General features: G+C 43.2%; 106 protein-coding genes and 1 tRNA gene (2 of these 107 cut by a window edge). 41 read left to right on the top strand and 66 right to left on the bottom strand.

The window, feature by feature from the left end; all coding sequences use genetic code 11:
- The 4 genes from ACNORC_RS05525 to ACNORC_RS05510 form a co-directional block, all read left to right on the top strand.
- Window positions 1–777, top strand: partial view of a PepSY-associated TM helix domain-containing protein gene (locus ACNORC_RS05525; protein ID WP_418334599.1) — the 3' portion only. It extends 270 nt beyond the left edge of the window; the window shows 777 of its 1047 coding nt (coding positions 271–1047); its start codon lies beyond the left edge, outside the window; its stop codon occupies window positions 775–777.
- A gap of 217 nt (window positions 778–994) precedes the next feature.
- Window positions 995–1858 (top strand): sigma-70 family RNA polymerase sigma factor, encoded by an 864-nt coding sequence (locus tag ACNORC_RS05520; RefSeq protein ID WP_011708302.1) that lies wholly within the window; start codon window positions 995–997, stop codon window positions 1856–1858.
- Window positions 1859–2225: 367 nt separating this feature from the next.
- Complete coding sequence (rpe, locus tag ACNORC_RS05515) at window positions 2226–2888, top strand: ribulose-phosphate 3-epimerase (RefSeq protein ID WP_418334598.1); 663 nt, start codon at window positions 2226–2228, stop codon at window positions 2886–2888.
- Window positions 2875–3870 carry a YpdA family putative bacillithiol disulfide reductase gene (locus ACNORC_RS05510; protein WP_418334597.1) on the top strand — a complete coding sequence of 332 codons (996 nt, stop codon included), beginning with the start codon at window positions 2875–2877 and terminating at the stop codon, window positions 3868–3870. Before rpe ends, ACNORC_RS05510 begins: the two co-directional genes overlap by 14 nt.
- A 28-nt stretch (window positions 3871–3898) precedes the next feature.
- Here ACNORC_RS05510 and ACNORC_RS05505 read toward each other — a convergent pair whose 3' ends face one another.
- Both ACNORC_RS05505 and ACNORC_RS05500 read right to left on the bottom strand, forming a co-directional pair.
- Window positions 3899–6025, bottom strand: a complete 2127-nt coding sequence (locus ACNORC_RS05505) for a Tex family protein (protein WP_418334596.1) — start codon at window positions 6023–6025, stop codon at window positions 3899–3901.
- 103 nt (window positions 6026–6128) lie between these two features.
- The gene (locus ACNORC_RS05500; RefSeq protein WP_418334595.1) at window positions 6129–6491 is read right to left on the bottom strand and encodes a hypothetical protein; all 363 of its coding nucleotides are present in this window, start codon (window positions 6489–6491) and stop codon (window positions 6129–6131) included.
- 308 nt (window positions 6492–6799) lie between these two features.
- Between ACNORC_RS05500 and ACNORC_RS05495 the strand changes: the two genes are divergently transcribed.
- Together ACNORC_RS05495 and ACNORC_RS05490 are read left to right on the top strand one after the other, a co-directional pair.
- Window positions 6800–8353, top strand: a complete 1554-nt coding sequence (locus tag ACNORC_RS05495) for a protein adenylyltransferase SelO (RefSeq protein WP_418334594.1) — start codon at window positions 6800–6802, stop codon at window positions 8351–8353.
- Window positions 8354–8375: 22 nt separating this feature from the next.
- Window positions 8376–9269, top strand: a complete 894-nt coding sequence (locus ACNORC_RS05490; protein WP_418334593.1) for an alpha/beta fold hydrolase — start codon at window positions 8376–8378, stop codon at window positions 9267–9269.
- Window positions 9270–9862: 593 nt separating this feature from the next.
- Here the strand turns inward: ACNORC_RS05490 and ACNORC_RS05485 are convergent.
- The 16 genes from ACNORC_RS05485 to mraZ form a co-directional block, all read right to left on the bottom strand.
- A tRNA-Arg gene (locus ACNORC_RS05485) sits at window positions 9863–9936 on the bottom strand.
- Between the two features lie 61 nt (window positions 9937–9997).
- A complete protein-coding gene (locus ACNORC_RS05480; protein ID WP_418334592.1) occupies window positions 9998–10450 on the bottom strand; it encodes a GatB/YqeY domain-containing protein in 453 nt (150 codons plus the stop codon).
- Window positions 10451–10516: 66 nt separating this feature from the next.
- On the bottom strand, window positions 10517–14155 hold the full coding sequence (locus tag ACNORC_RS05475; protein ID WP_418334591.1) for a sensor histidine kinase: 3639 nt from the start codon (window positions 14153–14155) through the stop codon (window positions 10517–10519).
- 340 nt (window positions 14156–14495) lie between these two features.
- Window positions 14496–16478 carry a cell division protein FtsZ gene (gene ftsZ / locus ACNORC_RS05470; RefSeq protein WP_418334590.1) on the bottom strand — a complete coding sequence of 661 codons (1983 nt, stop codon included), beginning with the start codon at window positions 16476–16478 and terminating at the stop codon, window positions 14496–14498.
- Between the two features lie 73 nt (window positions 16479–16551).
- The gene (ftsA, locus tag ACNORC_RS05465; RefSeq protein WP_418334589.1) at window positions 16552–17895 is read right to left on the bottom strand and encodes a cell division protein FtsA; all 1344 of its coding nucleotides are present in this window, start codon (window positions 17893–17895) and stop codon (window positions 16552–16554) included.
- Window positions 17896–17898: 3 nt separating this feature from the next.
- Complete coding sequence (locus tag ACNORC_RS05460) at window positions 17899–18615, bottom strand: cell division protein FtsQ/DivIB (RefSeq protein WP_418334588.1); 717 nt, start codon at window positions 18613–18615, stop codon at window positions 17899–17901.
- Window positions 18605–19960, bottom strand: a complete 1356-nt coding sequence (gene murC, locus ACNORC_RS05455) for a UDP-N-acetylmuramate--L-alanine ligase (RefSeq protein ID WP_418334587.1) — start codon at window positions 19958–19960, stop codon at window positions 18605–18607. Before murC ends, ACNORC_RS05460 begins: the two co-directional genes overlap by 11 nt.
- Window positions 19961–21061, bottom strand: a complete 1101-nt coding sequence (gene murG, locus ACNORC_RS05450; protein ID WP_418334586.1) for an undecaprenyldiphospho-muramoylpentapeptide beta-N-acetylglucosaminyltransferase — start codon at window positions 21059–21061, stop codon at window positions 19961–19963.
- Window positions 21058–22266: an FtsW/RodA/SpoVE family cell cycle protein gene (locus ACNORC_RS05445; RefSeq protein ID WP_418334585.1), complete on the bottom strand. Its 1209-nt coding sequence runs from the start codon at window positions 22264–22266 to the stop codon at window positions 21058–21060. The genes murG and ACNORC_RS05445 overlap by 4 nt, the downstream gene beginning before the upstream one ends.
- Before the next feature lie 25 nt (window positions 22267–22291).
- Window positions 22292–23659: a UDP-N-acetylmuramoyl-L-alanine--D-glutamate ligase gene (gene murD, locus ACNORC_RS05440; RefSeq protein WP_418334584.1), complete on the bottom strand. Its 1368-nt coding sequence runs from the start codon at window positions 23657–23659 to the stop codon at window positions 22292–22294.
- 1 nt (window position 23660) lies between these two features.
- The gene (gene mraY / locus ACNORC_RS05435; protein ID WP_418334583.1) at window positions 23661–24908 is read right to left on the bottom strand and encodes a phospho-N-acetylmuramoyl-pentapeptide-transferase; all 1248 of its coding nucleotides are present in this window, start codon (window positions 24906–24908) and stop codon (window positions 23661–23663) included.
- A gap of 27 nt (window positions 24909–24935) precedes the next feature.
- Window positions 24936–26399, bottom strand: a complete 1464-nt coding sequence (locus ACNORC_RS05430; RefSeq protein ID WP_418334582.1) for a UDP-N-acetylmuramoyl-L-alanyl-D-glutamate--2,6-diaminopimelate ligase — start codon at window positions 26397–26399, stop codon at window positions 24936–24938.
- Window positions 26396–28402, bottom strand: coding sequence for a PASTA domain-containing penicillin-binding protein (locus ACNORC_RS05425; protein WP_418334581.1), 2007 nt, complete (start codon window positions 28400–28402; stop codon window positions 26396–26398). The genes ACNORC_RS05430 and ACNORC_RS05425 overlap by 4 nt, the downstream gene beginning before the upstream one ends.
- Before the next feature lie 7 nt (window positions 28403–28409).
- Window positions 28410–28727: an FtsL-like putative cell division protein gene (locus ACNORC_RS05420; RefSeq protein ID WP_418334639.1), complete on the bottom strand. Its 318-nt coding sequence runs from the start codon at window positions 28725–28727 to the stop codon at window positions 28410–28412.
- 15 nt (window positions 28728–28742) lie between these two features.
- Window positions 28743–29639, bottom strand: coding sequence for a 16S rRNA (cytosine(1402)-N(4))-methyltransferase RsmH (gene rsmH, locus ACNORC_RS05415; RefSeq protein ID WP_418334580.1), 897 nt, complete (start codon window positions 29637–29639; stop codon window positions 28743–28745).
- On the bottom strand, window positions 29626–30099 hold the full coding sequence (gene mraZ / locus ACNORC_RS05410; protein ID WP_418334579.1) for a division/cell wall cluster transcriptional repressor MraZ: 474 nt from the start codon (window positions 30097–30099) through the stop codon (window positions 29626–29628). The genes rsmH and mraZ overlap by 14 nt, the downstream gene beginning before the upstream one ends.
- A gap of 286 nt (window positions 30100–30385) precedes the next feature.
- On the opposite strand from mraZ, the gene ACNORC_RS05405 reads away from it, so the two are divergent.
- Both ACNORC_RS05405 and yihA read left to right on the top strand, forming a co-directional pair.
- On the top strand, window positions 30386–31150 hold the full coding sequence (locus ACNORC_RS05405) for an alpha/beta fold hydrolase (protein WP_418334578.1): 765 nt from the start codon (window positions 30386–30388) through the stop codon (window positions 31148–31150).
- Window positions 31151–31160: 10 nt separating this feature from the next.
- Entirely contained in the window at window positions 31161–31769 is a 609-nt protein-coding gene (yihA, locus tag ACNORC_RS05400) for a ribosome biogenesis GTP-binding protein YihA/YsxC (protein WP_418334577.1), read from the top strand.
- Between the two features lie 6 nt (window positions 31770–31775).
- Here yihA and gldC read toward each other — a convergent pair whose 3' ends face one another.
- Window positions 31776–32114: a gliding motility protein GldC gene (gldC, locus tag ACNORC_RS05395; protein WP_418334576.1), complete on the bottom strand. Its 339-nt coding sequence runs from the start codon at window positions 32112–32114 to the stop codon at window positions 31776–31778.
- Window positions 32114–33073 carry a gliding motility lipoprotein GldB gene (gldB, locus tag ACNORC_RS05390; RefSeq protein ID WP_418334575.1) on the bottom strand — a complete coding sequence of 320 codons (960 nt, stop codon included), beginning with the start codon at window positions 33071–33073 and terminating at the stop codon, window positions 32114–32116. Before gldB ends, gldC begins: the two co-directional genes overlap by 1 nt.
- 96 nt (window positions 33074–33169) lie before the next feature.
- Between gldB and nadE the strand changes: the two genes are divergently transcribed.
- Entirely contained in the window at window positions 33170–33958 is a 789-nt protein-coding gene (nadE, locus tag ACNORC_RS05385) for an NAD(+) synthase (RefSeq protein ID WP_418334574.1), read from the top strand.
- 139 nt (window positions 33959–34097) lie between these two features.
- Window positions 34098–34736 (top strand): response regulator transcription factor, encoded by a 639-nt coding sequence (locus ACNORC_RS05380; RefSeq protein WP_418334573.1) that lies wholly within the window; start codon window positions 34098–34100, stop codon window positions 34734–34736.
- On the opposite strand, the gene dnaG is transcribed toward ACNORC_RS05380, so the two are convergent.
- The 19 genes from dnaG to ACNORC_RS05285 form a co-directional block, all read right to left on the bottom strand.
- Window positions 34729–36681 (bottom strand): DNA primase, encoded by a 1953-nt coding sequence (gene dnaG / locus ACNORC_RS05375; RefSeq protein ID WP_418334572.1) that lies wholly within the window; start codon window positions 36679–36681, stop codon window positions 34729–34731. The two genes, ACNORC_RS05380 and dnaG, sit on opposite strands and share 8 nt — an antisense overlap.
- Before the next feature lie 102 nt (window positions 36682–36783).
- On the bottom strand, window positions 36784–37815 hold the full coding sequence (locus tag ACNORC_RS05370; RefSeq protein ID WP_418334571.1) for a hypothetical protein: 1032 nt from the start codon (window positions 37813–37815) through the stop codon (window positions 36784–36786).
- An 82-nt stretch (window positions 37816–37897) separates the two neighbouring features.
- Window positions 37898–38626, bottom strand: a complete 729-nt coding sequence (locus ACNORC_RS05365; RefSeq protein ID WP_418334570.1) for a hypothetical protein — start codon at window positions 38624–38626, stop codon at window positions 37898–37900.
- Window positions 38607–39179, bottom strand: a complete 573-nt coding sequence (locus ACNORC_RS05360; RefSeq protein WP_418334569.1) for an RNA polymerase sigma factor — start codon at window positions 39177–39179, stop codon at window positions 38607–38609. Before ACNORC_RS05360 ends, ACNORC_RS05365 begins: the two co-directional genes overlap by 20 nt.
- Before the next feature lie 238 nt (window positions 39180–39417).
- Window positions 39418–40395: a polyprenyl synthetase family protein gene (locus ACNORC_RS05355; protein WP_418334568.1), complete on the bottom strand. Its 978-nt coding sequence runs from the start codon at window positions 40393–40395 to the stop codon at window positions 39418–39420.
- A 60-nt stretch (window positions 40396–40455) separates the two neighbouring features.
- Window positions 40456–41496, bottom strand: a complete 1041-nt coding sequence (rlmN, locus tag ACNORC_RS05350) for a dual-specificity RNA methyltransferase RlmN (protein ID WP_418334567.1) — start codon at window positions 41494–41496, stop codon at window positions 40456–40458.
- Window positions 41497–41711: 215 nt separating this feature from the next.
- Window positions 41712–42761 carry a tRNA preQ1(34) S-adenosylmethionine ribosyltransferase-isomerase QueA gene (gene queA, locus ACNORC_RS05345; protein ID WP_418334566.1) on the bottom strand — a complete coding sequence of 350 codons (1050 nt, stop codon included), beginning with the start codon at window positions 42759–42761 and terminating at the stop codon, window positions 41712–41714.
- 131 nt (window positions 42762–42892) lie between these two features.
- Window positions 42893–44125 carry a 3-phosphoshikimate 1-carboxyvinyltransferase gene (locus tag ACNORC_RS05340; protein WP_418334565.1) on the bottom strand — a complete coding sequence of 411 codons (1233 nt, stop codon included), beginning with the start codon at window positions 44123–44125 and terminating at the stop codon, window positions 42893–42895.
- A 1-nt stretch (window position 44126) separates the two neighbouring features.
- Window positions 44127–44387, bottom strand: coding sequence for a hypothetical protein (locus tag ACNORC_RS05335; protein WP_418334564.1), 261 nt, complete (start codon window positions 44385–44387; stop codon window positions 44127–44129).
- Window positions 44387–44713, bottom strand: coding sequence for a nucleotide pyrophosphohydrolase (locus ACNORC_RS05330; protein WP_418334563.1), 327 nt, complete (start codon window positions 44711–44713; stop codon window positions 44387–44389). The genes ACNORC_RS05335 and ACNORC_RS05330 overlap by 1 nt, the downstream gene beginning before the upstream one ends.
- On the bottom strand, window positions 44710–46707 hold the full coding sequence (locus ACNORC_RS05325) for a DUF3858 domain-containing protein (protein ID WP_418334562.1): 1998 nt from the start codon (window positions 46705–46707) through the stop codon (window positions 44710–44712). Before ACNORC_RS05325 ends, ACNORC_RS05330 begins: the two co-directional genes overlap by 4 nt.
- A gap of 49 nt (window positions 46708–46756) precedes the next feature.
- Window positions 46757–48724: a DUF3858 domain-containing protein gene (locus ACNORC_RS05320; RefSeq protein WP_418334561.1), complete on the bottom strand. Its 1968-nt coding sequence runs from the start codon at window positions 48722–48724 to the stop codon at window positions 46757–46759.
- Window positions 48725–48728: 4 nt separating this feature from the next.
- Window positions 48729–50651, bottom strand: a complete 1923-nt coding sequence (locus tag ACNORC_RS05315; protein WP_418334560.1) for a DUF3858 domain-containing protein — start codon at window positions 50649–50651, stop codon at window positions 48729–48731.
- 107 nt (window positions 50652–50758) lie between these two features.
- Complete coding sequence (gene dtd / locus ACNORC_RS05310; protein WP_418334559.1) at window positions 50759–51211, bottom strand: D-aminoacyl-tRNA deacylase; 453 nt, start codon at window positions 51209–51211, stop codon at window positions 50759–50761.
- Window positions 51208–52164 carry a ribosome small subunit-dependent GTPase A gene (gene rsgA / locus ACNORC_RS05305; protein WP_418334638.1) on the bottom strand — a complete coding sequence of 319 codons (957 nt, stop codon included), beginning with the start codon at window positions 52162–52164 and terminating at the stop codon, window positions 51208–51210. The genes dtd and rsgA overlap by 4 nt, the downstream gene beginning before the upstream one ends.
- A gap of 143 nt (window positions 52165–52307) precedes the next feature.
- The gene (locus tag ACNORC_RS05300) at window positions 52308–53390 is read right to left on the bottom strand and encodes a chorismate mutase (RefSeq protein WP_418334558.1); all 1083 of its coding nucleotides are present in this window, start codon (window positions 53388–53390) and stop codon (window positions 52308–52310) included.
- 7 nt (window positions 53391–53397) lie between these two features.
- Window positions 53398–54246: a prephenate dehydrogenase gene (locus ACNORC_RS05295; RefSeq protein ID WP_418334557.1), complete on the bottom strand. Its 849-nt coding sequence runs from the start codon at window positions 54244–54246 to the stop codon at window positions 53398–53400.
- Complete coding sequence (locus ACNORC_RS05290) at window positions 54243–55391, bottom strand: pyridoxal phosphate-dependent aminotransferase (protein WP_418334556.1); 1149 nt, start codon at window positions 55389–55391, stop codon at window positions 54243–54245. Before ACNORC_RS05290 ends, ACNORC_RS05295 begins: the two co-directional genes overlap by 4 nt.
- A complete protein-coding gene (locus ACNORC_RS05285) occupies window positions 55388–56212 on the bottom strand; it encodes a prephenate dehydratase (RefSeq protein ID WP_418334555.1) in 825 nt (274 codons plus the stop codon). The genes ACNORC_RS05290 and ACNORC_RS05285 overlap by 4 nt, the downstream gene beginning before the upstream one ends.
- A 303-nt stretch (window positions 56213–56515) precedes the next feature.
- On the opposite strand from ACNORC_RS05285, the gene gldA reads away from it, so the two are divergent.
- Window positions 56516–57415 (top strand): gliding motility-associated ABC transporter ATP-binding subunit GldA, encoded by a 900-nt coding sequence (gene gldA, locus ACNORC_RS05280; protein WP_418334554.1) that lies wholly within the window; start codon window positions 56516–56518, stop codon window positions 57413–57415.
- A gap of 175 nt (window positions 57416–57590) precedes the next feature.
- Here the strand turns inward: gldA and ACNORC_RS05275 are convergent, their stop codons facing one another.
- From ACNORC_RS05275 to ACNORC_RS05265, 3 genes are read right to left on the bottom strand one after another with little or no spacing between them, the layout of a single operon-like run.
- Window positions 57591–58361: a head GIN domain-containing protein gene (locus ACNORC_RS05275; protein ID WP_418334553.1), complete on the bottom strand. Its 771-nt coding sequence runs from the start codon at window positions 58359–58361 to the stop codon at window positions 57591–57593.
- 10 nt (window positions 58362–58371) lie between these two features.
- On the bottom strand, window positions 58372–59466 hold the full coding sequence (locus tag ACNORC_RS05270) for an acyloxyacyl hydrolase (protein ID WP_418334552.1): 1095 nt from the start codon (window positions 59464–59466) through the stop codon (window positions 58372–58374).
- 22 nt (window positions 59467–59488) lie between these two features.
- Window positions 59489–59914: an OsmC family protein gene (locus tag ACNORC_RS05265; protein ID WP_418334550.1), complete on the bottom strand. Its 426-nt coding sequence runs from the start codon at window positions 59912–59914 to the stop codon at window positions 59489–59491.
- Window positions 59915–60146: 232 nt separating this feature from the next.
- On the opposite strand from ACNORC_RS05265, the gene metK reads away from it, so the two are divergent.
- The 4 genes from metK to ACNORC_RS05245 all read left to right on the top strand — a co-directional run bounded on the left by metK (window position 60147) and on the right by ACNORC_RS05245 (window position 64446).
- Window positions 60147–61406, top strand: coding sequence for a methionine adenosyltransferase (gene metK / locus ACNORC_RS05260; RefSeq protein WP_418334549.1), 1260 nt, complete (start codon window positions 60147–60149; stop codon window positions 61404–61406).
- 189 nt (window positions 61407–61595) lie between these two features.
- Entirely contained in the window at window positions 61596–62960 is a 1365-nt protein-coding gene (locus ACNORC_RS05255) for an acyl-CoA dehydrogenase family protein (protein ID WP_418334548.1), read from the top strand.
- A 104-nt stretch (window positions 62961–63064) separates the two neighbouring features.
- On the top strand, window positions 63065–63985 hold the full coding sequence (locus ACNORC_RS05250) for a 2-hydroxyacid dehydrogenase (protein WP_418334547.1): 921 nt from the start codon (window positions 63065–63067) through the stop codon (window positions 63983–63985).
- Between the two features lie 11 nt (window positions 63986–63996).
- Window positions 63997–64446, top strand: coding sequence for a universal stress protein (locus ACNORC_RS05245; RefSeq protein WP_418334545.1), 450 nt, complete (start codon window positions 63997–63999; stop codon window positions 64444–64446).
- 18 nt (window positions 64447–64464) lie between these two features.
- On the opposite strand, the gene ACNORC_RS05240 is transcribed toward ACNORC_RS05245, so the two are convergent.
- The 12 genes from ACNORC_RS05240 to ACNORC_RS05185 form a co-directional block, all read right to left on the bottom strand.
- Window positions 64465–64986, bottom strand: coding sequence for a hypothetical protein (locus tag ACNORC_RS05240; protein ID WP_418334544.1), 522 nt, complete (start codon window positions 64984–64986; stop codon window positions 64465–64467).
- Window positions 64987–65178: 192 nt separating this feature from the next.
- Window positions 65179–66909 (bottom strand): tetratricopeptide repeat protein, encoded by a 1731-nt coding sequence (locus ACNORC_RS05235; protein ID WP_418334543.1) that lies wholly within the window; start codon window positions 66907–66909, stop codon window positions 65179–65181.
- A 50-nt stretch (window positions 66910–66959) separates the two neighbouring features.
- On the bottom strand, window positions 66960–67880 hold the full coding sequence (locus ACNORC_RS05230) for an amidohydrolase family protein (protein ID WP_418334542.1): 921 nt from the start codon (window positions 67878–67880) through the stop codon (window positions 66960–66962).
- Between the two features lie 126 nt (window positions 67881–68006).
- Window positions 68007–68963 (bottom strand): hypothetical protein, encoded by a 957-nt coding sequence (locus ACNORC_RS05225; protein ID WP_418334541.1) that lies wholly within the window; start codon window positions 68961–68963, stop codon window positions 68007–68009.
- A 258-nt stretch (window positions 68964–69221) separates the two neighbouring features.
- Window positions 69222–69953 carry a hypothetical protein gene (locus ACNORC_RS05220; RefSeq protein WP_418334540.1) on the bottom strand — a complete coding sequence of 244 codons (732 nt, stop codon included), beginning with the start codon at window positions 69951–69953 and terminating at the stop codon, window positions 69222–69224.
- A gap of 77 nt (window positions 69954–70030) precedes the next feature.
- A complete protein-coding gene (locus ACNORC_RS05215; RefSeq protein WP_418334539.1) occupies window positions 70031–71494 on the bottom strand; it encodes a serine hydrolase domain-containing protein in 1464 nt (487 codons plus the stop codon).
- Between the two features lie 98 nt (window positions 71495–71592).
- A complete protein-coding gene (locus ACNORC_RS05210) occupies window positions 71593–72132 on the bottom strand; it encodes a helix-turn-helix domain-containing protein (protein WP_418334538.1) in 540 nt (179 codons plus the stop codon).
- 61 nt (window positions 72133–72193) lie between these two features.
- Window positions 72194–72622: a hypothetical protein gene (locus ACNORC_RS05205; RefSeq protein ID WP_418334537.1), complete on the bottom strand. Its 429-nt coding sequence runs from the start codon at window positions 72620–72622 to the stop codon at window positions 72194–72196.
- 176 nt (window positions 72623–72798) lie between these two features.
- Window positions 72799–73368 carry a DUF4256 domain-containing protein gene (locus ACNORC_RS05200; RefSeq protein WP_418334536.1) on the bottom strand — a complete coding sequence of 190 codons (570 nt, stop codon included), beginning with the start codon at window positions 73366–73368 and terminating at the stop codon, window positions 72799–72801.
- A gap of 121 nt (window positions 73369–73489) precedes the next feature.
- Complete coding sequence (locus ACNORC_RS05195) at window positions 73490–74062, bottom strand: transposase (protein ID WP_418334535.1); 573 nt, start codon at window positions 74060–74062, stop codon at window positions 73490–73492.
- 288 nt (window positions 74063–74350) lie between these two features.
- Window positions 74351–75541 carry a porin family protein gene (locus tag ACNORC_RS05190; RefSeq protein WP_418334534.1) on the bottom strand — a complete coding sequence of 397 codons (1191 nt, stop codon included), beginning with the start codon at window positions 75539–75541 and terminating at the stop codon, window positions 74351–74353.
- An 8-nt stretch (window positions 75542–75549) separates the two neighbouring features.
- On the bottom strand, window positions 75550–75981 hold the full coding sequence (locus ACNORC_RS05185; protein WP_418334533.1) for a DUF8479 domain-containing protein: 432 nt from the start codon (window positions 75979–75981) through the stop codon (window positions 75550–75552).
- A 488-nt stretch (window positions 75982–76469) separates the two neighbouring features.
- Between ACNORC_RS05185 and ACNORC_RS05180 the strand changes: the two genes are divergently transcribed.
- Complete coding sequence (locus ACNORC_RS05180) at window positions 76470–76694, top strand: hypothetical protein (RefSeq protein WP_418334532.1); 225 nt, start codon at window positions 76470–76472, stop codon at window positions 76692–76694.
- Between the two features lie 4 nt (window positions 76695–76698).
- On the opposite strand, the gene ACNORC_RS05175 is transcribed toward ACNORC_RS05180, so the two are convergent.
- Together ACNORC_RS05175 and ACNORC_RS05170 are read right to left on the bottom strand one after the other, a co-directional pair.
- Window positions 76699–77265, bottom strand: coding sequence for a hypothetical protein (locus ACNORC_RS05175; protein WP_418334531.1), 567 nt, complete (start codon window positions 77263–77265; stop codon window positions 76699–76701).
- 155 nt (window positions 77266–77420) lie between these two features.
- Window positions 77421–77972, bottom strand: a complete 552-nt coding sequence (locus tag ACNORC_RS05170; protein WP_418334530.1) for a hypothetical protein — start codon at window positions 77970–77972, stop codon at window positions 77421–77423.
- A 157-nt stretch (window positions 77973–78129) separates the two neighbouring features.
- Between ACNORC_RS05170 and ACNORC_RS05165 the strand changes: the two genes are divergently transcribed.
- The 4 genes from ACNORC_RS05165 (at window position 78130) to ACNORC_RS05150 (ending at window position 83453) form a co-directional block, all read left to right on the top strand.
- On the top strand, window positions 78130–81414 hold the full coding sequence (locus ACNORC_RS05165) for an amidohydrolase family protein (RefSeq protein WP_418334529.1): 3285 nt from the start codon (window positions 78130–78132) through the stop codon (window positions 81412–81414).
- A gap of 276 nt (window positions 81415–81690) precedes the next feature.
- Window positions 81691–82050: a DUF6122 family protein gene (locus ACNORC_RS05160; protein WP_418334528.1), complete on the top strand. Its 360-nt coding sequence runs from the start codon at window positions 81691–81693 to the stop codon at window positions 82048–82050.
- A gap of 140 nt (window positions 82051–82190) precedes the next feature.
- Window positions 82191–82808 (top strand): deoxynucleoside kinase, encoded by a 618-nt coding sequence (locus tag ACNORC_RS05155; RefSeq protein WP_418334527.1) that lies wholly within the window; start codon window positions 82191–82193, stop codon window positions 82806–82808.
- Window positions 82809–83042: 234 nt separating this feature from the next.
- The gene (locus ACNORC_RS05150) at window positions 83043–83453 is read left to right on the top strand and encodes a hypothetical protein (RefSeq protein WP_418334526.1); all 411 of its coding nucleotides are present in this window, start codon (window positions 83043–83045) and stop codon (window positions 83451–83453) included.
- 153 nt (window positions 83454–83606) lie between these two features.
- Here ACNORC_RS05150 and ACNORC_RS05145 read toward each other — a convergent pair whose 3' ends face one another.
- From ACNORC_RS05145 to ACNORC_RS05130, 4 genes are all read right to left on the bottom strand, one after another.
- The gene (locus ACNORC_RS05145) at window positions 83607–84644 is read right to left on the bottom strand and encodes an App1 family protein phosphatidate phosphatase (RefSeq protein WP_418334525.1); all 1038 of its coding nucleotides are present in this window, start codon (window positions 84642–84644) and stop codon (window positions 83607–83609) included.
- 114 nt (window positions 84645–84758) lie between these two features.
- Window positions 84759–87137, bottom strand: a complete 2379-nt coding sequence (locus ACNORC_RS05140; RefSeq protein WP_418334524.1) for a sodium-translocating pyrophosphatase — start codon at window positions 87135–87137, stop codon at window positions 84759–84761.
- Window positions 87138–87255: 118 nt separating this feature from the next.
- On the bottom strand, window positions 87256–87771 hold the full coding sequence (locus ACNORC_RS05135) for an inorganic diphosphatase (RefSeq protein ID WP_418334523.1): 516 nt from the start codon (window positions 87769–87771) through the stop codon (window positions 87256–87258).
- 205 nt (window positions 87772–87976) lie between these two features.
- The gene (locus ACNORC_RS05130) at window positions 87977–89050 is read right to left on the bottom strand and encodes a pyruvate dehydrogenase complex E1 component subunit beta (RefSeq protein ID WP_418334522.1); all 1074 of its coding nucleotides are present in this window, start codon (window positions 89048–89050) and stop codon (window positions 87977–87979) included.
- A 72-nt stretch (window positions 89051–89122) separates the two neighbouring features.
- Between ACNORC_RS05130 and ACNORC_RS05125 the strand changes: the two genes are divergently transcribed.
- The 9 genes from ACNORC_RS05125 (at window position 89123) to asnA (ending at window position 97476) form a co-directional block, all read left to right on the top strand.
- Window positions 89123–89869 carry an electron transfer flavoprotein subunit beta/FixA family protein gene (locus ACNORC_RS05125; protein WP_418334521.1) on the top strand — a complete coding sequence of 249 codons (747 nt, stop codon included), beginning with the start codon at window positions 89123–89125 and terminating at the stop codon, window positions 89867–89869.
- 65 nt (window positions 89870–89934) lie between these two features.
- Complete coding sequence (locus tag ACNORC_RS05120; protein WP_418334520.1) at window positions 89935–90903, top strand: electron transfer flavoprotein subunit alpha/FixB family protein; 969 nt, start codon at window positions 89935–89937, stop codon at window positions 90901–90903.
- A gap of 85 nt (window positions 90904–90988) precedes the next feature.
- On the top strand, window positions 90989–91612 hold the full coding sequence (locus ACNORC_RS05115; RefSeq protein WP_418334519.1) for a bifunctional nuclease family protein: 624 nt from the start codon (window positions 90989–90991) through the stop codon (window positions 91610–91612).
- Between the two features lie 12 nt (window positions 91613–91624).
- Window positions 91625–93337, top strand: coding sequence for a nucleoside transporter C-terminal domain-containing protein (locus tag ACNORC_RS05110; RefSeq protein ID WP_418334518.1), 1713 nt, complete (start codon window positions 91625–91627; stop codon window positions 93335–93337).
- Between the two features lie 137 nt (window positions 93338–93474).
- The gene (locus tag ACNORC_RS05105) at window positions 93475–94299 is read left to right on the top strand and encodes a thymidylate synthase (protein WP_418334517.1); all 825 of its coding nucleotides are present in this window, start codon (window positions 93475–93477) and stop codon (window positions 94297–94299) included.
- A 20-nt stretch (window positions 94300–94319) separates the two neighbouring features.
- The gene (locus ACNORC_RS05100; RefSeq protein WP_418334516.1) at window positions 94320–94733 is read left to right on the top strand and encodes an energy transducer TonB; all 414 of its coding nucleotides are present in this window, start codon (window positions 94320–94322) and stop codon (window positions 94731–94733) included.
- Window positions 94734–94870: 137 nt separating this feature from the next.
- Window positions 94871–95839 carry an L-histidine N(alpha)-methyltransferase gene (gene egtD / locus ACNORC_RS05095; protein WP_418334515.1) on the top strand — a complete coding sequence of 323 codons (969 nt, stop codon included), beginning with the start codon at window positions 94871–94873 and terminating at the stop codon, window positions 95837–95839.
- A gap of 2 nt (window positions 95840–95841) precedes the next feature.
- On the top strand, window positions 95842–96123 hold the full coding sequence (locus tag ACNORC_RS05090) for a DUF427 domain-containing protein (RefSeq protein ID WP_418334514.1): 282 nt from the start codon (window positions 95842–95844) through the stop codon (window positions 96121–96123).
- A 321-nt stretch (window positions 96124–96444) separates the two neighbouring features.
- On the top strand, window positions 96445–97476 hold the full coding sequence (gene asnA / locus ACNORC_RS05085; protein ID WP_418334513.1) for an aspartate--ammonia ligase: 1032 nt from the start codon (window positions 96445–96447) through the stop codon (window positions 97474–97476).
- A 44-nt stretch (window positions 97477–97520) separates the two neighbouring features.
- On the opposite strand, the gene ACNORC_RS05080 is transcribed toward asnA, so the two are convergent.
- Window positions 97521–98594 carry an aminotransferase class V-fold PLP-dependent enzyme gene (locus tag ACNORC_RS05080; RefSeq protein ID WP_418334512.1) on the bottom strand — a complete coding sequence of 358 codons (1074 nt, stop codon included), beginning with the start codon at window positions 98592–98594 and terminating at the stop codon, window positions 97521–97523.
- 54 nt (window positions 98595–98648) lie between these two features.
- Between ACNORC_RS05080 and ACNORC_RS05075 the strand changes: the two genes are divergently transcribed.
- From ACNORC_RS05075 to fabD, 5 genes are all read left to right on the top strand, one after another.
- Window positions 98649–99098, top strand: coding sequence for a 2TM domain-containing protein (locus ACNORC_RS05075; protein ID WP_418334511.1), 450 nt, complete (start codon window positions 98649–98651; stop codon window positions 99096–99098).
- Window positions 99099–99100: 2 nt separating this feature from the next.
- Window positions 99101–99592, top strand: coding sequence for a dihydrofolate reductase (locus ACNORC_RS05070; protein ID WP_418334510.1), 492 nt, complete (start codon window positions 99101–99103; stop codon window positions 99590–99592).
- Complete coding sequence (locus ACNORC_RS05065; protein ID WP_418334509.1) at window positions 99582–100436, top strand: fructosamine kinase family protein; 855 nt, start codon at window positions 99582–99584, stop codon at window positions 100434–100436. The genes ACNORC_RS05070 and ACNORC_RS05065 overlap by 11 nt, the downstream gene beginning before the upstream one ends.
- 92 nt (window positions 100437–100528) lie before the next feature.
- Window positions 100529–101029, top strand: a complete 501-nt coding sequence (locus ACNORC_RS05060) for a pyridoxamine 5'-phosphate oxidase family protein (protein ID WP_418334508.1) — start codon at window positions 100529–100531, stop codon at window positions 101027–101029.
- Between the two features lie 90 nt (window positions 101030–101119).
- Window positions 101120–102001 (top strand): ACP S-malonyltransferase, encoded by an 882-nt coding sequence (gene fabD, locus ACNORC_RS05055; RefSeq protein WP_418334507.1) that lies wholly within the window; start codon window positions 101120–101122, stop codon window positions 101999–102001.
- A gap of 70 nt (window positions 102002–102071) precedes the next feature.
- Here fabD and ACNORC_RS05050 read toward each other — a convergent pair whose 3' ends face one another.
- The gene (locus tag ACNORC_RS05050; RefSeq protein ID WP_418334506.1) at window positions 102072–103205 is read right to left on the bottom strand and encodes a DegT/DnrJ/EryC1/StrS family aminotransferase; all 1134 of its coding nucleotides are present in this window, start codon (window positions 103203–103205) and stop codon (window positions 102072–102074) included.
- Window positions 103206–103365: 160 nt separating this feature from the next.
- Between ACNORC_RS05050 and ACNORC_RS05045 the strand changes: the two genes are divergently transcribed.
- The 4 genes from ACNORC_RS05045 to ACNORC_RS05030 all read left to right on the top strand — a co-directional run bounded on the left by ACNORC_RS05045 (window position 103366) and on the right by ACNORC_RS05030 (window position 106070).
- Entirely contained in the window at window positions 103366–104541 is a 1176-nt protein-coding gene (locus ACNORC_RS05045) for a 3-deoxy-D-manno-octulosonic acid transferase (protein ID WP_418334505.1), read from the top strand.
- Window positions 104542–104634: 93 nt separating this feature from the next.
- Window positions 104635–104850: a hypothetical protein gene (locus tag ACNORC_RS05040; RefSeq protein WP_418334504.1), complete on the top strand. Its 216-nt coding sequence runs from the start codon at window positions 104635–104637 to the stop codon at window positions 104848–104850.
- Window positions 104851–104921: 71 nt separating this feature from the next.
- Window positions 104922–105164, top strand: a complete 243-nt coding sequence (locus tag ACNORC_RS05035; RefSeq protein ID WP_418334503.1) for a hypothetical protein — start codon at window positions 104922–104924, stop codon at window positions 105162–105164.
- Between the two features lie 183 nt (window positions 105165–105347).
- The gene (locus ACNORC_RS05030; protein ID WP_418334502.1) at window positions 105348–106070 is read left to right on the top strand and encodes an outer membrane beta-barrel protein; all 723 of its coding nucleotides are present in this window, start codon (window positions 105348–105350) and stop codon (window positions 106068–106070) included.
- 149 nt (window positions 106071–106219) lie between these two features.
- Here ACNORC_RS05030 and ACNORC_RS05025 read toward each other — a convergent pair whose 3' ends face one another.
- The 3 genes from ACNORC_RS05025 to ACNORC_RS05015 all read right to left on the bottom strand — a co-directional run bounded on the left by ACNORC_RS05025 (window position 106220) and on the right by ACNORC_RS05015 (window position 112196).
- On the bottom strand, window positions 106220–108673 hold the full coding sequence (locus ACNORC_RS05025; protein WP_418334501.1) for a zinc-dependent metalloprotease: 2454 nt from the start codon (window positions 108671–108673) through the stop codon (window positions 106220–106222).
- 127 nt (window positions 108674–108800) lie between these two features.
- Window positions 108801–109175, bottom strand: coding sequence for a response regulator transcription factor (locus ACNORC_RS05020; RefSeq protein WP_418334500.1), 375 nt, complete (start codon window positions 109173–109175; stop codon window positions 108801–108803).
- Window positions 109176–109187: 12 nt separating this feature from the next.
- The gene (locus ACNORC_RS05015) at window positions 109188–112196 is read right to left on the bottom strand and encodes a PAS domain-containing protein (RefSeq protein WP_418334499.1); all 3009 of its coding nucleotides are present in this window, start codon (window positions 112194–112196) and stop codon (window positions 109188–109190) included.
- 180 nt (window positions 112197–112376) lie between these two features.
- Here ACNORC_RS05015 and ACNORC_RS05010 point away from each other — a divergent pair, with 180 nt between their 5' ends.
- On the top strand, window positions 112377–112754 hold the full coding sequence (locus tag ACNORC_RS05010; RefSeq protein ID WP_418334498.1) for a nuclear transport factor 2-like protein: 378 nt from the start codon (window positions 112377–112379) through the stop codon (window positions 112752–112754).
- Window positions 112755–112854: 100 nt separating this feature from the next.
- On the top strand, window positions 112855–113478 hold the full coding sequence (locus ACNORC_RS05005; protein ID WP_418334497.1) for a thioredoxin family protein: 624 nt from the start codon (window positions 112855–112857) through the stop codon (window positions 113476–113478).
- 103 nt (window positions 113479–113581) lie between these two features.
- On the opposite strand, the gene ACNORC_RS05000 is transcribed toward ACNORC_RS05005, so the two are convergent.
- Window positions 113582–114241, bottom strand: a complete 660-nt coding sequence (locus ACNORC_RS05000; protein ID WP_418334496.1) for a class I SAM-dependent methyltransferase — start codon at window positions 114239–114241, stop codon at window positions 113582–113584.
- A gap of 416 nt (window positions 114242–114657) precedes the next feature.
- On the opposite strand from ACNORC_RS05000, the gene ACNORC_RS04995 reads away from it, so the two are divergent.
- Window positions 114658–115343, top strand: partial view of a DUF2914 domain-containing protein gene (locus ACNORC_RS04995; protein WP_418334495.1) — the 5' portion only. The gene runs 430 nt beyond the window's last position; 686 of the gene's 1116 nt are visible here — the first part of the coding sequence; its start codon is at window positions 114658–114660; its stop codon lies off the right edge, out of view.

Raw genomic sequence — 115343 nt, 5'->3', positions numbered from 1 at the left:
CAGGAACGTCTATTTGTTTTTGTTCATCCCACTTCCGGAGAGATCATTAAGGAAATTAACGAGCTTACCACCTTCACCAGGTGGCTTCTGAAATTCCACTATTCGTTGCAGGCAGGGCCAGTGGGCAGGATCATTGTTTTCTGTGTAGGCCTTCTTTTCCTGTTTTCGTTACTTTCCGGAGTTTACCTCTACAGAAAATCATTTTTTAAGACCCTGATGTTCCGTACCGGCATCACAAGAAATTCAAGACGAAGCTTCTATTCCTCTCTTCACAGAACGGTAGGCACCTGGGCACTTATATTCAATCTACTGCTTGTTGTAACCGGGACCTTTCTTTCATACTCAGTAGTTGCTGCAGGACTAAACCCACCGCCCGCTCCGAAAACTCCAGTTATTTCAGCATCCGTTGAAGATTTCCTGGGGAAAATTGAGAAGGAATATCCTTTTTTTGAAGCTACATATGTACGCTTACCTGTAACAGCTTCCGGAGAAGTTAGGGCTTTTGGCTTTTATGAAGACGATCCATTCTACACTTCAGAATTTGGAAACATTATTAGTGCTGATCCCGTTTCCGGAGAGATCCTGAAGGTTAGCAGAATTAAGGAAGGAAATTTACAGGAAAAACTTTCCAATGTGCTTTTACCACTTCACTTCGGAAATTATGGTGGGATTTGGACAAAGATCCTCTATTGCCTTACCGGTCTCTCCGGGCCTTTTCTTTCAATTACCGGCTTCCTTTTGTGGAGGAAGAAGAAAAAAGTAATCAGAAAAAAATAAAAATTTTTCGGCCACTAAAAATCGCGGAATGCTTTTTGTATTTGATAATCAGAAGTTTATCCGTGAAATGAGAATTTTTTGTGGGAATAATTTTACTGAAAAAATGGATTTAGGTAAAAAATTATTTTTTATCTTTATTTCTTGTAACATTTCCACACCTCTTTACGTATAACTAATCACAAGAGTTATTCATAATTTAAATCCAAGGAGACGTTAGATGAGACAACTTAAAATCACGAAGCAGGTAACAAACCGTGAAACTGCTTCGCTAGATAAGTATTTGCAAGAAATTGGTAAGGTAGACCTGATTACTGCTGATGAGGAGGTGGAATTAGCTCAACGAATTAAAGCGGGTGATGACCGGGCTTTAGAGAAACTAACCAAAGCGAACCTTCGTTTTGTGGTTTCTGTAGCAAAACAATATCAAAACCAGGGACTAACCCTTCCTGACCTTATTAACGAGGGAAATTTAGGGTTGATCAAAGCAGCCAAGAGATTTGATGAAACCCGTGGTTTCAAATTTATATCCTACGCTGTATGGTGGATCCGCCAGTCTATTCTTCAGGCACTGGCCGAACAATCCCGTATTGTACGTTTGCCACTGAACAAGATTGGTTCCATAAACAAGATCAATAAGACTTTTGCTTTCCTAGAGCAGTCACATGAGCGTCCGCCAAGTGCTGAAGAGATCGCGAAAGAACTCGACATGACCATTAACGATGTGAAGGAGTCCATGAAGAACTCCGGACGTCACGTATCCATGGATGCACCTTTAGTGGAAGGGGAAGATTCTAACCTTTATGACGTATTGCGTTCAGGAGAATCTCCAAATCCGGATAAAGAATTGCTTCATGAATCACTTCGAACAGAAATTGAGCGTGCACTGGAGACATTAACTCCGCGGGAAGCAGATGTTATTCGTCTTTATTTTGGATTGGGAGACCAACATCCAATGACTTTGGAAGAAATTGGCGAGACTTTTGATCTAACAAGAGAAAGAGTAAGACAAATTAAAGAAAAAGCTATTCGTAGATTGAAACACACTTCGAGAAGTAAGATCTTAAAGACATATTTAGGATAACCTCCTATTGAAGATGACAACAGTTTTAAATAAACTGTTCGTTTTTTGATTGATTGATGAAGAACCCGGAGCTGATTACTCCGGGTTCACCTTTTTTATCAATCAATATTCCCAGGGAAAGTTAACTACTCCAGTTACGATGAGGACTATGATTATTATTAAAATAATGACCGCCACAAAGCAGCCCATTTTCCCGTAGTTTCTTTTGTCATCTTTGTTCTCCACTTCCATTTTAGTCGGTTTTTGGTTAAATAATGGCCTGTTCCTTTTAAAGATACAAATTTTTAATTTCCAATTTTACCATTGCTGTTCCACGAAAAAGGCTTTTGCATAATTCTTGCTACTTTTGCAACACACATACACAACTATGACAAACAAACTCATTGCCCCCTCAGTTTTAGCTGCCGACTTCGGAAACCTGCAGCGTGATATTGAAATGATCAATAACAGTGATGCAGACTGGTTCCATATCGATATTATGGATGGTGTTTTCGTTCCTAATATTTCCTACGGAATGCCGGTGCTACAAGCCATTGCTAAACATGCGAATAAAACCCTGGATGTACATCTAATGATCGTAGATCCTGATCGTTACATCAAAACCTTTGCAGATCTGGGTTCTAATATTCTCACCGTACATTACGAAGCCTGTACTCACCTGCACCGAACGTTGCAGGCTATCAAAGCTGAAGGCATGAAAGCCGGAGTAGCGATCAACCCACATACCAGCGTGGAGCTTTTAACTGATGTTATTAAGGATATTGACCTGGTGCTGGTAATGAGCGTTAATCCCGGATTTGGTGGTCAGAGTTTTATTGAAAACACCTATAAGAAGGTAAAGCGTCTTAAGGAGATCATCAAAGAAAATGGTGCTTCCACTATGATCGAAGTTGACGGAGGTGTGACCAATAAAAATGCTGCAGCCCTAGTAGAAGCAGGAGCAGACGCCCTGGTAGCGGGAAGTTTTGTTTTCAAATCTGAGGACCCAAAAAGGACTATTAAAGAACTAAAATCCCTTGCAAATCAATAATCCTGAAGAAAAATACGATGTTTTAATAGTGGGAGGAGGGCCTATTGGCCTGGCCTGCGGCCTGGAATCTAAGAAGAAAGGCCTTTCATATGTCATCATTGAAAAAGGTTGTTTGGTGAATTCCCTTTATAATTATCCCACCAACATGACCTTCTTCTCTACATCGGAAAAGCTGGAGATTGACAATATTCCCTTCATTAGCAATAAACCGAAACCGGGAAAACAGGAAGCCCTGGAATATTATCGTCGTATAGCTACCTCAAACCACCTCAATATTCACCTTTTTGAAAAGGTAGAGAAAGTAGACTCTCCACAAAACGATCTGCACAGGGTTACAACTTCTAAAAGAACCTATTCAGCCAAAAATATTATTGTTGCTACCGGCTTCTATGACATTCCCAATTACCTGAACATCCCGGGAGAAGATCTGCCTAAAGTGGCACATTACTACGCAGATCCACACTTTTATGCCACCCAAAAAACTGTCGTGGTTGGTGCGAGCAATTCGGCTGTTGATGCCGCCCTTGAGATCTACCGCAAAGGCGGCGATGTGACAATGGTAGTCCGTGGTCCTGCAATTGGAGAACGGGTGAAATACTGGGTGAAGCCAGACATCGATAACAGGATCGATGAAGGAAGCATTCGGGCTGTTTTTAACGCAGAAATGAAAGAGATCAGGGAAAATGAGGTGGTGATCAGTTCTAAAGAAGGAGAACAGGCAATAGAAAATGATTTTGTTCTGCTACTTACAGGGTATAGACCCAATTTCGAATTTTTGAAGAACATGGGCATCAAACTTTCTGAAGACGGGAAAAAGATTCCACAATACAACCATGACACCATGGAGACCAATGTTCCCGGAATTTACCTGGCCGGAGTGATCTGTGGCGGAATGGAAACCCACAAGTGGTTCATTGAGAATTCCAGGATTCATGCAAAAATGATCATGGAAGATATTACTGAAAAAGCTATTTCTGAATAGTTTTCCTTTTCTTCTTTAGGATTTCAGCCTAATCGATCATCGACAACTGGATCCGTTTGCGTTGCTCATCCACTTCCAGCACAGTTACCTTCACATGTTGATGTAGCTTAACCACAGAATTCACATCACTCACAAACTCGTTTGCCAGTTTGGAGATATGTACAAGTCCGCTTTCTTTGATCCCGATATCCACAAAACATCCAAAGTTCGTAATGTTATTGACTATTCCCGGTAATTTCATTCCGGGTTTGAGGTCCGTTATCTTCTTCACATTGGGATCAAATTCGAAAACCTTGGCCGGTTTTCTGGGATCAACTCCCGGCTTTTTCAATTCAGAAATTATATCAGTCAGTGTAGGAAGTCCTACTTCTTCAGAAATGTAATTTTTGAGGTCGATCTTTTTCAGCAGTTCTTCATTGCCAATAAGATCTTTTACTGCAACATTAAGATCTTCGGCCATCTCTTCTACTATTCCGTAGCTTTCAGGATGCACGGCAGAATTATCCAAAGGATTTTCAGATTCCGGAACCTTCAGAAAGCCTGCAGCCTGTTCAAATGCTTTGGCACCCAATCTGGGCACCTTCAACAACTCTTGCCTCGAAGTGAAATTTCCATTATCAGCCCGATAGGCGACGATATTATCAGCTAAAGCAGGACCAATTCCGGAGACATAGGCCAGCAAGGCAGCACTGGCTGTATTGACGTTCACCCCGATCATGTTAACACAACTCTCTACTACCCTGTCAAGTTCGTTTTTCAGCTTTACCTGGTCCACATCATGCTGGTATTGCCCCACCCCAATGGATTTTGGATCGATCTTTACCAGTTCAGCTAAGGGATCGGCCAGCCGGCGGCCAATAGAAACAGCACCTCTCACGGTAATATCGTAATTCGGAAATTCTGCCCGGGCAATTTTAGAAGCTGAATATACCGAAGCACCAGCCTCATTTACTGCAAACACCTGTACCTCCCGATCGAACGGGATCTTTTTAATAAAAAACTCAGTCTCCCTTGAAGCCGTTCCGTTTCCTATGGCAATAGCTTCAATGTTATGTGCATTTACCAGCGATTTCAACTTTTTTGAAGCCAGGGCAATCTCTTTTTGTGGCGGGTGCGGATAAATAGTCTCGTTGTGCTGCAGCTCTCCATTTTCGTCCAGGCAAACAAGTTTACAACCAGATCTAAAGCCGGGATCCAGGGCTAAAATACGTTTCGAACCAAGCGGTGGCGCCAAAAGCAGCTGACGCAAATTACTGGCAAAAACTTTAATTGCTTCTTCATCGGCTTTTTCTTTGGCTCGGCTTAATGCTTCATTTGACAAAGCCGGAAAAAGCAGGCGCTTCAAACTGTCCCGAAGAGCTTCCTCCACATAGGCTGTACAGGCATTGTTGCCGGGTTTTATAATATATTTGGAGGTCAATTCCTCCGCTTTTTCTTCATCTACAAACACCTTTAAACGAATGAACCCTTCGTTGCTAGCTCTTAACATAGCTAATAACCGGTGAGAAGAGATATTTTTTAACGGCTCCTCCCAATCAAAATAGATCCTGTACTTCTGAGCTTCCTCCTCTTCGGATTTCTTTTTTATGACTTCGGAAGAAACCACCGCCCTCAATTTATACAGGGTTCTCAACTTATTTCTCACCCCTGAATGTTCGTTGATCCATTCTGCCGCAATGTCTTTGGCTCCCTCTATCGCCTCTTCAACAGAAGCCACTTCTTTTCCCACATACTTTTTTGCGCTTCCTACAAAGTCAGTGGAATTTTGGGCCATTAATATTTTAGCCAGGGGCTCCAATCCTTTCTCCCGGGCGGCATCGGCCCTGGTCTTTCTTTTCTTCTTGTAAGGCAGGTAAAGGTCCTCCAGCTGAACCAGATCTTTGGCAGAAGTTATTTTTTGTTCCAGTTCTTCCGTGAGCTCTTCCTGTTCAGAAATCGCTTTAAGGATCGTCTTTTTGCGCTTCTCCAGCTCTTCAAATTCTGCCTTTGCTTTTACAATACTTTCTATTTGAACCTCCAGCAATTTCCCGGTCATTTCTTTTCTGTACCTGGCTATAAAAGGAATAGTCGCATCCTGCTCTAACAATGAGAGTGTATTTTCTACACTCTTTTCTTGTAATCCGGTGCGGGAAATAATGAAATCTGAAATAGTCATAAAAGCTGAAGATTTTGAGTCCCAAAGATAAAAGAACAAGCAAAAGAAAAAGCCTTTTGACAGGATCAAAAGGCTTTTTTCGGGGCAATTTCTTTATTCTGAACTAGACCAGCACAACGTCTTCAATTGGTCCTTCAGAACTTTGTCTGGCTAGCAATCTTCCATAGAACCGAAGATCCTGCTCTTTATTCCTGAACGTATTGGACAATTTTGCTACTGCTTCGTCCAGTGAGAATTTATGTACAGTGATCTCAGGATAAGAATCTACTGCTTCCTGTTTTTCAACACCCACTTCAATGGTGTCGCTCTTCTTGTTATAGCACACAAATTTCGCCTGAAAATTGTGTTTAATTAACTGTTCAAGTGTGGCTGGCAATTCATCACACTCTCTGCACTCCTCTATCTGATGAGGCAGCATTCTGCGTAGGTCGGTTTGGATTTGGTTCCGGCTTTGATAGGTGATCATAACATTTTCTTTTTCAGATTTTTTCTAAAAATAATACGGTTGATGCAACCATAGAAGAACTTTAATTCAGGTTTAACTTTTAAAGTCACCATACACTAAGCAGGTGTTAATTTTCTAAAGAAGATTCTGACAGTAAAATCTGTAAAATGCAGGTTCAGAAGATAAAATGCACAGGGAAATCCCATCATGACCCTTTTCAGAAAGAAAATCATTACAAGGAATGAGACCTTTTTTCATTTCCGTTAGTATTTTCAGTTTTAACCGTAATTTGGTACCATCCTTGACGCCTTAGTAGAAGATCCTGTATAATGACTGCACTACATAAAAAAATATTTTCAACTGACTTTACTGACCGATTCCCGGGCGACGATAGCGGAGATCGAACTCCCCGACAAACTCCCGGAATGCTTTACAGCAAAGCCGAACCCACTCCGGTTCCACAACCGCGTCTCATAGGGTGGTCAGAAGAACTCGCTAAAGATCTGGACCTGGATGCTCCGGACGAAGAGGATGTGAAAATCCTGGCGGGTAATAAACTTACCGAAAGTATGTATCCTTATGCGTCCTCTTATGCCGGTCACCAATTTGGGACCTGGGCCGGACAGCTGGGAGATGGTCGGGCGATCAATCTCGGGGAGTTAACTTCCAAAAAAGGCATTTTTGAGCTCCAACTGAAGGGTGCCGGTCCCACCGCCTACTCCCGGCGTGCAGACGGGCGGGCTGTTTTGCGATCTTCTGTAAGGGAATTTTTGATCAGTGAAGCCATGTTCCACCTGGGAGTTCCCACCACCCGCGCTCTTTCTTTGGTTGCAACCGGAGAAAAGGTTTTGCGGGATATGTTCTATGACGGCCATCCCGAATATGAACCCGGTGCAATAGTGAGCCGGGTTGCTCCAAGTTTCCTTCGCTTCGGAAATTTCGAGTTACTGGCCGCCCAACGCGATCTTCCAAATCTGGAAAAATTAGCCCACTGGACGATTGATCGGCACCACCCTCATCTTTCAGGAGAAAATAAGATCCTGGAATGGTTTAAAGAAATAGTCCAAAAAACTGCTTTTTTGATGGTCGAGTGGCAAAGGGTAGGATTCGTGCACGGCGTCATGAATACAGATAATATGTCTATTCTGGGCCTTACTATTGATTATGGCCCCTTCTCCTTCATGGATAATTACGATCATCAATTTACTCCGAACACTACAGACCTGCCGGGCCGGAGATATGCTTTCGGGAATCAACCTTCAGTAGCTTATTGGAACCTCGGTAAACTAGCCAATGCTCTTTCTCTGCTGTTTGAGGACCTGGAGCCCCTGGAAGAGGCTTTGAACAGTTATGAGGCCACTTTCTGGAATGCTTACTACGGAATGATGGGAAAAAAATTAGGATTGGACAGGGTAAACAAAGAGGATAAAGAACTTATTTCAGAATTCGAAAAGGTACTTTCTGAAATTCAACCTGATATGACCTTGTTTTACCGAAAACTTGCTGAAATTTCTTCTGAAACAGATGAAAATGTCGTTTTCGAGCTTTTTGATCCTGTTTTTTACCGGGAGCCGGATCCTTCGGAAAAAGCTGATTTTCTAAGTCTTATTCATAAGTATAAAAATAGACTTCGGAAGAATTCTATCGACCGAAATACTTCCGCAGCCATCATGAACCGTAACAATCCGCGCATTATTCTACGGAATTACCTGCTTCACCAGGCGATAGATGAGCTCGAGAATGGAAATCAGCAATTTTTCAACAGGCTGCAGGAAGCGATGAAAAGCCCGTATGCCAATGAAGGTTTTGATGACCTTGTTAAGAAAAGACCTGAATGGGCAGAGAAAAAAGCCGGTTGCTCCATGTTATCCTGTAGTTCCTAAATACCATTAAAAAATGACCTTTTTGAGACTTCTTAATTTTATTGTTCTTTTTCTTCCGCAGGTGTTTTGGGCACAGGAAAGCCATTTTATCGAAGCCGATGGACACACAGTGCATTTTCGCCTTTTTGGGATGGGAGAACCTCTGCTTATCATCAATGGTGGGCCCGGAATGAGTAGCAATGGCTTTGAAAACCTCGCAAAAGATTTGGCCAAAGACCGCCAAACAATTCTCTATGATCAACGAGGCACCGGGCTGTCAAAAATGGCAAAAATTGATGCCGCTTCTATGACCATGGATCTGCTCGTCCAAGATCTGGAAAGCCTTCGGAAACATTTGAACCTGGAAAAATGGACGATCCTTGGCCACTCCTTCGGTGGCATGCTTGCTTATGCATATGCTGCCAAATATCCGGAAAGGGTTAAAGCGATGATCCAGTCATCTTCAGGCGGTATGGACCTCTCGATACTTTCTGATTTGGACATCTCCACAGCACTCACACCTATAGAAAGGGATTCCTTACAATACTACAGAATTAAGATCGCTACCGGAGATAATACCCACGCCACTCTCTTAAAGAGGGGAGAATTCCTAGCTCCCGCCTATGTGTTCGACAGGAAACATATTCCGGAAATAGCTGAACGGCTCACACAAGTCAACACTCGTATTAGTTCAATGATCTGGGATGACCTTCAACAAAAAAAGTTCGATACAAAAGGGGACATGAAGGATTTTACAAAACCGGTACTCATAATAAACGGAGCTGAAGATATTGTGGGACTGGAAATTCCACAAACTGCACATGACGTCCTTCCCAATTCAAAGTTGATCATTCTTCCTCAAACCCGACACTACGGATGGCTTGACGCAAAAGTGGAATATTTCGATGCAATTTCCGATTTTTTGAAGAGTTTGTAAGGCTTCTCTTTACCTGATCAAGGTCACCTGTGTCAGGATTTTAACGTTAAAACTTTGCCAAAATCGGTTAAAATGCCTTAATTGAAGAAAAATTGTTGGAAAAGAAATTAGAAGCTAACTAAGTAGCAATCTAAATCTTTTGAGATGAGTACCTACAAACAACATCCCGCAAGGAAAAGAATAAGAAGACAAAAATTCACAAAATGGCAGGACCGGCTCCTGGTGGTGGCGTTTTTTATTTTCCTGGTATCATTGAGCTATATTACAAGCTCTTAAGAATTCAATATTCATAATTTAAGAATCAGGATCAATTTTCCAATTCTGAAGTTTGGATATGGACTTCGAACAATAGAAATTTTAAGGACGGTCAGCTTTTAAAATAAAAAATCCGCACTTTCGTGCGGATTTTTTATTTTAAGTGACCCCGGCAGGATTGGCTGCGCCTTGCCCTGGTGTTCCCTCCTGAAAATAGAAAATCACCCCCTCCTTTCAGTCGGGGTTATTTTTTCATTTTCTTTCGAAGCCTCGAACAAGTTCGGCTTCTTCAGAAAACAAAAAAAATCCACACTTTCGTGCGGATTTTCTGCTTTAAGTGACCCCGGCAGGATTCAAACCTGCAACCCTCAGAGCCGAAATCTGATGCGCTATTCAGTTGCGCCACGGAGCCTTGATTGGCTGCAAATTTAACTAAAAAGATCTTTCAAACCCAAGGAAATTTGCAGCTAAGATTATTTTGATAGCTTTTGCTTTACAATATTTGAAATAGTCTTCCCGTCAGCTTTTCCCGCCAGTTCTTTGGAAGCTACCCCCATTACTTTTCCCATATCCTGCATTCCGCTGGCTCCGGTGCGCTGAATGATCTCTTCTACTTTTTTCTCGATCTCCTCTTCACTCATCTGCTCAGGAAGAAAGCTCTGTATCACCAAAGCCTGGTCGATCTCCGGTTGTGCCAGATCTGCCCTGCCCTGTTCAGTATAAATTGCTGCACTCTCTCTTCGCTGCTTCACCAGCTTTTGAAGTAGTTTTAGCTCATCATCTTCAGAAAGGCCATCTTTACCGGCACTTTCAGTTTGAGCCAGTAAAATGGCACTTTTGACTGCCCTAAGGGCTTCCAGTTTAATGGTATCTTTGGCGCGCATGGCGGCCTTCATTTCGGTCATTACTTTTTCCTGTAGACTCATATCTCGAAATTTGTTAAATGCGAAGATAATCAGGAAAAGGGAGCAGTGCAAAGCTCCAGCAAAAAATCAGGCTTTTTCAGAGCTTTTGGAAACTTCATCTTTCCTGTCATCTTTTTCAACCATAGGAAGCAGGATCCTGAATACTGATCCCTTTCCTTCTTCAGTTTCAAAACTGAGTTCTCCACCATGGGTCTTTATGATGTCAAATGACAAAGAAAGTCCTAATCCCGTTCCTTCTCCTGAAGGCTTGGTACTGAAAAATGGCTGAAAGATCTTGTGTTGTATGTGCTGCGGAATACCGGTACCGTTGTCTACAATCCTAATTTCGGCCTGATTCACCAGTGCTTCGGTATAAATTGAAAGTTGAGGCCGGAATCCTCCATTTTGTTCCTGGCCGTTCACTTGTTTTACATGTAAGGCATGAAGAGCATTGGTAAGCAGGTTTATAAGAACCCGTCCAATATCCTGAGGCACGGCTCTCACTTTCCTAAGTTCTCCATCATAATGGGTCTCGATCTCAACCTGAAAATTTTTGTACTTATTCCTAAAGCCATGATAAGCCAATCTCAGGAATTCTTCTACCAGTTTGTTCAGATCTACCGGCTCCTTCTGACCTGTACTGGCCCTGCTGTGCTGCAACATTCCTTTCACAATTGCATCTGCCCTTTTACCATGACTGGTGATCATCGCCAGGTTTTGCTGAATGTCCCTGATCAAGGCATTTGCCTCTTCCAGGTTTCCTTTTTCGATTTCTCCCTTTGCCTCCTCCAACAGATCCTTACTTACTTCGGAAAAATTTGTCACGAAATTAAGCGGATTCTGAATTTCATGCGCCACCCCGGCCGTCAATTCCCCCAGAGAAGCCATTTTTTCGGCATGGATCAATTGTGCCTGTGTAGCCTTTAATTCTTTATAAGCCTCTTCGATCTCATGAGCGTGTAAAAGCTCCCTTTTGATTGCCTTTTGGCGGGCTTCAAAAAGAACCCTGTTCCGCTGATAGCGGTCAACAAAATAGAGCATTACAAGAAACAGAAAAACATACATCACATAAGCATACCAGGAACGATACCAGGGCGGTCTCACTTCCAAGGGATAATCGACGGGCTCGCTCCAAAAACCATTGGGATTCCTGGCTTTTACGCGGAAGGTATAATTTCCTTCCGGAAGATTTCCATAGCTTGCCAAACTTGTGAAAGTGACCGGAGACCAGTTATCATCGTAATCTTCCAATTTATATTGATATTCAACCAGAAACGGCCTGGATGTCTCTACTCCTACAAATTCTATATCAATATCATTTTGAGAAAAGGGCAGCACCAGGTCTTCGGGAATAGGATAAAAAGGACGCACTCCAGAAAATTTCACCTTCTTAAAGTTACTGACCATAGTATCCCTTTCCTTTTTATTCAGTTGTTTTCCGAAGATCAAAAGTTCGTTCGCCTTGAATGCAGGTTCGCCTATTCCCGGAGAAATTACTTCCTTATTACGGGTCCAGTCAAGGCTATGCCAGCTGATCTCTTTATTCCTGATCTTAAGTTTCTGAAGAAAAAGAGGGGTGGGAACAGAATCCCTGATGACATGGGCGTAATCGAACCCAAGGAACTTATCTCCCGTTCCTACCCAGAATTTGCCTTCGCGGTCTTTGATCATACTAAAATTGTTGCTCACATCTTTAATAGGATATCCGGTTTTCTCGTTATAATTCTCAATTCCCGAGCCGCCTATTTCAGCTCCGTCTCTTATTCCTCCTTTTATTAATGTGAAGCCAAGATTGGTTCCCAGTATAATATTACCCTTTTCGTCTTCAAGGATCGAATAAATGACGTCATTAGAAAGACCGTTGGTAGTGGTGAATTTTTCAAAAAGAGAATAATCATCCTGAAAAACCTGTTCAGAATTCAATTTTTCAAGCTTTTCTTTTCGTATCACAGAGAGGCCGCCTCCCCAGGTTCCTATAAGTAAGTTACCTCTTGAATCCTGGAAGACCTTTGATAATTTGTTATCTGAAAGACCTTGCTCCTCATAGAAGTTCATAATCCGGTTGCCATCGTACCGCGTCAATCCACCACGGGTAGCAACCCATATCACTCCATCCCTGTCTTCCAATATATCCCATACCGTTTTGTGAGCCAGCCCCTGTGTTGTGCTAAAATTGGTAAATGACCTGCCGTTAAATAGGGAAACGCCCCCTTCAAAAGTACCTATCCATAAATTCCCATTACTATCAAGAGTTAGAGCTCCAATATCATCATCTGGCAGACCCTGATCTTTCGTGAATATGCTGAAACGCTTCCCATCAAACCTGCAAAGTCCCTTTTCACTTCCATACCACATATTTCCCGCATGGTCCTCCACCATATTCAAAAAGGTATTATCCGGTAATCCCTGCGCGGTAGTGTAGTTTATAAAATGGCTTTTTTGACCAGGATTTTTCCCTCTTTTCATTTGTACAATTCCTCCGTCTGCAGGCGAAAACCATAGGTCTCCTTTCTTATCTTCAGCAATAGCGTATACGGCCTTCCAGGATGCTCCTTCTTTTTCCCGGTATTCAACCACACTTTCTCCGTCAAATTTATTCAGCCCACCTCCATAGGTGCCAAACCACAGGCTACCGGCCTTATCTTCAGTTATATTTCTGACGGTATTGTCCGTCAGACCATTCTCTGTGGTGAGGTTCATGAATGTATCGGTTACCGGGGAATATTTTGACACACCGCCTTTTGTGCCGATCCAGATATTGCCATTGCGGTCTTCGGTGCTACTATAAACAAAATCGTCTACCAACCCGTTTGCGGTATTAAAGACGCTTACTTCTTCTGAATCCCGGTCATATATACAGACAAATTTTTCAGTCGCTATCCAAAAATTCCCTTTTGAATCTTCCATTAGATCATTTACCACTACACCCTTCAGTTTCAAATTATTTGAGAGATCTGTAAAGGCTTTACTGCCGGCAGCATCTGCAGCGGGGTCATAGAGATAAACGCCTCCATTTCCGGAGAACCAAAGGTTGCCTGCTTTATCTTCAAGAATGTCATCAATAAATACATTTGTCAATCCTGTAGACTTGCCATAACTAATAAATTGATCTGCGCCAGGATCATACCTGCTTATTCCTTTTATAGTAGCGAACCAAATGCTCCCTTTGGAATCCTCCAGGATTTGATGGACATCATTATCGATGAGTCCGTCAGCGGTGGTATAGTTGATAAAATGGGTGCCATCATATTTACTGGCTCCGCCATAGGTGCCAAACCATAAATTTCCCGCCTTGTCCTGCTGAACAGTATGAATATAATTGTGAATGAGGCCGTAACTGGAAGAAAAGGTTATAAAGTTCTTTCCATTATACATACTCACTCCATTCCCGTTTGTCCCGAACCAAAGGTTACCATCCTTATCCTTGAAACCACAGAGCAGACTGCTCATGGCAAGCCCGTCACCGGTGTTGAAATTTTTCATGCTGAAGTGATGATCTGCCTCAGATCTCTTTGGTGCAGGTCTATTTTTGAGAAGTACAGATCTTGGTGGTGGAAAAGAAGCCAGGTCATTCACCTCGAAATCTCCAGGTTGCACGACCTGGGGCGCGGCTATAGGCTGAACGAGTTCAAATTCATGGTACTGTTCCTCTTCTCCTGAAGTACATGCCAGGAGGAGAAATAATAAAATTGATTGAAGAAGAGTTATTCCCGCCCCTTTTTTCATGTCTGTTAAGATTACCTTTTCGGGTAACTCTAATGAATAATAATCGCCTTTTCCTCAATAGCACCTGATTCTGTCTTGAGGATGACGGGGCAAGAATCCAGGTCTGGATCATATTTTTACTACCGGCGGGGGGTTCCGGTTCTTTTTCCACATAAAATTTTACCAGTGGAAAATCTTACTAGTTAACCTAATTTACTCATTTTGTATGTAATAGCTTATAAATTCAATTAATATCTTTAATTCATACAGACCTGTCGATGGAACTCGATTGGAGGTAAGGCATAAAAAAACCCGAAACCGGGGGCTGGTTTCGGGCTTAAAATAATGGGGGGACTATTCTTTAATCTACATTATCATGTAAGAACGAATTGTTTGTCCTAAATCTTATTTCATCATCATCACCGGTACCTAAAGTGGTTCGGGATAATCGCTCCTCACCCGGTTTTGAACTATCAAGGTCAATTCCCTGACGCTTGTAGGCCGGCTGTTTTTCGATCTCATCAATTCGCGGAATGCTATTTCTGAACTTATAGTTGAATTCTTTCATTTTTGCCCTTCTCTCGGCAGCCCTTTTTACCAGGCTTTCATTAATGGGGCTGTTGAAAGGATCTATGTCTTCTTCAGGGGCAGACTTTTTCTCTTCAGGTTTTGGAGTAGATTTTACAGGCTCCTGCTCTCTGCTCACCGGTCTCTTAAGTTCCGGCTCAGCTTCCTGCTTTGGCTCCTGTTTTGGCTTGACAGGTTGAGAACTTTTTAGCATTTGCTCTACCTGCATATAATCGTCCAGAGAATATCTGATCTCTCCGTTCTGGCTTTTCTGCACCGGCTTTTTCTCCGGTTGCAATTCCATTTCTACCTCTTCTTCCCTTAGTTCGTAAACGATCTTTTTCTCGGATGATGTATTTCTTTCTTCCCTGTTTTCTGTTTTTGATTGAACCTGTTCTGTCTTCTTTACCTCTGGCTCAGCATTCTTCGGAAAGTCAAAAGTGAACATGAATTGTTCCTGAGGTTCTGGCTCCACTACTTCAGGAGCAGTAACCTCAATGTCCTTCACAGCATCTGTAATAATGAATTCAGGCTCTTCAGTAGGTTTCACCTCTTCATAGTCCACATGCATATCCCGGATCTCTTCCGAAGTAAATTTACTTTCCGGCGCAGCTGGATGGTCGTCCTCCTCATCGTCTAAAGAAAGTGTATGTACAATCTTTTCTTCCTTTTTTGGAAGTGGTGTATCATAGGAGGAAGAAGTCTTTTTAGGCGACAGCTCATGCTCAGCCTTTTGCTCGTCTTCCAGGGTATGAATGATCTTTTTAGCTTCAGTATTAACAATGTCATTTTGTTGTTCCACGTCAAAACCCGTGGCGATAATGGTAACCGAAATAGCTTCATCAAGACTTTCGTCTTCACCCACACCCATGATGATGTTGGCGCTGTGACCGGCTTCAGCCTGAATATGGTCACTGATCTCTCCAATTTCATCAATGGTGATCTCTTCGGAACCTGAAATGATGAGCAGCAATACATTTTTGGCACCATTGATCTTATTGTCATTAAGCAGCGGAGAATCCAGAGCCTTGGAAATTGCTTCCTGGGCACGGTTCCCTCCCGAAGCCTGAGCAGAGCCCATTATGGCGGTACCACTGTTGCTCAATACCGTTTTGGCATCGCGCAAGTCAATGTTTTGAGTATAATGGTGAGTAATTACTTCGGCAATACCCCTGGAAGCAGTGGCCAGTACCTCATCAGCTTTTGAGAATCCGGCTTTGAATCCAAGGTTTCCATATACTTCACGCAGTTTATTGTTATTGATAACGATCAACGAATCTACATGCTTCCGCAGGTTTTCGACTCCCAGCTGAGCCTGTTCATTTCTCGTTTTTCCTTCAAACTGAAAAGGAATGGTTACAATACCAACGGTAAGGATTCCCATGTCCTTAGCCTGTTTGGCAATAATTGGAGCTGCACCGGTTCCTGTACCACCACCCATTCCGGCGGTGATAAAGACCATTTTGGTATTGGTATTGAGCAGGCCTTTGATGTCGTCAAAACTCTCTTCAGCTGCTTTGCGACCAATTTCGGGATCTGCTCCGGCACCCAGACCTTCGGTTTCTCTTACTCCTAACTGGATCTTGTTAGGTACGGGGCTGTTTTCAAGAGCCTGAGCGTCGGTGTTGCAAATCACAAAATCAACCCCTTTGATCCCTTGCTGGAACATGTGATTGATCGCGTTGCTTCCTCCTCCACCTACACCAATAACCTTGATTACGTTCGATTGATTCTTTGGGAGATCGAATGAAATGTTTCCGAATTCTGTGCTGCTCATAAATTCTGTTTTACTGGTTTTCTACTTCTGTTTTTTCTCTTTTCCATAGTAATAATTTCGGCCGTAGCTTAAGCTATTCGGCGTTGTCCAAAAAATCCTTGAATTTTTCGAACCACTTTTCAAATATTGTTCTGCGCGGTTGACTTACCGTGCCTTGTTCTTCTACTTCTTCTTCGCCTTCTTCATGAGAAGGAGCATTTTCAAGAGGCAACTGTTCCTCTACTGCTTCTTCGGCTGCTTTCTCCGGATGCTTTTTGATGATCTCAAGGCTGTTCAACACCAATCCCACAGCAGTCGCGTAAACCGGACTTGTAGTCTCAGCATCACTGTCCCCGGCAAGATGTTCGTTAGGATAGCCAATTCTGGTATCCATCCCAGTGATATATTCAACTAGTTGCTTGATGTGCTTTAACTGTGCACCACCGCCTGTGAGAACGATCCCGGCAATGAGTTTTTTCTTCTGCTCTTCATGGCCGTAGTTCTTGATCTCCAGGTAAACCTGCTCAATGATCTCAACCACCCTGGCGTGAATGATCTTGGAAAGGTTCTTTAAGGTTATCTCCTTTGGCTCCCGTCCACGTAATCCCGGAATAGAGACAATCTCATTGTCCTTGTTTTCTCCCGGCCATGCCGAACCGAATTTCACTTTCAGTAACTCGGCCTGTTTCTCGATGATGGAGCAACCTTCTTTAATATCTTCAGTGATCACACCACCTCCAAAAGGAATAACGGCGGTGTGACGAATAATTCCGTCTTTAAAAATTGCAAGATCTGTTGTTCCTCCACCAATATCCACCAGTGCCACACCGGCTTCTTTTTCTTCCTGGCTCAATACCGCATTTGCTGAAGCTAATGGCTCCAGGGTCACTGCTGCCACGTTAAGTCCGGCACTTTTTACACAACGTCCCACGTTCCTGATAGATGACACCTGGCCAACCACAACATGGAAATTCGCTTCCAGCCTTCCGCCATACATTCCTATAGGTTCTTTGATCTCTGCCTGGCCGTCAACCTTAAATTCCTGTGGCAATACGTGGATTATCTCTTCCCCCGGAAGCATTACCAGCTTATGCACCTGGCTGCACAGAGTTTCAATATCTGAGGCATCAATGACCTCATCAGGATTAGGCCTGGTGATATAGTCGCTGTGCTGCAGACTGCGAATGTGCTGCCCGGCAATACCAACCACCACATCATTTATCTTCATACCAGAGTCTGCTTCGGCCTCCTGAATAGCCTGCTGAATAGACTGGATGGTCTGGGTAATATTGTTAACTACTCCCCGGTGAACACCGAGACTTTTGGCTTTTCCAATTCCAATAATTTCCATTTTACCGTAATCATTCTTACGGCCTATCATGGCAACAATCTTGGTAGTCCCTATATCTAAACCTACTGCGATGTCGTTTTGTTCCATAATTTACTTTTTAGTGCATACAACCTGGTTCCCAAATTGTAGATCCACCTTTGTATAAGCATTCAGTTTTTTATCCTTCATTGCTTTCAGATAAAAAGCCTTAAAATTTTTAAATTTTGTTTCAAGGTCATTCACAGCACCCAAAAACACTACAAAGTCGAGTTTTCTAAGCTGCAGTTCATACCTCCCACCTTCCAGGCGTTGTAAACCTGTCACATGTTTCTTCAGGAAATCATCTTCGTTGATATAACTCAACAAAGGCTGCACTTCCTTCAGTTGTTTTTCAGATATCCCGGCTACCAATGGCACTCTTGCAGAATAGTATTCCGAAAGTGGCATTTTAAGGCCTTGTCTGTCAATATAATAAGTGTTTTCCCCAAATACCCTCGCAAGCGGTTTGCGCTGGGTTATTTCAGCCCCCAATTTTCCATCAACGGTCATGAAGACTTCTGCATTTTCCACCATTTCATGAGCCTCCAACAGGGACTCCACCCTATTCAAATCTAAAGTTTCTTTTCCTACACTCTTGACGCGGACTTCATTTTGTATTAACAATTTATTAACCGCTTCCTCAGTGAGATAGAGATTTTCGTCGTTGGTAAAATGCAGGTTTACTTCCGAAAGAACACGGGTGCTATTGCGTTTTTCAGCGAATGCAAATAAAACGAACACTGCGCCAATGAGCAAGAATGTTTTTATGTAATTCCAGTTAATTTTCACCTCTCAACGTTCTTGTGATTTTACCTACTTCCTCACCAATATCGCCGGCTCCCATAACAATCACAACCTCAGGATGCTTTTGTTTTATTACTTCGGAAAGCCGGTTTTTTGACACCAGTTCTTTTATCTCATTTGTTACTTTTTTGAGCAGCCATTCCGAAGAAATTCCCGGAATCGGTTCTTCACGGGCCGGATAAATATCCAGCAACAACAGCTCGTCAAACAGCGAAAGGCTCTCTGCAAAACCATCTGCAAAATCCCTCGTCCGGCTAAAAAGATGCGGCTGAAAAACTGCCAGTACTTTTTTACCGGGATGCATTTCGCGCACCGCCTGATGTACGGCCGCTATTTCTGCAGGATGGTGCGCATAATCATCAATGAGCACCAGGTTCTCTTCCTTAATTCGGTAGGAGAATCTGCGCTGTACGCCTTTAAAAGAAGCTAAAGCATTGGCAAGCAACTCGGGGAGGGCACCGAATTCCATTGCCATTGCCAAAGCTGTAACTGCATTCTGTAAATTATGTTTCCCGGGGAGACTTAGACTAAAGCCCGGGTAAATTCCATTTTGTGTTTTTAGATCAAAGTGATAACTGCCATTTTTGACCTGCACATTTTGTGCACTTATGTCAGCATTATTCTCAACACCAATAGAGATACCGTTCAACGGCAGTCCGTAAGCATGGAATAATTTTCCATCTTCGGGCACTAAGGCTGCGAAAGCCTTGAACGAATCTTTTATCTGGGAGTCTTCTCCATAAATATCGAGATGATCAGCATCCATAGAGGTAATGGCAGCCAGGTTAGGCACCAGCTGTAGAAAGGACCGGTCAAATTCATCAGCCTCTACCACCATCGCAGTATTCCCTTCCAACAGAAGATTTGTGTGGTAATTTTCACTTATACCTCCTAAAAAAGCTGTTATCTCATAACCGCAGGACTTTAGCAAATGGGCAAGCATTGTACTGGTAGTTGTCTTACCATGGGTACCGGCGACTGCCAGGGTAAAATACCCTTTTGTGAGGTTCCCAAGTACCACGGCACGTTTCTCCATTCGGTAACTGTCTGCCGTAAAATGCAGGTATTGCGGATGATCTTTTGGTATAGCAGGAGTATAAACGATCAGGGATCCTGAATCTTCCAAAAATGCCTCCGGAAGGGCTTCTACTTCATTAGAAGTGATCACCTGAATTCCTTCAGCCTCCAATTCCCGGGTGAGCTCAGAATGGGTACGGTCATAACCAGCCACGTTCTTTCCCTGCGCGTTAAAATAACGAGCCAGGGCGCTCATCCCGATGCCGCCTACGCCTATGAAATAGACATTTTGTATGTTGTCGTAGTGACCCATTTAATGCATTGTACTTAATAGTTTCTCCACTTCATTCACAATATTGCCCGTTGCGAATGGTTTCTCCAGTTTCTTGATATTTTTGGCCAGGCTTTGCATTTTTTCTTCTGTTTCCACCAGTGGGAAAAAGATAGATTTGAACGCCTGGTCTAAATGACTTTCCGAAAGCACCACTGCGGCATCTTTTTCAGCCACCGCCATGGCATTTTTTGTTTGATGATCTTCAGCCACATTGGGCGACGGAATGAACAAAACCGGTTTGCCCACGATGCACAGTTCTGAAACTGTTCCGGCTCCTGCCCTGGAGATAATGATATCTGCCGCCGCATATGCCAGATCCATGCGCTTCAAAAAAGCGAAAGTTTGCACGCCTTCTTTTTGTCCGTATTTCTCGTATTCTTCTATATAAAGGCTTCCGGTCTGCCAGATCAACTGAAGGTTGTGTTTTTCGAAATCCCGCAGGTTCTCTTCTATCAGTTCATTGATCTTTCTTGCGCCAAGGCTTCCGCCTAATACGAGCACCGTTTTTTTCTCTGGGTCAATTCCGAAGAATTTTTGTGCCTCTTCCCGCTTTTTCTCCACATCCAGAAGATCCTGCCGCACCGGATTTCCGGTGAGCACTAGCTTTTCGGCAGGAAAGAAGCGCTCCATGTCCGGATAAGCAGTGCAAATTTTATCGGCTCCTTTTGCAAGAAGCTTGTTGGTAATTCCCGGATAGGAATTTTGCTCCTGAATTAGAGTGGGAATATTTTCCCTGTTTGCCATCTGCAGTAATGGTCCGCTGGCAAAACCACCGGTCCCAATAACTACATCGGGTTTAAAATTTTTAATTATATCACGCGCCTTCCAAAGGCTCTTTACCAATTTTACGGGAAAAAGCAGATTTTTGGCAGTTAATCTGCGTTGAATTCCGCTTATCCACAGCCCTTCGATCTTATAACCTGCTTCCGGTACTTTTTCCATCTCCATCCGGTCCTGAGCTCCTACAAAAAGGATCTCGGCAGTGGGATAGCGCAGTTTTATTTCGTTGGCAATAGAGATTGCCGGGAAAATATGTCCGCCGGTTCCGCCTCCGGAAATGATGACCCGTAAATTTTTCATATCGCCTCGCTTAAAATTTCCAGCGGATTCTCTTCATCCACTAATGTTTCACTTTCCTCTTTTTGGATCTCCTCCTGCCGTTTAGCACTTACACTAAGAACCATCCCAAGGGAAAGACAGGTCATCCAGATCGAAGAACCCCCGCTACTAATGAGCGGCAAGGTTTGACCGGTGACCGGAAATAGTTCTACTGCCACAGCCATATTCACCAGGGCCTGGAAAATAATAGGCAAGCCGACTCCAATGGTGAGCAGTTTTCCAAAAACAGTATTGGCTTTAGTAGCCACAATAATTATTCTAAAAAATAGCATCAGGTAGGCGAGCATTACTCCAAATGCTCCAATAAGCCCCATTTCTTCTACGATAATCGCATAAATAAAGTCGGAAGAAGACTGCGGAAGAAAGTTTCGCTGCACGCTTTTTCCAATTCCTTTTCCGGTTACACCACCACTCGCTATCGCAATCTTTGCTTTTTCGATCTGGTAATCGGCTTCAGTTACTTCATCATTGGTAAAAGTTTCTATCCGGCTAATCCAGGTATCGACCCGGTTTGGAAACAATCCGGGAAAAGCTTTGGCCGTTAACATGAACAAAGCCAGACATACTATTCCGGTTCCAATAATGATCATCAGGTATTTCCAGGGATAACCTCCAATAAAGGTCAGCACCAACACCATAAAGAAAAGGATAGCCGTGGTTGAGAAGTTCGCCGGAAGAATTAGACCTAACACAGCAGCCACCGGTAACCAAAGTGGAATGATAGACTGCTTAAAAGTGAAGGTTTGATCTTTCATTTTTGCCAGGTATCGTGCTACATAAGCGAGCAACACTACCGAAGCTAAAGTGGACGTCTGGAAAGTCTTATTGATAAACGGTATCGAGATCCACCGGCTGGCGTTCGCCCCGTCAATGACCATTCCCTGTGAAACAGTAAAGATCAGCAGCAGGATGAGCAGCGGCAGCATGAGGATCGACAATCCAACAAAATAGTGATATGGTACCTTATGGATAAAGAACATGATGACAAATCCCAGGAACAGGTAAATAAAATGGTTCACCAGGTATGGGAAAGTACTGCCATCGCCATACAGATAAGCCAGGTTACTACTGGAACTGTAGACAGGCAAAAATGAAAAGATAGCCAGAAGTGCCGCCGACGCCCAGATCATTTTATCTCCTTTTATCCTGGAAAAAATACTTATCATTCCTTTTTTGTTCTTCTTCTGTTACTTATAAGTTGCGGACGGCGTCCTTGAATTTTCTACCCCTGTCTTCATAGTTCTCAAAAAGGTCAAAACTGGCACAGGCCGGAGAAAGCAATACAGTATCCCCTTTTTCAGCAAACTGATACGCCTGCTTCACTGCCTCTTCCATTGAACGGGTTTCAACAATCAGGTCTACACAATTTCCGAAGGCATTAAGAATAGGCTCATTATTCACACCAAGGCAAATAATAGCTTTTACTTTTTCATTCACCAACGGCAACAATTCCGCATAGTCGTTTCCTTTATCCACACCGCCAACGATCCACACTGTCTCAGACTCCATGCTCTCCAAAGCATAATATGTAGCGTTTACATTGGTGGCTTTAGAATCATTTATATACTGTACGTTATTAATTTTCAGAACTTTTTCAAGCCGGTGTTCCACACCCTGGAAACTTCCCATACTCTCGCGAATGGTAGCTTTTCTGATCTTTAATAGTTGTGCAACAGTTGCGGCTGCCATGGCATTCTTGGCATTGTGTTTTCCTTCAAGGGTTAGATTTGATGTAGGCATGGTTATTTGCGAATTATCAATGGTAATAACAAATTGGTCGTTTTTTATATAAGCGCCGTTTTTCAGTTCCTTCTCAAGGGAAAAAGGCATTTTTCGAGATCTAATAGGGTGGTTTGTGAGCCATTTATCAATAACGGCGTCATCTGCATCGTAAATGAAATAATCTTCTTCAGTTTGGTTTTTTGTGATCCTGAACTTTGAGGCGATGTACTCCTCAAAATTGTAATGGTAGCGGTCCAGGTGATCTGGAGTTATATTCAGAAGAACCGCAATATGTGGCCGAAAATCTTCTATCCCATCCAGCTGAAAACTGCTAAGTTCCAGCACATAGTGGTCAACTGAAGTTTCGGCTACCTGCCGGGCAAAACTCTGCCCTACATTACCGGCCATTCCCACAGCCAGACCACCATTTTTCAAAATGTGGTAAGTGAATTTCGTGGTCGTGGTCTTGCCGTTACTTCCGGTAATTCCCACTATCGTGGCATTGGTAAAGCGGGAAGCGAACTCGATCTCTGAGATCACCTCGATCCCTTTTCCGCGTAGGCGATTCACCAGTGGTGCATCTTCCGGAATGCCGGGGCTCTTCATAACCAGATCGGCTTCCATTATCTTTTCTTCGGAATGCCGCTCTTCTTCCCAGTCGATTTTATATTCCTCTAATAGCTGTTTGTATTTATCAGCTATTTTTCCCTTATCAGAAACAAACACACGGAAGCCTTCCTTCTTTCCAAGGATGGCAGTACCCACACCGCTTTCACCTCCTCCTAAGAGAACGAGAAACCGCTGATCGCTTTTCCTATGTGTTTCTTTTTTGACCACTCTATCTGATCTTTAAGGTTACTATGGTTACAATAGCGAGAAAGATCCCAATGATCCAGAACCTCACTACAATCTTACTTTCATGAAAGCCGGCTTTTTGAAAATGATGGTGCAAAGGCGACATGAGAAAAACCCTTCTTCCCTCACCATACTTTTTGCGGGTATATTTGAACCAGCCCACCTGCATTACTACTGAAAGATTTTCTATTAAAAATACCCCGCATAAAATGGGGATAAGCAGTTCTTTTCTTGTTGCCAAAGCCAGCACGGCTATGATCCCTCCAATAGTCAGACTTCCGGTATCACCCATAAAGACTTGTGCCGGGAATGTGTTGTACCAAAGGAATCCTACCAAAGCTCCTGCAAAAGCCGAAATATAAATCGTCATTTCCCCGGTCCTTGGGATGTACATGACGTTTAGGTAATCTGAGAAAACGATGTTACCCGATACCCACGCAAAAATTCCCAGGGTGAGGACAATTATTGCCGAAGTTCCCGCCGCGAGTCCGTCAATGCCATCAGTTAGATTAGCTCCGTTAGATACCGCTGTCACGATGAAGATCACGATAGGAATGAAAATAAGCCACGCGTACTGTGACCATTCCGGGTTGATCCAGGAAATAAGACTGGCGTAATCGAATTCGTTATTCTTTACAAAAGGAATTGTGGTCTTCGTTGATTTTTCTTCTTTTGAAACATCTTCCAGCTCAGGATTGTCGGCCGAAGAGATCATTTCTGTTGGAGAAGCGGTAGCAGGAACCTGCGGATTCTCTTTGATAGTGATGTCCGGGTGAAAATAAATGGTAGCTCCCACAATTACTCCCAGACCCACCTGGCCTATCACCTTAAAAATGCCTTTTAGCCCCTCCTTATCTTTCCGGAAGGTCTTGATATAATCATCCAGAAACCCGATCGCCCCCATCCACAAGGTAGTTACGATCAACAGGATTACGTAAATATTATCGAGTTTTGCAAACAGTAAAACCGGGATCAAAGTTGCGATGATGATAATTATCCCTCCCATAGTTGGAGTTCCCGCTTTTTCGCTCTGGCCTTCAAGCCCAAGATCACGAACACTTTCGCCTACCTGCTTTTTCAGCAAGTAATTAATGATGCGTTTTCCGTAAATGGTAGAAATTCCCAATGAGAAAATGATCGCCATTGCCGAACGGAAGGAGATATACTGGTACAATCTTTCCCCCGGAAATGTATAGGCACTTTCTAAATATTCGAATAAGTGATATAGCATACTCTTAGCGTTTCTTCCCGGAAGGGATTATTTCTTCAGTTCTTTTAAATATTCTGTCACGATCTTGAGATCATCAAAATCTTTTCGTACTCCATTGATCTCCTGGTAAGTTTCATGACCCTTCCCGGCGATCAGGATTATATCGTTCTTCTTGGCCAGCTGGCAGGCAGTTTTAATTGCCTGTCTGCGGTTCGTGATAGACATGATCTTTTTATAGTTCTGTGGCTCTACGCCGGCCTCCACCTCCTCAATGATCTTATCAGGATCCTCGGTACGCGGATTATCACTGGTAAACACCACTTTAGTACTTAAAGCCGAAGCAATATGTCCCATTTTTGGGCGCTTAGTACGGTCGCGGTCTCCACCACATCCAACCACAGTGATCAATTCCTCATTTTTTGTCCTAATGCTATTGATGGTGTCTAACACATTCTGAAGAGCATCAGGCGTATGCGCATAATCCACTATGGCGGTGATCTTGTCTTCGGAAATGAAATATTGGAAGCGGCCGCTTACGGCGGTCAACTCGCTTATGTATTTCAGGCTTTCAATGGTTGTAAGACCTAATAATTCCGAAGCGGCATAGATCGCCAGGATGTTATAAGCATTAAAGGTTCCTATCAGTTTGGTCCACACTTCCTGATCGTTGACCTTCAGCAGTAATCCGCCAAAATCATTTTCAAGGATCTGGGCCTTATAATCGGCAACAGATTTGAGGGCGTAGGTATATTTTTTTGCTTTTGTATTCTGAAGCATCACCCGGCCGTTCTTGTCATCAACGTTTGTCAAGGCAAAAGCTGAAGCAGGTAAGTGGTCAAAAAAGGCTTTTTTGACATCCCTGTATTCAGCAAAGGAATTGTGATAATCCAGGTGTTCATGAGAGAGATTGGTAAATATCCCGCCTGCAAACACAAGTCCGGTGGTACGATGTTGCGCTATCCCGTGGGAGCTCACTTCCATAAAGCAGTACTCCACTCCGGCGTCATTCATCATCTTCAGGTAACGGTTGATCGTAAGGGAATCCGGGGTAGTATGTGTGGCCGGAAATTTCTCATCTGCCACCAACACCTGCACGGTAGAAAGTAATCCCACTTTGAAACCTGCTTTTGTGAAAAGCTGGTAAAGCAAAGAGGCCACTGTAGTTTTACCATTCGTACCGGTAACACCAACCAACTTCAGATTTTTGCTGGGGTTTCCGTAGAAGTTGTCTGCCATTATAGCCAGAGCTTCCTGGCTGTTCTTTACCCGAACATAAGTAACCCCGTTGATGGTCTTCTCCGGAATTTCTTCACAAATGACAACCAAAGCACCATTTTCAACTGCTTTTTGAATAAAATCATGTCCGTCTGACTGGGTGCCGCGAATTGCAACAAAGACATCATTCAATTCCACTTTTCGGGAATCAAAATGAATGTCCTTGATGGTGACATTGGTGTCACCTATGACGGCTTCCAGAGAAACTTTGTACAATATGTCTTTTAACCTGCTCAACCTAGTTTAAGTTTTATTACCCGGTTTTCGGCAATTTTGCTACCGGGTTCAATTGACTGCTGCTGCACTTCTCCACTACCTATGAGGCTTACTTCTAGCCCCAGGTTCTCAAGTACCGAAATGGCATCCATAGCAGGAAGGCCTTTCACGTTAGGTACTACATCTTCTGCGTTTCGGGCAGTAGCAAAATATTTCTGAAAATTCTTTTCCACAGGAGGGTCGGTCACCTCAAGGGATTCAAATTCTTCCACTTCCGGATTATCTGTAAATATTTTCTGGGCGATCCTTTTAAAAACAGGACCACTAACATCGGCTCCGTAATAGCCCACTTTATTATTGGGTTTGTGAATAACCACGATACACGAGTACTTCGGTTTTTCCGCAGGGAAGAAACCTACAAAAGAGGAAATGTAACGTGGATTAGAGGGCCAGTCTTTCATCCAGTATTCGGTTTGAGCCGTACCTGTCTTTCCTGCCATTGAAAAGTTAGGATCATAAAGGCTTTTTCCGGTACCTCTTTCCACCACGTGCTTCATCATGTCTTTCACCTTCTCTACTGTCTCCTTACTACAAATTGCCGGATCAATAACCTTTTTATCAAAACGTTCAATGGTCTTATCCCATTCCTTCACTTCCTTGATGAAGCGGGGCTTCAACATCTCGCCATCATTAGCTATTGCATTGTAAAATGTCAAAGTTTGTAAAGGGGTCAACTGAAGACTTCCGTATCCATACGCCATCCATGGCAAGGATAGTCCTGACCATTTTTTATCTCCAGGGGCAGGAATATAGGGATCGCCTTCCCCTTTTATAGACAGCCCTAATTTTTCATCCAGGTGCATAGCCTTCAGCTTGTCTACAAATTTTTGTGGCTGATCTTTATAATTTTCATAAATGAGCTTTACTATCCCCACATTGGAGGAAACCTCAAAAGCTTTTGCTGCGGATATCTTTCCGTAGCCACCGCGATGAGAATCTCTAACTTTTCTGCGGTAAATAGTAATCTCCCCTTTTTCGGTATCTACTACGGTACTGGTGTCTATCACCTTATCCTCAAGTGCCACAATCATGGCCATCAGCTTAAAGGTAGAACCCGGTTCGTGAGTCTCACCAACCGCGTAATTTAATTTTTCGAAATACGTACCTTGTGAGGTGCGGCCCAGATTAGAGATAGCTTTCACTTCGCCTGTTGCAGTCTCCATGACCACCACCGATCCGTGATCTGCTTCGTACTTTTCAAGTTGCTTTAGCAAGGCATGGTGCGCTATGTCCTGGATTTTCACATCAATAGTAGAAATCAGGTCATACCCATCTTTTGGTTCTACTTCATTATTATCACTAATAGGTTTCCACTGACCTTTTGCGATCTTCTGCTTTAGTCGGTGTCCTTCCTTTCCTCTCAAATAAGGTCCAAAGGCGCCTTCCAGGCCGACGCGGGTATAATAACCATTTTCATCCTGCCGCTCATAACCTACTGTTCTTTCAGCCATTTTTCCTAAAGGATGTTCCCGCACGGTGCGCTGCTCCACAATAAGTCCGCCGCGGTTAGCACCCATCTTGAACATGGGGAAATTCTTCACCCTCATGTATTCCGAATAGCCAAGGTTTCGGGCGATAAGTAAATACCGGTGACGGTTGGCTCGAGCTGTTCTTAATTTCTGTGCCCAATCTGAACTGCTCTTCCCGAACATTCTGGAAAGCTCTTTTGAAAGGGGTGTAATCTGTTCCTGGAAATCTTTATCTGCCACGGTCACGGCATCAAAGCGGATGTCATATTTTGGAACTGAAGTAGCGAGTAAGTTACCGTTCGCGTCATAAAGGTTTCCGCGGTTGGCAGGAATGACAAAGTTCTTGTAAGTACGCTCTTCGGCCAGCTCCTTGTATTTTTCGCCTTCCACAATTTGAATGTTGAGCAACTTGATACCTACCGCGATTGCAAAAATGAAGATGCAGGCAGTCACAACATAGATCTTGGTCAATATGTGCTTTTCGGTAGTAGCCATTCAGCAGTTATTCTTTTTCTTTGATCACGATCTTGGTAGGCGGCACCTCCGAAGGCTTTAGCCCTCTTTCAGCCATTCTGCGGCTAATGGTAGATTCCATTTTTAGACGCATAAGGTTCGACCTGCTATCCAGGAATTCACTTCTCAATTCCAGGACCTCATCATTCATTCGGGCAATTTGATGCACTTTCCTCTCGGCACTGTGAGAGCTTCCAATCATAATAATTGCCAGCAGGGTGCAAAAAAGAATAAACCTCCAGTTCTTAAAAGCATCATTGCTTACCAGAAATTTACCTTTTAGTATGTCGTACAGACTTTCCTTCATCTTACCTTTCTGCAACTATATTTTTTCAGCGATCCTGAGTTTAGCACTCCGGGCGCGATTATTCTTCTTTATTTCTTCGGAAGAAGGGACGATCAACTTCCCCACTTTTTTAAACGGAACTGTAATATTTCCATAGAAATCTTTTTCCGGCTCACCTTCAAACATTCCGCTTCTAATGAACCTTTTAACCAGCCTGTCTTCCAGAGAGTGGTATGAGATAAGGCTTAAGCGGCCTCCGGACTTTAGAAGCCCTTCAGTTTGTAAAAGGAATTCTTTAAGCACCTCAATCTCCTGGTTCACTTCGATCCTGATAGCCTGATAGATCTGTGCAAGGATCTTATGTTCCTTTGCTGCAGGAAGGAATGGCTGCAGGATCTCCTTGAGTAGCTCGCTGGTTTTGATCTCGCCTTCCTTTCGGGCAGAGACAATAGTGCGGGCAATTTTAGGAGCATTTCGAAGCTCTCCGTATTTCGAAAGCACATCCCTCAGCTGCTTCTCCTCGTAGTTATTAACCACCTCAAAAGCACTTAATGTACTTTCTTGGTTCATTCTCATATCAAGTTCAGACTCAAAACGAGTTGAAAAACCCCGTTCAGCCACATCGAACTGATGAGAGGAAACTCCAAAATCACCAAGAATGCCGTCCACTTTACGAATCCCGTAGAACCTTAAAAATCTTTTTATAAATCTGAAATTCTCATTGATCAGGGTAAATCGCTCATCGTCAATCGCATTCTCCAACGCATCTTTATCCTGGTCAAAAGCAAATAGTTTTCCGTTAGGCCCTAACCTGCTCAGGATCTCCCGCGAATGCCCGCCGCCACCAAAAGTGACGTCCACATAAACGCCGGAAGGCTGAATATTCAGCCCGTCCACAGTTTCTTTGAGTAAAACGGGATTATGGTAACTCATTTACATTAATAGTTGTATTACCCATTACTTCCTGGGCCAGTTTGGCAAATTCTTCCTGAGGTGTATCGATCACGTTCTCGTATTTATTCTTATCCCATATCTCGATGATATCTATGGGAGCCGTCAAAACGATCTCTTTTTCTATTCCCGCGATCCTGATAAGATCTTTCGGGATCAATAACCTTCCATTTCCATCCACTTCCACCATTTTTACGCCGGCAGTGAATTGCCTGATAAAACTGGCTATTTTGGGATCGAACCTGTTCAGGCTGGCCATACGCTTCATTAGCTCATTCCAGCGCTCCATTGGGTATAGCTCAAGACATGGCTGAAAAACGGAACGCTTCAGCACAAAACCCTCGTGCAGAATTGGTTCCATCTGCTTCTTGATAGGAGCAGGTACCATCAGCCGCCCTTTGGCGTCTACCTTACATTCATATGTCCCAATGAGATTTACCACCTGAATAGTTTACGATTCAAATATATTGAAAATTAAACCACATTTTACCACTTTTTACCACATTGTTAATAAATTCTTACCACCTTCCCCACCAATCTCTACTGAAACCAACTACTTGAAGCAGTTTTAGTTGTATTAGAAAAATGTTAAAAATTTTTCTGCCTCAGGTATTTTCCTGAAACTGAACCGGGCAATTTTCAAATGCCTTACCTCAAGAGTGTAAGTGAAAAGCTTTATACTTGTGGTGAATTCGCTATATTTGCGAAGCTAACAGCAAAGGCAACCAATGAAAAACAATTTACGGGAAGAAGGGAAGTTCAGTTATGTAGAGGAAGGAGAAGGAACCCCTATCATTATCCTGCACGGATTAATGGGTGGATTGAGTAATTTTGAGGGAGTACTGAATTATTTCCCCCAACACGGCTACAAAGTAATTCTTCTCAAGTTACCACTTTACGACCTGTCTCTTCTTAAGACAAGTGTTGCTAATTTCGCCAAATACCTAAAGGAATTCATTGCTCATAAAGGTTATTCTGAAGTTATTCTGTTGGGAAATTCTTTGGGAGGTCATATTGCGCTTTTATGCACTAAGCTTTTTCCGCAGTATATTAAAGCTCTTGTAATAACCGGAAGTTCGGGTCTTTACGAAAGCTCCATGGGAGAAAGCTATCCAAAAAGGGGAGATTACGAATACATTCGTAAAAAAGCTGAAAATGTTTTCTACGACCCAAAAATTGCAACAAAAGAGATCGTAGATGACGTCTTTGAGACGGTCAACGATCGTAATAAATTGATCAAGACCCTGGCGATAGCGAAAAGCGCGATAAGGCACAACATGTCTAAGGACCTTCCAAAAATGCTTACCCCAACCTGTATCATCTGGGGGCGCAACGATAATGTTACTCCGCCGGAGGTTGCAGAAGATTTTTACCGCCTGCTGCCAGACGCCGACCTGTTTTGGATCGAAAAGTGCGGACACGCTGCCATGATGGAGCATCCCGATGCCTTTAACGAGATCCTCTACAAATGGTTGACCGACAGGAACCTGTAAACTACTCGGAATGAAGATCAAATCGGCCGAATTCGTTATAAGCAACAGCGATGTTTCTAAATGCCCGGCCAGTCAATTGCCTGAATATGCATTCATTGGACGCAGCAATGTGGGAAAATCATCCCTCATCAACATGCTCACCCATCGCAAGGATCTTGCGAAGACTTCAGGCCGCCCCGGAAAGACCCAGCTAATAAACCATTTTTTGATCAACAACAGCTGGCACCTTGTTGACCTTCCCGGCTACGGTTATGCACGGGTTTCCAAAAGTGCCAAAAAAACCTTTCAGAAATTCATCACGGCTTATTTTGAAAAAAGGGAACAAATGCTCTGTGCCTTCGTGCTCATTGACAGCCGTCATGAACCTCAAAAGATCGACCTGGAATTTATGGAATGGCTTGGGGAACATCACATTCCCTTCTGTATAATCTTCACAAAGACCGACAAACTGAAACCCGGTGCGCTGCAACGTAATATCAACAACTACCAGGGGAAGATGCTGGAGACCTGGACCGAAATGCCACAGTATTTTGTAACCTCCTCCTCCAACGGTACAGGCCGCGATGAAGTACTTGACTTCATCCAGAGTATTAATGACGGAATCCTTCCAAAGGAATAATCAACTCTACTTTTTCTTAAGCTCCATTTTTTCTGCAAAGTACTCACAGAAGTCTTTCATGGTATCCCTCATTTTATCATCCTGAGTAGCTCGGTAAAAAGTATCGCTCATAGTCACCAGGGTTTGATGAAAGAACATTTTCATTTCATCCAGCGGCATATCTTTAGTCCACAGGTCGATCTTCAAGGTCTCCTTTTGCTGCCCGTCCCACATGCTCAACATCATGGCCTTGGCCTCCTGATTCTCCACTCCCCCATCTTCTGCACTCCAGTGCAATTCTTCCGGCACCCGATTCTCATCAAGGGATACATTGATATTTATGTTTGATTTCTTAGCTATTGCCATTACTTCTTAGGTTTATAATTTGATTTATTAAATATGGTTTCCGCATCGGTCTGCAACATCTCCTGCACAGGAACCTCTTGCTTTTCCATATATCTTTTCACAATCTGCCAGCCAATATATTGCCCTAACCTCGCAGGAGCTTCATTGTCCAGCTGCAGGAAGAACTTTGAAAAAGGTGCGGGATATAGAAATCTGGTATGTAATTCAGTGTCTGAGGAGTACAGCAGTTCCTGTTCTACAAAATACCGCCAGATCTGGTCTTCATTATTTTGCGCCCATTCCAGCTCTTCTTCTGTATATCCCATTTTTCGGGCATCATCTGCGAAAGGGATCAACCTGTCTTTGAGATAGAGGATCTTCCCATAGTAGATCATATGAGCAATAAAGTTGCGGGACCGCGGTTTGGGGGTAACCCTTAACCCAAAAGCTGCTGCCACGTCTGGCAGGATCTGCTCGGGCTCAAAATTCTTCCTGATGTATTCCTGCACTCCCTGGTAAAGGAGATTATCTTTTCCCAGGTAAGTGTCGAGTGAGATCAATACCAGAGAGTCTGTCCACACCACCTGGTTGCGGTAATCAACATCTGAGGTGAGGGTGACAACCTTCGGAATGTTTTGCTGAGGAAAATAATATTTCACATGCTGAAAAAGGCTCTCCAGGTCAAACTCTAATTGCTGCAGGTTCGGAAATTTTTCGGTCACGGCAGTATTCAGTTCCAGCTGAATGGTGTCCTGCATTTTTTCTATCCAGACGCTGTCTGGAAACTGCTTCGGAAAGAGATACGGAAAATCCCTTTTTAGGCCCGGCAGGCTATCGCCGGTAGCATTTGCAAAACGCTGATCGAACCTGGAAAGATCAACCTCCACAGGAATTTTTGAGATCTCTGCTTCCCGCTCATCCTCCTCAGCACAGGAAAAAAGAACGGCAAGAAAACAGCAAAAAATCAGTTTTTTCAGCATTTAAGAAGGGTTTAACGACAGGGCCTTTTTAATAAAGCCAGTGAAAGCCTATTTTTGTTAACAAAGATATTATTTCCAGCTTAAAAAGCACAACTTATGCAAACTGAAAAAGTTATAGATCATATTGTACATTGGCTAAAAACCTACGCTTCTGCTGCCAATATGAATGGGTTTATTGTAGGAGTGAGCGGCGGAGTTGATTCCGCAGTGGTATCTACCCTTTGCGCGCGCACCGGCCTTCGCACTCTTTGTGTGGAAATGCCCATTCACCAGGCACCAGATCAGGTGACAAGGGCACACAATCATATTCAGGACCTTAAAAAGAAATTCGCTAATGTGACCGATATTGAGGTGGACCTCACCAATACATTTGAAACCTTTAAAAAGGCAGTACCACAAGTGGAAGCAAGCCCTAATCTGGATCTCAGCCTCGCTAATACCAGGGCACGGCTGCGCATGTCTACCCTTTACTATTTCGCCGGATTGCATAAATACCTGGTTGCCGGTACCGGAAACAAAGTAGAAGACTTCGGAGTTGGCTTTTATACCAAATACGGGGATGGTGGTGTCGACCTCAGCCCTATCGCCGATCTTATGAAAAGTGAAGTGTATGAGGTGGCACGGGCATTGGGAGTTTCTGAAAATATAATTGATGCCCCACCCACAGACGGTCTGTTTGGAGATAGTCGTTCTGATGAAGACCAGATTGGCGCAACTTACGATGAGCTGGAATGGGCTATGAGGGAAGCTGAAAAAGGCAAAAAACTGGAGAATTTCTCAGGAAGGGAAAAAGAGGTCTTCAGGATCTATAAGATGAGGCACGGAGCAAACAAACATAAAATGGAACCAATCCCGGTTTGCGAGATCCCTCTTCATCTAAAATAATTGTACTTCATCGAAAAAATTGGTGTAGGAAGAAATTAGGAGTTAACTTTCATTCTCCCCCACCAGACACTTTTTAAACTAACATTCAGAATTTTACGGGACCCTCACAAATGAAATTCTTTGTGCTAAAATTCAAACAATGACTAAGATACTTATCGCCGACCACCACCCCATCACACGAATGGGAATTTCTTCTCTTCTGGAAAGAGAAGGGGTGTATGAGATTGTGGGTAAAGTGACTAACGGAAAAGACCTTTTCAAAGCGCTACGAAATAAAAATCCGGATGTTCTGATCCTCGAGATCGATCTTCCGGAAATCAATGGAATAACAGCACTCCGCACTATTAAAGCTGAAAACCCCGGGGTAAAGATCCTTATCCTGAGTTGTCATCCCGAAGAGATGTATGCTCTCAACGCCATTAAAGCAGGTGCTGCGGCCTATCTCTCAAAAACAGCAAATACCGATATTCTTAGAGATGCTGTGCACCAGGTGGCAAGAGGAGGAATTTACCTCAATAAAGAAATTAGTGAAAAGATCAATTCCGGCTCCACCCGCTCCAACAGCCTCGTTTCACGCTACAAGAAATTGTCAACGCGTGAGATCGAAGTTTTGAACCTTCTTTCTACCGGAAAAAGGAATAAGGATATTGCCGAAGCGCTGGATATTAATGAAAAAACCGTTAGCACCTACAAGACGCGGCTTTTGAAAAAATTAAGGGTAGATAACCTGGCAGATCTTATCAACCAGTCACGCCTGCTTCAGTTGCGTTCTACATAGCCCGCATGAGCTTTTCGGAGATCTTTTTTCTCAGCTGATCATAATCCATGATCTCCTGCAGGATTTCTTGCGATTCTTCGGAAGAAGAATCGGGAAGCTTTTTGCTCAGATCTTTCACTTTCTCCTTCACCAGGAACCTTCTTAGATTCAGAATGGTTTCCTGTACCATTTGGCCCACACGATCCTCTTTACTTCTAACAAAGATCTCTTTCCCTTCCCAGTTGGAAAGGGCATACCGATCGTCTTCCATTAGAATATCGGTTATCGCCGCCGCTGTTTCCACCGGGATCTCATTCAGGAAAGACTCCTGCACCAGTTCCCCTTCAGCCGTAAACTTCCTAATGATCCTGTCGTAGACCTCCTTAAAATTAGGATTGGCAAACTTCATCTCATCTTCCTGCAGGTCGAGGTAGATCTTCTCATATACCTTGGCCCGATTAATTTCGGGCTCCAGTTTCATTTCTCCTTTATCGTCGATCTTCACCACCAGTTCTTCGAATTCTTCCTCTATAGAACCGTACAACAACAGTAAGCTGATAATGGTCTTCTCCAGTTCGTATTGCTCATTTACCTTGGTTCCGGGAACTGCATCTCCTTTGACCACCTCCATACTGCGAGGTCTTTGAGGAGCTGCCTTTTTCACCTGCCCTCCTGTGAGCTGCGCCAGCGTGGAAAAAAGTACTTCTTCTGAAATATCCATGATTCGTGCGGTCTCCTGCACGTACACTTCCTGCTGAATATTATCGGGAATCTTTGAAATACTGTTCACCATGTCTCTTATGAGACTGGCTTTTTTAACCGGATCATTCTTCGCGTCCTCCATTAGAAGCGAAGCTTTATAGTTCAGGAAGTCCTTAGAATTCTCCTTCAGGTAAAGCCGAATTTCCTCTTCGGTATTCTTCTTTGCAAAACTATCGGGGTCATCACCTTCCGGAAAGGCACAAACCTTCACGTTCATCCCCTGTTCCAGGATCAGGTCGATCCCTCGAATAGAAGCACGCTGTCCGGCCGCATCGCTATCGAAAAGAACCGTAATATTCTTGGTAAGCCGGTTGATCAACCTTATCTGTTCCGGGGTGAGTGCAGTTCCCGAAGAAGAAACTACGTTCTCTATTCCGGCCTGGTTGAATTGGATAACATCGGTATACCCTTCTACAAGATAACAGTTGTCTTCCTTGGAGATCGCCTGTTTAGCGTGGTAGATCCCATAAAGCACTTTGCTTTTATGGTAGATCTCACTCTCCGGGCTGTTAAGATATTTTGCGGCCTTTTTGTCGTTGGTAAGGATACGGCCACCAAAGCCCAGAACCCGGCCAGACATAGACTGAATTGGAAACATAACCCGCCCTTTGAACCGGTCGAATTGCTTTTCACCTTTTACAATGGTCAATCCGGTTTTCTCAAGATATTCCAGTTTGTAGCCTTTGCTCAGAGCTTCATTTGTAAAAGCATTCCAATCGTCCAGACAATAACCTAATTGGAATTTCTCAATAGTTTCTTCAGTAAATCCTCTTTCCTTGAAATAACTCAGCCCAATAGCTTTTCCTAATTCAGTCTTTAAAAGGGTATTTTTAAAATACTTTGCGGCAAATTCAGAAACCAGGTACATACTCTCCCGCTCATCTGCCTGTTCTTTTTGCTCCTGACTCTGTTCAGTCTCCTCAACCTCAATATTATATTTTTTTGCCAGGTATTTTATCGCCTCCGGATAGGTGAAATGCTCATGCTCCATTAAAAAGGCCACCACATTTCCACCTTTTCCGCTGGAAAAATCCTTCCAGATCTGTTTGACAGGAGACACCATAAAACTTGGGGTACGCTCGTCGCTAAAAGGACTCAGGCCTTTGTAATTACTTCCTGATTTTTTCAGGTTTACAAAATCGCCCAGCACCTCTTCTACGCGGGAAGCTTCAAAAACGCGGTCTATGGTATTCTTTGAGATCAAGAACTTTGGGTAGAAAATTTTTTCAAATGTACGATAAAGATAAAAGAAATGGCTTCCAAATTCAGGAAGCCATTTCTAAAACTAACTCAACAATATTTGTTTTTAATTGACATCAAACCGCAGCCCTACAGATATGTTGTGTAACTCAGGATTAGGGTCTTTAAAAATGGTATTCAGGTCATATTTCACATAAAGTGCAGTTCCACCCCAACCAATATAACTGCTTAATCCGTAGATGAAGTCATTAGTATTATAGTCATCTTTCAGTTTTTTCTTGACATTTTCTCCACCCTCTTCATATTTCAGTTTTTGACGTGCTCCCAGGCTAAATCCGGCGTAACCACCTATCCCTAGTTTAAACTGATCTTTGGTGGAGTACCACACACTACGTTCAGTTTCCAATTTTTTGGAAGGCCCAAATTCAAAGTGTACCGGGAAAACCAGGTTGTCCATGCGGAATTTAGATTTATCCAGATCCAGCGGGTATTCCACTAATTCGGTCATGTCACCGTTCTCAACATAATACCGATTATCTGTAGGTTTTAAACCGTTGAACTGAAAAGAGAATCCATAGCGTAAACGCAACCAGTTAGACTCGTCAAAAACCCTTGTTCTCCAGGCAAGGCCTATCTCAAAGAAACGGCTGCCACCAATCTTGAAATCAGAATCATTGGGAGATTGCCCGTCTTCCAGGGCGTTGTTGAACCCTGCGGCCACCACCAGGTGGGTGGAGGTACGACTGTAATGGCTCTTGTGATACCACTTGTCTTCGTCCTCATTCGAATCATCGTCCTCGTCCCAACTCCAGGTCACCTCTTCTTCCTCACGTTTCAGCAGCGAGATCTGGTTATCAATTATTGCTACCCGGTTCTCAATATTCAGCGCATGTTTTTTAGCAGCTTCACTTTTGAGCCTTTCCGCCTCTTCCCAACCTATCTCTTTATTATCCAATCGTTGATTGATCTTCTCCACCTCCTTCTTAAGGGCTTCTTTTTCTTCGGAAATTATCTTTTGTTTTTCCTTTTCCAGGCGCTCGATCTTAACCTCAACTTTAGTACTGTCTTCCTGGGCCTGTAAAGGGACCGAAGCTAAACTAAGGATAAACAATGCCAGATAAAATGTAACTTTTTTCATGATGATTTAATTTTAAGGCTTAACTGCCCCTCCCGAAAGAGAGGCAAAAAAGCACATTTTTGATGATTGATGATTATTAAGTTTAGTAATTTCTATTTGCTACTGCCGTTTTGGCTTTAGAAAAGCCTTTTTTAAGGACCTCAAAAACCTTCTCTCTAAAGGACTCTTCCAGTTCGAATTCCACCTCGTCCAAAAGCTCCTCCGAATCGAATTGCTGAGCGGCATAAGCAGGATCATTTTGTATCTCTGTCCTTGCCATTTGCAGTAAAGCTTCAACTTCAGAATCTGTGACTTTAGTATTTTTCTCACCTTCGTCAGCAACTTCTGCCACCACGGTATTACTTGTAAATTCTGTTTTTACTTCTGGTTCAACAACAACTTCTTCCTTAGAGGTATTTTGGGCCACCAGAACATCTTCAGTTTTTGCCCTTTTTGGAACCTCAGGCTTTTTTTCCTCTTGCGGAATACTTTCAACTATAGCTTCGGTTTGTTCTTCCATAACCTGCGGAGCTTCAACAATGGCATCTTGAGGTGTAGTAGTTCCTGAATTCTCTTCGACCTTAATTCCTTCCGAAGGAGTTTCCACAACCACAGGAGTTTCATCAATAGGGCTACTACTAAAGACACTGCCTATGACCAGGGCGATCACCAGTACAGCCGCGGCCATTCCAATCCACCACAGGTAAGGCTTTTGCCTGCTCTTATTATTTTCAAGCCTGCTCTCCAGCCTGCTCCAGCTATCGGCTGAAGGAGTGATCTCCCTCTGACTCAGCTGTTTTTTTACGTGTTCTTCAAATTTGACCGGTTCCATAACCTGTAGCTTTTTCTATGTTCAACTTTTCCTGCAGCATCTTCCTCGCTTTGAAAAGCTGCGATTTGGAAGTCCCTTCAGAAATGTTCAGCATTTTTGCTATTTCTGAATGTTTATAACCTTCTACCGCATATAATACAAAGACCATTTTGTAACCTTCCGGAAGGCTGTCGATCAGACTCTGAATATGATCGGCATTCAATTCTGCGGTAACGGGATCAAAGGAATAGTGATTTCCAATTATCTCCTCCTCTTCCTGAAATTCAACTTTCTTCTGAGAACGAAGGAATGAGATAGCTTCCCTGATCATGATCCGCCGTACCCAACCTTCAAAACTGCCCTCATCCCTGAAATCCTTCAGATGCGTAAACACCTTGTAGAAGCCGTTTAACATCACTTCTTCAGCATGATGAAGATCTTTGACGTATTGCCTGCAAACGCTGAGCATCTTGCCCGAGTGCACTTCATACAGTCGCTGCTGCGCTTCCCGGTTTCCGCGGGCAGCACGTTTGATGATCTGAGATTCGTTCTTAAAGAGTTGAATTACTTTCACCCTCGTTCTTTTAAAAGGCCTTCTATTGACATAGACGCAATTAAATTACAAAAGGTTGCCCGGGTGGAATATTTTTTTTGAAAAAAGTGAGTTTTTGAGCGTTAGGGTGTGTTAAGAGGGCGGTGGACGGAGGATAAAATGTTGCAGGTTGACTGTTGGCTGTTGGCTGTTGGCTGTTGGCTGTTGGCTGTTGGCTAAACTAATTTACAATTCTGGAAACCGAATTGGAATTTGGAATTTATTTCTTCCTCTCGATCACGTAGTTCACCATCAGGATCAATGAATCCTTATAAGGAGAGTCGGGATAATCGTCAAGAATGACAAGGGCTCTTTGCTGAAATTCCTTCATTTTGGCTACAGCATAATCGAGTCCGCCGTTTGCCTTCACAAAAGCAATTACCTCGTTCACCCTTTTCTTATCCTTGTTGTGGTTCTTAACAGAATTGATCAGCCACGCCTTCTCTTTTTCGGAAACCTTATTAAGGGTATGAATCAGCGGAAGTGTCATTTTTTGCTCCTTGATATCTATTCCGGTAGGTTTTCCAATGCGTTCGTTCCCATAGTCGAAAAGATCATCTTTGATCTGGAAGGCCATTCCAATCAATTCTCCAAAAAGGCGCATTTTTTCCACCTCTTCCGAATCGGGCCTTACAGAAGCGGCGCCAAGGCTACAACAGGCCGCGATCAAAGTAGCGGTTTTCTGCCGAATGATCTCGTAATACACTTCTTCGGTGATATCAAGTCGGCGTGCTTTTTCGATCTGCAGCAGTTCTCCTTCACTCATTTCCCGCACAGCGACCGAAATTATCTTCAAAAGATCAAAATCGTTGTTGTCAATAGATAGCAACAGGCCTTTTGAAAGCAGGTAATCTCCTACAAGTACAGCGATCTTATTCTTCCAAAGCGCATTGATGGAAAAGAATCCACGTCGGCGGTTAGAATCGTCGACCACATCGTCGTGCACCAGGGTAGCAGTATGAATGAGCTCAATGACCGAAGCCCCGCGATAAGTACGTTCGTTCACCTCTCCTTCAGAGACCATTTTGGCCACCAGGAACACGAACATAGGTCGCATCTGCTTTCCTTTGCGGTTTACAATAAAATGAGTGATACGGTTAAGAAGGGCAACCTTGGAAGACATGGACTCTGTGAACTTCTTTTCAAAAAGTTCCATCTCATTCTCTACCGGCAGCTTTATTCTGGAGGTTACCTTCATATGGGCTGCTAAGATAGTTAAATCCTGTTGGATTTAACACTTCCGTTTTTCAAAACCTGATTATGATTTATTGGCCAGCTGGCCACAGGCGGCATCAATATCTTTTCCACGGGACCTTCTTACGGTCACGGTAATTCCATTGCGTTCCAATTCGCGCACGTACATATCTGTTGTCGCAGCAGGTGCCTGCATAAAATGATCATCGCCAATAGGATTGTATTCTATCAGGTTGACTTTGCAGGGTACATATTTGGCGAACCGAACGAGGGCATCAACATCTTTCTTGCGATCATTGATCCCTTTCCAGACCACATACTCATAGGTGATACGGCTTTTGGTCTTGGCGTACCAATATTCAAGCGCCTCCCGCAGATCTTCCAACGGAAAAGTAGCGTTAAAGGGCATTATTGAAGTTCTTACCTCATCAATAGCCGAATGTAGGGACACTGCCAGTTTGAACTTCACCTCCTCATCAGCCATCTTTTTGATCATTTTTGGCACCCCCGAAGTGGAGACCGTGATCCTTTTTGGGGACATTCCCAAACCTTCAGGAGAAGTGATCTTTTCAATAGCCTTCAAAACATTGTTGTAGTTCATCAAAGGCTCCCCCATTCCCATAAAGACAATATTTGAAAGTGGCCTGTCAAAATACAGCCGACTCTCATTATCAATTGCCACCACCTGATCATAGATCTCATCAGGATTAAGATTCCGCATTCGCTTCAGTTTGGCGGTAGCACAGAATTTACAGTCCAGGCTACATCCAACCTGCGAAGAAACACAAGCAGTGGTTCGGGTTTCCGTAGGGATTAAAACAGACTCTACAGTTAGATCATCGTGCAGTTTTACGGCATTTTTAATCGTACCGTCGCTGCTGCGCTGCATTTGATCAACCCGAATGTGATTGATGACAAAATTATCATCCAGCATTTGACGTGTTTCCTTAGAGATATTGGTCATATCTTCAAAGGAATGAGCACCTTTTCCCCACAACCACTCGTAAACCTGGGTTCCGCGGAAGGATTTATCCCCCTGCGAAACGAAGAATTGCTGCAGTTGTTCTTTCGTAAGTGCCCGTATGTCTTTCTTTTCGTTTTTCACGCCGCAAAAGTACTAAACTAAATTAGATTTGAATGGACTTCTAAAATGCCATTTTTGATAATCAATAAGTTAGCCACTCTCCGATTCAATATTTTAAATTCAGGATTTAAGATCATGGCTTTTTGAAATTGAATTAAAAATCTTTTTGAAAACAAAAAACCTACAAGGTCAAAAAAGACCTTGCAGGTTTATATTTTTTATTCGAATTCTTATTCTTAGAGGATTAGCATAGCGTCTCCATAAGTGTAGAACTTGTATTTCTCTTTCACAGCTTCAGCATAGGCCTTCTTCATGAATTCATGACCTGCAAATGCAGACACCATCATCAACAAAGTAGACTTTGGTGTGTGAAAGTTGGTGATCATACAGTTCGCGATACTAAAGTCGTATGGAGGAAAGATGAATTTGTTCGTCCAACCGCTGAATTCATTCAGAGTCCTGTTGGAAGAAACGGAACTTTCCAGAGAACGCATTACGGTAGTACCAACAGCACAAACTTTACGTTTTTCAGCAATAGCTTTGTTGATAGTGTCAACAGCAGGCTTTTGAATAAAAGCTTCCTCACTGTCCATTTTATGCTTGGAAAGGTCTTCCACCTCAACAGGACTAAAAGTTCCCAATCCTACGTGCAAAGTAACTTCAGCAAAGTCAATTCCCTTGATCTCTAAACGCTTCAACAGGTGCTTTGAAAAGTGCAGTCCTGCAGTTGGAGCTGCAACAGCTCCTTCTTCTTTCGCGTATATAGTTTGGTACCTCTCCTGATCTTCAGGCTGCACCTCTCTTTTGATGTACTTCGGAAGTGGGGTTTCCCCAAGTTCTGTAAGTTTATTTCTGAATTCTTCGTAAGAACCATCGTATAGGAAACGAAGCGTTCTTCCGCGGGAAGTAGTATTGTCAATTACTTCAGCTACCAAAGATTCATCTTCTCCAAAATAAAGTTTGTTTCCAATCCTGATCTTTCTGGCAGGATCAACCAGTACATCCCATAGACGGGTTTCAGCATTTAATTCTCTCAGCAAAAACACTTCAATACGAGCTCCGGTCTTCTCTTTGTTTCCGAAGAGACGCGCCGGAAAAACCTTGGTATTGTTCAATACCATCACATCATGCGGCTCAAAATAATCGATAAGATCCTTGAACTGCTTGTGCTCAATTGTCTGATCTTTCCGGTTCAACACCATAAGACGTGCTTCATCGCGGTGTTCTGAAGGATATTCGGCCAACAGTTCTGGCGGAAGATCAAAATTGAAGTGTGATAATTTCATTCCCATATGTAAGATAGATTTTAAAAGCTGCAAATATACAACCTGAAGATAGGGGTTGTCAAGTAAATGCAGGTTTATTTAATAAAACTGTCAGTCTGCGCGGTCTAAAGACACCTTAAACTGAAAACATTTTAACCAATCGCAGTATTTTCTATTGAAAAACCAAGAGCGCGAAGATCTTCCCAGAAGCCGGGAAAAGATTTTGACACTACTTCTGAATCTTCAATTTCCAGTGGCACTTTAAGCGCCAAAGGTGCAAAGGCAAGTGCCATCCTGTGGTCATTATAGGTCGCAATTTTTATACCAGATTTTAACTCTTTTGAAGGAACAAAATGCAGCGAATCTGCAGTAATACGCACCTCTCCGCCGAGTTTTTCCATCTCATTCTTGAGCGCCTGTAACCTATCAGTTTCTTTGATCCGTAAAGTGTGAAGTCCGGTGAGATCACATTTGATACCTAACCCAAGGCAGGTAACGGCTATGGTCTGCGCAAGATCGGGGCTGTTTGACAGGTCCAGCACCAGGGTAGCGGGTTTCTTAAAAGGGGTTTTTGAGAGGTGAATAATCTCTCCATTGAAGACCGTCTTAACGCCCAGCTGCTTATAAATACCTGCTACGCTTTTGTCCCCCTGAAGACTACTTTCCTTATAACTCGCCAGGGAAATTTTAGCATCCTCGCTCAATGCCACTATACTGTAAAAGTAAGAAGCCGAACTCCAGTCAGACTCCACTGTCATCTCAGCAGGAGACTGTTTCTCTACAGGATCAATAGTAATAAGGTCGCCGGAAAAGCTTCCGTTGATACCACAGGTCTTCAGTAAACTTAAGGTCATTTCGATGTAAGGCACAGAAGTAACCTTACCGGAGAGCCTGATCCTTAATCCCGAAGGAAGGGATGCAGCTATAAGCATTAAAGCTGAAATATACTGACTGCTGATATTGGAGGCTACCGTTACGGTACTCCCGCTAAGTTCTTTTCCTTTTATCTTAAGGGGAGGATAGCCTTCATTTTTGACATACTCGATATCGGCTCCTAAAGACTTCAGGGCTTCGACCAGGATCTTTACCGGTCGCTCCTGCATGCGTTGGCTTCCCGTGAGCACTACTTCCCTCCCACTTTTAGTAGCAAAATATGCTGTAAGAAAGCGCATCGCAGTGCCGGCGTGATGAATGTCTATCTTTTCTTCATTTGAAGCCAGGGCTTTCAGTAAGACACGAGTATCATCACTGTTGGACAGGTTACTGATCTCTATACCCGGAAAAAGAGCCTGTAGGATCAACAGTCTATTAGATTCACTTTTTGAACCGGTAACCGAGATTTCTCCGGAAACGGATCTGGTTGGATGGGAGATTCGCAGATCCATATTAACGTCTTGCGAATTCCTTCCTGCGGCTTGTCATGTAGATCGCATACACGATGCTGATAACAGCCTTTATCAAAAAGTAATTTACCCATTGGCCATTAGCCCATTCATCTTCATAAATGGCTGCAAAATTACCGGCTACTATTTCTCTGAAGTGGGAGATAATTAAGGAGATCCCCACGAAAATGACGAAAAAAACAAACGCCAGCTGAAATACTTTTACCCAGAATTCAGGGTTTTTGAAATTGTCAAATATGCGCATTACTGTAATTTTTCATTGTTCTTATGCCTGTCTTTATCTCTTTTTGATTTGAGATCCAGTTTTTTATCAAAGGCCTCCTGCAGATTTATGCCTGTTTGATTTGCGAGGCACAGTACCACAAAGACCACGTCTGCCAGTTCCTCACCTAGATCTTTTGCCTTATCGCTCTCCTTTTCACTTTGCTCTCCATAGCGGCGGGCTATAATGCGGGCAACCTCTCCTACCTCTTCGGTAAGTTGAGCCATGTTTGTAAGTTCATTGAAGTACCGCACTCCGTGCTCCTGTATCCATTCATCGACTGCTTTTTGAGCGTCCTGTATGTTCATAATGCTCTTTTTAGCAAAACTACTTTTTCATTTTCTTTTTCCACGCGTTGATCGAAGAATTTTTGCAATGCCGTATACTGATCTTGCGGAATAAAAGGCTCCTGTATTGAAAAAGAAACCCGCAGCCTGATATTCCCGTTAACTTGATTAATAATGTATTTAAATTCTCCCGATTCGCCAAAAGTGATTAAACCGGATTCCGGCATATAACTTATTTCATAACCTTCAGGCAAGGCAATATTAAAAGAATAAGAAGTTTCAAAAGGATAGCTGAAGTTGACAGGAAACTGCCTGACCTCCTCAAAAAATGGCGATCTCAGCAGCGCCAGGAAATTCATGGGAGAAAAGTAAATGGAGTTTTCCACTTTATCGAATGCATTTTTTCTAACAAAATGGAAGCTTTCGTCTACCGGTTTTTCTATTTCCTCTAAATTATTCACTTCGAGTCCGGTAACTTCGTCCAACCCAAATTCCTTCAATAAAGACTGCTCATAAGCATTCGCCCCTTCAAATTTCTTTCGGAATTTCATAGCTTCCAATAAGGAAAAACGGCGCCTTAATTGTCCTTCAATACTGCCATCCTCTTTAAGTTCGTAATTCACAATTACATCTTCCCTGGATGGTTCACGGCTCAACAACTCCACTTCACGGGAGTATCCATTCTCTTCCACCATGCGTCCTACCCAATTGTAGACCCGCTCGGGAAGCATTCCAGGATTACTCCATTTTTCAGTAGCGTCCAGTAAAATGATCTCATCATCGAAGCGCACTCCCGCAATTACATAGTTGAAACCTTCAATAGTAGGAAATATTGGTTTTCCATGGCTTCGGGTACTAAGGAGTACAGGATTAGCCTTTAATCCACATTCCCTCAAGAGCAGGATTAAAGTAAGATTAATATCAGCGACGTTTCCCGTTCTGGACTTGTATGTTTTTTCGAGATCCTGTTCAGCATACTTTGATAATTTCCCGTTCCAGGTGTAACCATTCTTTACAAACCCGAAAGCCAAATCCATTCGTTCTCTCAGGCTTTTTGCACTGTCAGAGATCCTGGCAACTTCCTCCTTTAAAAACCTGCCATCCTTTAGTTGGCCTCCAAAGTCTTCAAATTCAAAAATAGCCTTGGCTACTTCGCCCCAACTACTAGAATATTTTTTCTTAGGCAGGTTTGGGAAAGCGGTTGATTGCAGTTCATAAATGATCGAATAGCGGTAGTTTTCGATATTATCCACGTATGGTTCCGGTTGAAGGGAAGGAATATCCTTCACTTCGAATTCAGTCACTACTTCTTTCAGGCTTAAGGTTCCTCCTTTAGAAGTTTCCAAAATTCTCCCATAAGAATCCTTGTCTTTCCAGGAAACATACATCTTTCGGTTCTCAATGTACTCCCGGGGCTCGATCTTAAAAAAGCCCTTTTTGACCACCTTGAACTGAAAGAATTGCGGCACCAGGATCTTTGCAAAATAATGACGTACCGGGATTTCCTGCTGCATAACGAGGTCATCGATCTTCCAGAATGGGGAGGTCACTTTATACTCCCACTCTACAATCGAACCTACTGAGACCTTCGGCATTGTAAAAGTGTACTGCAACCGGTTTTCGGTTAGTTGATTTTCAAAGATCCAGTCGTTTTCCAGGGATTCCCTTTGCAATTTTCCACCTATCAGGTTGTAGGTGTTTCCTTTGATCCTGGTGACCTTTTCTTTTTTATTACCGTCTAAATAGACATCTATTTTCTTAGTCGCGGCTTCCAGACCTTTTTGTTCTGTGATCTTTACCCGTTCATAATATTCGGTAACCAGGTACCAGCCTGTGTTCTCATCGTATTCAAAATGTGTCTCCCTTCCTTTGAACAGCACTACGGCACCTGCTGCCTTTTCTTCTTCAGACATTTTCTCCTGGAGATCTTTCTTTTTGACATCCCCAAATTTTTCTGTTTGGGACCATGCAATGGAACTATAGACCATGAAGCACCAAAAAAGCAATTTTTTCACCTTATTGTATTTATAAAGGGAAACAGGGATCTGTCTCCCATATTTGTTTTTAAATAGCTGATAAAACAATGTTCTCAGACTGCTTTTCAAGTATCTGAGAGTAAAAACTCTTCAGGTACTCGTAATGTTGAGGGCTGAATACGGTCGTGTTCAATTCAAGTATAGAATCTATCCGTAGAAAATTTCCATTCTGTTTCACTAAAAACTTAAAATTTCCCGCACCTTCATTCATCTCCACAATAATACTTTCGGGAAGTGACTCTACCTGATAGCCCTGTGGGATCATAATATTCACTGTATTGTTTTTCACCATGGGGAAATCAAAAAATACCGGATACTTTCGCTCATCTTCCTTGAAAGGATTCTCATCCAGGGCCTGGAATAATAATGGTTTCAAGTAGATCTTACCGTTGATATGATCTACCGCCTGCTCCATCTCAAATTCATAGATCTCCCTGATGTCCTTCCCTACTTCCTCAACGTTGTGCTTTTCTAACCCATTGATCGTTACATTTCCCAGTTTTTTCCCTAACTCCTCAAGGTAACTTTCATCATTAACAGCTGCATACTTGTCTCTGTAGCTCTTGGCAAAGAGGCCATTTAAGTTGTGAATTGATTTTCCTTTAAGCACCAAATTTTCATCAAGAGTATAATTCAGCATTGTTTGATCTTCGGAAGCGTTTTTAGGCATTAAGTTTATCCACGAAGAGGCGCCGTTCTCCTGCACAATTCTACCCTGCCAGTTTCTCACTCTCCACGGAAGTTCTCCGGGAGCTGATGTTTTTTCTGTGGCGTCTAAAAGTATCCACTGGTCATTTGGCATCTGTACTGAAGAAATCACATAGTTAAAACCTTCGCGGGTTGGAAATAAAGGTATTCCATGATCACGGGTACTGGCGAGCACAGGATAAGCTTTAAGTCCGGCAGACTTCAGCATTCCGGTAAGTAACAGGTTAATATCCCCTGTATTGCCTTCACCGTCTTTCCAGGCTCTTCTTCCGCCGTCATTTGCCATATAGCCGGTCCTGCCATTCCATTTGATCTTTTCCTTTACGAAATTATAGATGAGATTGACCTTTTCTTCAGGGGAAGTAACCCCGCTTAGAAGTTCCTCCAGTTCATCATCGTAAAAACTCCTGTTCAACTCACGTGAGAAGCCGTGATCATAAATGTTTTTGGTTACATCTTCCCAGGTGGAAGTCCAGCTCTTAACAAGGGAATTAGGAAACTTTGTGTACTGCAGCTCCCATTTCAGGTAAGCAAGATAATTCTGGAGGTAGTCCACATATTCCTCCTTTTTTAATGCGGGAATATTGTCTGCCTTGACCTCATATTGATTTTCGGTAAATTCAATATTCGAGGTGCCAATTGTTATCCTTCCGTGCCCCTTTGATTGGTCAATAGGAAACTGTAGAGGAGATTTCAGGTTGACATGAATTTTAAACATCAGGTATTCCGGAATACGGATCATTGTTTCCAGCCTGTTTACCGGAATCATATACTGCAACGGCACCACATCGATATTATAAAAGAACGGAGACTGAATTCTGTAGCGGTATTCTATAACACTACCTTCAGTAACCGCCGGCATCGTTAACTTGGTCTTTTCAAAATTCTCATTTACTTCTTCTTCAAAAATGCCATTATCGGAAAGTTTGTCTTTTTCCAGTTTTCCATTTTTGATGTTATAGGTATAAGCTTTCAAATTTGACACCCTCTCGCGATCTCCTCCGTCTCTGTAAAGAGAAATTTCCTTCGTGGCATATGAGAAGCCATCTTTATTGTAGATCTTTATTCTTTCATGAACATCTGTAAAAAGAATAAATCCGGAATTTTCCCTATACTCATACCAGGTCTTTTGTTCCCGGTACAAAATGGCCGCATCTGCATCCTTGTCCAAAGGATGTGATTCTTCCAGCACTTCTTCCTTAGATACTTTCCCGAATTTGTAGTCCTGCGCCTGTACTCCCGCAATGAATACAAAGAGAAAAAAGGCTGAATAAATTATTTTGGTCATAGTATTATGGTTGGTTGGTTTTTGAGATTACTGCTTTTTGATTGCTCAGGGAATTCAGGGAATTCATAAAACTTTGGAATTCCTCGTACGATTCAGCCGGCCACAGACCTTCGTTGAGCTGATATTTTCTAACTACTTCAAGAACATTCTTTTCCCCCGGCTTAAGCTCATTCTGAATTTCAAAACTTCCAAACCTGTTCTCGATAAGGACATTCTCCGGAACCGATTCTGCAACAAATCCTTCAGGAAGTATGTATTGAAAAGTGTCTATATAAGTACGTCCTCTGGAAATTTCAATCGGGAAATTACGTTTCTCCTTGTGAGGCAGACGATAGGTCTTAAGAGGCAAAAAATTGAGTGGAAGCAGCAGAATATTCCCTGCTTTAGATGACAATTTTTGTCCGGAAAGCTGAAGTTCTTCAGTGAATTCTTTTTGGTCTTTATCATTGTAATAGGTCACCTTTTCCACGTCCAGACCCTTAAGATGCCCCCAATTCTTTTTGTAGTACAGCACCTGATCTTTTTCAGAAATTGTATTGATACCATAAATATCTCCATAGGTGGTGCCGCGGCTCTTTCGCTGCACTACGGCCTTAAAGGCTCCATCCTCCAGTAACTGGATTTCACTTGATGTTTCCCGCACGTTATCAGTGGCGGTATAAGAAGGAGTCTTTACCAGTTCTCCCCCTTCAGGTTTTATCAGGAGCACATTACGGTCATCGGTAAAGTCACCCAGATAATTAAAGGGATGAGTCTGGCTGGTGCATTCCAACCAAATATCCTCTCCTTCTTCCTGCGGAATATTAAGGATCACATGATTACCTTCCATAGAGGCAAAATCGGTATCCATGCTTTTTTTCTCTTCTCCCGCCGAAACAACAGTATAATAAGATTCTATTCCCTGTGAAGCGAGCAGGGTACGGGTATAATTGGTAAGTGCTTTACAGTCTCCGTATTTCAGTTCATCCACATCGGCCGCCGGCATGGGTGACCAGCCTCCAATTCCCAGCTGCACACTAATATACCTCGAGTTTTCCTGCATATATTCATAGATGATCCTGGCTTTGTCAATATCACTTTCGGCAGTCGCAGTAAGTTTATTGATTCGTGTAATGGTACTTTCTGGAAGCGGATCATTTGCTGTCAAAAGATTATTGAATTGCCATTCCCCAAGCTCTTTCCAGTTTCTTGCCCTACCCTTTACTCCGGCAAGGGAAAATTCATTGAGGGCTATTTGAACAAGAGGTGTAAAATCCTCGAGGTCGGGACTCAGTTCTTCGTAATCGTAGGCGGGTAGCTTACTAAGCTCATAGTTCAATTCGAATTCGGTGGAATCTTTTTCGATCTTCATTCCCTCAAAATTCTCTTCCTTGTATCTGAAAGGGATCTTTGCCAGGTTTTTAAAGGAGAAATTGGCTTCTTCCACACTTATATGGTAACCGGGCACGGGATCCCAATCCCTCACAAATGCTGTATTATCAGTTACAACTTCACTCTCAAAAACGATGGTATATGGATATTCCTGCGGGGTATACTCGAGATAGCTCAACCTGTCATCGGAATACAGATCATTTGAACTCACCAAACTGCGATCGTCAAAATCCCGCTGCTTGTATTTGCGAACTTGTTGTCCTAATCCATCATAAATAAAGGCTTTCTGTTCTTTGATCTTGATATTGTCGCTATAGGCATTTCCTACAAAACCATACCTGTCCCCGCGTTCATTGAGAACCGTAACAACTGTTTTAGTAAGAATGCGCATCTTATCGATGGCTTCAATACGAACTTCCTTGTACGAATATCGCACAACGGCATTAGCATTGTCCAAAAGAGGATCATCTATTAAAAGGGCAGCATAAGAAATCTCCTGGGCCGAGAGTAGGGAGGTAAGGAGCCCGAGGAGAACGAAGGAGAGGAATTTCCGCATCGTTCAAAAAGAAAAGTTAATGCAGACAAGATATACATTTTAACAATTTTTAACACTCTTTTTCGCACAAAATTTGAAAAAAATGTAATCTTTTTGAAAAACAGAAATTATTCCCGGTTTTTTGAATCCATAATTATGGTCACGGGCCCATCATTCAGCAGGGCTACTTTCATATCAGCTCCAAATTCGCCGGTACGGACCGGCTTTCCCAAGTCGGCTTCCATGGACTTTACGAACTGCTCATATAGCGGGATCGCTACGTCAGGTTTTGCAGCCTTAATATAACTGGGACGGTTCCCTTTTTTCGTACTGGCGTGAAGTGTGAACTGGCTTACCACGATCACATCGCCCTCAACATCAATAACAGAAAGGTTCATAACATCATTCTCGTCATTGAAGATCCTCATTTTAAGGATCTTTCCGCAGAGCCAATCTATATCCTCCCGGGAGTCTTCGTTTTCTATACCTAACAGCACTAAAAGACCCTTACCTATAGCTGCATTCACATGGCTATCGATAGTTACCGAAGCTTCTGAAACTCTTTGTATAACTGCTCTCATTCGCGGTCGTAGTTTTCCATTCGGTACTGCTGATCATCCTCCCCCTTCATGATCTGCAGGTAACTTTTATAACGCGACCAGGGGATCTCTCCGGCCTCCAAAGCCTCCTTGACAGCACACTTGGGCTCTTCGAGGTGCAGGCAGTTATAGAATTTACAGTCCTGTTTGCGGGCAAAGAATTCCGGAAAATAATCTCCCAATTCCTCTTTTTCGATATCCACTACTCCAAAACCTTTGATACCGGGTGTATCAATGATTCGGGCGCCAATTCCCAGGTCAAACATTTCGGCAAAGGTAGTAGTGTGCTGCCCCTGCCGGTGTTGTTCAGAAATGTGCATGGTCTTGAGGTCCAGACTGGGCTCAATGGCATTGATAAGGGTAGATTTCCCGGTACCGCTGTGTCCGGAGATCATGCTCGTCTTCCCTTTCATCATCTCCTTTACTTTCTCAATATTCTTACCTGTTTTGGCAGATATGCCAAGACATTCATACCCTATACTTCGGTACATGGCCGCAAGATATTTCACCTCTGTGAGCTCATCGTCGTTATAGGTATCTATTTTATTGAAAAGAAGAATCGCTTTAATATCATAGGCTTCCGCAGTGACCAGGAAGCGGTCTATAAAAGTGGTAAAAGTAGGCGGATTGTTGAGCGTGATGAATAAAAACGCCTGGTCCACATTCGCCGCAATAATATGGGTTTGCTTTGACAGGTTAACAGACTTTCGAATAATGTAATTTTCGCGATCCTTTATTTTAGTGATCACCCCCTGTTTATTTTCTTCGGAACTATCTTCAGGCTTAAACTCCACCCTATCGCCAACAGCTACGGGATTAGTGCTTTTGATCCCTTTGATACGGAATTTCCCTTTTATCCTGCACTGGTAAAACTCACCTGCATCTGTTTTGACAAGATACCAGCTACCGGTAGACTTATATACTAAACCTTCAATCATTTTTCTATTAACTTCCTTTTTCCGTATTCAAATCTTTAGGATTATTTCTTTATCCGAAGAGCCTGAACAAAATTAAGCTTAAATTTTTCAATAGCCTTTTTAAGCATAAAAAAACCCATGAGCTCCATGGGTTTTTCTAGTTATTGTTTCATTATGGTTTCCTGATGATTGATGGATTCCTGGTGAATGGCTTTAAAAATTCGCAAAATAAATTCTTCACTCAAGCCATTCTGCTCTCCCTCAAGGATCATTTTTCCCAGGATCTCATTCCATCGCTGATTCTGGAGAATAGCAACATTCTGGGATTTTTTAGCGCGCCCTATCTCATCTGCGATCTTCATTCTTCGGGAAAGTACTTCCAGCAACTGCGTATCAGCAATGTCGATCATAGCACGAAGGCCATTCAGTTTTGTCTGGAACTCCTGACTTTCTGAGACCTCCTTTCTTATTTTAAGATCTTTCATGTGCTGGACCAGTGTTGCCGGCGTGATCTGCTGGTTTGCATCACTCCAGGCATTGTCAGGATCAAAATGGGTTTCAACCATAAGTCCGTCATAATTGAGGTCCAGGGCAGTTTGGCAAAGGTCAAATATTGAGGTACGGTTTCCTGCAATGTGAGACGGATCTAAAATCAGCGGAAGGTCCGGGAATTTTGCCTGCAGGTCGATGGGAATCTGCCATTCCGGATTATTCCTGTATTTGGTCTTTTCATACGTGGAGAATCCGCGGTGGATCACTCCAAGGTTTTTGACATCACAGGAATAAAATCGCTCCACCGCTCCAAGCCACAAGGCCAGATCGGGATTCACCGGGTTCTTCACCAGTACCACTTTATCGGTTCCTTTTAGAGCTTCGGCTATTTCCTGAATAATGAAAGGAGAAACTGTTGTTCTCGCCCCTATCCACAAAATATCTATGTCGTGCTTTAAAGCCAGGTCAACATGATTAGGGTTCGCCACTTCGGTAGTGGTGAGCATTCCTGTTTCCTCTTTTGCCTTTTGAAGCCACTTTAAACCGAGAGCTCCAACTCCTTCAAAATTTCCGGGTCGGGTTCTTGGTTTCCAGATCCCGGCGCGCAATACTGTAGCATCGGTATCTTTTAACTGGTGCGCTACTTTCAACACCTGCTCTTCGGTCTCTGCACTGCAGGGCCCGGCTATTACTAATGGATGATCCAGCCCGAGAGCATCCAACCAGTTTCTCAGTTCTTTCTTATTCTCCATTATATGATCACTTAATTCCGTTCAAAATTGTTTTAATATGATTTGTTCTTTCCATTTCCAGGAAAACCTCCTTAAAATCTTCATTTCTTATGAGGTCCCTGAATGTAGTAAGATTGGCAATATATTCTTCAAGGATCTCCAGAATATTCTCCTTGTTCTGCTGAAATATTGGAGTCCACATGGCAGGAGAACTTTTTGCCAGCCGTACCGTGGAAGCGAATCCACTTCCCGCAAGGTCAAAAATATCCTTTTCATTTTCCTCTTTTTGAAGCACCGTTTTCCCCAGCATAAAGGAGCTGATGTGCGACAGGTGAGAAACATACGCGATATGACGGTCGTGAGATACCGGGTCCATATACCTGATGCGCATGCCTAATTTTTGAAAGATCTCCAATGCCCTTTCCTGAAGTTTGAATGCCGTTTTCTCCACTTCACAGATGATCATGGTCTTATTGCGGAAAAGATCTTCTACTACGGCAGTTGGCCCCGAAAACTCGGTACCGGCGATGGGATGTGCCGCAAGGAAATTCCTCCGGTTTTGATGTCCTGATATAGCTTCGCATAAACCTGCTTTAGTTGAACCGGCGTCAAACACAAGGGTATTGGCACCTGCATGATCCAGCACCTTCACGGCCACTTTTTTAGCAACATCAACCGGAACAGCTAAGATCACCACATCTGCCTGTGCTACTTCTTCCAACTTTTCGGCATGGTCAATTATCCTGAGTTCCTGTGCCTTCTCAAGGTGCTCTTCATTCAGGTCGCTTCCGGCGATCTCCACTTCGGGAAACACCTTCCTCAATCCTACAGCAAAGGACCCCCCAATTAAACCTGTACCTACGATATGTATTTTCATGCTGTCAATCGTTTACGGGCTTTAATGATATTTTCTTCAGAAGCACAGAGGGAAAATCTGATATACCCTTCGCCCTGGCTTCCAAAGATGAATCCCGGAGCCGCAAAAATATGATACTGCTTTAAAAGATGGTCTACAAAAGCTTCCGAAGTAGTTCCTACAGGCACCCTGCACCAAAGGAACATGCCGGTTTGATCTTCAGTATAATGACACCCCAGGGCGTTGGCCAGTTTAACAAGCTCCTCTTTTCTTTGCAGGTAGACCTTGTTCTGCTCCTTAAACCACTCCCGCGGAAGCCTCAACGCCATTGCGGCCCCCGCCTGCAGTGGAAAGAACATGCCGCTATCCATGTTGGTCTTTACTTTAAGCACAGAATTGATATTTTTCTCACTGCCGCAAAGCATCCCAATTCGCCAGCCAGACATATTAAAACTTTTGCTGAGGGAATTCAATTCCAGTACTCCCTCCATTCCTTCGGAATGTTTTAAGATACTTTCGGGTTCTTCGTTCAAAATAAAACTATAGGGATTGTCATTTACGATAAGAATATGGTGCTTTTTTCCGAAGGCTTTAAGCTCTCTGAACAGATCTTCTTTACCTGCAGCTCCTGTTGGCATGTGAGGGTAATTTACCCACATAAGTTTTACCCTGCTAAGATCTTTCTTCTCCAATTCCTCCAGGTTTGGCAACCACCCGTTTTTTTCGCTAAGATCATACAATACGGCACTGGCGCCCACTAATTTACTTACGGCAGCATACGTAGGGTATCCGGGATTGGGAATAAGCACCTCATCTCCTTCATTTAGAAAAGCCATAGAAATGTGGGTGATCCCTTCCTTACTTCCCATTAGAGGTAATATCTCGGTTTCAGAATTTAGCTTTACTCCGTAGAAGTTTTGATAGAATTCTGCTATTGCCTGCCTGAAGTCGGTAGTCCCGCGATAGGGCTGGTATTGATGAGCAACCGGGTTGAGCAGCGCCTGTTGCAGCGCGGTCATAACCTGTGGCGGTGGCGGGAGATCTGGACTACCCACTCCTAAATTGATAATAGGCTTACCGGATTCCTCCAGCGCCCTTACTTCCTTCAACTTTGTTGAGAAATAGTATTCTTCAACATGATCCAATCTATTGGCCTGTACGATCATGACAATCCGTTTTTATAAATTCCCAATACTTTTAATTCTTCCGTTAAGCCTGTAAGTACTTCCAATACCTTTTGGAACTCTTCTTCTTCGTTGAACAATACATCAATAAAAAATGCATATTTCCACGGCACATCGATAACCGGAACACTCTGGATCTTGGTCATATCAAGATCAAAATCCCTCATAATGTTCAGAATACTCACCAGGCTTCCTCTTTTATTCTCCAAAACAAGTTTTAAGGAAGCCTTATTCGCGCCCGAAACAGGTGTGGTATCTTTAGATGATAGTACCAGGAAACGGGTGGAATTACTTTTCATAGTCTGAATTCCTTCCTGCAGGATCTCCAGCCCATAAATTGATGCCACTGCCTTGCTGGCAACAGCTGCAACTTTTTTTAAATTCTGCTGCCTGATCCGCTTGGCAACTTCGGCAGTATCTGTGTCTTCAATAAGTTGCATTTTAGGATAATCCTTAAAAAAGGTCTGGCATTGTAAGAGGGCCATTGGGTGGGAGCAAACCTTCTTAATATCGGTGATCTTTTGCCCCGGCAGCACCATCAGATTCATATAAATAGGAATATAATGCTCCCCCGTAATTTGGAGGTTGTGCTCATCGATCAGGGCGTAGTTGGGAAGTATGGTACCTGCCGTGGAATTTTCAATAGCCATCACTGCACCACTTGCCCTGTTGGCCAACAAGCTATCGGCCACTTCTCTAAAGGACCGGCATTCGTCAACCAGCACTTCCTGTCCAAAATATTCCCGGGCCACCTGGTGGTGAAAGGAGCCTTCTATTCCCTGTATGGCGATCTTTTCTCTCATTTTATGGTAAAAAAAAATCCCGATGCTTACATCGGGATTTCGGTTATAATATTGACTTAATTATACGGCACTCCCGATCCTATCTCTGTTATAGAAATAAAAATAATACCAGGCGTTCCAGATAAATAAGTTGTTCATTCTCATTCTTGTGAAAAGCTAATGTAGCATATATATTTTCAGAAAACGATAATTTTTTCTGAAAAATTCACGAGAACGATTTCGCGGATCTCGGTATACCTCCTTTATACTCTCAAAAATTTCTCCCCTTAAAAAAGTTTAATTTACTTTTGAAAAAAACCCGCTATGTCTATCGAGGTACAAAAGATCAGTAAATTCTACGGAGAACAAAAAGCTTTGGACGAGGTTTCCTTTTCAGTCAAAAAAGGGGAAATAGTAGGCTTTCTTGGCCCGAATGGCGCCGGAAAATCTACTCTGATGAAGATACTCACCGGTTATTTAAAACCTTCTTCGGGCACTGCGAGCGTCAATGGATTTCCGCTTGAAACTGATCTCCTGCAGGCACAGAAAAGCACCGGCTACCTGCCGGAGCATAATTCCCTGTACACCGAAATGTATGTAAGGGAATACCTGGCCTTCAACGCATCTATTTATAAGGTGCCTAAAAGCCGCATCGAGGAGGTAATTCATAAGACCGGACTTACTCCCGAGGCCAATAAAAAGATTGGCCAGCTTTCCAAAGGGTATCGCCAAAGGGTGGGCCTTGCAAATGCTTTGCTTCATGATCCGGAAGTTTTGATCCTGGATGAGCCTACTACCGGGTTGGATCCGAATCAGCTCGTGGAGATCCGTGAGCTCATCAGGCAGACGGGAAAAGAAAAGACCATCTTCCTCTCCACACATATCATGAGCGAAGTGGAAGCGCTGTGCGAGCGGGTGATCATCATCAACAAGGGAAAGATCGTAGCCGACAAAAAACTGGCCGAGTTGCGGGAAGAGCAGGTACAGATCATTGAAGTGGAATTCGATTATCGTATTGAAGAAGTAGCCCTGCAGCGTTTACCGCACCTGCTGGATATTAAAAATCCCGTGGGATTTGTGTATGAACTGGTATTCGAGACCAAAGAAGATATGCGGCCGGCGGTCTTCGATTTCGCGCACGATCACGGATTGAAGACCCTGCAACTGAACCGAAAGAACAAGAACCTGGAAAACCTGTTCTCAGAATTGACTTTGGAAAAATAACCTGACATGCAAAGATTCCGGAACCTTGCAGGTCTATTTTTCTTCTCCTACAAGTTAATCGATGTTAGAATCCCTTGTTCTCGATACGATCCTGATTATCATCAGGATCACTCAAACTGACGGGTGTAGGTCTTGTCAGGAATCGTAAACGACAAGGTCGACAAGACCTTGCAGGTTATTTAAAATACAACTTCCCGGTATAGAAACTTTCAACCTGTACTACAGGTGGCCGGTTGATCGAGATCACATCTCCCGTACTTCGAATTTCCCCTTTTAGGACTTGCTGCGGATTCACAATTACCTTGTTGGTTCCCCGGTGTTGCAATTCCACCGTTTCGGCAATTAATTCGCCGGCTTCTACCCTGCCGTCTCCGGCTGCGATAAAAATGTTCAGGTTATCTGTCTTTCCCGATAGGAAGAAATTCGAAAAATCATCTCCCGTGATGCGGATGTTTTCAGAAATGAGATTCAGTTTAAAATCTCCATTTGTATACACTCCTTTTACTTCTTCCTGGTTTAAGCTGCGCAGCCAGATGTTTGGAAAATGCAGTTCTCCCACACTTTCAATAATAGTATTTCCGGCGTTTTGCAGCCAGGTAAGATTTGGAATCGTGACATAAACATTGGTGAGATTGTAGTCCCTGAAAAAGTTGCAGGAATTGTCATTTTTGAGGTACAGGCGATTGTCTTTTACTTCGGCAGTAATATCGCTCATCAGGTTCTTTCCGGTCTCGATCACTACCTTCTGCGTGTCACCCTGTTCAATAAAGAGATTGATGCGGTCATAAACTATGATCTCTTCAAAAGTGGAAAGCGCTACTTCTTTCTGAATAATTTCTCCGGAAGCCTGGAAACACTCCGGAGCATTTTCGGTATCACAGGAAGAAAACAGGAAGCACAACAGCAGTAAACTGCTGCTCAAAATCACTTCGGAAAGTCCTCTCATTTTTCTCATTTTACAACCTGTATCCTATTGAAAATTCCACGGCTTCGGCATTGGCTCCATGAGAGCGCACCGTAACCGATCCAAAAAGGTCTTTATAAATAGGCCTCTGCAGCCCAATTCTGCTGTACACCCGGTCTGCATAATGCTCATAGGGATAGTAAACGTAGTACCCCAGCTGCGTGATGAGGCTGATCTTTCGGAAGGTCAACTGGTGCCCTACAAATACTCCGGCTCTTCTTGAATCTTCCTCGCCCGTGGTTTCCCCGAACGGAAAAGCAACCGACTGATAATAGATGTATTCTTCCATAGCCCGTGACCAGAAAAATTCTGCTCCCGCAAGTAGGGTGCTTTTGTGGTTCAAAGCTTTATCAGCGTAAGCCGAAAGTGTCAAAAAAGGGAATTTCTTTGAACCTATGATCCCTATGGTATTCACCCCGCTACGCACCACGAGGTTATAACGGAAAGGTGCCGCAAATGGCTCTTTTGAATCCTTCGGAATATATTCCATCTCTGTCTCGTGGTCAAAAATATAATTGATCCCCACGTTTGCAGCAATGGTATTGGTACTGCTGTTGGGCGATTTGAAATCGGCATTGGAATAGTGCACCATAGTAAGACCCATTTGCATCCCGAGACCGCCCCAAAGTTTTTCAAACTGAAGGTTTCCCGAAAACAGGGTTGAGCTCAATATGCGGGAACCGTAGGCATTGTTGCGGTAGTTATCATCTGGATCGTAGGGATTGGTGGTCACTGCCAGCCCTTGCCCTACTTTTATCAGCAAATGCCTTTTCAGGAAATAGAAACCAAGGTGGGCATAGAGTCCGAAATTTTCACCTAAATATGGATTTTTGAGGTCCTGGTAAGAAAACGAAAATCCCACATCGGGATAGTTATAACGGCGTTCCCACGCCTCCATACCATAGGTCCTTCGGTTGAAGTGCAGCAAAAGTCCTTCAGGATGATCTGTAATGAGATGAGAAATATTCGGGTTGTGTTCTGTTATATATCCGTAGAAATAGTTCACCTCCACAGAGTAATGCTTCGCCTTTTGGGCAAATGCTAAATTTCCGCACAGGAGGCACAGGCACAACAGAAGTTTTCTCATAGGGGGCTCAAAAATGCCTTTTTTAGGCAGGTACGGTTGAACCGTTCAGGACAACTTCGGTAGTGATCTCAGCAGTCTTTTCCAGCATTTTGGCCACAGAACAGTATTTTTCGAGAGACAGGTCAACCGCTCTTTTCGCTTTATTTTCAGGAATATCTCCATCAATAAAGATCTTCAAATGAATCTGCCTGAAGACATTCGGGATCTCCCCGTCAACCCTCATCCCTTCTACTTCCATTTCAAGCCTGGTCATTTCCAACTGTTGCTTTTTCAGGATCATGACTATATCGATCCCACTGCAGCCGGCGATTCCCATTAGCAATAGTTCCATGGGGCTGGCACCCTGCGGATTCGGTTCGCTCTTGTTGTCAAGATATACCTTGTCACCTCTTTCATTGGTGGTTTCAAAGTGATAATTATCGTTCAGTCTTTTAAGATGGATCTTCATGAGTAAAATTTTCAGCTAATTTAAACAAAATCGCCAGCAAAGCCTATTCCCGGCGGAAGCATAAAAATTTCCAAAAAGCAGCAGATTTGTTCCAATTTTTATACATTTGCTCCTGTTTACTCAGGGAAAGATTTGACTGATTGCAACCCTTATAAAATGCTAAAGCAGTGAAAACTCCTCTAGCGCTTCCATGTCAAATTTCTTTCTGAAATTAATTTAAATTTTAGAAGCAATGCCATATTTATTTACTTCAGAAAGTGTTTCTGAAGGTCACCCCGATAAAGTCGCAGACCAAATAAGCGATACCCTTTTAGACAATTTTTTAGCTTTCGATCCTGAATCAAAAGTAGCCTGTGAAACCCTGGTTACTACCGGGCAGGTTGTATTGGCCGGAGAGGTGAAGAGCGATACTTACCTCGATGTGCAAACTATAGCCCGTGATGTGATCAACGATATTGGGTACACCAAAGGGGCCTACAAGTTTAGCGGTGACTCCTGCGGAGTTATTTCTTTGATCCACGAACAGTCCCAGGACATCAACCAGGGAGTGGACCGTGGAAATAAGGAAGAGCAGGGGGCCGGCGACCAGGGAATGATGTTCGGGTACGCAACAAAAGAAACCGAAAATTATATGCCACTCGCGCTGGATATCTCACATAAGATCCTGATCGAGCTGGCGAAACTGCGCCGGGAAGAAAAAGAGATCACTTACCTTAGGCCAGATTCCAAGAGCCAGGTAACTATTGAGTACAGCGATGACAACGTACCTCAACGCATTGTATCCATTGTAGTCTCTACCCAGCACGATGATTTTGATTCTGATGATCAAAAAATGCTGGCCAGGATCAAAAAAGATATTATTGAGATCCTGATCCCTAGAGTGAAATCACAACTTCCGGAATATGTTCAGAATCTTTTCAATGATGATATTGAATATCACATCAACCCAACAGGTAAGTTCGTGATCGGCGGACCTCACGGAGACACCGGCCTTACCGGAAGAAAGATCATTGTGGATACCTACGGCGGAAAAGGAGCTCACGGCGGTGGCGCTTTTTCAGGAAAAGATCCGAGTAAGGTGGACCGATCTGCGGCTTATGCTGCACGTCACATTGCTAAGAACCTGGTGGCTGCCGGTGTAGCAGACGAAGTTTTGGTGCAGGTTTCCTATGCCATTGGGGTAGTAAAACCTACCTCTTTGTTGATCGAGACTTACAATTCCAAACACGTGGATATCACTAATGGTGAGATCGCTAAAAAGGTGTTCGAGATCTTTGACATGCGCCCAGCCGCTATTGAAGAGAGACTCGGCCTTAGAAATCCGATCTACCGCGAAACCTCGGCTTACGGGCACTTCGGAAAAGAACCCCGTACAGAAAGAAAGGTATTCAAAAGCCCATACAATGGAGAAGTAACTCATGAAGTAGAACTCTTCACCTGGGAAAAACTTGACAAAGTTGACGAGATAAAAAAAGCTTTCGGACTGGAATAATCGTAAATAATAACATTGAAAAAGCGCCTTTTTGAGGCGCTTTTTTTATTTCAGGTTTTCTCAGAAATTACTCAGAGAATGATTTGAACCTGCAGCAGCTTCAAGGAGAATAGGTATGCTTTCAGAAAGCTTTAACAAGCTTCCTCTTCTTTAATACCTATTTTTAGGAAACTTCAAAAACCTCATTCTATGTCTCTCTTCGGAAAAGTCAAAAGTACCATTGGTCTTTTAAAGAACATCGACCTGGACCAGCTGGCAAAGATCAATGAACAAATAGACCTTTCTGAAGCTATGGCGGCTTTGGGCAATCTCGATGAGCGGCAATTAAAAGGTCTTATGAAGATGCTTAAGACCAAGCGCCGAAAAGGCCAGCACGACCTGCCACCCATTGACGGCGATTTCTATAACCTTGACCTTAAACTCAATGAAGAGCAGCGGGAGCTGCAGCTCAAAGTGCGCAATTTCATGGAAGATGAAGTGCGGCCGTTGATCAATGATCACTGGAACCGGGCTAAATTTCCTTTTGAGGTCATTGAAGGCTTCAAAAAATTAAATATTGTGGGAGTGCCTTATGAAGGCTACGGCTGTCCAAACCTGCCTTTTTTGATGGAAGGGATCATAGCCCAGGAAATCGCCCGGGTCGATGTTTCCATCTCCACTTTTTTCGGAGTCCACAGCGGACTGGCCATGGGCTCGATCTATCTCTGCGGAAGTGAAGAACAGAAGCAGGAATGGCTTCCGAAGATGCAGAGACTGGAAAAAATTGGTGCCTTCGGCCTAACCGAACCGAATGTGGGAAGCGGGGTAGCCGGCGGACTCGAAACTACCTGCAAGTTCGACGGAGAGAACTGGGTGATCAACGGTCAAAAAAAGTGGATCGGGAATGCCACTTTTGCCGATGTGGTCATCATCTGGGCAAGGGATGAAGACAGCAATCAGGTGAAAGGATTCCTTGTTCGGAAGGAGAATCCGGGTTTTAAAGCCGAAAAGATGAAAGATAAAATGGCTCTGCGAATCGTGCAGAACGCCCTTATCACGCTTACCGATTGCAAAGTGCCGGAAAGTGACCGCCTGCAAAATGCCAATTCCTTTAAAGACACTGCCAATGTGTTGCGAATGACCCGTGCCGGAGTCGCCTGGCAGGCAGTAGGCTGTTCACGCGGCGCTTACGAAAGCGCACTCAAGTACACCAAAAAGCGGGAACAGTTTGGCCGACCTATCGCGTCTTATCAATTAATACAGAACCACCTGGTAGAGATGATCTCCAACCTTACCTCCATGCAAACGCTTTGCTTCCGCCTTTCGGAATTACAGGATCAGGATCTGCTCACCGACGAACACGCCTCCCTGGCAAAAGTCTATTGTAGTATGAGGATGCGGGATGTAGTGAGCCGTGCCCGTGAAGTCATGGGTGGTAATGGAATTTTACTGGAATACGATGTGGCCAGGTTCGTCGCCGATGCCGAAGCTATCTACAGCTATGAAGGCACCAAGGAGATCAACACCCTCATTGTAGGAAGGGCGATCACCGGGTATAGCGCATTCGTGAGTTAAGCAAGAAGCGGTTTGTAATCAGTGGACCCTGAAACCTGGAATTTGGAATTTGGAATTTGGAATTTGGAATTTGGAATTTGGAATGTTATAATAAAATTACAATAATGTCTCTTTTGATCATTTGCCCCGGAAAAGATCCGGAAGTTTGGAAAAAAGCCCTGCAGGAATATGATCCTGAAATTGAGGTGGAGGTATTTCCGGAGGTAAAAAAACCGGAAGCTGTAGAAATGGCCCTTTCCTGGAACCATCCTACGGGGAACTTTAAGTCTTACCCCAACCTACGGGTAGTCGCCTCTATGGGTGCAGGTATCGACCATATTTTTCATGATCCGCAACTGCCGAAGCAGGTACAGGTGACCCGGGTGGTTGATGAGAAACTCACTGAAGACATGAGTAATTTTGTCCTGGCCCTAGCACTGGATCACATCAGGGAGATCTCGTATCATCACTCCAATAATGGCTGGGATAAAAAAATGTACCGGCGACCTGAAGAAACCCGCATCGGGATCATGGGCCTCGGCGTCCTGGGAATGGCAGTAGCTGAAAAATTGAAAATGAACGGCTTTCCTGTTTCGGGTTGGGCTGCCGGGCCTAAGAAAATGGTGGCTGTAAATACCTTTTTTGGGGAGGAACAATTGGATGATTTCCTTGCAGAGGTTAACGTGCTGGTGTGTTTGTTGCCTCTCACTCCTGAAACTGAGAACATCCTCAACAAATCTCTTTTTCAAAAACTCCCGAAAGATGCGTACCTTATTAACGTCGCCCGCGGAAAGCACCTGGTTGAGAATGACCTCTTGGAAATGATAGATAATGGGCATCTTAGCGGAGCGAGCCTGGACGTTTTCAGGCAGGAACCGTTACCAAAGGAGCATCCATTCTGGAAGCATCCCAAAATACAGGTCACCCCCCATAATGCCAGTATAACCAGCCCCCGTTCGGTGGTGCCGCAGATAGCGGATAATTATCACCGCCTGAAAAAGGGAGATCCGTTAACCAATCTGGTTTCCCGCCAAAAAGGATATTAAAACAAAGCATCATGGAACCAATAAAGAACATTTTAGTAGCAGTAGATTTCAACGATGCCGTAGGAGAGCTTTTGGGTTATGCGGAAGGTTTGGCAGAAAAATTTGAGGCTAAGGTCTGGGTGGTCCATGTGGCCGAACCCGATCCCGATTTTGTCGGGTATGAACCGGGGCCACAATATATCAGGGACTACAGGGCAGAAGATCTTAGGGAAGAACACAGGAATCTTCAAAATATCACCCGCACCTTCCTGGGAGAGGATATTGACAAAGAAGCCTTGCTAATTCAGGGTTCCACCGTGAAGACAGTACTGGAAGAAGCCAAGAAATTGAAATGTGACCTTCTCATAGTCGGCACACACAAACATAGTTTTCTTCACAACCTGCTAAGGGAAAGTGTGTCCCTGGAGCTGATCCAAAAGGCGAACATACCTATGCTTGCAATCCCTATTGACGAGAAATAAAAAACTAAATGGACGCTGTTAGAAGCGGTAAAAAAAGTTGACCCCCGCAGCCGGTAAAATAAATCCGGTGAAGTCAAGGTCAAAATCAAAAAAGGAAGGTTCCCTTTCCTTTTTCACCGTTTCTTTATCAGAAAGGATCACGAGAAGTCCTCCTTCAACAGCAATTCCAAACTTAGGCGAAATATTGAACTCTCTACCTACCCGGGGGACTAACAGGAAGGAAGTCTGCCGCTCCCACTCATTTTCTGCCAATAAATAAGTCACGCCTGTCTTGAGAAACCATGGCCGCAGGGAAGTGTATTCAGAACTTCCGCCAAAGTGATAATAAAAATCTCCCGAGAGAGCGAAGTTGTCTTCACTGGTTCCCGGGTATGTGCCCACGGCGACCCCTAACTGTTTTTGCCCAAATTGAACCCTCAGGCCCACGTTGATCAACTCAGGCAAACCCATCCCGGCGGTGACATTAAAATCCTGGGCTCCGGACTTAGCAGGAAAAAAGAACGCCAACAGAAGAAGGGTTCCAAAAAAGAGGTTTTTCATACAGAATACTTTTAGCCGACAAGTTTGGTGGTACGGCATCACCGGGGAAATCTTCATCCTAAATTAGAGCAAATTGCTGTTAATTTGTTCTTAATATCTTCTATGCAGATTCACCTAGAACCAAAAGATTTTTCGAACCGTTTCGGTATCCAAAAACCTGAAGCCTAAAAAGCTGATAATTTAATCTATATTTTATTTGATCCTGGAACTCGCCAAAGCGACATCTGCTGTTGCCCACGAGTTTTTTAACCTGGATTCTATTTCTTCAAGTTTTTCCCGATCACCCATTTTTTGATAGGCGAGCTTCAGTCCGTGCTCGGCCCAGCCATTCTTCGGATAATTCTTGAGATCTTCTTCCAGAGTTTTTATGGCATCTTCAAATTTTCCTGCTTCTAACTGTACAGCACCTAAATTATGGCGCACCGAGAAGAACCAGTCAGGTGGTTCCTGAAAGTTTAGGGCATCTTCGAGGGCAACAGCTTTCTGAAGTTGATTTATGCTTTCATCAAATTTTCCTTCAGAAGCGAGGATCTCTCCCTTAAGAACCTTTTCAGCAATCTCAACGATCGAATGCATGGAGTTGATCTCCCACAGCTTCATATCCTTTAAACGCTCGTCTTTAGAGAACTTATGCAGCTCCCGGAGTTTGGCTTTTGCTTTAGGAATGTTTTTCTTTCCGAGGTAAGCCATTCCGCGGGCATAATGTGAAATCGCCTGTGGATACAGCAAAGTATCACTCAGCTTTCTACTTAAAAGCTGGTCCCATTTTCCGAATTTTACTTCTACGAAATATGGTATCATATAGTAATGCTGCAAGGTAGCCCAGCCGGGTGCCTTCATAACATCAGGATGTATGCGTTCGGCCAGTTCGTTGGCACCTTGCAGGGCCCAGTCGCTGTTACCTTCTAAAGTCGCGGTAGCCGCCAGAAAATGGTAATTATGTGGATAATAGGCCAGCGGGTAAATTCCCTGGGCATGGCAAAGGGTCACGTAGGCACTGTCCACTTCCACCGCCCGAATGTTGGCGAGGCTGCCTTTATGGTAATCTCCGGTCTGTATATAAGTGTGCGCGGGCATATGCATCAGGTGGCCAGCACCCGGAACGAGGCCATCGTCAAACTTTTTAGCACTTGCCAGGGCACGTTCGGGCGCGTTAGAGGCCTCTGTAGCATGTATGTAGAAATGATGAGCGCCGGGATGATCGGGGTTCTGTTTCATTAGTTTTTCGAGCAGGGCGATAACTCCCGGGGTCCATTCCCTCGGATTCCCCTCATGGTCATAAAGATCCCATGGATAAAGGTCCATCACCGATTCAGCGTAAAGCGCAGCGATATCGGGATCATCAGGAAATTTCTGATATACCTGTTTCATAGCATCAGAATAGGCAACATCCAATTGCCGCCTATCATCAACTGGTTCGGCCACATAGCGTGCCGCAAGTGCATTGATAAGCGCCTGTTCTTTTGCAGTGGCATTTTTGGATAGCTTTTTGGCCTTCTGCACCGCTTCATAGGCCCGCTGATAATTATCGGCTTCCATTCCCGCGTTATAATTAGGGCCTAACACCAACGCATAACCCCAATAACACATAGCACATTCAGGATCGAGTTTGGTGGCGTAATAAAAGGATCGCGCCGCCTCGGCATGGTTAAAGCCGTAGGAAAGCACCAGACCCTGATCGAAATACTTCTGAGCTTCCGGTTCACTGGTGGTGATAGGATAATGCAATACATCCAGCCCGTCAAGGAGCGGGGCCTTATTATCTCCCTGGTACCAGGCAGTATCCACTGTTTGTGGAGCACAGCCGTAAGCAGCAGTAACTACAGGCTCCTGCACCAGTTCCTTCTGTGGCGCAGGCTCTTTGTCCTTACAGGAAAAAAGCCCCAGCGCCAGTAACAATATTAAGAATCTCCTCCTTTTCATAACTCCTCTTCATTTGATTCAATACTTCAATTTTTCTAAAAAGAACTCACCTACTGGTTGTTAAGACGCAGGAAACGCGCAGCATTATTGTAGAAGATATCCTCTTTTTGTTCGTAGTTAAGGAACGGGGCCTGATCGATAGCCTCTACCGCAGCACCAATTTTGTCCGGCCACACCATTTGGTCTGAACCAAACATGATGCGTTTTTCAAGTCCTGCCTTTATCAGTGCTTCGAAATGATCATAAAAGGCCTCTCGAGGGATCACCCAGGTAATGGTCGAAACGTCCACATAGAGCTGGGGATACTGATACATCATGGCAATCATCTCTTCTGTAAAAGGAAAGCCGGCATTTTCCACAAAGAGCCGTAGTTTTGGATGCTTCACCAGCACGTCTTCGAGCAACAATGGATTTCCTGCAGAACTTCTGAAAGTCGGCATTTCGGGGCCTATTCCGAGGGTATGAATAAGAACCGGCAGGTTCCGTTCTTCAGCCAACTGAAAAAACGGTTCCAGCGAAGGATCATTGGGCTTAATCCCACTAAGCTGAGTAGCGATCTCTCCCAGGCCCTCAAATTGTTCCTGCTCGTAGGCAGCTTTGAGTTTCTCCAGATCAACACCCTTGGGATCCAGGATAAATGGCGAAGCTATAAATCTATCGGGCGCGGCATTCTTCCAATCCTGCACCTCTTTCCAGTCTGCACCGCTGAGAAAACCTTTCTGAACATTATAACGATCCATAATCTCAAGGGTCTTCTTCAAAAGTTCGGCCTGATTGACGATAGCACCACCTTTTCCTTCACAGGGCTCTGGCCTGCAAATGGCCGGCATGCCTTCAGGCACCTTGATAAAGAGTCCGGTGTGCATATGCATATCGATAATGGGTCCTTTGTAATTGTTTTGTTCGGGATTAGACCCGGAACTAAATGAAAGAGTAATTAGCAAACCCATCAATAAAACATTCCTTTTCATAACATTGGGGTTTTAATCACAAGTTGCTGCATTGCTGCATGTAGAGCTGTTCCTGAAAACAGGTCTGTAGATGAAAGTTTAACCCGGCAACCGGCCAGGTGGTGAACTGGGTTACCGGTTAGGATCTTATTCTGCTTTCATAATAGTAAAGGTGTCGGTCGTGCCACCACCGAGTAAAATTTCCAGGTTTGCGACCAGCACATAAGGAACATTACGCCTCAAGGTGATGGTCGTGGTAAATTTTTTAGGTGTCAAAAATTCTTCAACGAGAGTGGCTGACTCCCATTTATCAGTTGTTCTGAAAGTTTGAACTCTGGAATTTTCTCCAGCCGAGTCATTGCTTACCACCAGTAATTCATTCGGACTTCTCAAAAATATCCCATCGGGACCAAAAAGTTCGGCATCAATCTCGACTTCCGAATAGGATTCAGGATCATCAAGCGGGACCTTTATAAGACTATTATTTTCATACCTGCTCACCAAAAGAAATCCCCTAGGATCGTAATCAATTCCATTCATTCCGAAGCCACCCGGACTGGGAGCAAGCGCAGGATCATTCAGGAAAATCCCGGCTTCCCCATCCGGCGTTAATTTATAGATGATTCCCGCATAGCTATCAGTAACATAAGCATTGCCTTTGTTGTCAACAGTAACATCATTAGCAAGGTGGCCCCCTTCTATAAGAGTATGCAATTCTGTGTAAAATATAAATTCACCCGATAGATCATAAGCCGCTAATGCCGCAAGACTGCCATCTATATTGGTATTGGTGATAAGCACTCTTTTACCGCTTTGATCTACGTGAAGCCCAAGAGTGGAAACGAAATTAGGATTGCTCACCCAGGTAGAATATTCCCCGCCTATCACCTGACCAATATCCCCCCTGGTAATTGAGGAAAGAAGGAATCTGTTATTCTGCTTGTCATAGTCGAGCCCTTCCGGAAAAAGGGCAGGCTCCACTATCTCTATACTGGATTCATTTACATTGTTCGCTTTCAGGTCCAGTTGCAGGTCTTCCTGTTTTTCTGTAGAACATGCTACTAGAAGGATTGCGCTTAAAACTGCTGTGCCGATCTTTTTCATAATTTAAATAGTTAGGTTACCAATCAGATTATTCTAAAAAGAGGGGCTTCAGGGGAAAGATGATCGTAAAAGGAACTGTACCTCCTCCCGATCTATATTTAAAGCTAATCATTTTTTTGATAAAATCCTGCAAGCTAAGCGTTTAATTGACTGAATCTAAGTGGGTTAGCCAGCAAGAACAGTTGTAAAAACAAGACCTCTCCGGAAGTGAGAAAAGTTCATTTAAGGAAGTCCTTATAATTGCCCGGAACAATTAGTCTAATGAATATTTTCAGTTTCTTCAGCGTTATGCTCCCGGTATAGTTTTTCACCAATCCTTCCCGCATCGCCCAACGCCCGTCCTTTGATGAGCCAGGCAGTACCAAAGAAAAAAAGCGCCAGAGCTTCCAGGATGAGCGTGGAATAATTGAACAGACGGAATGTCTCAGAAATAGGGATAAGAATGATCAAAACAAGGATCGCACTACCGCAAAACCTGTAAATATGGTTCTCATTAAAAGTGCTTACCGGAATATCTTCCGCCTCGTTTTGTCCAATGGTAAACACATTCATAGCCAACAGAGCAAAAATCCCGAAGAGCAGAGCAGCAGAGGCATAATGCAACCAGCCTAACCAGGGGTAGGTGTAAGGAATGAGAGTATAGATCTTTTGAGCTTCCAATTGAGGAGTGACAGGAATCAATGCCACTCCTATTGCCATGATTCCGGCAATGTTGGTAAGCACCTGGTCATTTTTCCAGATCGAGGTATTGTGATGTCCTTTGTAGGAGATCATGAACAATCCCACGGCGGCTAAAGTGCCGGTAAAGATATCGCGTAGATTGGTGTAGTAATAATCGCTAATGGAAGGCTGCACATTGGTATTAAAATAGGGAATAAAGGAAAAACCTACCAGTAGCACCGGAAGTCCTATTCCCAGATAACCGATCGCCCGCCTTAGTCTCCGGTATGTAAAAACATAATTATTGTTTTGGTTTTCGGTTGATCTCAAATGAGGAAGCTGGTTAGTTAGTTTACACTAAGATAAGCTTTCTCTTAAATCATCCGGAACCTCAGGTGCAGAATCCTTTACCTCCTGCTCCACAATTCCTCCCCCAGGTAAAGCCGGTTAGTGAGCAGTTCACTGTAGATGTCATCTGCTTTTTCTCCATTCAGAAAGATCAGATAGCCATTTTTGGATTGCGGAAACAGGACTGCCAGGGTGCGCACTCCAGATTCTCCACCGGTGTGTATTAAAGCGTATTCATCATTGCTGAAGCCGGTAAGTATCTCCCAGCCCAACCCAAAATAGTCGTTCTCCTTCAGCTGAACCTGGTGTTCCAGCATTTCCTGAAACACCTCTTCAGATAGTCCGGCCCCGTTGACCACGTAGCTCAAAAATTTTCCGTAGTCCTCAACAGTTGTGAGCAGGTTGGCTGCTGCGCTTGCATTGTAATACTTTTTCAAAGAAATCATTTCACCCTTTTCATCAAAATTCTGTGCATAGCGGGTCTCATCCATGGTCTTATCCCACCAGAACCTGGTATCCTTCATTCCTGCTGGCACAAATACCTGTTCCCTGGCCAGTTCCTCTATCCCCATTCCGAATTTTTTCTCCATCGCCCTCTTCAGGTATTCAAAACCTTCTCCCGAATACTGGTATTTTGTTCCAGGGTCAAATTCAAAAGCAAGCTTGTTATTTTCCTGCAGATACCTCCAGTTGGCAAACCCGGTTTGGTGAGTAAGTACTATTCGCGGAGTCAACAGCTTGTGCCGCTCATCGTTCTTAAGATCGGGATCTGTCCAGTATTTATAAAGAGGCTCGTCCAGGTCTAGCATACCTTTGTCGATTAGCTTTAGGGCGGTGACGGCAACTATAGGTTTGGTCAGGGAAGCTACTCTAAAGATGGTATTGTAAGGCGCCGGAGTTTTTTTATCCAGCGTTCCATAAACCTCAACATTGGTAAGCTTGCCATTTTCTATCACTCCCAATCCCATTGCCGGCACTCCATTTTCCTTTAACAGTTGTTTGATCTCCTCTGCCGCTGTTTTCGTGGGTGCCGGGGGCGTATGATCGTAACTCAGCACTTCAGCCATTTTCCAATTACCGTTCTCCAGCCGCCACACATGGGTGAACCTGGCCGTACCGGTTTGTATATCCTCCTTACCATTTTCCCGAAGATAGAAATGATGCACTCCTTTTTGAAGCGCAGCATATAACTTTCCATTCTCATATAGCGGAAAGACCTCCAAACTGTTCACATCAACTTTCCTTATAGGTTTAGGGCCATTTCCGGAACAAATATTTTCCCTTGTATTCTTCAGAAAAGATTCCCTGTCCTGGTAACCTCCCTTATCGTGATAAAATTCCAGGTCGGAGGTGATATGTTTTTCGAGATAATCAAGCTCACATTGATTGAAACTGCGTTCGAAAAAGATACTATCCTGCAGCTTCATAGTGCGGAATAATTCTGAATTTTTATCTACCTGGGTATAACTGTTCAGGATACCTGCGATTAAGAAAACGACACTTAAAAGAATTCGGTTTATCATGGAATTATTTTTTGGCAAAGATTGGAAGTTCGAAGCCATAAAACCTAAAAAAAGGCCCGCCAATAAGCCGACAATTACCCGCCAACCCGCATATTTACTTAAATAATGCTGAAATTTAGTTTTATGCGAAGCCTTTGATTTTTATCAATTTCCGCAGCATTTATAAGGATGATAAAGACATTGGACAGTAGTAGCAGGATCATCATTACCAGTGTTGATCTGTTACTCCAGGAGTAACTGCTTCTCATAAAATTGAACAGCATGAAAATGATGAAAGCACAGATTGACCAAAAGATCTGAAGGTTCACAATTTGCCTGGTTAACGAATTGGACTGCTTTGTAAAGAACATGATGAGCAGCGGGAGCAGAATATTGGCCGGCGGGAAGATGGTCGCAGGTAAGGATGAAAAATTAATGATCTTGATGATCGTAAAGTTTTCCCTAACCGGGGTTTCAGATTTTTTCAGCAGCTCCTCCTCTTTGACGTTCAATGTCGCGGCCAGTATTTTAAGCGTCTGCCCCTTTGGCTCTGTACCCGATTCTATGCGCTGAATGGTCCTTACAGAAACTCCCGAATTTTCTGAAAGCTCCTGTTGTGTTAGATGTTGTTGTTCCCGAAAACTTTTCAGCTTGGACATAAACGTAGCGACTTATTGTTGTACCGGGCAAGTTAAAAATTTCAGCCTGAAGTCGGCTCTTTTAGCGGTTTCCATTCTGCACTTGTTTCCTGTCCTTAAAAATGGCGTTGTAAATAAAATAACTGGCGAGCCCGGCAAGAAGGGTGGCAAGTATATCCCAGACATCAATTGGCTTCCCCAGCAAAGGACTGGCAAGTTCGTAAACCACCACGCTAAAAGTTCCAAGTTTAATAAGGTAATTTCCTTTTTTTGTATCATGAGACAGAATGGCTATAAGGAAAAATATTGTGGGTAAAGTGCCAAAGGTATTCCCAAGAGTGTCGGCTATATGAAAGTCATTGATCTGGTTCTCGTAGATGTAAGGCCGGTAAATAGGGCGTCCTATGAATTCGTAGATGAGCAGGGCCGTGATCCCAATGGCAAAGTTGATCGCCCTATACCTGGTAAATTTCCAGTTCTTTAGTTCTGTTTTGAAGTCGTTTAAAGTCATGGGTCGTAATTGAAATGCACTAAGAAAGGGGAATTTAGAAAATATTTTCTAAGCTGCTTCGGAAAAAGAGGTGTCAAAAATGGCATTTTTGAGGGTTAGTGCTATAAATGGGAAATTAGAAGTGGGAAGTTAGAAGTACCTCCGCGGAATAATAGAAGAGTCTTTTTCTGAAATGATCATATTCTAAGGTAAGCCCTAAAGCCCCTGGCCGCATAATAGGATTCGGCTCCGTTGTGGTAGATAAAAACTCTGTCATATCGCCTGTCCCCGAACATAGCCCCTCCAAGTTTCCTGACTTCAGGCGGCGTCTTAAGCCAGCTGGAGGTCTTCAGATCAAATTGACCCAATTGCTGTAATTGGTTGTATTCGGCTTCTGTCAAAAGATCTACTCCCATTTTGGAAGCCATTTCGATGGCACTGTCCTCAGGCTTAAATTTCTTTCTTGCCTCCAGGGCTTCCCGGTCGTAACAAAGGCTGCGGCGGCCGGTCGGACTTTCGGGAGAGCAATCAAAAAAAATGATTTCTCCCGTCTTTTCCTCTGTACCGATCACATCAGGTTCTCCGCCGGTACGTTCCATCTCATGAAGCGACCAAAGCCGCTCGGGATGAGCTTGTAATCTTTTGTCAACTTCTGCCCATTCCAGACCGGCATGACGGTTAAGATTTTGCTTAAACCGCAGCTTCAGAATATCCAGTAGTTCTTCGGTTTGGGAAGGGGAAAGTTCAGTTTTTCTCTTTGCGGTCATAGCTCTATTAAAATAGTCAAAAAATAGAAGCGACTTATTTCCAAATTAGTCAAAACATAGGTGTCAAAAATGGCATTTTTGAGGGGGTATCGTAAAAATACAAAATACTGCGGAACAAATTTTAGCTGTTGAATTTATCCTCTTTCCAGTTCTCCACATTGTTCTGAATATAACCGGAAATAGTATCAAAAGACCTTTCATCCCGAATGACGTGATCATAAAATAAAGATTGCCATGCAAAATTGTAGTTCAACCTGTGCGCATGTTTGGTAACTGCCGATTTATAAGAACCTACGATAGAGGAAAGGGTGTTTTTCCCCTGATTCTGAAAACGTTGTTGCCCAATGGTTTTATTTTGATCGTCATGATGTAGCGGCAAGGCATGCCTTTCCGCTACATCATCAACCGCGTGTTCATTATTTCCATTCAGGATAATGATCCCATGAATATGATTTGGCATCACCACAAAATTGCCCATTTCCACGTTCTTTGCGTGGTGCTTTATTTCATACCACATGATATCTGCAATGACACCGGTTGGTGACAACCGCATTTTGCCTTCTGAAATTTTTCCGAAGAAATGTTCCCTGTCGCGGGTGCAGATCGTGATGAAATAGGCTGCATCCCGGGCATAATCCCAGTTCTGTAACCTCGTGGATTGTCTGCGATATTTATTCTGAAATTTTTCTGCCATTACCCGGAAATCTGTGATTCAAGCTATTACCAAGTTAGCAAAAACATGGCTATCAAAAATGGCATTTTTGAGAGGTAATTAGGAGGATTCCTCGTGAATAAAATATTGTTTATAATTCTTAATTTCTTTTCTTATAAACTCTTACCCAGTCAATATACATGTTTTGAGGGAATATGGTGGTGGCATCAGGACGACCGGCATATGTACCTCCTACAGCAATATTCAAAACAATAAAAAACTCTTTATGAAACTCGGATAGTACATTTGCGGTAATTTATTAAAAACCGTTTAAAATAATGAATATCCAAAAATCAACGCGACAGTATTATAGTCAGAATCCCATGAGCCATAGTTAGTCATTAAATCCCTCCCGAGGTAATATCTCAACTCCGCGCTGTATCTATTGTTGTAATTATAACCAAATCCAACAGCCGTATCTTTACCTGATCTTATTTCTAAAGTAGAATAAGCTTCCTTTTCAAAATATAAACTTGAATCAAAACTGATATCCATAACAGTCATCACGCTCAAAATCAACTTAGAGCTCGGGGTTAGGTACATATAGTGCCTTACACCTATTGGCACTTCAATGGAATGATAGGTAACCTCGGAATACAAATTGGGTGTTTCTTTGGTGGAAAGAAATTTTTGATAAGCCGGGTCTACAAATACACTCCATTTATTGTTATGGAAGGGCAAAACAACTTCAGCTTCTAGGCCAACCCTATACCCCACCTGGTTTCCAAAATCTGTATTTCTGAAACCGTTATACTGGTTCATTATTTCTAAAGATGAATTTTTGATCCCCGCCTTTAGACTGATGTTAAAAATAGCCTTATGGTCTTTTTGAGAATAAGTCTGAAAATCTTCGTTCTCACACTTATTATATTTGATAAAGAATTTACTTAGACTGCCCGGTTCGTATTTCAACCCTTTGATCTCCCCGGTTAGAGAAGCCTCACAATTCAAATTATTGATCAATTGTTGCTTGTAGTAATTATTTTCGGCAATTTCCTGATTTTTGACCAGGTAAACTTTAAAGACAAGCTCCTCAATATCGGAGTCGCCTTTTTGATAAAGAAAACTTGTCACATCCTCATTTGAGTAAGAAAACAGGCTGGCTTTTCCTTCTACCAGGACTTTTAGAAATAATTGCTCTTCCTCGAATACCGGTTCCCGGTTGTCGTCAATATTCCTTAATAATTCACTGGTCTTATCAATATCAACAGTAGCTCTTAAATATTTGGACCTTCCGTAGATACCGAATTCTTTGATGGTTTTGATAGTTTCTGTTTGCACCTGTGCATTTTCAGAAAACTTAAAGCTTATCTCCTCAGGATTGTTCTTCCAGTCTTTATTTTTTATGAGACCTTCTACCTTCTCACCTGTATTACTAATAAAATAGCCTTTTTGAAAATCTGTTTGGGAGTAACCGATAAAACTTAAGAGAATAAGCACGGTTGTTAAATGGTGTTTCATAATGGCTGTTATGATTTATACAGGTCTGGAGTCACAGATATCTCCGTGATAAATTCTCCGTTCTTATCGTAGTAGTTATAGTCGAGGGTGATATTATTATCACGGAAATACTTAAGATCGGGATGAGTTTTTACATTTTCGATGATACCCGGACGTACGTATTTATTGACGGTGTCTAGATTGACTTCCGATCTTTCCATTTCCACCAGGGTGTAATAGTAGACCACGTTGGTTTTTCCAACAGAAGAAGCACTGTCTAAGCGGGTGGAAGCGTCCACCTGCATGGGGCTTTGTTTATTTATTTCGACTGCAACTTCTTTAAGTTCCTTTTCAAGGTCTGGTTTAAAAAATTGCTGAACTCCGTAAAAAGTCAGTGCAAAAGCAATTGCTCCAACTGCGAATCCAAGGATGTTTCCTTTTTTAGTTCCTTGTTTACTCATTTTAAATTTTTTGGTTATTGATATTTTGGGGCTGGTTGGTATTAAAAAAGCTGTATTGCTTCGGAAATTATTTACGAACCGTGAGTTAAATACTTTTATTAAAATCCTCTCAGATTAATTTGATGAGTTTATTTTTCCTTCAAATTATTCCCTTTTTGGAGCTCATGTATAATAGTTTTCTGGTTTGCTATAATTTCATCTATCCTCAACATCCAGGCTCCGAAAAGTCTGATTACAAAAATTACCAGTACGATTAAGACAATTGCGACAATTAATTCCATTTTTGAAGACTTTATATGATTACACTTTATCCGCCGAATTTTTAATTATTCCAAAGAAGAATATCTTATTGAATTATATCTTTTCAGTCGAACCGAATCGTAGGGAAGAAAAGCGGTGCAGCTGCAGCTTCTAAAATTATAAAATTTTCTTAAAATTTTAAGAAATCGCTCAATAAAGTTTCGACAAGAGGCCCGGTAAATGAATGGATGATGCAAAGTCGGGAAACTTTGCGGAGCGGGACAGTTTTACCTGCCGTCAGTTCGAGTGATCCTGATGGCTATCAGGATCGTATCGAGAACGACGGTGTCAAAAATGATATTTTTGGAGGGTATTCCTGCAGAGCGCTTTATGACGGACTTTTATTCGTAGGTATACCAGAACTTTCCGTGGGCAGATGCAGAGGTTTCTCCCTTGCTTTTAGCAGGGGTTGATCATTTAGTAATAATACCCAACAGGAAAGGACAGACCTATGGCAACCGCTCCCGCCACCTGCGCCGGACTGTTATGGAGATAACCCGTCAATTCCAAAGTTACATTATGGTTGGGTCCTAATTCAATTCCTAAAGAAACCGGAAAATGTAAATTGATCCCGCTTTTTTCAAACTTCCTTTTAGCAGTGACAGTTTCAAAAGTGCCCACCGTACTCCCTACTCCCAATTCCAGGTAAGGCGCTACCCAATCAACCGGGATGACAAACCTGGCTTTTCCCCCAAAAAGGAATGCGTTAATTGTTGCTTTATCCTCGGGTTTGATAGGACCCCCAAAATTTTCATTCATCTCTGTAAAAATGTATCCCGCATAAGGTCTTAGATCGATCCACTCATTGATGCCCAGCACATATTCTCCCTGTGCAAAAAACCCTGTGCCGAAGAATCCCACTTCATCATAAGGGACACTTAGCCCATAGCCCACAGAAACTTCAATAGCCTCGTCGGAAATAAATTGAGCCTGTACCCGGGTGAGGCCAAAAAAGGTCAATAAAATCAATAGTGTTTTTCTCATTTTTTGAAAGGCCGGTTTCTATGCTCCCACCTGCTGTAGGGAAGAAAGGATGGGGAGCTGTAGCTTCTAAAATTAAAGAATTCTCTTAAACTTCTAAGCAAAACCGGGAAGAAAGTTCCCTTAAGAAGTACTGCAAGACCACTTATAACATTTATCTATCTCAGTGGAATCGACAGCCCCAAAGCAGCTGCTCCGGCGAATTGTTGGACGCTATTGTGAAAATAGTAGGTGAATTCTAAATTGACGTGGTGCTGAGGGCCTAAGCCTACTCCCAAAGTGAAAGGAATATGAAACAAAAGTCCGTTATCTTCTTTCCCTGTCAAAGGGGTGTAAGTTTTAAAAGAACCAATAGAGCCTCCAATCCCGATTTCCACATAAGGAGCCACCCAGGGAATAGGTGCTGTAAGCCGTGTTTTTCCTCCAAACAAAGCGGCACTTGCTGTTGATTTATAACCTTTTTCTATATCGTCCTCCCCCATATGCTCGGCTATAATCATTCCAAGGTATGGTCTGATATCAATCCAGTTTGCCAGGTGAAGCACATACTCTCCCTGGGCGTAAAACCCGGTTCCCGATACAGCATACTCGTCATAGGACGAGCTAATTCCATAACCTACAGAAACATCAACAGACTTTTCTTTAATAAACTGTGCGTGCGACCCGGTTGAAACCAGGAGGGTCAGGAGTACAAAAAGGATCTTTTTCAAAAAATGTAATTTTAATTAAGGGCGTTAAAAATAGAAAAATTCCTACAAAAATTTTATTAAAAAATATTTATTAAGTCAACCATTCCCTATTCCAGACTCCGGTAACACAAACATCAGAAATTCCTTATATTTAGCGATCTTAAAATTTTCACACCACATGAGTTATAAACACCTTCTGGCATTAGTGCTGCTAATGTCAACTTCTGCCCTCTTCGCGCAGGAGAAAGAGAAAGAAAAAGAAAAAAAATGGGATGTCAATAATCCTTACACTGCCGATTGGCCTATCAAAGAGGTGCCCCTCTCTACCGATGAAGGTACCTGGATGAACCTGGATGTGAGCCCCGATGGAAAACAGATCGTTTTTGACCTTTTGGGAGATATATACATCATTCCTGCAACAGGCGGTAAGGCTACCGCTCTTACCAGCGGAATGGCCTATGACCTGCAACCGCGTTTTAGCCCCGATGGGAAAAGGATCTCTTATACCAGCGATGCGGGAGGAGGCGATAACATCTGGATCATGAATGCTGATGGCAGCAACGCAGAACAGCTCACCAAAGAAAATTTCAGGCTCCTCAACAACGCCGACTGGATGCCTGACGGCAACGCCCTTGTTGCTCGTAAGCATTTTACTTCGGGGCGCTCTCTTGGAGCCGGGGAGATGTGGATGTACCACATAGGTGCCGGCGATGCGGGAATTCAGCTGGTAGAAAAAATGAACGATCAGCAGGATATCAACGAGCCCAGCATTTCCCCCGACGGACGTTACCTCTATTACAGTCAGGACATGTACCCCGGCGGATATTTTCAATACAATAAAGATCCCAATAATCAGATCTACGTGATCAACCGCTACGACTTTGAAACCGGTGAAACCGACCGCGTTACGGGCGGCCCCGGAGGCGGTGCGAGACCACAGATCTCCCCCGACGGTAAAAAACTGGCATTTGTAAAGCGGGTTCGTACCAATTCCGTACTTTATATCCACGACCTGGAAACCGGTGAAGAATGGCCTGTATACGAGAACCTGAGCAAGGACCAGCAGGAAGCCTGGGCGATCTTTGGAGTTTATACCGGCTTCAGCTGGATGCCCAACAATAAGGAGGTCGTAATTTGGAGCGAAGGCAAGATCAAAAAGATCAATACTGAAAGTACAGAGGTTACCGATGTGCCTTTTCAGGTTGAAAACACCATCAAGATCGCTGAAACTCACCAGGCAGACAGCAAGGTTTTCACAGAAAATTTCAACCCTAAGGTATTGCGCCACGCCGTTACTTCTCCCGATGGGAAGACCCTTGTCTTCAATGCGGTTGGTTATCTGTGGAAGAAGAATCTTCCAAACGGAAAACCGGAACGAATCACCAAAGCAACCGAATTCGAATTCGAACCTTCCTTTTCTCCAGACGGAAAGCGTATTGTTTACGTCACCTGGGATGATGAGGAGATGGGGGCAGTAAGAAGTGTAGACCTCAACGGCAAAAACTCCAAAAAATTAACTTCCGAAAAAGGCATTTTTCGCAACCCTTCTTTTTCGGGAGACGGCAACACTATCGTCTTTAAGAAAGAAGACGGGAACAGCGACCTGGGACGTGCCTTCACCAAGAACCCCGGAATTTATGTGATGAACGCTTCCGGAGAGAACCTCAGAAGGATCCATGATGAAGGAGATTTTCCAATGTTTACCAAAGACAGCAAAAGGATCTTCTTCCAAACCGGTGGATACTTCTTTGGAAGTCTTACCAAAAAACTGAACAGTGTAGACCTTAGCGGGCAGGACGAGCGCACTCACGTGGAATCAAAATATGGTGGCAGACTGGTTCCAAGTCCCGACAATAAATGGATCGCCTTCAGTAACCTTCACAAGGCTTACATCGCTCCGCTGGTAATGACCGGGAAGCCGGTGACCATTGAACCGGGCAGCAAATCAATCCCTGTGAGACAGATCGCTAAAGACGCCGGAATCAACCTGCACTGGAGCAACAATAGCCAGAATGTACACTGGACACTGGGAGACGAATATTTCACCAATAAAGTTTCAGAAAGATTTACCTTTTTGGAGAATTCGGTAGACTCCATTCCGCCGATCACCGAGAACGGTATCAAGGTAGGCCTGGAATTGAAGACCGACATGCCTACAGGAAAGATCGCCTTCACCAATGCCAGAATTATTACCATGAACGGGCAGGAAGAGGTGATCGAGAACGGAAGCATTGTGGTAGAGAACAACAAGATCGTCGCCCTTGGGAATGCTTCAGAAGTTACCATCCCTAAAGACGCGAAAGTTTATGACGTACAGGGGAAGACCATCATGCCCGGGCTGGTAGATGCCCACGCGCATATTGGAGCTTTCCGCTACGGACTTACCCCGCAGCAGCACTGGCCTTTCTACGCCAACCTGGCCTATGGGGTGACCACTGCTCATGACCCTTCAGCACTAAGTGAAACCGTCTTCGGAATGGCTGAGTTGATCAAGAGCGGGGAAATGACAGGACCACGCCTCTACTCCACCGGGATCATTCTTTATGGCGCGGAAGGGGATTTCAAGGCCGAGATCAACAGCCTGGATGACGCCCGTTCAGCACTTAGAAGGACTAAAGCCTTTGGTGCTACTTCTGTAAAGAGCTACAATCAGCCGCGCCGCGAGCAACGTCAGCAGGTGATGCAGGCTGCAAGAGAGTTAGATATGAACGTGGTTCCTGAAGGTGGAAGTACTTTCTTCCACAACATGAATATGATCGTGGACGGGCACACCGGGATAGAACACAATATTCCTATCGCGCCTGTGTACAAGGACGTCAAGACACTTTGGAGCAACAGCAACACGGGCTACACTCCTACCCTTATTGTGAATTACGGCGGAATCAACGGAGAATATTATTTCTACGACAAGACCAACGTGTGGGAAAATGAAAAACTGCTCACCTTCACTCCCCGAAGCATTATTGATTCGAGATCGAGACACCGCACAAAGTTACCTGAAGAAGAGTATGAACAAGGTCCTATCCTTGTTTCCGAAACCGCCAAATCCCTCTCAGACGAAGGTGTGAAGGTGAACATGGGAGCTCACGGACAATTACAGGGTCTCGGAGCACATTGGGAGCTATGGCTGCTACAAATGGGTGGAATGAGCAATATGGAAGCTTTGAAGACAGCAACCATTAATCCTGCGGAATATATCGGTCTGGGTGAAGAGATAGGTTCTTTGGAGGAAGGAAAGCTCGCCGATCTTATTGTTCTTGAAGAGAACCCCCTGGAGGACATCCAGAATACCAACACCATCATCTACACAATGGTGAACGGTAGGTTGTATGACGCCAGCACTATGAACGAGATAGGTAATCATCCTGAGGAAAGAAGAGATTTCTACTGGGAAAATAACAAGTACGACCCATCTTTTGGATGGCATGAAGAAAGTACGGGTCATGGTTGTATGGCGCATTAGAATGTTAGTTATGATTCAAGTCTAACGGGTTCTGCTGGAAAAGCAAGTTGAAGTTAGATTTTGAGGCATATTAAAAGCCGGGATCCTTTTTAGGGTTTCGGCTTTTTATTTGAAAGTCTGGAGACGGGAGATTTTGGAGAAGAGTGATTACCTTTGGGTCCGGATTTTGGTACTTGAAAAAAGAGAAAAGAATCAAGAGACAAGAACAAAGGCTAAAAAACATGAACCACCCCGCAACTCCAAACCCGCAACATTAAACTCATAATTGAAGACCCTTTGTTACAAACAGCTATACATTACTTCCTCCACTTTATCTTCATAGGAGCTATTGCTTACTGGTATGACAGGGAGCACTGGGGCCGTAACTGGCTTATTTTATTGGCAACGATGTTGGTGGATGTAGACCACCTGCTGGCCTCACCTATATTTCATCCCGATCGTTGCAGTATTGGGCATCATCTTTTGCATTCGGTTTACGTGATCCCAATCTATTTTATCGGGGCGGCGTTCCTGAAAAAGAGTCTGCTAAAGCTGGTTTTTATCGGCCTGGCTTTCCATATGGTCACCGATTTTATCGACTGCCTGTGGATGGCTTCGGAATGTGAAAGCTGCAGTCTCAGCGATTTCTTCTTTTAAAGGCTTTGATTCTGAAATTTTAAGCTGAAAAGTGAACAAATAATCACCGAAGAGGTTTCATTTCATTTCTGAATTCCTGTATATTTACCTCGCCGGTTTTTGACCGGTCCCTTTTTGAACAGCCAAAAAAATATCAGATAATGCACGTAGCCATTGCGGGAAACATTGGGGCGGGAAAAACGACCCTTACCAAATTACTAGCGAAACATTTTAACTGGGAAGCACAATATGAAGATGTACTGGAGAATCCTTATCTCGAGGACTTCTACAATAAAATGGAACGGTGGTCTTTCAACCTGCAGATCTACTTTTTGAATAGCCGCTTCCGCCAGATCCTGGAACTTCGCGAAAGCGGAAAATCCATCATTCAGGACAGGACCATCTATGAGGACGCCCATATCTTTGCGCCCAACCTGCATGCGATGGGACTTATGACCAACCGCGATTACGAGAACTACAAATCTCTTTTTGACCTGATGGAAAGCGTTGTAAAAGGTCCAGACCTCCTAATCTACCTGCGAAGCAGCATTCCCAACCTGGTATCGCAGATCCACAAACGCGGCCGCGACTACGAGAACTCTATCTCCATTGATTACCTGAGCCGGCTAAACGAGCGTTACGAGGCCTGGGTGCATAATTACAACAAAGGAAACTTACTCATCATTGATGTAGACAACATCAATTTTGTGGACAATCCCGAAGATCTTGGGAATATTATCACCCGAGTTGACGGCGAACTTCACGGGTTGTTTAAGTAGAGACCAAAAACAGCGGTCCAGATTCTAAGTTAATTCAAAAGACCTGCAAAAGTTTTCTTTAACAAAACCAACATACATAGTTTATCTCATTTCTCATTATGGGAACTTTGGCTGGACTAAGAAGGAGGATATTGAAAAATCTGACTCGCATAATTAACCATAATAAATTCATTGTCAGCCTGTTGATTATATTTATATTGATGTCTAAAAGGAGAAGATCCAAAAGAAGAAAATATGAAAGCTGCAAGATTCCTCACGTTGGCCTTATCGCTTTTTGTCCTTCTTCAAAGTTGTAGTATATACCGCTCCAAAAGCTTAAGCGTAGAGGAGGCTGTAGCTTTCAATAGAAAGGTTAAAATCAAGACCAATTCCAATCAAACTTTTACCTTTAAACGCCTTGAAAAAGACGAAGGAAGATTAGTGGGTGTAACCCCACGTAATTCAAAAGCAGCCAGAAAACTGGGAGAGATAATTGAGACGAACGACAGCAATAAATTTGTCAAGGTCAAACTCGACCAGGATTCGATAGAGCAGATAAAAGCAAAAAACTACTTAGGATCCTTTTTTGTAGTTCTGGGAGTAATTGTGGCCGGGCTAACCTTATTTTTAACATGGATGGCCTCTTCAGTGGCCTTTTTGCCCTGACCTGACGGGGAGACTTTTGTTTAAGAGAGACTGGACTTTAAAATTCCAATTATTAAATTCCAAATTCCAAGACCTGCCGAAGCTTTAGCTAAGGAGGATTAAATTCCACTCGTTTCTAGCTCAGTGATTTGTTCATTGATCATTGCTAATTGATCAATGTATAAACCCATGCGTCCTGGCGTGTTCTTCAGCTTCATCTGACTTTTCCACCAACAGAACAGGCACGGTTTTGAAATTCTCTACTATACTTTGCACCTGCAACATCTTGCGACGGTGTTTTACGCTGCGCAGATAAATAGCCGATATCCTGTCTGAAAACTGAGCCGCAATATCAGTATAGATGGTTGGATCGTGTTCGCCGCTGTCACCTATCAGGATAAATTTCAACCGCGGATAGGTTTTTAGGATGTTGATGATCTCCTTCTGTTTATGCGGCTTTTCGGGCCGGGTAGTCTTATCGAACGGAGTTCTGAAATCCCTGAGCAGAATAGGCCCCTTCGGAAAATTATTGATCTCCAAAAACAGCTTCAGGTATTCATACAGGTTCCACGGACTGTTGCTCAGGTAAAAAATAGGATTCTGTTCCCTATCCTTTTTCCCCTCGTGCAACTTCTGATAAAATTCCGGAGCACCTTTAAGCGAAATGCGGTTATGAGCATTCCTAAAAAGGGAATTTTTGACTACCCTCCATTTCAGGAAAGAAGTGACGCCGGTATGCAGAATGGTGTCGTCAATATCACTTATCACCCCAAAGCGGGCTGTGAGCGGCGGTATTAATAATTCGGCCTTAAAATCATTACCGTCAGAAATAAAACTCTTCTCCACCTCATTCACAAAGGCGGTTCGCAGCGGCACCCAACCATCGTTATCGGCAAATTCTCTCAGGTTTATGGATGTGGTCTTATCAAAAAGAAAATAGCCTTCACTGTTTGTCTTCGTGGTGAGGATGGCCCTGTTCGGCAGTTGCAGTGCGATCTCAGTATCAGAGATCTCGTAGCTGTCAAACTGTTTAAAGGTGTTCTTCAGGGTTTGCAAAAAAGTTTGATCTTCGGCCATGGTGAGCTTGTCATCATCCAGCGCCCGGCCAAGGAGATACAGGTGACTGCGGGTGCCGTAACTTCTATAATTGGCCAGTTTCACCAAAGTATTGGTCCTGAAATGTCCGCGAATCCTCTGAATTATTCCCTTCATAAAATGGCATTTTTGGAACCTCTTTTTAGCTGCATGTTTTAAGATACAGTTAAAAAGAAAAATCCCCCGCAAATGCAGGGGATTTTAAAAATTATTTAGGAAAATAAATCTTTTCTATTCCTTTTTTGCGATCTCTTCGGAAAGTTCTGCTTCCGAAGATTCTGTTACAACTTCTGAAGTCTCTGTAGCTTTAGCGATCTTTGCCGCTGTTTCCAGAGCCTCACTTTCAGAATTGGTGAATTCTGCAGTAGCAGATTCCTCTTCCGAAGCTTCCAAAACAGTCACCTCTTCAATATCATCAGGAGTTGTAGCCATTTCCATATCCTGTCCAAGAATTGGGGCGATAACCAGCCCGATCAAACAGGTAAGTTTAATAAGGATGTTCATGGATGGTCCTGAAGTATCCTTGAATGGATCACCAACAGTATCACCTGTAACGGCTGCCTTGTGAGCGTCTGATCCTTTGTAGGTCATTTCGCCGTTGATCATTACTCCCGCCTCAAAAGATTTTTTAGCGTTATCCCAGGCACCACCGGCATTGTTCTGGAAGATAGCCCAAAGTACACCACTCACGGTAACACCTGCCATATATCCTCCTAACATTTCGGCGATAAGCGGATTTTCATAACCTAAGACCATTGGCACCAATACAATAAGAATTGGGAAACCAATTGTCATTAGACCCGGCAACAGCATCTCGCGAAGTGCTGCTTTAGTAGAGATCTCCACACATTTGTCGTATTCTGGTTTTCCGGTTCCTTCCATAATTCCCGGAATTTCACGGAACTGTCTGCGTACTTCATTCACCATATCCATGGCAGCTTTCCCCACAGATTGCATAGCAAGAGCCGAGAACACAACAGGGATCATACCTCCCACGAAAAGCATGGATAATACAGGAGCTTTAAAAATGTTAATTCCGTCGATTCCTGTGAAGGTCACGTATGCTGCAAAAAGTGCAAGGGAAGTCAAAGCCGCCGAAGCGATTGCAAATCCTTTTCCGGTCGCTGCAGTAGTATTTCCAACAGAGTCAAGAATATCTGTTCTTTCTCTTACTTCAGAAGGCAATTCACTCATTTCAGCGATTCCACCAGCATTATCTGCGATAGGACCAAAGGCATCAATAGCAAGCTGCATGGCAGTAGTTGCCATCATTGCTGAAGCCGAAAGAGCTACACCGTAGAAACCTGCAAAGGCATAAGAAGCCCAGATTGCTATCGCGAAAAGTAATACAGAAGCGAAGGTAGAGATCATCCCGGTTGAGAGTCCGGCAATGATGTTAGTACCTGCCCCTGTACTTGAGTTCTGAACGATCGAAAGAACAGGTTTCTTACCAAGTCCTGTATAATATTCGGTTACGGCAGAGATAACTCCTCCTACTACCAATCCTACCAGAGTAGCATAGAATACCCTCATAGAAGAGATCTGCTGAAGTCCTTCTCCAAAGAATTCCATTTGCATGGTTTCAGGAAGCATCCAGGTCACCAGGAAGAAAGAAGATATTGCAACTAATACGATAGACACCCAGTTCCCTTTGTTAAGGGCTGCCTGCACCTGTGCTTCTTTATCATTATTACTACTGATCTTAACCAGGAGTGTTCCAAAGATGGAAAAGATAATTCCGAAACCGGCGATAGCCATTGGTAAAAGAACCGGACCAATTCCACCGAAACCTTCAGCAATTATATCACCTCCCATATCTTTGATCACATAATTACCAAGAACCATGGCGGCCAGTACTGTAGCTACATAACTTCCGAAGAGGTCAGCTCCCATCCCGGCAACATCCCCCACGTTATCACCCACGTTATCGGCAATGGTAGCCGGGTTACGGGGGTCATCTTCAGGAATACCTGCTTCTACTTTTCCTACCAGGTCAGCTCCCACATCGGCAGCTTTGGTATAGATACCTCCTCCAACACGCGCGAATAAGGCAATAGATTCAGCTCCCAGCGAGAAACCGGCAAGGGTTTCCAGCACTACGGTCATTTGGTGAACGTCTGTCCATTCACCACCCATAAAGACGTGGAAGAAGATGATAAAGAAAGTGGAAAGACCAAGTACTGCCAGACCGGCAACACCAAGTCCCATTACGGTTCCTCCGCCAAAAGACACTTTAAGTGCCTGCGGAAGGCTGGTACGTGCCGCCTGAGTGGTACGCACATTTGACTGGGTTGCGATACGCATCCCCATGTTTCCGGCAAGTGCCGAAAAGAAAGCCCCAAAAATGAAGGCAACAACAATAAGAATATGAGTAGTTGGAACTATAAAAGAAATTCCAGCAAGGACCAAACTGGCCACAACAACAAAAATGGTGAGTAGCTTGTACTCGGCATTCAGGAAAGCCAGGGCTCCTTCATAAATATGAGAGGAAATATCTTTCATCTTCCCATCTCCTGCATCCTGCTTCAAAACCCAGGTGCGTTTTGCCCACATAAAAATGAGCCCTATGATCGCCAGAATGCCCGGCAACCAAATCATCAATGATTCCATAATATTTTGTTAAATTATTTAGCGGGGCTAAAGTTAACGAAACGTTATAAAAGAAAAAAGCAATAACTGCGGGGTTATTGCTTTTATGATGATTATCAGAATTTGCGTAATTTCTAATCTAGCCTATGTTAAAATTGCCTTTATCTGAATTTCCGTTCCTGTATCTTTTGATGCACTCTTCAATAATAGTGTTGGCTTCCTTGAGGTTACCCCAACCTTCAACATCTACTTTCTTTTGTTCAAGATCTTTATAAACCTGGAAGAAGTGTTCGATCTCCTTAATAAGGTGAGGATTTACGTCGTCAAGATCGTTGTGCTTATTCCAGATAGGATCTGATACAGGTACACAGATCACTTTTTCATCAGGACCTTTTTCGTCGGCCATATGGAAAACCCCGATTGGCTTCACCTCCATCACACACCCGGGAAAGGTTGGCTCGGTAACCAATACCAGTACGTCAAGCGGGTCACCATCAAGAGCAAGTGTTTCGGGTATAAAACCGTAATCGGCAGGATACATCATGGAAGAAAAGATCATCCTGTCATAGCGGATCTTCTTCAGTTTAAAGTCATACTCATATTTATTCCTGCTTCCTTTCGGAATTTCAATAAGAACATCGAAAGTCTTTGTCATCTTTGATTATATTTTATAGTCTGTTTTCTCTTAAAGGGCGGCAAATATACTGATTTTCATCTATTAAAAGACTGCTTTTTTTTAAGGGAGAACAGAGGGTCCTTATTTTTTAAAGAAGTATTTTGATTCCTTAAGATTTTCTTCACATTACCGCATTAAAAAAGCCTCCAAAAAGGAGGCTCTAAAATGTCATTTTTGGCACCTGTTAATACTCCTTGTACATCACCTTTTTGACAGCTTTGATCACATCGTTGTGATTTGGCAGCCATTCTTCCAGCAGAACCGGAGAATAAGGTGCGGGAGTATCGGCAGTATTTATCTTTTCAATAGGAGCATCCAGGAAGTCAAAAGCCTTGTTCTGTACCTGGTAAGTGATCTCAGTTGCGATATTTCCGAAAGGCCAGGCTTCTTCCAGGATCACCAGGCGGTTGGTCTTCTTAACCGACTTTAGAATGGTATCGTGATCCATCGGACGGATGGTCCTCAAATCGATGATCTCACAGGAAATGCCTTCCTTTTCAAGTTCTTCGGCAGCTTTGTAAGCCTGCTTGATGATCTTTCCGAAGGAAACGATAGTAACATCTGAACCTTCACGTTTCACATCGGCCACACCAATTGGCAATACATATTCCTCTTCAGGCACTTCACCCTTGTCCCCATACATTTGCTCACTTTCCATGAAGATCACAGGATCGTCATCGCGGATAGCAGCTTTTAAAAGCCCTTTAGCATCGTATGGATTAGAAGGCACGATCACCTTTAGCCCCGGAGTGTTCGCATACCAGCTTTCGAAAGCCTGTGAGTGCGTAGCACCCAATTGGCCTGCAGAAGCAGTAGGACCGCGAAAAACGATTGGAATATTGAACTGGCCACCGCTCATCTGGCGCATTTTGGCCGCATTGTTAATGATCTGGTCAATCCCTACTAACGAAAAGTTGAAGGTCATGAACTCTATAATAGGACGGTTTCCATTCATGGCACTACCCACGCCAATTCCTGAAAATCCGAGCTCAGAAATAGGAGTATCAATTACCCGGTCTGGCCCAAATTCATCCAACATTCCTTTTGATGCCTTATAGGCTCCATTGTATTCAGCAACCTCTTCTCCCATTAGGTAAATGGATTCATCCCTGCGCATTTCCTCGCTCATGGCTTCAGCAATTGCTTCCCTGAATTGGATAGTCTTCATTATTAATTTTTCTTTAAAATTTTTCGAACCACAAAAATAGTAATTCAAAAAAGGATTATGCGTGCAAAAGAACAAAAATTTCTTATGCATGCATAGCAAATTTCCTCATAAATTATGTATCTTCGTGACCATTATTAAGTTTTATCAAAAAATTCGAGATATATGAAAATATTAGTGTGTATTAGTCACGTTCCTGACACTACCTCAAAGATCAATTTTTCAGAAAATAACACCAAATTTGATACTAACGGCGTACAGTTCGTGATCAATCCAAACGACGAATTTGGTCTCACCCGTGCCATGTGGTTCAAAGAAAAACAAGGTGCCACCGTAGACGTGGTAAATGTGGGAGGTCCCGAGACAGAACCCACCCTTAGAAAGGCTTTAGCCATAGGTGCTGACAGCGCTATCAGAGTGAATACACCTGCCACCGACGGGATCTACGTTGCCAAGCAACTGGCAAAAGTGGCAAAAGACGGAGGTTATGACCTTATTATTGCCGGCCGTGAGTCTATTGATTACAACGGGGGAATGGTTCCCGGAATGCTGGCCGCACTTATTGATGCCAATTTTGTGAATACCTGTATAGGTCTTGAAGTAGAAGGAGATGAAGCTACTGCTATTCGTGAGATCGACGGAGGAAAAGAAACTTTGAAAGCTAAATTACCATTGGTAGTAGGTGGTCAAAAAGGAATTGTTGAGGAGAGCGATCTTCGTATTCCAAACATGCGTGGGATCATGCAGGCAAGAAAGAAACCTCTTAACGTGGTAGAGCCGGTAGAGACCAAGACTGATACTGAGGCTGTCAAATTTGAGAAGCCACAACCTAAAGGAGATATTAAATTGATTGACCCTGACAACCTTGATGAGTTGATCAACCTGCTTCACAACGAGGCTAAGGTTATTTAGAATTCAGGATTCAAAATTTAAGATTGGATTTTGGGATTTATTAATTAGAATTTAAAAAGAAACATATGTCAGTTTTAGTATATACAGAATCAGAAGAAGGAAAATTCAAAAAGACCGCTCTTGAAGTTGCTTCCTATGCAAAAGGAGTGGCAGATATGATGAATACCAGTGTTACCGCCGTTGCCTTTAACGCAGGAGACACTTCAGAATTAGGAAAATATGGGGTAAGCAAAGTGTTGAAGATCAACAGTGATAAACTGCAAAAATTCAATGCAGAAGCTTACGCCGATGCCCTTAAACAGGCTGCTGAAAAAGAAGGAGCCAAAGTGATAGTAGTAAGCCAAAGCGCCAATGCTAAATACCTCGCACCACTTCTTGCAGTTCACCTGAAAGCCGGATACGCTTCCAACGTGGTTGCCCTTCCGGAGTCTACTGAGCCGATGGAGGTAAAAAGGACTGCTTTCACAAACAAAGCTTTTAATTTCACTAAAATGTCTACAGATGTTAAGATCATTGGTCTGTCTAAAAACGCATTTGGTCTAAAAGAAAGTCAGACAAATATTTCTGAAGAGGAATTCTCACCTTCTCTAAGCGACGAAGATTTTTCAGTAAATGTAGTTTCCGTAGATAAGGCGGCCAATAAAGTCACCATTGCCGATGCAGAGATCGTAGTTTCAGGTGGACGCGGCTTGAAAGGTCCTGAGAACTGGGGAATGATCGAAGAACTTGCAGACACACTTGGAGCAGCTACAGCCTGTTCAAAACCAGTAAGTGACATGGGATGGAGGCCTCATAGCGAGCACGTGGGACAGACCGGAAAACCGGTTGCTGCCAACCTGTATATTGCCGTGGGTATTTCCGGAGCAATTCAGCACCTGGCGGGGGTTAGCGCCTCTAAAACCAAGGTGGTGATCAACAATGATCCCGAAGCACCATTTTTCAAGGCAGCCGACTACGGAGTAGTGGGAGACGCCTTTGAGATCGTGCCTAAGCTCACCGAAAAATTAAAAGAATTTAAGGCCAATAACGCATAATTTTTATAACTTGCGAGCCAAGTAAAGGGCTGTCTAAATTAGGTTTACCGCCCTGTTTAGGCAGCTTTTTTTGTATTTTTGCAGTATGAGTTTAGTGCGCCTTAACATTAAAGGAATTTCCTACAGCCAAACGCAAAACGGAGCTTATGCTCTCATCTTAAGCGAGGTTGAAGGGGAACGTAAACTACCCATTGTCATAGGTGCTTTTGAAGCCCAATCCATTGCCATTGCACTGGAAAAGGAAATAAAACCTCCCCGCCCGCTTACCCACGACCTTTTTAAGAATTTTGCCGATCGCTTTGAGATCGTGGTCAAACAGGTAATCATTCACAAACTGGTGGACGGCGTTTTCTATTCAAGCCTCATTTGCGAACGCGACAAGATCGAAGAGATCATAGATGCCCGAACCAGTGACGCCATTGCTTTGGCACTGCGGTTCCAAGCACCCATTTTTACCTACAAGAATATACTCGACAAAGCGGGAATCTACCTGAAAGGCGACGCCCAGCAAGAAGAGGAACAAGAGCAACAGAAAGAAGATATTATTGTTGACGAGCTTTTTTCCAGTGAAGTGGAAAAGAAATCCAACGATCCCGACTATAAAAAACTTTCCCTTAACGAACTTAACAGCATGTTAGATCAGGCCGTGAAAAGTGAAGACTATGAAAAAGCGGCCCGTATAAGAGATGAGATCTCCAAACGAAAATAACCCCCCACTTTTATGAATAAATTTTGGTGTTGCCTGATTCTGATCCTCTTCGGAATCTTACCTTCTTTTGCCCAAACCCTCACAAAAACCTGGAATGTTGAAGCTGTTAAAGACAGCTCTGAAAATGTACTTTTTGACATTGACCCTGCTACCGATTATCTAAAATTCGAAGACGGAAAATTTGAATTCAATCTAACCGGGGAAGCTGTTAATGAAGCAACAGGAACCTATACACTTGAAAACGACCGGTTGTCTCTCCTTTACAACGAACCTATAGACAGCATACAGCAATTTCAAGTTTCAAACTTTACCGATTCCACCCTCACCCTTTCCGGAAACAACAGAGTCTATACCCTTGAAGAAAGGCAACAATCTGCAGCTGAAATTTTACCGGTGAACACTAAAAAGGAAATGATCCCCAATGCAGGGATCAGCTTTGAAAGTATCTGGCGAGGAGTTCTTGGAATGACCTCTTTAATTATTATTGCCTTTCTCTTTAGCAGTGACCGCCGCGGGATCAACTGGAAAACAGTTGGAGCAGGACTCTCAGCTCAACTTATTTTAGCCATTGGTGTGTTAAAGATCACTTTTGTGCAGAACATGTTCGAGGCCGTGGGCAAAATTTTTGTACTGATATTAGATTTCACGGCCGCAGGAAGTGAATTCCTTCTCGGCGGACTTATGAGTGTGGACAGCTATGGCTTTATATTTCTGTTCCAGGTGCTGCCTACCATCATCTTCTTTTCGGCCCTTACTTCGGTTCTTTTTTACCTCGGAGTGATACAGGTGGTCGTAAAAGGAATGGCCTGGGTGCTTACTAAACTACTCGGCATTTCGGGTCCTGAAAGTTTAAGTGTAGCCGGAAACATCTTTTTAGGGCAAACAGAAGCACCATTAATGATCAAGGCCTATCTGGAAAGAATGACGCGTTCTGAGATCCTGCTGGTAATGATAGGTGGTATGGCTACGGTCGCAGGAGGCGTATTGGCAGCTTACATCGGTTTCCTCGGCGGAGACGATGAAGGTCTGAGACTTGTCTTCGCAAAACACCTGCTCGCAGCTTCTGTAATGGCGGCGCCGGGTGCAATTGTGGTTTCCAAAATATTATATCCGCAGCGGGAGAAGATCGACACCAATGTGGAAGTTTCTTCAGAAAAGATTGGTTCCAACATACTTGACGCTATTGCCAACGGTACTACCGAAGGTTTGAAATTGGCTGCCAATGTTGCTGCCATGCTCCTTGTTTTTATCGCATTTATTGCAATGATCAATTACGGGTTGGGTAAAGTAGGAGAATGGACAGCGCTGAATGCAATAATGGCCGATTACACGCCTTATGCCCGATTATCCTTGGAATCTATTCTTGGAATGATATTCGCTCCTTTAATGTGGTTGATTGGGGTGGCCACAGAAGATATGATGCTGATGGGTCAACTCCTCGGAATTAAACTGGCCGCCAGTGAATTTGTAGGCTATATTCAGCTGGCAGAGCTTAAGAATCCGGTGAGTGCCTTGAGCCTCACCTATGAAAAATCGGTTATTATGGCTACCTATATGCTTTGCGGTTTCGCCAACTTTGCATCCATCGGGATTCAGATTGGAGGAATAGGTTCGCTGGCACCGGGACAACGTAAGACATTATCAGAATTCGGAATGAAAGCCCTTATTGGAGGAACCATCGCCTCGCTTCTTTCTGCGACCATCGCAGGAATGATCCTTGGGTAAAATCAGTTTCCGATTTAACTTTTTTAATTCCGGGTATTTTCTAATTTAGCTGAAGATCACCCGGAATTTTGTTTTTCTTCGGAAAAGCTTCCGAAGGCAAATTATTGATTTTAAATACTTTTCAGAAAGACAGCAGCATGAAACAATACCACGACCTCTTAAAACACATTCTGGAAAACGGAACTGAAAAAGGAGACCGCACCGGAACAGGGACCAAAAGCGTTTTTGGTTACCAGATGCGGTTTGACCTTAGCGAAGGCTTTCCTATGGTGACGACCAAGAAATTGCATTTGAAGTCGATCATCTATGAACTGCTGTGGTTCCTGAAAGGTGATACTAATGTGAAATACCTGCAGGATCACGGGGTACGGATCTGGAACGAGTGGGCTGATGAGAAAGGTGACCTGGGGCCAGTTTATGGGCACCAGTGGAGAAACTGGAACAGTGAGGAGATTGACCAGATCAAAGAGATCGTAGAGACGCTTAAAAAGAATCCCGATAGCAGGCGAATGCTGGTTTCAGCCTGGAACCCGTCCGTTCTGCCGGACACTTCCAAATCTTTTGCTGAAAATGTGGCCCATGGTAAGGCTGCTCTTCCACCCTGTCACGCCTTCTTTCAATTCTATGTAGCTGATGGAAAACTTTCCTGTCAGCTTTACCAGCGCAGTGCAGACGTATTTTTGGGAGTGCCTTTCAACATTGCCTCCTATGCCCTGTTTACCATGATGATGGCACAGGTATGTGGTTACGAAACAGGTGATTTTATTCACACTTTTGGAGATGTACATATCTATAATAATCACCTGGAACAGGTAAACCTGCAACTATCCAGGGATTTCAGGGAATTGCCAACCATGAAGCTCAACCCTGAAGTAAAAGACATATTTGCATTTGAATTCGAAGATTTTACTCTTGAAAATTACAATCCGCATCCGGCCATAAAAGGTCAGGTGGCAGTATAATTCTAAAAACCCGTTGATTTATGAAGAAGTTATTGATCGTATTTTTATTACTGGCAGGAGGAATTTGTACCGCCCAGGAAGGCGTAAAAGTGAAGGGCAATACCCTTACCACTAAGCAGACCGCACCTGTTTGGCCGGGTTGTGAAGGCACTGCTGCGGAAAAAAAGAACTGTTTCAACAAGAAACTGGTGGAGCACATGAAGGCGAACTACAAATTTCCTAAGGATGCCAGCGGAAATTACATCCGCGGAAAAGCAGTGGTTTCTTTTAATATCAATGAAGAAGGAAAAGTAGAGGTGCTTTCTGTTGAAGGCCCAAAAAAGGAATTAAATGCGGAGGCTAAACGCATCATTTTAGCCATTCCTCCTATGGAACCGGGAATGTTAGCCGGAAAACCTACAGCAGTAAAATACAAGGTGCCGTTTACCTTCTAAACAGCAGATTAAGTTTTACTTAACGTATTCTGAGAGATAAAATCCTAAATTTGAGGGAGACCATGTGGTTTCCCTCTTTTTTTGTGATCCGGCTGCCGGGGTTAACTGGAGATCTTAATTTTTGACCTGCTTTATCTATGAATACTATCAAACCTTCAGAATTCACCACCCAGTTCGCAGCCGATGTTTTTGAAGGGCTTACTTCCCATCCAAAAAGTCTTAGCTCAAAATATTTTTACGATAAGAAAGGTGATGAGATCTTTCAGGAGATCATGCACCTTCCCGAATATTATCTCACGGGAAAGGAGTTTGACATTCTGCAGGAAAATAAATCGGCTCTTGCTGAAGCCTTCGCTTCGCCTTCAGGTTTTGACCTCATAGAGCTTGGTGCCGGGGATGGCAAAAAGACCAAAATTCTACTGAAGCATTTCACAGAAAAGAAACTGGATTTCACGTTTGTTCCGGTTGATATAAGTCATAACGTATTGCAACAGCTGGCTAGTGATCTTCAGAAGGAAATTCCCGAACTTAAGGTGACTCCGCGACAAGGCATGTACAAAAAGGTCCTGGAGCAACTTGCAGAATACCAGACCCGTAAAAAGGTGATCCTCTTTTTAGGTTCCAATATTGGCAACCTTCCGCAGGAAGAAGCCCTGAATTTTCTGAAAAAGATAAGCTCCTCCATGGCACAGGACGACCTGTTCTTTATGGGAGTAGACCAAAAGAAAAATCCGGAAACAATCCTGGCAGCTTATAACGACACTCAAGGTGTAACGGCTGAATTTAACCGCAACCTGTTGAGACGTATCAATAGGGAGCTGGGTGCAAATTTTGATCCTGATGCTTTTATTCACTGGCCGTTCTATGATCCCGAAACCGGAATGGCAAAAAGCTACCTGGTAAGCAAAAAAGAGCAGACGGTACAGATCAATTCCCTGAATCTCGAAGTGCATTTTGCCGCCTGGGAGAGCATACATACCGAGATATCACAGAAATATGATGACACCTCCATTTCCTGGCTTGCCCGGGAAGCAGGACTCTCAGTTTCTGAAAGTTTTAGCGACACCGAAAACTGTTTCAAAAATTACATTTTCAAAAAATTATAATTATGAAAGCGATCTGGAAAGATGCCGTACTTGCCGAAAGTAATAATACCAAAGTCATTGATAACACTCATTACTTCCCACCTGACTCCCTGAATTCACGGTATTTTCAACTTAGTGACACCCACTCTGAATCTCCCCAGGAAGGCAGGGCGTCCTATTTTCACATTCAGGTGGAGGATCAGAAAAAAGAAGATGCCGCGTGGTTCTATCCACACCCAAAAGAGGCAGCTTCAGAAATAAAAAATCATGTAGCTTTTACAAAAGAGATAGAAATCGAAGATTAGTAAAGGAAAAAATCGTAGGTTTACAAAAATCAAAACACCAACAGTTGAGCTTTTACAACAACAATAATAATTCTTTCAATAACAACCTGAATAAACTCAGGCTGCGGAAAGCTATTATTGTGTAAAAAACACCTGCCACAATATCACAAGCCTTTCCTCAACCGGAAAGGCTTTTTTTTTACCCACTATGAAAAGAACTACTACAAATAATCAGAATAATAAGAGTCCGCCCCGGGGGAGAAGGATCCAGTGCTTTATAGCCTGCCTCTTCCCGGGGCAGGCTTTTTTATTTCAATTTTTAAATCATCTAAACTTAATATTATGATCACATTACCCACTACAATTAAAACCCTTTCTGCTAAACTTCAGACAGAAGAGGCCGTTCACTTTACAAAAATGTGTTTTGAAAAACAGCTTACTAAAGAGCTTGCGCTTACAAAGATCTCAGCTCCTGCGATCGTGCTGAAAGGCACCGGCATCAACGATGACCTCAACGGCGTTGAACGTCCCGTTTCCTTTCCCATAAAATCAATGCAGGAGCGGCCGGCCGAAGTTGTTCAGTCGCTGGCAAAATGGAAAAGACTACGGCTAAAAGAATACGATTTACCGGAAGGCCAGGGAATCTTTACAGATATGAAAGCCCTGAGACCGGACGAAGAGTTGGGACGCCTTCACTCCATTTTTGTTGACCAATGGGATTGGGAAAAGGTAATTTCAAAAGAAGATCGCAGTCTGGAGTTTCTGAAGGAAAAAGTAAAAGCGATCTACACGGCCCTAAAAAGGACCGAAAGCAGGTTAAGCCTGGAGTACCCAGATCTCAAAGCCGTACTACCCGAAAAGATCACCTTTATACATTCCGAAGAATTGCTTGCCCGTTATCCGCATCTTAGTCCTAAAGAAAGAGAGGACATGGCAGCTAAAGAATTTGGTGCCATCTTTCTCATAGGCATTGGAGGCGAATTGGCTCACGGGGAGTTCCACGACGGGCGTGCCCCGGATTATGATGACTGGAGCACTCCTACTTCAGCCGAAACCAAAGGCCTGAACGGGGATATTATTGTCTGGAACCCTGTTCTGGAACAGGCCTTCGAAATATCTTCCATGGGAATACGGGTAGATCCTGAAACATTGAGGAAACAGTTGAAAATAAGAGCTGCCGGGGACCGCAGTGAACTTTTTTATCACCGTCAATTACTTGATGGCGAACTGCCGCAGACCATTGGCGGAGGGATCGGTCAATCCCGGCTGTGTATGTTCCTTCTGCAGAAACAGCATATTGGAGAGGTGCAGGCTAGCATCTGGCCCGATGCCATTCGGGCCGATTGTGCCGAAAAAGGAATTTGTCTTTTATAACAACCAAAGAAGGGTGTCCAAAAAAGGCATTTTTGGATACCCTTCTATTTTAAAACTTTCAGCAGTTTATAAAGATCCTCGGAAGAGTTGAAATAATGAAAACTTACCCGAATCCCGTCACCTCTTTGAGAACAAATGATCCCGTTACTCCTCAACTTCTGAAAGGTAACTTCATTCCCTCTGATATTGAAGATCGAAGAATGGACATTCCGTTGCACAACCATATCTTCCAACAAACCTGCATTTCCAAGAAGAGCTTTCGCTTCCTGAGCCAGATCGTTAATACGGTTTTCAATATTTTGCAATCCAATATTTTCAATTTCTTCTATTGCCACCTTAAGGCTTCCGAAATTCAGGGTATCCTGATGTCCCGGTTCGAACTTACCTATCAGGCTTCCTTCGTGCGGCTTATACTTTCCCTGCAACGAATTAAATCCGAGGGACCTGGGAAGGATCTTATCTTCCATATGTTCTTTGAACAGGAAAAAAGCATTCCCATAGCCCGCATTCATCCACTTATAACAGCTTGCCCCCAACACATCAAGACCCGAAGCTTCAAAATCGAATTTTTCGGTTCCACAATATTGGGTTCCGTCTCCAAAAAGCAACATTTCTGGATACTTTTCTTTTAGTTCCTTCAGGAATTCCTGATCTATTTTTATTCCCTTGAGCCATTGTACCAGGCTGAATGCAAAAATATCGGGACGCTCCTTCTCCACTACTTCGGAAATATTTGATTCCAGATCCTCATTGATCTCCGCGTAACACACTTCAAATTCTCTGGACTCCACAGCCCAGTTCACTGAAGGATAATCATTCTTTAACAACAATACTTTTTTACCTTTTTGAACCCCTTCCATCAAAGTATTGAAGCCATACGAGAAATTCGGGGTAAGAGCTACACGGTGGGGAGCACAGTGAAAAAATCTTCCAACTGCCTCCCGGACTCCTGTAAGGATCTTTCCCTGTTTATCTTTTAAAAGGCTTCCGCCGATAAGGAAATCCAGGTCGTGGTTCTGCCTGTAGTCCAGTACTTTCTCTGAAAGCAGCCCCGAAGCAGCCGTATTCAAATAGGTGTACTGTGAAAGAACCGGAAAGTGTTTTGTGAAATTCTTCATTATTCCGCAGGAAAATCTATAAATTTGAGTAGATCTCTAAAATACTTGATTTGTATGTCAAATAAAAAGAATACTTCCTCGAAAATTGACCCCGAACAAAAACGTCTTATCGAAAGGGCGCAGGAAAGAGCCCGGGACAAAAGAAGGCTCTACCAGCACTTTATAGTTTTCCTGATTGGTGCAGTGGTATTGATCCTGTTAAATGTCATTTTTGATATTGGCCAGGATATAAAGCCTTTCAACATTGACTGGTTTGTTTGGGCCATCATTTTTTGGGCTGTTATTCTGTTAATCCACGCTTTTAATGTTTTTGTCACCAATAAATTCCTTGGCAAAGACTGGGAGAATGAACAGGTGGAAAGGCTCGTGGCAAAACAACGTGAACGCATCGAGGAGCTACAGCGAAAAGTAGAAAAAGAACATCCGCTCCCTAAAAAAGGAGAACCATACATTCCACCAAAAAAGGAAAAACCGATTGATCCAGATTCACCTCTAAATTCTTAGGAATGGCAAAAGTCACCATGATTGCAGCGGCCGGCGAGAACAATGAACTGGGAAAAGATCAGGACCTGGTGTGGCATTTACCTGATGATTTTAAACGCTTTAAACAGCTTACAACCGGGCACCACATAATTATGGGCCGCAAGACCTTTGAGACTTTTCCGAAGCCACTGCCTAACCGTACCCATATCGTGATCACCCGGCAAAAAGATTATAAAAAGGATGGAGCCGTAGTGGCACATTCGCTGAAGGAAGCACTGGAACTTGCTGGTGACGATCCCCAACCGTTCATTATTGGTGGCGGAGAGATCTATAAAATGGCCTTACCAAGCGCTGATAAGATCGAACTCACGCGGGTTCACGGCACCTTTGAAGCTGATGCCTATTTCCCGGAATTCAATGAGAAGAACTGGAAATTGCTGGAGTCTGAATATCACCCCCAGGACCAAAAGCACGCCTATTCCTTTACCTATTTGACCTACGAACGTGTCAAATGAGAAGGAGGTCATACAGGATCTTCTAAAAGAGGAAAACTATGAGGTGTTCAGGATCTCTCCTCTTTCCGGCGGAAGTATAAACCGGGTATACCTTCTAGAAACTTCCCGGGGGAAAATAGTACTTAAGCTAAACGAAGCCGGCAAATTTCCGGAGATGTTCACGGCCGAAAAAGAAGGTTTGTTAGCACTTTTGGAGAGCCATAGCCTCGACGTGCCTAAACCTTTAAAGGCGGGAGAACATGGAAAACATGCTTTTCTGCTTTTGGAGTACAAGGAACAGGGGTCTCAAAAAAGCAATTTTTGGACCTTATTTGCTGAAGGCCTGGCGCAACTTCATCGGAATACGAATGACCGATTTGGTTTTGCCCATTCCAATTATATCGGCAGTCTTCCGCAGTACAACAGGTGGAAAACATTGGCTTCGGAATTCTATATTTCCCAACGCCTGGAGCCGCAGTTCAAAATGGCCTCTGAGAACGGCTTTGATTTTCACAACCTGGAGGTTTTCTATAAAAATATTGAGGCCCTTATTCCCGAAGAGCCTCCTTCCCTGCTCCACGGCGATCTTTGGAATGGGAACTACCTGAGTAATGAGAAGGGCGAGCCCTGCCTGATAGATCCTGCCGTTTGCTATGGCCACCGCGAAATGGATCTTGCGATGATGAGACTGTTTGGAGGATTTCCGGAAGCAGTTTTCTCACAGTATCATGAAATTTTTCCGTTAGCCGAAGGTCACGAAGAAAGGACTCCGTTATGGCAGTTATATTACCAATTGGTACATCTCAATATTTTTGGGAGTAGTTATCTTCCGGGAGTTCAGAAGATAGTCCGTCAATTTTCATAAACCTTAACAGGCCCCGCTTATCTTTTAGCAGTTATTTAAAAATAGTGCATCATAATTCATTTATATTTAGGTAAATAACCAAAAAATATAAAATGAGCACTGAAAACCTAAATAGAGAAGAATCAGACAAAAAATTGAGAAAGACCATCGATGACACCAAAGTTGCAATGATGATCACCGGTTTTGACAAGAAACCTATTCATGCCGTTCCCATGTACACTAAAAAGGTGGACGATCAGGGGAACATCTGGTTCCTTAGCTCCAGAAAAAGTGAACATAATCAACACCTGGAAAACAACAGCGATATTCAGTTACTGTACAGCAATCCTGATGATATGGAATTCCTGAGTATCTACGGCAAGGCCGATATCAGCTTAGACCGCGGGGTGATCAATGACCTTTACAGCAAAGTCGATGACAGCTATTTTGAAAGCGAAAAAGATCCTGATATCACTGCGATTAAAATTATCCCTTCTGAAGCTTATTATTGGGACAACAAATCCAATAAGTATGTAACCTTATTAAAGCTGGGGTTAGGTGCTGTGACAGGTAACAAACAGGACATAGGTGAAAAAGGAGAACTGAATGTTTGATATACCTAAAAAGTGATGATATAGACCTTGTAGCCTTATGGCTGTAAGGTTTTTTTATTTTGTTAATTTTGCAGCCTAAACCACAATAAAATGAAGGCATATATTTTTCCCGGACAGGGAGCACAGTTTTCAGGAATGGGTCAGGATCTTTACGAGAAGTCCCCTCTGGCCAGAGAACTGTTTGAAAAAGCCAATGACATCCTTGGATTTTCCATTACTGATGTCATGTTCACAGGAACCGCTGATGACCTGAAGATGACTAAGGTCACGCAACCTGCAATCTTTTTGCATTCAGTGATCCTGAGCAAGGTTTTGGGAGGTTCTTTCAAACCGGATATGGTAGCCGGGCATTCCCTTGGGGAATTTTCTGCGCTGGTAGCCAATAAGACCCTTGAATTTGAGGACGCTTTGACGCTGGTATCAAAAAGGGCTATCGCAATGCAGCATGCCTGTGAGCTTGAAGAATCTACCATGGCCGCAGTTCTGGGCCTTGAAGATCATATGGTAGAGGCCATTTGTGCCGACACCAAAGGAATTGTAGTGGCCGCTAATTACAACTGCCCGGGCCAACTCGTAATTTCCGGAGAACAATTGGCGGTGGAAAAAGCATGTGAAGAACTTAAAGAAAGAGGAGCTCGCAGGGCGATGATCCTTCCGGTGGGTGGTGCTTTCCACTCTCCATTAATGGAACCGGCAAGGGAAGAGCTGGCAGCGGCCATTGAGAACACCAACTTCAAAAAACCTATTTGTCCGGTGTACCAGAATGTGACCACCTTCGCAGTGACCGATCCTTCAGAGATCAAGAAGAACCTTATCTTCCAATTGACTGCCCCGGTAAAATGGACCCAGAGTGTTCAAAATATGATCAAAGATGGTGCTACAGAATTTATAGAAGTAGGTCCCGGAAAAGTATTGCAGGGACTTGTAAAGAAAATAGACCGAAACGCAGAAGTAAGTTCCGCCGAATTCTAAGAGAAAATTTCTCAAAAAGTAAAAAGCCGAAGAACTTGTCTTCGGCTTTTCTTATTATGGTCACTAATTATTACTTGTTCACGAATTCGATCACGGTACTGGTGATAAAATCGATTTGCTCATCATCCAGTTCGGTATGCATAGGTAGCGAGATCACTTCCTTTACCAGTTTATTGGTCACTTCAAAATCCTGCTCGCGATACCTGGAATCTTTATAGGCTTTCTGGCTGTGTAGCGGAATGGGATAGTAAATACCGCATGGAATTCCGTTTTCATTCAAGTGCTGCACCAAAGCATCACGCTTTCCATTGGTGATCTTCAAGGTGTATTGGTGATACACATGGGTATCATCAGCGTCTGCAGTAAACGGAACAACAATATTTTCCTGCCCTTTAAAGGCTTCGGAATATTTAGCCGCGGCCTTCTGCCTGGCTTTATTATACATATCGAGGTTCGGAAGTTTTGCCCTTAGCACCGCCGCCTGCACACTGTCCAGACGTGAATTCACTCCAACCACATCGTGGTGGTAGCGTTCGTACATCCCATGATTTACAATCCCTCGAATAGTATGTGCCAGTTCATCGTCATTGGTGAAAATTGCTCCGCCGTCTCCATAACAACCAAGGTTCTTGGATGGGAAGAAAGAGGTGGAAGCAACATGACCTATGGCACCTGCTTTCTTGGTGCGCCCATCGTTGAAGTGGTAGTTGGCTCCAATAGCCTGAGCATTATCTTCTATCACAAAGAGTCCGAATTCATCAGCTATTTCCATTATAGCATCCATATTGGCACTCTGCCCAAAAAGGTGTACCGGCACTATGGCTTTTGTTCTTGGGGTAATGGCCTTTCGCACCGCCTCAGGATCTATATTAAAAGTGTCGGGTTCTACGTCCACCAACACCGGAGTAAGTTGTAGCAGTGCGATCACCTCCACGGTAGCCGCGAAAGTAAAGTCGGCAGTGATCACCTCATCACCCGGTTTTAGGCCGAGTCCCATCATGGCGATTTGAAGGGCATCTGTACCATTGGCACATGGAATAACATTTTTTACCTGAAGATAATCTTCCAGTTCTTTTTGAAAAGAATGGACCTGTGGTCCGTTAATAAAGGCTGTTGAATCCAGCACCTCAAGAATTGAAGAATCAACTTTATCTTTGATAGTTTCATATTGACCTTTCAGGTCAACCATTTGTATCTTTTTCATGGTTTGTATTTGAACCTTACGAAAATACAAAGAAAGCCACTTCCTCCAATGCTAATTTCTTATTTTAGCGGTCAAACAAACAGCCTTGCATTTTCTTTACAATATTCTGGTAAATTCTGCGGAAAAACTGCTCCCTTTCAGCAAAAACTTCAGTGAAAAGATGAAGCTTTTCACCGAGGGTAGAAAAGACACCTTTTCCATCCTAAGCGAAAAAATTCAGGCTGAGGACCGAACTTTCTGGTTTCATGCTGCTTCGCTGGGGGAATATGAACAGGCTGTACCGGTAATTGAAGAAGTAAAGAAACTTTTTCCGGAACATAAGATCATTATCAGCTTTTTTTCTCCTTCGGGATATGAGATCCGAAAGAATTCACCTCTGGCAGATGCCGTAGTCTATTTGCCTCTGGACACTCCTGGCAATGCACAAAAATTCATTGAACTGGCACATCCTGACTGGGCGATCTTTATAAAATATGAATTCTGGCCGAATTTTTTAAGCGAACTAAAAAAGAGGAAGATCCGGACTCTACTGGTCTCCGGAGCTTTTAGAAAAGATCAACTCTTCTTCAAAAAGTATGGAAAATGGATGCGATCTTATCTCTCGGCTTTTGAACATTTTTTTGTTCAAAACGCAAGTTCGGGGGAATTGATGCATTCCATTGGCTTTCATAATGTCAGCCTTAGCGGCGATACCCGTTTTGATCGGGTGAAGCGACAGCTGGAACAGGATAATGAACTGGAATTTATTTCAGATTTTAAGAACGGAAAGACCTGTGTGGTAGCCGGAAGCACCTGGCCCGAAGATGAGGAGCTCCTGGTGAATTTCATCAATAATTCCCCAAATACTGTAAAGTTCATTATTGCCCCGCATACTTTAAATCCCAGCAAACTAGCTGCTCTAAGGTCTGCGCTGAAGACCCGAACCGTCTTCTACTCTGAAAAAGAAGGAAAGAACCTGGCTTCCTACCAGGTATTTGTAATTGATACCATTGGCCTGCTAAGCAAGATCTACAGCTATGCAGAAATTGCCTATGTGGGAGGTGCGGCAGGAGATACCGGTCTACATAATGTACTGGAGCCGGCAACTTTCGGACTTCCGGTGGTGATAGGACAGAATTTTGAAAGATTCCCGGAAGCTGCCAAACTTCTGGAGCTGGGAGGTCTTTTTTCAATTTCTACTTCCGAAGAGCTGGAACAGATCCTTCAAAAACTCATTGACAATAGAAGCTTCAGGGAAACCCGGGGAACTGTATCCCGCAATTTCATTGAAGAGAACACAGGAGCCACTTCCACCGTGATGGATTATTTAGCTGCTCATTCCGCAGAAAAAGAGTAAGATAGAACCTACATTTTTTTTAGTTAACTCAAAGACTTCTTTGGATTTTTAAAAAATAGCTTACATTTGTCTTAACTAATTAAACATACTACCATGAAAAAATTATTTTTAAGCTTACTTGTAGCCGTATTTACATTATCAATCTACTCTTGTAGAGAAACTACCGAAGAAAAAACCGAAGAAGCTGTAGAAGCTGTTGGTGAAGACGTAGAAGCAGCCGGAGAAGAAATGGAGCAAGAAATGGAAGAAGCCGGAGAAGAGGCTGAGCAGGAAATAGATGAAGAGATCCACGAAGACGACATGCAGTAATCTCTTCTTTTCTAAAATTCTAAAGCCATAAGTCTCACTTATGGCTTTTTTTAATCCTAAACTTTTGACTTATGAAAAAATTAATGATGAGTGTAGTAATTGCTGGTCTTAGTTTACTCACCTATTCCTGTAGGGAAACTACTCAGGAAAAAACAGAAGAAGCTGTAGAGGCTATTGGAGAAGATATTGAAGCCGGTACAGAAAAAGCTGCCGAAGAAATTGAAGAGGGAGTAGAGAAAGTTGGCCGGGAATTAGACGAAGAATATCATGGAACAGATGATGATATGCATCGAGAAGATCTGGAAGAGAAGTAGTAAGCTTTGATTCCTGAAGTTCAAAAAGCTGTCTTTCTGACGGCTTTTTTTAATGGGTTTGGGAAATAAAACTTTCCTTAAGTCAATTTTTTCGAAGTTAGAACGTTATAAGTTCATAAAATAGTTGGAGTTAACAGCAAAATTCCATTTTATTTGTAGTTAGATAAAACACAACCAAATCTTATGAAAAAATATCTTCTCGGGCTGGGACTCATCTTCGGCCTTATCTCCACGACCTCTGCACAGCAATTTAGTTACGGACTCAAAGGAGGTGTCAATTACACCATGGGAGGAGAAATTAGAGGAGAACGTTCCGGGGTAAACAGCAATGGAGAACCTAATCATTGGAACGGTACGGCAGAAGGAAGCAGCCAAATTGGATTCCATGGAGGAGCTTTTCTTCAGGTTAATTTCGGAAAGTTTTTCCTGCGCCCGGAAGTGGTTTATACCTCGATAGCCTTAAAATTTGATTTCCCAAAGTACCCCACCCAATATCATACTCCTAAGAAGGCATCGCTTTATGAAGTGCAAAAGTTTGATATACCTTTTATGATCGGTTATAATGTTTGGGGACCTGTGGATATTTATGCAGGGCCTGTTTATTCGAATATACTCAGTTCTACCCTTGAAGGTGAAGAAGTATTAGACGAAGTTGTGGCTCAGAATACACCGATTAATTTGCAGGGGGGAGTAAAAGCCGAATTTGGAAGATTTGGGCTTGACCTCAGATATGAGCACTCCTTATCGACCCCAGAAACCCAGAACCTTGATTTGGCTAACGGAGAATATGGAGTGAACCGTGCTTATTTTGAAGATTCCAGGATCAATCAGGTTATTCTCAGCGTTATCTTCAAAATTGGTGGACCGGGATTGAATGAAGGTCGCCGTAGAAAAGCCTGTTATTAAGATAATTAGATAAAAGTTTTTAAAGCCATTCACAGGAATGGCTTTTTTTATTTCCTTAACTTTCTCCTCCATCTTTTCCCTTATACAATATTGCCCACAAAAAAAGCTCCGTGTGGGCGGAGCTTTTTAAAAATCAAAGGCAAAACATTCTATGATTCCAGATCTGTAGCAGCTTCTATTCTCGCCAGAAGATCATTCCAGTGGTACTGCGTTAACTGATCACTCACCCTATTCTTCCTTCTTGAAATATCTCTTTTAAGTTGTTCCAGCTCTCCGCGCATTAACGCCACTAGATCAGATTTAGTGATATTTCCGTTCTTTTTTTCCTCCAGGGCCTGCACATAAGAGGCTGCCGCATCCACGTAAGAACGCTGCAGATTTCGGCGGTAGGCATCCACTTTTTTGGATTGATACAATTCTTCAAAAATGCCTTTTCTCACATCATCTAACATTTCCAGCACTGTATAAGCTTTCTCACCGTTTACCTGCTGATTCTCGATCATTCTATTCAACCTATCTTCCTCCAATAAACGGGTCACCGCCTGGTCTTGCAACTTCTGAACTCTTTCAATAGCCCCGGCAAATTCAATTCTGTCAAGGATCTCCTGATCTAATAGCCAATCCGGAGTTGAAAAGGCATGTTCATTCAAAAATTTCACTGCCTTCTTCTGCTTTTCTTCGGGTACGGCGGTATACACTACCCCATCCTGATCTGCCGTCTTACGGGTCTCATAGACTCCGCCGACATTGGTTATGACATGATTTACATAACCGCGCCACATATAGGTGAGTTCACGGTAAACCTCCTCCAGGTCATCATAACCGTCTCCATCTGTAGAGGTCCACTCAATCAGGTTGGGAACCACCTTCTTGAGATTGGCAAGTCCATATTCACTCGCTTTCACCTGATCTCTACCCAGGCTTTCTCTTTGCGACTGCGGATCATAGCCCCCATAACCACTTCCGAATTCATAGATAGGATCTCCGGCTTTAGCCAGGATCCAGCTGTCAAGGGTTTTCTTTTCGTCCCGGGGACTTTCAGCTTCAGGAAGATATCGGTAACCCCAGTTAATTGCGTATAAGTCATAAGGTCCCATCATCCTAATGTACCGTACACCCTCATCTCCGGGTTGTGCAACATAGTTTACCCGCGCATAGTCCATTATAGAAGGGGTCAAACCATATTTCTGGGTAAATTCAGGTGACCTTAGAGAGTCCGTAGGATAGGCTGAACTGGCCTTCATATTGTGAGGAAGCCCAAGTGCATGCCCCACCTCATGCGCAATTACCATTCGCATCATTTCTCCAATTTCCGATTCCGGAGTCATTAGTGTTCGGGCTGCAGGATTCTGAGCGCCTGCTTCGATCATAAAGCGGTTTCGGTAAGAACGCAGGTGATTATGGTACCAGATAATGTCACTTTCAATGATCTCTCCGGTACGCGGATCAATAACCGAAGGTCCCATCGCGTTCCTGGTAGTACTGGCAACATAGCGTACTACAGAATAGCGCACATCCTCCGGGGAAAATTCAGGGTCTTCTTCTTTAGTAGGAGGATCTTTCGCAACAATGGCATTTTTGAAACCTGCTTTTTCAAAAGCCTTGTTCCAGTCTTCAATTCCCTGTTTAAAATAAGGTCTCCACTTTTTAGGGGTAGCGGGATCGAGATAATAAACTATCGGCTTCACCGGTTCCACCAGTTCCCCGCGCTTGTAAGCTTCAATATCTTTAGGAACGAGCTTCCACCTGCGAATGATCTCATATTCATCTGACTTGAGTTCATCGGAACTGTAATCTAATTTCTTCACACTAAACCAACCCACTCTGTCATCCGCCAGCCGCGGCTGCATTTTCTCCTCCGGAAGAAGGATCATGGATTGATTCATCAACATGGTGATAGTCCCTGCCTGATCTCTCTCCGGTGGTTCTTCAGCCTCGTAGGTCATCACATGTTTAACCTCAATATTTTTGGGGTAGGCATGTGCTGACTCAATGTAAGAACGGCTTTTATCGAGCTTTTTGATCTTGTATTCTTTTTTCAGGCGGGGGTTAACTCCATTTATGGCTGCTATCTCCTCTTCAAAAAGATCACTTGCCTCTATAACTGCAGCCTTCTTATCATCAGTATAGGCAACTACCTTACTGCTGAAAAGGATGGGAAAGAAGTTATTTGCTACGACCGATTGGTAAATTGGAGAATCTTCTTCGCTCTGGTTCTCAAAACTGATCACCTTCATATCTATGTGGTCGCCCCGTTTGTACCAACGCACTACCTGTTCATTCATTTTTGAACCGGCATTGATGTAACCACCACCGAATCCTGCGGGAACTCCCGCAATACGGCTTACCAGCAACATATCTTTTTCGAGCAGGTCAAGAGGTATTTCAAAATACAACTTTTCACCCACCATATGTGTAGTAAACAAGCCTTCGTCAGATTTAGCTTCGGGGGTTATGACCTCAGTATACGATTTGAGATCTCCTTTTTTCTTTTGAGGTGCCTCCTGGGCAGTTTCAGATTTGCTTCCGGAAACCTGTTTCTGGGTTTGGCACCCGAAGCAAGCGGCCAGTAGCATTCCGTAAATTGGAATTTTTTTGATCATATTGAAGTTTTTTGGAACCCCAAGATAATAAAACCCCTAGGAATTTTCCTTCAGAAGTACTTAAGAAACGTAACTAAATAGACTGAATAAATGAGTGAATCTTCAGAAGAACTCCAGTCTACGCCAGTTATCGGCGCTCCTTTAGAATTCCTTCGATCCGGTTGATAAGCTCCTCCATTTCAAAAGGTTTTGCTATAAAATCATCGGCTCCGGCATTTTTGCACTTTTTGTCGGCTTCGTGCAGGGCAGACATCATTAAAACCGGAATATCACTATGAGTTTCGTGCTGTCGTAACCGTGCACAAACATCGGTACCGTTCACGCCTGAAATGAGCATGTCCAGCATCACCAGATCTATATCGTGTTTTTCGATCAAAGCTTCAGTCTCTCCAGGTTTTTCAGTAACTATAACCTCGTAACCGTAGAATTCTAAAAGTGTGCGGAGCATTTCCCCAATTCCGGAGTCGTCATCCACGACCAGTAATTTTGCTTTTTGTTCCATCTGAAGAATTTTTTAAACTGTAGAGAGTATAAAACTGAATTCTGAACCTTTACCTCTCTCACTATTTACTTCAATTTTTCCATTATGACGCTGAATGATCTCTTTTGCTAAGTAAAGTCCGATGCCGAAGCCTGAATAGGTTTCTTCATTTTCACCACCCACGCGATAAAAACGTTTAAATATCTTTTCCTGGTCCTTTGGATCTATTCCCAGCCCCTTGTCCTTTACCTGTACTGCAACTGCAGCCTCACCGGCTGTGACAACACTTACAATTATCTCCTGGTTAACAGGGGAATATTTTATGGCATTTGTAATAAAATTGATAAGCACCTGCCCAATACGATCTTTATCTGCCACCACTTCGCAGTTGAGATCATGTTTCACCTGTATATTATGCTCAGTATTGGTGAGAGAAATATCCTGTACCGTATCGTCTACCAACTGATTTAAATGAAACTTTTCCTTCTGAAGTTCCAGTTTGCCCTCCTCGATACGGGATAGATCCAGCATTTCTGAAATAAGCCGCGTTAGTCTTACTATCTGATGATCGATACGTTGCAGGGATGGCTTGAAAGGCATTTTGTCCAGCTCTGTTGACTGAAGGTTCTCCAGTACTTTCAGCAGTAACTGCACATACCCTTTAATAGAAGTTACAGGTGTTTTTAACTCATGACTCACCATTTTCAGGAAATCTCCCTTACGCTTCTCCTCTTCTTTAAGCCGCTGAATTTCGGTATTAGTACCAATCCACATCTTAATATTTCCCTGATCATCCTTTACTGCTTCAGCCCTGCTTAAGTGCCAGGCGTAGTTATGGTCTTTATCGGCAATGCGTATCTCTGTTTCCAGCTTACTTCCTGTAGTTAAAGAAGACTGCCATTGTTCCCTGAACTGTGTTATATCTTCGGGGTGAATAAAAGATGTCCAGTCGTCTTCCTTAAGCTCTTCACTGCTCATACCAGTGTAATCCAGCCAATTCTGATTAAAATATATAGGAGCGCCTTGAGGATCTGTATTGATCACCTTTTCGAGCATCAGGTCGGCCATCTGCCGGTAATGAAACTCACTTTGTTCCAGTTTCTTTTTAAGTTCAGCCTGAGGCGTCGCTTCAATAGCTATGTCTACTATTCCCACTATTTTTCCGTAGAGATCCCGCTGCGGGTAATACACAAAGTTGTAATATAGTTCTTCCCTCTTTCCATTTCGAAAAAGGCTGACAGGCATTTCATAACCTTTAAAAGGTTTCCCGGTGGTATAAACATCACTCAGGATCTTATCGAAATCCTGTTCAACCAATTCCGGAAAAACTGAAAGTAAGGGTTTACCAAAGACATTTTTCCCTTTTCCCCAGCTCTCGATCATGGCGTCATTTGCAATTTCAATGATAAAATCCTCTCCCTTAAAGGTTGCGATAGGATATGGAGAAGACAGAATGATATCCTGATAACGTTTTTCACTCTCCTGAATTTCTTTGCGAATGAGTACCTGTTCGGTCACATCCAGCGCCATATTCAGAATTCCGTAGATCTCTCCCTGCTCATTGCGGAGGGCCTTATAAGTGAAGTTAAAATATCCGGTCTGAATTTTGCCATCTATTAGCAGGTCAACCTTGTCCTCTCTTCCCCAATAGGTCTTACCGGTGGTGTAAACCTTATCAAGTAGATCGTGGAATGGCTGCCCCTCTAACTCCGGAAGTGCCTTCCGAAGCGTCTGCCCAACCACCGACCTGTCTTTTCCCCACAACCTGATCATGGCATCATTGGCCATTTCGATCCTCATTTCCCGGCCGGTATAGATGGCGGTCGCAACAGTAGCCTGTTCTACAATAGAACCCATTTTATGCTCTTTTTCACGCACCAGCTGCTCTTTCATCTTATCATCATGAACATCTACCACGGTGCCTATAAAACCTTCAAAATTTCCATTACTGTCATACTTTGGGGCTCCTTTGTCCATTACCCACCTGTAGCCACCATCTTTGGTATGCAGGCGTAAACTAACACTGTAGGTTTTCTGCTCCCGGTTACATTCCAGGAAATGCTCTCCCACTCTTTGCCGGTCCTCGGGATGTACCTGTTCCAGCCAGCCCATATTCAGTGCCTTACTTACCGATTGCCCGGTATATTCTTCCCAGTTTCTATTGAGACTAATACTTTTCCCCTCTTTATCAGTTATCCATATGATCGCAGGTATGGTATCTATAATATTTTGTAATTCATCCCGACCTTGAATAAGCTTTTGGCGGAATTCTACTTTTTCAGTGACATCTACGGCGTGCACAAATATTCCGTCAACTCTCCCGGCAGTTCTCATGGGCTGATAAACAAAATCCATATAATGTTGCCTGGTACCGGAGCCGGAATCCATTTTCACTCCAATTTCCGAACCTATAAAAGGCTCTCCCGATCCATAGACCTGGTCAAGGATCTTGATAAAACCCTGGCTTACCACTTCCGGAAGAGCCTCTTTCACTGATCTTCCAATGATATCGCGGTTATTGACCAGTTGCAGGTAATTTTCGTTAGCAGCTTCAAAAATGTGGTTGGGGCCGCGAAGTATACATATCAAAGCCGGGGCATGTTCCAACACCTCCTGCAACGACTTCTGCTCGTTTGCTTCTTCCATGGTTTTTTCACGCTTTTGCTCCCGAAAAGAAATGAGCAGTAATTGATCTTCTTCCCCTGCCGGAATAGCTCCCAAATTCACAGAAAATTGTCGCTGAAAATCCCCTTTTTGAGTAGTATATGAAACAACCTTTTTTATCTCACCTCTTCGGAAGGATTTAAGGGTCTTGTATATTTGATCTGATAAGAATTCTTCCCGCTCCCATTCTGAAAAAGCCATTCCTGCCACTTCTGAATCTTCACAGTCAAAACAGGAACAGAATGCTTCACTGGCTGCCATGACAGTAAGATCACTGTTCAGCACCAGCACAGGCTCCTGTGCGGTTTGGGTAATGCTGCGGGCCATAAAAAGATAAGGATCCTGCGAGTGCAGCACCTCCTGCATGTTTTTCTTCATATTCTACTGTGAAATTTCAAGGGCGAAAGTGCCTAAAATACAGTTTTTTTGAGGAAATATAGGGAGGCTAACAAAAGTTTAAGAAGTGGAAACCACGCTGGAATAGTAAAGAAAAAGAAACTGTTTTCACACCCATAAAAACTATATTAACTTGAAGAAGGAAACAAAAAATATGAGATTATGAAAGCGGAGGAAAAAGATCTTGAAAAAAGGAGTCCCCGGGAGGTTTTTCAAGACCACCTGCAATTAGCTCAAAAAGGAGAATTGGAAAAGGATCTTGAACGCAATTATGCTCCGGATTCTGTTCTTCTCACCAACTACGGAGTTTTCCACGGAAGAAAGGGAATAAAGGAAGCCGCAGAACTACTGAAAAAGCAATTGCCAGGCGGAAACTACAATTATAAGCTGAAGCTGTGCCATGACGAGATCTGCTTTCTGCACTGGACCGGCAAATCTGAAATCTCATTGATTCCTGATGGCGCCGACTCCTACCACATTAAAAATGGGAAAATTAAGGTGCAGACAATTTACTATTCGGTTGAAGAAGTGCCTGAGTGACTTCTAAACACAAAAGCTTCCGAAATTATCTGTTAAACTGAGAATGGTCATTTCTCCAGTAACTGAATAAGGTTAAAATTGCAGCTCAAATTTTAACCTTATGAGAGAGCAGCTAATTTCCAGCCTGGAAAATTCCTTCAGTTATCAAGAATATATGGATCTATTGGAAGACCTGGTAACATCTGAAAGCACCACCGGAGAAATAACTCAAGAACGTATCGATTTCACCGCCTTAAATTTCAAGCGTTCCCAACGGCTGAATAAAAAATTACAGCTTTCTGAACTTCAGACTGCTCCTTTCACAGAACTCGAAACAAAACAAACCTGGCTGGTGTTGACAGAATCCTGGTGTGGAGATGCGGCTCAAACCCTTCCGGTGCTAAATAAGCTTGCAGAGGCATCCGAAAATATCGAGCTGAGGATCATTTTAAGAGATGAAAATCCGGCAGTTATGGACAATTTTCTTACCAATGGCACACGCTCCATTCCTAAAATGGTTATTCTGGATACAGACCTGGAAGTTTTGACCAACTGGGGACCAAGAACAGCTGCAGCTACAAAACTTGTAACTGACTATAAAGAGAAATTCGGGAAGATCGATGCCGAATTCAAGTCCCAACTTCAAATTTGGTACAACAAGGATAAAGGAATGAGTATTATCCAGGAACTAACAGAAATTGTTGCCACTCTTAAAAACCGTGAGGCTGGTGTGCTACAGGGATAAGCAAACTACATAATTATTTTTGGTTTTCCCTGCATATTTAAAATCGCTTTCGCTCCACTTTTTTAACTGGAAAAAGCCGATAAGGTATAGAAATATGTATTTATCATAACTTGAACAAGGTAGTTTTTAAAACTCCTTTAAACCCGGGAGCCGGAACAGTTAATAAGTGTTTTTCTTTGGCCTTAAAGTGAAAAGGTGATACGGTAAGGTTCACGCCACTTTCTTTTTTTAACCTGATTCCCTGACCTGAGACGATATCCTTGTTGGGTTGAAAATCCCCTGCCGGTAAATGCTCGGTGAGAATAACATATTTATAATCGTATAACTTTTCAACTACTCTTTTAATTTCGGCATTTGACAGATGTTGCAACACTTGTCTCAGAATAACACAATCTCCTGCGGGCAATTCATCTGTTGAAATATCTAAGGCATGAAAAACTACATTGTCTGCCTTGAATTTCTGTTTATTATGCTCAATAAGCCCGGGAACTATGTCTACAGCAAAATACATTTTCGAATACTTCACCAGTTCTTTAGCGACATTAAAATCCCCGCAGCCCAGATCACACACTACCGGCGGACTGTCAAAAGCTTTTAAAAAATCGGATACTACACCTATATACGAATCTACCGTTTCAGGATGATGTGAACCTAAACCGGAGTAGAATTCAGATTCCTTACCACCCCAGAGGTTGTTTTTATAGATCTGCACCATGGCATCCTTGGTGGGCCAGGGCTTCTTTGTTTTCTTGTTTTTTGTCATCTAATGGTAGTCAAAAAGGACATTATTGAGAAGTGTTTTTTCGAAAGCACCAAATTACAAGTCCCATATTCCAAATATAAGTTTCTCCTGATCTTGAATTTGAATTCTAATTTGAAATTCCTTAGCCGTCAGTTCGAGTGATCCCGAGGACTCGGGATCGTATCGAGAACATAGGCGACATTGAAACTTCCGTTGTTCTCGATACATCCCGATAGCTATCGGGACACTCGAACTGACGGGAGCATTGAACTGATGAGAGGAGAGTCAAAAATGTTATTACTATAGAATAATTCCCTTCCGCTGAAATATTCGATAAGATCCTGATTCCGCTTTTTTTCAAAAGCTCTCTGGCATTAAAGTCAAATCAAATATCCGGATGAAGTTTTTACGCTAAATTTGGCGCTACTCAATATATTATGAAAAGAGCTTTAGTAAGATATAGAAGCAGTGCTTTTGGAAAGTTTGTTTTTCGCAATCAGAAGTACGCTCCCATCCTTTTTTTTATGGGTGGTTTTATTTTTGATACCTTGACCTTAGGGCGAATAGATCGTGTTTATGATACGGTGGTGCTTTGCTCGCATATGACCTTTTTGTCCATAACGCTTTATTTGTATAATACAGTGGATGAGGACAAGTGGGAGGGTACTTTTATCAGGCGTTATTCCGAATATTTTCCGCTACTCATACAGTTCTTCTTTGGCGCACTTTCAAGTGCTTTTGTCATCTATTTTTTCAGAAGTGTGTCCATGTCAAAAACCATGTTTTTTTTCATACTTCTGGTGCTGCTCTTATTTGCAAACGAGTTCCTTAAAAAGAAAATCTCCAATAAATACCTTCAGTTCAGCGTCTTTTTTTTTATAAGCTTTACCTTTTTCGCCTTTATGATTCCCACGCTGATCAAGGAAATGAATACCTTTATTTTTATCATTTCCGGACTTGTAAGTTTGGGGTGTACGCTGGCACTCATCAGGTTTATTTACAGGTCAAGCCCGGGCACAAGAGCTGAGATAAGTCTGAAAAAACTGATCAGTCTTATCCTTTCCATCTATATAACGATTAATGTTTTTTACTATTTCAATCTTATTCCACCGGTGCCGCTGGC

Source organism: Salinimicrobium soli (assembly GCF_048323655.1).
Lineage (GTDB): Bacteria > Bacteroidota > Bacteroidia > Flavobacteriales > Flavobacteriaceae > Salinimicrobium > Salinimicrobium soli.
Note: the sequence above shows the minus strand (reverse complement) of the source record. Positions and strands in the feature narration are given on the sequence as shown.

Bases quoted from the DNA above. Each gene is read 5' to 3' on its own strand.
- ACNORC_RS05520 (WP_011708302.1), top strand. From the start codon at position 995: ATGAGACAACTTAAAATCACGAAGCAGGTAACAAACCGTGAAACTGCT.
- rpe (WP_418334598.1), top strand. From the start codon at position 2,226: ATGACAAACAAACTCATTGCCCCCTCAGTTTTAGCTGCCGACTTCGGA.
- ACNORC_RS05505 (WP_418334596.1), bottom strand. From the start codon at position 6,025: ATGACTATTTCAGATTTCATTATTTCCCGCACCGGATTACAAGAAAAG.
- ACNORC_RS05500 (WP_418334595.1), bottom strand. From the start codon at position 6,491: ATGATCACCTATCAAAGCCGGAACCAAATCCAAACCGACCTACGCAGA.
- ACNORC_RS05495 (WP_418334594.1), top strand. From the start codon at position 6,800: ATGACTGCACTACATAAAAAAATATTTTCAACTGACTTTACTGACCGA.
- ACNORC_RS05480 (WP_418334592.1), bottom strand. From the start codon at position 10,450: ATGAGTCTACAGGAAAAAGTAATGACCGAAATGAAGGCCGCCATGCGC.
- ACNORC_RS05475 (WP_418334591.1), bottom strand. From the start codon at position 14,155: ATGAAAAAAGGGGCGGGAATAACTCTTCTTCAATCAATTTTATTATTT.
- ftsZ (WP_418334590.1), bottom strand. From the start codon at position 16,478: ATGAGCAGCACAGAATTCGGAAACATTTCATTCGATCTCCCAAAGAAT.
- ftsA (WP_418334589.1), bottom strand. From the start codon at position 17,895: ATGGAACAAAACGACATCGCAGTAGGTTTAGATATAGGGACTACCAAG.
- murC (WP_418334587.1), bottom strand. From the start codon at position 19,960: ATGGGTCACTACGACAACATACAAAATGTCTATTTCATAGGCGTAGGC.
- murG (WP_418334586.1), bottom strand. From the start codon at position 21,061: ATGAAAAATTTACGGGTCATCATTTCCGGAGGCGGAACCGGCGGACAT.
- ACNORC_RS05445 (WP_418334585.1), bottom strand. From the start codon at position 22,266: ATGATAAGTATTTTTTCCAGGATAAAAGGAGATAAAATGATCTGGGCG.
- mraY (WP_418334583.1), bottom strand. From the start codon at position 24,908: ATGCTATATCACTTATTCGAATATTTAGAAAGTGCCTATACATTTCCG.
- ACNORC_RS05425 (WP_418334581.1), bottom strand. From the start codon at position 28,402: ATGGCTACTACCGAAAAGCACATATTGACCAAGATCTATGTTGTGACT.
- ACNORC_RS05420 (WP_418334639.1), bottom strand. From the start codon at position 28,727: ATGAAGGAAAGTCTGTACGACATACTAAAAGGTAAATTTCTGGTAAGC.
- rsmH (WP_418334580.1), bottom strand. From the start codon at position 29,639: ATGAGTTACCATAATCCCGTTTTACTCAAAGAAACTGTGGACGGGCTG.
- ACNORC_RS05405 (WP_418334578.1), top strand. From the start codon at position 30,386: ATGAAAAACAATTTACGGGAAGAAGGGAAGTTCAGTTATGTAGAGGAA.
- yihA (WP_418334577.1), top strand. From the start codon at position 31,161: ATGAAGATCAAATCGGCCGAATTCGTTATAAGCAACAGCGATGTTTCT.
- gldC (WP_418334576.1), bottom strand. From the start codon at position 32,114: ATGGCAATAGCTAAGAAATCAAACATAAATATCAATGTATCCCTTGAT.
- gldB (WP_418334575.1), bottom strand. From the start codon at position 33,073: ATGCTGAAAAAACTGATTTTTTGCTGTTTTCTTGCCGTTCTTTTTTCC.
- nadE (WP_418334574.1), top strand. From the start codon at position 33,170: ATGCAAACTGAAAAAGTTATAGATCATATTGTACATTGGCTAAAAACC.
- ACNORC_RS05380 (WP_418334573.1), top strand. From the start codon at position 34,098: ATGACTAAGATACTTATCGCCGACCACCACCCCATCACACGAATGGGA.
- ACNORC_RS05370 (WP_418334571.1), bottom strand. From the start codon at position 37,815: ATGAAAAAAGTTACATTTTATCTGGCATTGTTTATCCTTAGTTTAGCT.
- ACNORC_RS05365 (WP_418334570.1), bottom strand. From the start codon at position 38,626: ATGGAACCGGTCAAATTTGAAGAACACGTAAAAAAACAGCTGAGTCAG.
- ACNORC_RS05355 (WP_418334568.1), bottom strand. From the start codon at position 40,395: ATGAAGGTAACCTCCAGAATAAAGCTGCCGGTAGAGAATGAGATGGAA.
- queA (WP_418334566.1), bottom strand. From the start codon at position 42,761: ATGAAATTATCACACTTCAATTTTGATCTTCCGCCAGAACTGTTGGCC.
- ACNORC_RS05340 (WP_418334565.1), bottom strand. From the start codon at position 44,125: ATGGATCTGCGAATCTCCCATCCAACCAGATCCGTTTCCGGAGAAATC.
- ACNORC_RS05335 (WP_418334564.1), bottom strand. From the start codon at position 44,387: ATGCGCATATTTGACAATTTCAAAAACCCTGAATTCTGGGTAAAAGTA.
- ACNORC_RS05330 (WP_418334563.1), bottom strand. From the start codon at position 44,713: ATGAACATACAGGACGCTCAAAAAGCAGTCGATGAATGGATACAGGAG.
- ACNORC_RS05320 (WP_418334561.1), bottom strand. From the start codon at position 48,724: ATGACCAAAATAATTTATTCAGCCTTTTTTCTCTTTGTATTCATTGCG.
- ACNORC_RS05315 (WP_418334560.1), bottom strand. From the start codon at position 50,651: ATGCGGAAATTCCTCTCCTTCGTTCTCCTCGGGCTCCTTACCTCCCTA.
- dtd (WP_418334559.1), bottom strand. From the start codon at position 51,211: ATGAGAGCAGTTATACAAAGAGTTTCAGAAGCTTCGGTAACTATCGAT.
- ACNORC_RS05300 (WP_418334558.1), bottom strand. From the start codon at position 53,390: ATGGAGAATAAGAAAGAACTGAGAAACTGGTTGGATGCTCTCGGGCTG.
- ACNORC_RS05295 (WP_418334557.1), bottom strand. From the start codon at position 54,246: ATGAAAATACATATCGTAGGTACAGGTTTAATTGGGGGGTCCTTTGCT.
- ACNORC_RS05290 (WP_418334556.1), bottom strand. From the start codon at position 55,391: ATGATCGTACAGGCCAATAGATTGGATCATGTTGAAGAATACTATTTC.
- ACNORC_RS05285 (WP_418334555.1), bottom strand. From the start codon at position 56,212: ATGAGAGAAAAGATCGCCATACAGGGAATAGAAGGCTCCTTTCACCAC.
- gldA (WP_418334554.1), top strand. From the start codon at position 56,516: ATGTCTATCGAGGTACAAAAGATCAGTAAATTCTACGGAGAACAAAAA.
- ACNORC_RS05275 (WP_418334553.1), bottom strand. From the start codon at position 58,361: ATGAGAGGACTTTCCGAAGTGATTTTGAGCAGCAGTTTACTGCTGTTG.
- ACNORC_RS05270 (WP_418334552.1), bottom strand. From the start codon at position 59,466: ATGAGAAAACTTCTGTTGTGCCTGTGCCTCCTGTGCGGAAATTTAGCA.
- ACNORC_RS05265 (WP_418334550.1), bottom strand. From the start codon at position 59,914: ATGAAGATCCATCTTAAAAGACTGAACGATAATTATCACTTTGAAACC.
- metK (WP_418334549.1), top strand. From the start codon at position 60,147: ATGCCATATTTATTTACTTCAGAAAGTGTTTCTGAAGGTCACCCCGAT.
- ACNORC_RS05255 (WP_418334548.1), top strand. From the start codon at position 61,596: ATGTCTCTCTTCGGAAAAGTCAAAAGTACCATTGGTCTTTTAAAGAAC.
- ACNORC_RS05250 (WP_418334547.1), top strand. From the start codon at position 63,065: ATGTCTCTTTTGATCATTTGCCCCGGAAAAGATCCGGAAGTTTGGAAA.
- ACNORC_RS05245 (WP_418334545.1), top strand. From the start codon at position 63,997: ATGGAACCAATAAAGAACATTTTAGTAGCAGTAGATTTCAACGATGCC.
- ACNORC_RS05240 (WP_418334544.1), bottom strand. From the start codon at position 64,986: ATGAAAAACCTCTTTTTTGGAACCCTTCTTCTGTTGGCGTTCTTTTTT.
- ACNORC_RS05235 (WP_418334543.1), bottom strand. From the start codon at position 66,909: ATGAAAAGGAGGAGATTCTTAATATTGTTACTGGCGCTGGGGCTTTTT.
- ACNORC_RS05230 (WP_418334542.1), bottom strand. From the start codon at position 67,880: ATGAAAAGGAATGTTTTATTGATGGGTTTGCTAATTACTCTTTCATTT.
- ACNORC_RS05225 (WP_418334541.1), bottom strand. From the start codon at position 68,963: ATGAAAAAGATCGGCACAGCAGTTTTAAGCGCAATCCTTCTAGTAGCA.
- ACNORC_RS05215 (WP_418334539.1), bottom strand. From the start codon at position 71,494: ATGATAAACCGAATTCTTTTAAGTGTCGTTTTCTTAATCGCAGGTATC.
- ACNORC_RS05210 (WP_418334538.1), bottom strand. From the start codon at position 72,132: ATGTCCAAGCTGAAAAGTTTTCGGGAACAACAACATCTAACACAACAG.
- ACNORC_RS05205 (WP_418334537.1), bottom strand. From the start codon at position 72,622: ATGACTTTAAACGACTTCAAAACAGAACTAAAGAACTGGAAATTTACC.
- ACNORC_RS05200 (WP_418334536.1), bottom strand. From the start codon at position 73,368: ATGACCGCAAAGAGAAAAACTGAACTTTCCCCTTCCCAAACCGAAGAA.
- ACNORC_RS05195 (WP_418334535.1), bottom strand. From the start codon at position 74,062: ATGGCAGAAAAATTTCAGAATAAATATCGCAGACAATCCACGAGGTTA.
- ACNORC_RS05190 (WP_418334534.1), bottom strand. From the start codon at position 75,541: ATGAAACACCATTTAACAACCGTGCTTATTCTCTTAAGTTTTATCGGT.
- ACNORC_RS05185 (WP_418334533.1), bottom strand. From the start codon at position 75,981: ATGAGTAAACAAGGAACTAAAAAAGGAAACATCCTTGGATTCGCAGTT.
- ACNORC_RS05180 (WP_418334532.1), top strand. From the start codon at position 76,470: ATGATGCAAAGTCGGGAAACTTTGCGGAGCGGGACAGTTTTACCTGCC.
- ACNORC_RS05175 (WP_418334531.1), bottom strand. From the start codon at position 77,265: ATGAGAAAAACACTATTGATTTTATTGACCTTTTTTGGCCTCACCCGG.
- ACNORC_RS05165 (WP_418334529.1), top strand. From the start codon at position 78,130: ATGAGTTATAAACACCTTCTGGCATTAGTGCTGCTAATGTCAACTTCT.
- ACNORC_RS05155 (WP_418334527.1), top strand. From the start codon at position 82,191: ATGCACGTAGCCATTGCGGGAAACATTGGGGCGGGAAAAACGACCCTT.
- ACNORC_RS05150 (WP_418334526.1), top strand. From the start codon at position 83,043: ATGAAAGCTGCAAGATTCCTCACGTTGGCCTTATCGCTTTTTGTCCTT.
- ACNORC_RS05145 (WP_418334525.1), bottom strand. From the start codon at position 84,644: ATGAAGGGAATAATTCAGAGGATTCGCGGACATTTCAGGACCAATACT.
- ACNORC_RS05140 (WP_418334524.1), bottom strand. From the start codon at position 87,137: ATGGAATCATTGATGATTTGGTTGCCGGGCATTCTGGCGATCATAGGG.
- ACNORC_RS05135 (WP_418334523.1), bottom strand. From the start codon at position 87,771: ATGACAAAGACTTTCGATGTTCTTATTGAAATTCCGAAAGGAAGCAGG.
- ACNORC_RS05130 (WP_418334522.1), bottom strand. From the start codon at position 89,050: ATGCATAAGAAATTTTTGTTCTTTTGCACGCATAATCCTTTTTTGAAT.
- ACNORC_RS05125 (WP_418334521.1), top strand. From the start codon at position 89,123: ATGAAAATATTAGTGTGTATTAGTCACGTTCCTGACACTACCTCAAAG.
- ACNORC_RS05120 (WP_418334520.1), top strand. From the start codon at position 89,935: ATGTCAGTTTTAGTATATACAGAATCAGAAGAAGGAAAATTCAAAAAG.
- ACNORC_RS05115 (WP_418334519.1), top strand. From the start codon at position 90,989: ATGAGTTTAGTGCGCCTTAACATTAAAGGAATTTCCTACAGCCAAACG.
- ACNORC_RS05110 (WP_418334518.1), top strand. From the start codon at position 91,625: ATGAATAAATTTTGGTGTTGCCTGATTCTGATCCTCTTCGGAATCTTA.
- ACNORC_RS05105 (WP_418334517.1), top strand. From the start codon at position 93,475: ATGAAACAATACCACGACCTCTTAAAACACATTCTGGAAAACGGAACT.
- ACNORC_RS05100 (WP_418334516.1), top strand. From the start codon at position 94,320: ATGAAGAAGTTATTGATCGTATTTTTATTACTGGCAGGAGGAATTTGT.
- egtD (WP_418334515.1), top strand. From the start codon at position 94,871: ATGAATACTATCAAACCTTCAGAATTCACCACCCAGTTCGCAGCCGAT.
- ACNORC_RS05090 (WP_418334514.1), top strand. From the start codon at position 95,842: ATGAAAGCGATCTGGAAAGATGCCGTACTTGCCGAAAGTAATAATACC.
- asnA (WP_418334513.1), top strand. From the start codon at position 96,445: ATGATCACATTACCCACTACAATTAAAACCCTTTCTGCTAAACTTCAG.
- ACNORC_RS05080 (WP_418334512.1), bottom strand. From the start codon at position 98,594: ATGAAGAATTTCACAAAACACTTTCCGGTTCTTTCACAGTACACCTAT.
- ACNORC_RS05075 (WP_418334511.1), top strand. From the start codon at position 98,649: ATGTCAAATAAAAAGAATACTTCCTCGAAAATTGACCCCGAACAAAAA.
- ACNORC_RS05070 (WP_418334510.1), top strand. From the start codon at position 99,101: ATGGCAAAAGTCACCATGATTGCAGCGGCCGGCGAGAACAATGAACTG.
- ACNORC_RS05060 (WP_418334508.1), top strand. From the start codon at position 100,529: ATGAGCACTGAAAACCTAAATAGAGAAGAATCAGACAAAAAATTGAGA.
- fabD (WP_418334507.1), top strand. From the start codon at position 101,120: ATGAAGGCATATATTTTTCCCGGACAGGGAGCACAGTTTTCAGGAATG.
- ACNORC_RS05050 (WP_418334506.1), bottom strand. From the start codon at position 103,205: ATGAAAAAGATACAAATGGTTGACCTGAAAGGTCAATATGAAACTATC.
- ACNORC_RS05045 (WP_418334505.1), top strand. From the start codon at position 103,366: ATGAAGCTTTTCACCGAGGGTAGAAAAGACACCTTTTCCATCCTAAGC.
- ACNORC_RS05040 (WP_418334504.1), top strand. From the start codon at position 104,635: ATGAAAAAATTATTTTTAAGCTTACTTGTAGCCGTATTTACATTATCA.
- ACNORC_RS05035 (WP_418334503.1), top strand. From the start codon at position 104,922: ATGAAAAAATTAATGATGAGTGTAGTAATTGCTGGTCTTAGTTTACTC.
- ACNORC_RS05030 (WP_418334502.1), top strand. From the start codon at position 105,348: ATGAAAAAATATCTTCTCGGGCTGGGACTCATCTTCGGCCTTATCTCC.
- ACNORC_RS05025 (WP_418334501.1), bottom strand. From the start codon at position 108,673: ATGATCAAAAAAATTCCAATTTACGGAATGCTACTGGCCGCTTGCTTC.
- ACNORC_RS05020 (WP_418334500.1), bottom strand. From the start codon at position 109,175: ATGGAACAAAAAGCAAAATTACTGGTCGTGGATGACGACTCCGGAATT.
- ACNORC_RS05015 (WP_418334499.1), bottom strand. From the start codon at position 112,196: ATGAAGAAAAACATGCAGGAGGTGCTGCACTCGCAGGATCCTTATCTT.
- ACNORC_RS05010 (WP_418334498.1), top strand. From the start codon at position 112,377: ATGAAAGCGGAGGAAAAAGATCTTGAAAAAAGGAGTCCCCGGGAGGTT.
- ACNORC_RS05005 (WP_418334497.1), top strand. From the start codon at position 112,855: ATGAGAGAGCAGCTAATTTCCAGCCTGGAAAATTCCTTCAGTTATCAA.
- ACNORC_RS05000 (WP_418334496.1), bottom strand. From the start codon at position 114,241: ATGACAAAAAACAAGAAAACAAAGAAGCCCTGGCCCACCAAGGATGCC.